This is a genomic window from Ancylomarina sp. YFZ004 (assembly GCF_054254355.1).
This window is the reverse complement of sequence record NZ_JBTCHQ010000006.1, coordinates 1-115343: the sequence shown is the minus strand read 5'-3', so window position 1 is coordinate 115343 and position 115343 is coordinate 1. Positions and strand designations below refer to the sequence as shown.

Below are 115343 nucleotides of genomic sequence, written 5' to 3'. Positions count from 1 at the left end.
CAATATCATAACAACAGGTATAGAAGATATTATTACAACGACAGCTCAGGTATACCCTAACCCATCTAATGGAAGATTCACTATCGACACACAAAATGCCAGTATTGAAATTCTAGACCTAAAGGGAAGGTCTATTCTTAGAAAACATTTATCAGGTAAAAGAAAATTCCCAATTGACATTAGTAAATATTCCAAAGGCATTTACATCCTAAAGATTGAAACAGAACAAAAAATCCACACACAAAAAATTATTATTCAATAATTAAAGTCACTCATTATGGGGACAGGAAGTATTGTCCCGAGTCTTCTCGTTAGCAGGATATAATCCTAAAAAAGCTCCACCGAATAGGTGGAGCTTTTTTATTTTATACTAACTCAAAAAAAATTATTTTTTGGGTTGACATTTTACTTTTTCACGATTAAGCATATCGATGGTTTTTTGGTCGAGTTTCGACACTGTCCATTCTGGTTGCTTAATTTCTGGACTTGTGTGTGATGATAACCACTCTATGTTGTATAAACCTTTCAGAACTTTTTCTTCTTTCTGTTCAGCTGTCATACCATCGAAAGCAGCACGACGTTCAGCAGCTTCTTTTTGCTTCTGTTCTTCGATTTCTGCTTGCTCGTTATAGAAGGCTTCAGCTCTAAGATTTTTCAGATAAGGTAGCGCTACAGTTGGGAATAATTCCAACAACAACATTTCCTTCTCATTCTGAGCCAACTTAACGCCACCAAACTCTTCTAGAACTAGATTTTCAGGTGCTTTATATTTACTTACATCATAAGCCGTTGCTTCACGTTGTCCACAAATTTTCTCACGATAATCAGGATCAATATCAATTGGTGTCTCACCATATTCCCCTTTAACAAGGTTGAAGAACTGATTGTTCACATTGGTATAAGGTGCTTTTCCACTGTTTACATCTAAAACGTAATTTACAGCTTGCACCCCAATGATTTGGGACGATGGTGTTACCAAAGGAGGACAACCAGCAGCTATACGAACTTCAGGTACTTTTTTAAGCACAGTAGGCAATAAATCTTCAAGACCTAAGCCTTTCAATTGAGCCAACATATTGGTGTACATTCCACCTGGGATCTCAGCAGCTTTTACCTCCTCGTTAGGAGCAGGGAAATTGAACCAGACATCAATTGCGTTACAAACCTCTAACAACTCAGCTTCCTTATCAGCCTTAGCCAATACAATTGCTTTATCGAAAAGAGCATCAATGTCAGCTGGTAAATAATCAGCTGTAATATCAAACTCACGAGGGAACATTTTGTATGAATCAAATTCTGCAATTCTCTCACGAATACCTTTCAATTCAGCATTGATTTTAACGACAGCATCTAAATCGACACCTGTATCCAAACCAAGCTTATCTGCAAAAATCTGAACGATTTCAAAAGCAGGAGCCGCAGGTCCACCAGCAAAGTTTAAGATATTAGTATCAACAATATCAACACCATTTATAATAGCCATCAATACAGCACCTAAACCGTAACCTGGAGTACAATGAGTATGAAAATCGATAGGTACCTTAACCTCTTTCTTAAGACGCTTAATGATTTGTCCTGAAAGTGATGGTGGAATCAATCCAGCCATATCCTTTACAGAAATCATATCAGCACCCAAAGCTTCCATCTGCTTGGCTTTATTCAAGAAATAATCGACATCGAAAATTTTCTTTGGTAATTTCTTTCCTGATAATACCGCTTGAATACGTTGCTTACGAGTGAATTTTGGATCTACAGTATAACATACTGCACAGTCAGCAATACCGCCTGCTTCTTTTATATATTTAATAGTGGTTTCCATATTATTCACGTCGTTAAGACAGTCGAAAATACGCATGATACCTAAACCACTCTTTACTGCATTTTTATTGAAACCTTCAATCACTGACTCTGGGTATGGACTGTATCCAAAAAGGTTACGTCCACGAGAAAGAGCTGTAAGATATGAAACATCTCCAATAACTTCTTTGATTGATTCCAATCGATACCATGGATCCTCGTTAAGGTAACGCATCACTGAATCAGGAATGGCACCACCCCAAACTTCCATGGCATAAAACTTAGCATCCTTATAGAAAGGCAATACTTTTTCTATTTCGTGCTGAGGTACTCGAGTCGCAAATAATGACTGTTGACCATCACGTAAGGTTAAGTCTCTAATCTTTAGTTTAGCTGTACGTTTGATTTTAGATCTGGTAGCAGCGATGGCTTTTTTATTTGCTTCACGCTTAGCTTCAAATTCAATCTTACGTTTGCCTTCCAAATAACCTTTAGCTACTAATGGAAACAATTCTAATAACATGAATTCCTTATCATCAGCAGCCAATTTCACATCACCAAACTGTGACAAAATTGAATTTTCAGGAGCCTGATATTTATCCATATCGTAAGCCGATTCTTCAGCTTTCCCCGTAATTCTCTCACGGAATTCAGGTGCAATCTCAATTGGTGTTGTACCGTACTCTCCTTTTACAAGATTGAAAAACTGATTGTTTACATTGGTGTAAAATGGGCGACCCGAATTCTCATCGATCACACAATTTACGGCCTGTACCCCAATAATTTGGGAAGAAGGAGTTACCAATGGCGGACAACCTGCATCCAGGCGCACCACTGGTACAACTTCCAACACTCTCTCGAGTAGGGTTTCCAAACCTAAAGACTTCAACTGGTTCAGCATGTTGGTATACATACCGCCAGGTATCTCGGCTTTCTTAACCATTTCGTTAGGAGCCGGGAAATTAAAATATTTTTCGATAGCGTGACAAGCCACTAAAAGCTCGTCTTCTTTATCAGCTTTAGCATACTTAATTGCATCAACAAACAACTTGTCAATTTCAGCTGGTAGCTTATCTTTAGTTATATCAAATTCGATAGGGAATTGTTTGTAGCTATCAACTTCAGCTAGAGCTCCCAAACGAATTTCTTTTAGGATTTTATTAATCTGAACTACAATTTTAGGGTCGCCATCTAATTCAATGCCTAGTTTTTGGCAGAAAAGATAGATTAACTCATAAGCAGGAGCAGCAGAACCACCTGCAAAATTCATGATGTTTGTATCGATAATATCAACACCATTTATAATAGCAGTTAAAGCTGAAGCTAAACCATAACCAGGAGTAGAATGCGAGTGAAAATCAACTGGCACACTTAGTTCCTCTTTAAAGCGACGGATAATTTTTCCGGCAATTAAAGGAGAAGCTAAACCAGCCATATCTTTTAAAGAAATCATATCAGCACCCATTGCCTCTAACTTCTTTGCTAAGTCAACAAAGTATTCAAGGTCAAAAATCTGATTAGGAAGATTCTTAATCGTCATTCTATCACGATCTTCTTTTTTCTCAGGAAATTTTGAATCAACTGTAAAACACACTGCACAATCGGCAATACCGCCAGCAGCTTTTACATACTTAATAGTTGATTTCATATTCTCGATATCATTCAGACAGTCGAAAATACGCATGATACCAAGTCCTGATTTTACAGATTGAGTATTAAACTTCTCAATTACCGATTCGGGGTAAGGGCTATATCCAAAAAGATTACGACCACGTGATAATGCGGTTAGTTTAGAAACATCACCAATCTCTTTTTTGATTGATTCAAGACGATACCATGGATCCTCGTTCAAATAACGCATCACCGAGTCAGGTACTGCACCACCCCATACTTCCAAAGCATAAAAACCTGCTTTTTTGTATAGAGGAAGAACTTTCTCAATTTCTGACTGAGGCATTCTGGTCGCAAAAAGCGATTGTTGTCCATCTCTTAAGGTAAGATCTCTAACTAATAATTTTCTTTTCTTAATCATATCCCTAACTTGATTATAAACGCAAAAAATGCTGCGTTTAATTAATTATGTCCGTGCTCGATATAAAATCAGTATTTCCAGCCTGACTTTCGAATTCAAATTTATAAATATTTTTGTATTGAAGAAATAATTCAGCATTAATCACTCTATGTTGTACAATACCTGCGAATAGCGATTTGCATGACTTTTATCATTAAAGATTTTTTTCATTAATCAGGTCGATTTATTGCAATCGATATCGATGCAAAAAGTGATTTTACAGTAATCACAAGTTACCACCTAACTCACAGATGATTAACACCGTAAATCAAGAACACAAATACAAAGTTAACCACTATCACATATTGTTAATAGTAATTTTTCAAAACTCACAGCCTTTTTTTTTGAATCTAACATGAAAAATGTTCAAAAACATATTAGGATAATTCTTCCAAATTCTCTTTTTTGTGAAAAATCCTAATAGATAGAATGAAAATCATTACTTATTTTGTAGTCTATAATGTCAATTTGTCCCTATTCATATGAATTCCCAAATAAAAAACAAACAATACAGAAAGTTTTGCGCCTATGGTTTCTTAAAAAACCTAAGGTTTTTCGACGCATTTTTAATTCTGTTCCTTATTGATAAAGGCATGAGTTTTACACAAATTGGGATATTATATGCCACAAGGGAAATCATCACCAATTTATTCGAAATCCCATCTGGCTTAATTGCAGATATTTATGGTAGAAAAAAATCACTTGCCGCTGCACTTCTCATATTTACACTCTCTTTTCTTATTTTTTGGCTTTCAATCAACTTCTGGCTCTATCTATTTGCCTTTATCATCTTTGGTGTTGCAGATGCTTTCCGCTCAGGCTCTCACAAAGGCATGATGATGGATTATTTAAAGTTGAACAATTGGACCAATTATAAGTCGGAATATTATGGACACACGCGCTCCTGGTCGCAAAGGGGGTCGGCTATTTCAGCCCTATTAGCTGGGATTCTAATTTTTATTGATGGCAACTATCAGAATATCTTTATTTATTCAACTATTCCCTACGTAATCAACTTCCTTCTTATTTTAACTTACCCATCTGAGATTGATCGATCAGAGAATAAGAAGGAAGAGAGATCATTCATTAATAGCATTCAAGCTTTGTATCAAGTATTAAAGCAGAAATCAGTTTTAAAATTGCTTAGTACCTCAGCCTTTCACACCGCATATCTTAAAGCACTTAAGGACTACATCCAGGCCATTATGTTGGGGATTGCTATGCTTCTTCCAAGCCTAAGGGGCATTGATATAGATAGACAAAATGGAATTGTCATCGGCATACTCTACTTCCTTATTTATTTGCTCACAGCATATGCCTCACAATATTCATCAGTAATTTTAAAAAAGGCACCGACGAAACTCGCAACTAAAACACTACTTCTTGGTTTGTTATTCGGTTTAGCTTGTGGTGTTTTCTTTATCTATGAAATGTGGATTTGGGCATTTGTCTCATTCGCCCTTATATTTATTATCGAAAATATCCGAAAACCAATATTAACCTCCTTTGTTGCCGACAATGTGCCCAGTGAATTATTAACCTCTGTTTATTCATCACAATCTCAACTGCGAACATTATTTTCAGCTGTTATAGCTTTCGCATTTGGTGTACTTGCTGATACCTGGGGAATAGGTATTGCTCTAGTTATAGTCTCGATTAGTCTGATAATGCTTACTAGCATTATCAGTTATCGAAAAAAGGAATAAAAGTCAAAAGGTCAGAAAGTCGAAGAGCGTTGTCGGTTGTCCGTTATCGGTTAAGACCAAATTAACACATCACCATATCAACACATCACCATATCAACACATCATCAAATCACCATATCCGCACATTTTCATATCTACACATCCTCTCATCACCACATCAACTATTTCATTACTTTTGTCCAATATATTATTCGATAAATGATGAATTTCAAAACAATTCTACAAGAAGTTTACACCGACCTGTCACACATCAAAGACAAAGGTCAGTTAGCAACATACATACCTGAGTTAGCAAATGTTGATCCTGATAAATTTGGCATACACTTTTGCTCGATAGAAGGTCATCATTACGGTCTTGGCGATCATCAGGAGAAATTTTCTTGCCAAAGTATCATTAAAGTCCTGTCCTTGTGTTTGGCCTTCAATACTGTGGGTGTAAAAATATGGAAACGTGTGGGGGTTGAGCCTTCAGGCACAGCATTTAACTCTTTAGTCCAATTGGAATATGAACAAGGCATTCCACGTAACCCTTTCATTAATGCGGGTGCCATTGTTATTTGCGACATTCTTTTGAGTGGATTAGATAAACCCAAAGATGAATTTATAAGCTTCGTTCGTCAACTCGCTCATAATTCAGAAATTCACTACAACAATAAAACAGCTGCGTCCGAAAAAGCACATGGCTATAGAAATGCCGCACTCATCAACATGATGAAATCCTTTGGGAATATCAATAACCCAATTGAAATGGTTCTGGATTTCTATTATGACATCTGCTCCATTGAAATGACTTGTGAGGAATTAGCTCAAACCTTTCTAGTTTTTGCCAATAATGGCTGCATTCCTTTAACAAAAGAACGAGTGATTACAAGCAGTCAATCGAAACGTCTCAACTCCATTATGCAATGCTGTGGTTTTTACGATGAAGCCGGGGAATTCTCTTTCAAAGTTGGCTTACCTGGAAAGTCAGGAGTAGGCGGCGGTATTGTGGCTATCCATCCGGGTAAATATTCGGTAGCTGTTTGGAGCCCTCGTCTAAATAATAAAGGGAATTCCTATAAAGGCATATTAGCTCTGGAAATGCTGACGACTAAATCGGAGTTGTCTATTTTCTAGCCCAAAAGATCATCACATAATAAAGCCGCAAATCAGACATCTGACTTGCGGCATTCTCTTTTATACTATACTAAAATAACTTCTCTAGCACCTCTTTAATAGTTTCCATATCTGCATCGATATCGAATACATGCGATGGCTTAAGATAAGTCACTTCTTTTTCTCTTTTCATACGTTCTTCACCACCACCTGTAATATTTAGCATGATGCAGGCATCTTTATCAAGCTTGCCTTCTTTTACTTGCTTAACCAAAGTAGCAACTGCCACTGCTGCTGCAGGATTAATATCGTTCCCTTCAGTTTCAAGGAATAGTTTACCAGCTTCAAGAGCTTCCTCATTGCTAGCAACCAAAACATCACCTCCAGCATCTTTCATCGCATCGAATAAACCACCAGCAATTGGATAGGGAGGTTTACGATTCGAAAGCACTTTTGCATCAATCTCCTCAACTTGCTTACGAGCCAACTTATCCTCTAAAGGTAACATGGCACGAGAATCAGCTTTCCAAGCATCGTAAATTGGAAGGAATGGCGCATTTTGAGAAACCATTAGTTTCATCTTATTGGCTCCATAACGACCATCTTCAATAAACCTTAAGTTAGCTTCCCAAGCTGCAATTGCACCTGTTCCACTACCTACAGCTTGAAAGTAATAATCAGGAATCTGACCAATCTCGCTTACTGCAGAAAGAACAGTTGTTCCCATACCATCGCGACGAGCCACATTTTTCGCACCACCTTCAGCTACAAAGCCATCTAAAGCACAAGCTAAATTTGATAGGTGAATTGCATCGAAATAGTCACTACCTGATCTAGTCGCAATCAAACGAACATTATCCTTAATTGGTTCATCGAACCAAAGTGCCGATAAATTATCCTCAGGTACAGATAATAGCAATGGAATATTATTATCAGAACAGACACGAGCAAAAGCTCTGGCCGTATTACCGGCTGAAGCAACAACCAAAACCTGATCAGTAGAATTCAATCGGCCACTTACAGCATAAGCCTCAGTTTCTTTAAAAGAACATGTACGAAAGTTCGCACCTTTCTCTGGCCAATAACCACTAAAAGTGATATACAGATTATTCAAACCTAAATATTTTGCTAATCCCTCACTTTTATAAGTTGCAGGAGCTGAAGATCCTTCTAATGTTTTATGAATTGGCAACCAGTCAGAGAATTTATAAATCCCCAATGAATTGTCTTTAACTTCCAATTGTTTCTTCTCATAAATTGCTCTAATCAAAGATGGATCGCTCTCACCTGGTGCATCCAAAGTCCAACCTTCATCATCAAATCGTTTTCCTGATTTTACTGATTCCAGTTTATATTGGGTAGCTTGAAATTCTTTTGTCATGCTAGTAATAGTTTTGTTTTTTTGAAAGCCTAAAAATAGCAATTGATTATTAGATATCAATAAGTCTCAGCATATTCTATTAAATGAAAATCATAAGCGAGTAAAACCATACATAATTAGCACATTCTAGCTCATATAATCAGGCCAAATTCAATAATTTAAGATTCATTTAACAATTATTGACGTTTCAATTCATTAGATTCGCTATTTTAATTTCAATATTTTGTAATTTTCCCCTTTGAAATTTACATCTATCAAAATACACATGAAACTATTTTACATATCTCTCATTCTACTTACAGCAATTGTTTTTGGAAACTTAAACAGTCAGGCTCAAAACTTAAAGATTGATATTAAGCTTGAAAATGTCAGTGATAGTTCTGCTTATCTAGCCCACTATCTTGACGGAAGAATTTTCGCCGATGATACCACTAAGCTTATCAATGGCATTGGTTTATTTGAGACAGATAGTTTGTTAGATCAAGGGATTTACGTGGTCTACCTACCTTCACAAAAATACTTTGATCTTTTAATAGGTAATGATCAAGAATTCTCAATCGAATCGGATTCTAAAAACTTCGTAAATGAGCTTGTGATAAAAGGTTCAAAAGAGAGTGAAGCTTTTGCTGATTTTCAGAAATTCATGAAAGCTAAAACAGAGACGAGTAAAAAACTTCAGGCAGAATATAAGGATAAGCTTAAGGATGAAAAAGCTAAAGCCGAATACAGAGAACTCTTCAAAGAAGCAGATATCGAAGTAAAAGCTTATATCAAGACATTGAATGAAAAATTCCCTAAGCCTAGTTTTGTTTCAGAATTTGCCAACTTTACACTTTCTCCTGAAGCACCAGACTTTAATGATTCTATTGCTTCTGATTTTCCTGATCGTGATAAAGAAATAAAACTCAGAAATTACCTTTGGACAAAGGATCATTTTTTATCGAATCTGACTCCTGCTGACGATAGGTTTCTTCGCACACCTTTACTAAAAGACAAACTGAAATTTTTCTTCGAAAACATTCTGATCCAGTCGCGTGATTCCATTGTAAAAGAATCTGTCAAGCTGATTGAGCAGGCGCGCCCTAACAAAAAATGTTTCCAATATTACACTCAATATGCACTCAATTATGCCATTAAATCGAAGATTATGGGCATCGATGCTGCCTTTGTAGATTTGGCTAAACGTTACTATTTGAGTGGTCAGGCAACTTGGGCTGACTCAACACTAATGGCAAACATTAAAGAGAGAGTTATTAAACTGCAGTACAATTTAATTGATATGAAAGCTCAAGATTTAGCTTTGGAAACCATAGATGGTGAACATGTTAAATTACACGAAGTTGATGCCGACTATACGGTTCTCTACTTCTTTGAAACAGACTGTGGGCACTGTAAAAAAGTGACACCTCGTTTAAAGCCTGAAATTCTAGATGCATATAAAGACTTGAATGTGAAGATTATGGCGATATACACCCAACAAGAAAAAGAAGCCTGGCAAAAATACATTGAGGACAACGAGCTATACGATTTCATAAACTGTTACGATCCCAATTATCAAAGTAATTTCAGGTTATTCTATGATGTTTATTCTACCCCTACAATTTACCTTCTCGATAAGGATAAAAAAATTGTTGCAAAACGTCTAGATATTGAAAATTTAAAAGGCTTTTTAGATCATGAGAGGAAACGTAAAGCTGAAAAGTCATAAACGACTTATCAATTACTATAAAAAGCTATCCTAAATGGATAGCTTTTTTTTGAATTACATGTCAACCAAAAATAATCAGATATACGATGAATGAATATCTACACATTCTTCAAACTATTGTACATTATAGCTTACACTTATTATTTCCAGGAGCTATAGCTTGGTTTTTCTTTAGTGAGAGATGGAAAAAAGCATGGCTCATTATGCTTGCGACTATGCTAGTCGATTTAGATCATTTACTGGCTACACCCATATTCGAAGCAGGAAGATGCAGTATTGGCTTCCATCCGCTTCACTCCTATTATGCCATCGGCATCTATTTCATTATGGCATTTTTCCCGAAACTTAGAATCGTAGCGATTGGCTTACTACTGCACATGCTTACCGATTTTCAAGATTGTATTTGGACAAATCTTCTTAAATAGTAAAAACAATAAAACCCCTCGCTCTTGCATATTTGCTAATATATTAATGAACTTGAGAATAATCTGCAAGTAAAATGTTTAGGATTTACAATCCTACTCTAATACTATAACAACATACAGATGTAGATTAGAAATCCACAACCCAATACACGCCAATTACAAATCGGCGAGAACACAAAATAAAAAAAGGTGAAAACTCCAGAGTAGAGCTTTCACCTTTTTATTTAGTTTTAATCGGTCTTATTATTTCTAATTCTGATTAACCATGCTATTATCTCCACAATAACCATCAATCTCTGGCTGAAGTGTTACATGATTGATATCAAATTTTTCATCTAATACATGCTCTATCTTATGAAGAATTTCATTGACTTTACTCAGGTTTATATCTTCATTAAAACTAATATGAGCTTCAAAATTGATTTGTTTATCATCAAGCTGCCAAACATGAACGTGATGCATATTAGTCACTTCAGGAATGTTCTGTAATTCTGTATTAATAGCTTCCAAATTCACCTTTGCAGGCGCAAACTGCATCAATATTCTAACACTTTCCTTTATTAAACCCCAGCTTGAATAAACGAGATAAAGTGCAATTCCTATAGATAAAACTGAATCCACCCAAGCAACATCCCACAAATACATGGCTAATCCTCCAAGAACAACAGCTACTGATGAAATCATATCGGTAAGGAGGTGTAAATAGGCAGAGCGCATATTCATGTTATTTTTAGCATCTTTCTGAACCAGCAAAACACTCAAGCCATTCAACACAATTGACAAGCCTCCCAAAATCATAACCAATCCCGATTGCACTTCTATAGGATCAGAAAAACGAGAAATAGCTTCTTTCAATAAGAAAAAAGCAATCACAATTAATGATACAGCATTGATCAAAGCTGCTAATATCTCTGCGCGTTTATACCCATATGTCTGAGAGGGAGTCTGATCTTTCTTGGATAACTTACTTGCAAACCAGGAGATAATTAGAGCCAACACATCACTAAAATTGTGCATTGCGTCGGACATCAATGCTAAACTACCTGAAATAAAACCACCGATAACTTGAGCGAGAGTTATGCCAATATTTAAGACAATTGCTATTGCTAGATTTCTACCTTTTAAATCGCCATGATCATGCTTATGTCCGTGCTCGTGTTTATGCTCACCCATATATTTAATGTTAATATATTTTCTATTAATTATCAATAATATCCTTCTTTCCTCTTACTAATATGCTTGCCTAAAGATAAAAAGATTATCCTTATCGAAATTAAATATAAATAGAATTCAATTTTAGATAACAGACTTCAAACACCAACTTTATTTCTAACTGCAAACCAACAACTTAAGAACATTAAAAAATCAAAACCGTACATCAAAAGATAACAACAACACATATACACATTTGTAGATTCATTAATATTTCTATCTTTACCCCTATCATGAAAACTCCGAGTTATTAACAACTAAGCCTCTGGTATGTTTTAATAACCGATGGGTAATATAGGAAACTTAATTGCCTCCCGTGGACTAGATCCTAATTTGGAAAGGAGAAATATGTGATTTGGCTTCTGGGCTACATACCTCAACAGTAACAATCCCAACATGCTAAATAACAGACGACTTCAATCTTAGTTTATTATTGAGTTTTCTTAAATTTAGCAGAGTGGAAAAATTTTACAAAAATATATTATTGATAGCAGGAACGGGTCAAAATGTGGGTAAAACACTTTTTGCCAGTCAAGTCATAGCACAACATGCTGAAAACTTCCCTGTTATTAGTATTAAAATCGCTCCACACTTCCATCGACTGAATCCTGATGCACAAATCATAGAAAAGGACACTGATTATTCTATCATAAAAGAATTAAATGCTGATGGCAATAAAGATAGTCAGCGATTCTTAAATGCAGGATCAAAAGAAGTCTATTACGTTCAGTGCATGGATAATAAACTACCCCTCGTTTTTGATAAGCTTATGAAGCTCATACCAGAAGATTCACCAATCATATGCGAATCAGGAGGTTTAAGGCAAATTATAAAACCGGGTATTTTCTTAATAATTAATAAAAAAAACAATAAACAAATAAAACCCCAAGCTATAATAGATAGAGAACTTGCAGATAAATGGATCGAATTTGATGAACAAAAATTTGACTTTGATCCAATAAATCTAAAATTCTCAAAATCTGGCTGGACCATACAAAACTAACCTATGATCACTTTTAATGAAGCCCTAAAAACAGTAAAACATGCTACTAAGAAATTAGAAAAAGAGCATATTGAACTATCAAAATGTTTAAACCGTGTTCTAGCTGAAGATGTGGCATCTCCTATTGCCATTCCTCCATTTAACAAATCAGCAATGGATGGATTTGCTTGTCGACAGGCCGATTTATCAGAGACACTTGAAATACTTGAAACAATTCCTGCGGGAACTCCACCAACAAAATTTATTGGAGAGAAACAGTGTTCAAAAATAATGACTGGTGCGATGGTTCCTGAGGGTGCTGATTGCGTTATCATGGTAGAACATACTGAAACAACCGATGATAAATTTGTTCGCTTTACAGAAACAAAAACAAAAACGAACATCTGCCTCCAAGGTGAAGATATTCAAGAGAATGATGTTGTTTTAAAGAAAGGAACACGATTAAAAGCACAACACATTTCTGTGCTAGCTGAAGTTGGATGTACGCAACCGCTAGTCTATAAAAGAGTAAGAGTTGGTATAATAGCAACAGGAAGTGAATTGGTAGAACCAAGTGAAACTCCAGGTCCAACACAAATCAGGAATGTCAACTCATGGCAATTGATGGCTCAACTTGAAAAGATTGGCATCACGGGTAATTACTATGGTATCATTGCAGATTCTAAAGAAGCAACTAAAGAGGTTATTGCCAAATGTATTGAGGAGAATGATCTCCTTATTATTTCGGGTGGTGTTTCGGTAGGTGAATACGATTACATTCCACAAATCTTAAAAGAATTAGAATTTAATATTTGGTTTCATACACTAAGTGTAAAGCCAGGTAAACACACCGTATTTGCTACTCGACAAGGCAAGTATGTCTTTGCCATGCCAGGCAATCCGGTTTCATCATTTGTACAGTTCGAATTACTGGGGAAAACCTTAGTATTTCGCCTGATGGGACACGATTATTACCCAAGTATTGTTCGCTTGCCAATTTCATGCGATTACAAACGCAAAAGAGTCGATCGTTTGGAATTCATTCCCGTACGAATGAATGCCAACAATCAAGTGATCCCTGTTGAGTACAACGGATCTGCACATATTAACGCATTCACCCAAGCCGATGGTATTATGGCCATCCCAAGAGGTGTTGATGAATTTACAGAAGGAGAATTTGTACATGTTAGACAGATATAAGAGAAATATTAGTTACCTCAGAATCTCAGTCACAGACCGATGTAATCTACGCTGCACCTACTGCATGCCCGAAGATGGTATCGATCTGATGGCTCATGAAGATGTGCTGAGTTTTGAAGAAATCGTGAACTTTGTTGAAGAAGCTGTTAAAACAGGTATCACAAAGGTGCGTTTAACTGGTGGTGAGCCATTGGTTAGAAAGGGAATCGTTGAGCTTGTTGAGAGAATTGCCAATGTAAAGGGGCTTGAAGATTTAGCGCTTACTACCAATGGTATTTTACTTGAAAAATATGCCGCTGATTTAGCTAAAGCTGGACTTAAGCGCGTCAACATTAGTCTGGATACCCTTGATCCTAAAACATATCGAGAAGTCACCCGCTGTGGTGATATTGAAGATGTGTTTAAAGGTATTGAGGCATCAAAGAAAGCTGGATTAACACCTATTAAGATCAACTGTGTGCGTATGCCAGACAGTAGTGAAACGGAGTTAATTGCACTGAAAGCCTACTGTGAGTCCAATGATCTCGATTTACGTTTTATTCGACAAATGGATCTGGCAACAGGCGATTTCTCCATTGTTGAAGGTGGCGAAGGAGGAAATTGTAAAAAATGCAACCGTATTCGACTTACAGCTGATGGTAAGGTAAAACCTTGCTTATTTAATCAGAATGAATTTGATGTGAAAAAATTGGGTGCTAAAGATGCAATTAAGAGAACTATAGAAAGTAAACCTGAAGAAGGAACTAAAAACAAAATTGGGAAGTTTTATAATATTGGAGGATGATACTGATGTCTTGATTAGCTAATACGATGATGTGAAGATTAAAACATTCAATCACAAAAAAAGAATTAACTAATCGACAAACTCCTAAACATACAAATTTACTAAGCACTGATGACTAATAATAAGTTCACTCATATAGATAAAGACGGCAAAGCTAATATGGTTGATGTCGCTCATAAAGATCCACAGATTAGAGAAGCAAAAGCTTCCGGGAAAATCTTATTATCGCCAGCAACTATTGAGTTGATTCGTGATAATGATATGAAAAAAGGTGATGTATTGACCATAGCAGAAATTGCAGGTATTCAAGCTGCCAAGCAAACGAGTACCCTCATTCCTCTTTGTCATACACTAATGATTACCAAAGCTGAAGTAAAATGCAAGCTAATTGATGATGGCGTGCAGGTGAACACACGTGTTAAATGTATTGGTCAAACGGGAGTCGAAATGGAAGCCCTTACTGCTGCCAGTGTGGCCTTATTAACCATATACGACATGTGCAAAGCTGTTGACAAAAATATGATAATGGAAGCCATCAAATTAGATGAGAAAACGAAAGTTGATGTGACGATCCGATAATGTGATGATGTGGTGATATTAGTGAGTTCCATTTAAGCCAATAACTCTGATTAAACTAAGAACATTTTAGACACATTATCTCTGAATAAATTTGCAAGTTTCACTCTCTATTCCAAAATAAACGACAAGACCCAAACACACGAACTAACAAACTCGATAAAATGACTAAAGTAGATATACTCTCAGTTAATATTTCTGATAAAAAAGGGATCATTAAAAAGCCTGTACCATCAATAGAACTAAATAAAACAGGTGTGGCACAAGATGCTCATGCTGGAAATTGGCACCGTCAGGTTAGTTTGTTAGCACAGGAAAGTATTGATAGATTCTCTACTCAAGCAAAAAGAAAGATTCAATTTGGTGAGTTTGCTGAGAATATCACAACTCAGGGGATCGTTCTACACAAAACGGCTCCTCTTGACCGCTTTGTCATGGGTGAAATGGTTTTAGAAGTTACTCAGATTGGAAAAAAATGCCATGGCGATAATTGTAGTATTTTTCGTGAAATAGGAAATTGTGTAATGCCTAAAGAAGGCATCTTTTGTCGTGTTCTTAAAGGTGGTGAGTTAAAAGCTGGTGATCAACTAGAATATCAGCCTCGTATCATGAAAACCCTTATTATTACCCTTAGCGACCGTGCTAGTCGAGGTGAGTATGCGGATAAGAGTGGACCATTACTCAAAAAACTTGCTGAAGATTTCTTCAAATCAAAAAATCGCCATTTTGAAATTGAAACTTTAATTATTCCTGACAACGAAGAACAACTCAAAACAATATTAGAAAAAGCTCAAGCTGATAATTACGATATGGTTTTCACTACAGGTGGAACTGGTATTGGACCAAAGGATATCACACCTGAAGTGGTTAAACCTCTATTAACCAAAGAGATTCCTGGCATCATGGAATTGATTCGTGTGAAGTATGGTATGGAAAAAGCAAATGCCCTCGTTAGTCGTGGTATTGCAGGTGTTATGGGTAAGACTTTGATTTATACACTACCTGGCAGTCCTAAAGCCGTCAACGAGTATTGTTCAGAGATTTTCAAAACGATTGAACACTCATTATACATGCTAAATGAGCTGGATTTGCACGGATAAAACTTTTTTTTCAAAATTCTTAATCTGATTATCAAAGCATTCAAACAAATATTAAACTCAAGTGCATTTTTTATTTTGCATATGTGAATTTTCATCCTATATTTGCACCCGTTATCACAAGAGATAATGATTACAAATACTGGAGAGATGGCAGAGTGGTCGAATGCGGTAGTCTTGAAAACTATTGTGCGGCAACGTACCGGGGGTTCGAATCCCTCTCTCTCCGCCATGCAGAAATGCAACAGAAAGAAAAGCCTTGTAAACCTAACGTTTACAAGGCTTTCTTCATTTAGTGCCAACGCAATTAAACACCTAAACCTACAATAAAATGGTGTTGCGTAAGGTGTAGATTAGAAAGCTTGAAAACGCTACACCTCACTCAGGTTCTAATACACTACGATACACCCTTTTGCTCGATCAAAAAACCTCTCGTTTGCTAGTTTTGAAGAATCATTTTAAAACACTTAAAACTAGTAACAATGAGACAAACTACTTCTATTTTATTCTTTGCAAGAAAAACTACAAAACTGAAAAACGGAGAGTCTCCAATCTTTGTAAGAATTACCGTCGATGGTCAACGATTAGACATATCTCTTAAAAGAAGTATCGATTCTAAATTCTGGGATTCAAACAAAGGAAAATGTAAAGGCAGCTCTATTAAGGCAAAGGAAAACAATCGATACATTCATTTTATGGATGAAAAACTCTTGAAGATCATTAATGACCTTGAAATACAGGAAGAGCTTAGTTGTAAAAATGTAAAAGCCAGCTTAAATCAGGAAAATGATGATCATAGCATTATAAGCATTTTTCAGAAGCACAATGACAGATGTGAAAAACGTATTGGCATAGATATGGCTGAAGGTACAGTAGAGCGATACAAAACCTGTTTAAAACACACTCAGAACTTTATAAAAAATCAATATAACTTACGTGATTTACCTTTGAACAAGGTCAATCATCAATTTATTGCTGATTTTGAACATTACTTTCGAACAGAACGAAAATGTTCAACCAATACCACTTTTAAATACCTTAAGAATTTTAAGAAGATAACGAACTGGGCTCTTGCAAATGAATGGATGAGATCAGATCCTTTTGCAAAGATCAAGTTTAAGATGGAGAAGGTTGATAAAGAGTTTTTAGATGATGAAGAGTTGAATAAATTAATGAAGAAAAGTTTCGAAATCAAACGTCTTGAAATTGTTAAAGATCTCTATCTGTTTTGTTGCTTTACAGGATTAGCTTTTTCTGATGTAAAATCTCTTAGCCAAGAACACATTGTAAAAGGTATAGATGGTAATCAATGGATTAAAAGCAAAAGGCAAAAAACTAAAGTTGAATTCGAAATTCCACTTTTTAATGTTCCTAAAGCAATTCTTACCAAATACAAAAATTATCCTATTTGTAAGATTCAGCAAAAGTTATTACCTGTACCCAGTAATCAAAAGATGAATGCTTATTTAAAGGAAATAGCAGACCTATGTGGTATCAACAAAAACTTAAGTACTCACTCAGCCAGACATACATTTGCAACAACTGTTACCTTAGGCAATAATCTCAACATTAAGGCTATTTCTAAGATGATGGGACATACGAACACCAGAATGACAGAAAACTACGCTAGAGCTGGCGAAAAGCTCATTTCAAACGAGATGAGCAAGATTCAAGGTATGTATCAATATGTACAAAATTAACCTCTAATTACCCGAGCAACATAATATTGCTCGGTTGAGTTGTATTCCATGAAGTGAGTAAATGATTTAGATTGTAGTCCCAATAGGACCTATTTTAAAACACTCTTACGGCTGACTATAAATCTTATATGTGTTTTTTATTTGTTAAGAACACCCTTATTTGTCCCCCACACAGACATTCAAGTGTTTCTTTGGCTTTGGGTACAAAAACCCTTATAGACATTGCTGTCTATAAGGGTTTTGTTTTTTTGGGTCGGTAATCCTAAAACAGGCCTTAAGGCGGTTATCTGGGCTGTCCCACTATCATTTATGATTTTGCCAAATACTACAAAGAGCTTTGTATTGCCCTTTAAATCCATATTTTCAACTTTAAACCGTGTTTGTAAAAAATAATGAAAATACTTTTTACAGAAACTCTGATCTCTAGTCAATTTAATATTTCCACTTGTTGGCCAATGCCACCAACGACAACATTATCGGCACTTCAACCAAGACGCCAACAACGGTTACCAATGCCGCAGGAGATTGTAAACCAAATAATGCAATGGCAACGGCAACTGCTAATTCAAAGAAGTTACTTGCTCCAATCATTGCTGATGGTGAACAGATGGCATGTGGTAATTTTAGCTTGCGACCGCTAAACCAAGTAATAAAAAAGATGAAATAGGTTTGGATGATTAAAGGAACGGCAACGAGTAAAATAATCAATGGATTATCTGTAATTGTATTTCCCTGAAATGCAAAAAGTAAAACCAAAGTAAGCAACAATGCTAAAATAGAAACGGGCTTAATTTTTTGTAAGAAGACATCTTTAAACCAAGTTTCACCTTTTCTTCGGATTAAATTCTTGTTTGTAATATAACCAGCAACTAAAGGAACAACTACAAATATTATAACACTTGCAACTAATGTATCATAAGGAACCTGAACATCTGTGATGCCCAGTAATAATCCTACAATTGGTACAAAGGCTACTAAAATAATTAGGTCGTTTACCGATACCTGAACCAGCGTGTAGTTTGGATCACCATCTGTCAAATAACTCCATACAAAAACCATTGCGGTACAAGGGGCAGCCCCTAGTAAAATAGCACCTGCAATATATTCACCTGCTAATTCAGGACTTATAAATGCTCCATAAATTTTTGCAAAGAAAATCCATGCAAAAAATGCCATGGTAAATGGTTTGATTAACCAATTAACGATTAAGGTTAATATCAACCCCTTAGGTCTCTTACCAACATTTTTAATACTCGAAAAATCAATCTGGAGCATCATAGGGTAAATCATTAACCAAACCAAAATAGCAACAGGAATATTTACATTATAAACTTCCAATTTGCTTAAAAATAGTACACTTTCGCCTGCAAAATTCCCAATCAAAATTCCTGCTCCAATACATAAAGCCACCCATAGTGAAAGGTATTTTTCGAAAAATCCAATCTGTTTTTTCTGCTTGTTCATAATTATAGCTGGGGCTTGATTTGTTCTACATAGAATTTATTAAAACCATCTTTTATTTCATCGCGAACACGAATAAATTCACTCCAAATGAATTCGTCGGATCCTTTGGCATGTGAAGGATCGTCGAAGCCGATGTGAACTCGGTTTTTGACTTTACCCATGAATGCCGGACATGCTCCATTTGCACCACCACAAACTGTTATTACGTAATCCCATTCCAGATCTAGGTATAAGTCGACCGAATCGGAAGTGTGTTGACTAATGTCAATCCCAATTTCACCCATTGCTTTAACAGCATTTAGGTTCAATTTCCCACTGGCTTCGGTACCAGCTGAACGAACAGTAATGTTTTTGTCGAATGATTGTAGGAAGCCATGTGCCATTTGGCTACGACAGCTATTACCAGTACATAAGATTAAAATTTTCATTCTTTTTTAGTTTTTAAAGATTCTACTTGAAAGTTCTTTTACTTTATCTATCCCTATGATTTCATTTGATTGAAGTTCGATTGGGAAAAGTGGTTTATTTTGAAATAATTCCTTTGCCTTATATAGGTAGTTTTGTTGCAACTTCCATCGTTCCATGGCAAATGGATTTTGATTGCAGTCTTCATAATTGAATATATGGTTGAGCATGATACCTTGAACCTGAATACCTACTCGTTCCAAATCATTCATTGCACGATAACCTTCGTTAAGTGGTGTAAATTCAGGATAGGCAACAAGCAGAAATGTTGCTTCATTTGGGTTTTTCAACCTTTTTATCAGGTTCCCAATCTGAGTATTGGCTATACTTTCTGCACTTTCATTACCTATAGAATTATCCTTATCTATTTTTAAATCTAGCTCTTTTTTATAATCAAAAGGTAATTCTAACAAACGAAGAGTATGCCCCGTTGGAGCCGTATCCAATACAAAATAATCCCATTCCGATTCCATAAGTAATTTTGAGAACTGTTCGAATATCGCAATTTCTTCAGTGCAAGGCGATTCCAATTCTTCTTCTAATGAAGATAGTAATTCTTGAGTAGAACCATTTGCTTTTGCCTCGTTAAGAATATGGTTTTTGTAGTCTTCAACAGCTACTTTCTGATCAATATTAACAGCCCATAAGTTGTTGATAATTTCTTTTGGAATATGATTGACCTTGCAGTCGAGAACTTGTCCAATATGAGCTGCAGGATCGCTAGTAAATAATAGTGTTTTTCCCTTTTTTGCTAATTCCATAGCAAAAGAACAGGCCGTAACGGTTTTTCCCACTCCCCCTTTACCTGTCAGGACAGTTATACGACTCGATTCTTTTTTATCTAAAATATTATTTAACACACTGGCTGATGAAAATTGCTTGAAAGCCACTCTCTCTTTAAAATCACCCTGAATAGGGATGTTTTGATTCTCAAAAGCAATTTGTCCTAACAATTTAATATTATCTAAACCTTTAATTTCTGATTCTTGAAGAGGAACTTCAGAGATTTGGCTTACGAAGTTTTCTTTTAATTCATTAATATATTCTATTTGTTTTTCAGCGATATTTTTGAAAATACCCCCTGATATTCCATTATTAGGATATACCCCATTAATAATAAGTTGAAAATTCTGAATTCCTGTTTTTTCAAGTTCTTTCTTTGCACGAATGGTTTCGTAAACTGATGTCTTTTCAGGACGACTAACCAGACATACTTTAGTCTTATCAGCATCTTGCATGACCTTAACAGCGTGTGCATATTTTTTTTGCGATGCTTCAATTTGCGACACAGGACCAATGCATGTCTGACCGCTACCTTCTGCACTTTTTTGGATAAACTTATCCCATTCGCTGGGCAGTGTCATTAATCTAAGAGTATGTCCTGTTGGAGCAGTGTCAAATACAATCAAATCATATTGATCATCACTAAGGAAATCGGTAAATTTATCAAACGTGGCAATTTCAACAGTACATCCCCCGTTGAATTCTTCTTTTAACTGTTCTAATGCAAATTCATCAAGCAGGGCAGTCAAAGGTTCTAACATCCTCTTCTTGTAGGCTTCGGTTATGGTATCAGAATCCATTTGTACTAAAGATAAATTGGATGATACCAAAGTTGGATTAAGTCCTACCTCTTTATTAAAAATATCACCAAGATTTCCAGCTGGATCTGTTGAAACTAATAGCGTTCTTTTTCCTTTTTCTGATTTGTAAAGTGCTGTTGTTGCAGCCATAGTGGTTTTACCAACCCCACCTTTACCTGAAAAAAATATATATTCTGACATAGTCGTTTATTCTCCTTTATAAATCCCTGATATTTTACTCTTGATATCAAGAGCCTTTAAGCCTGGTATAAATTTGTTAATTTCATCTAAACTTGGATATTTTTGCTCCTGAATAATCTTATTATCAAGTATTGTCAATGGAAGATTACCAACGCCATTTTCCTTAATATATGTACTCACCAGCGGATTATTGATGAAAGCTTGTGGTGATTGATTGATCGCATAACGATTAACTTCAACATCAAGTTGTTTTAATAAATTTATAGTGTTTTGTAGTTCAATTAGTGCTTTGTCAGGCGCTGGTCCACATACTCCACTTGAGCAACAAAGTGCCGGTTCAAAAATCTCTATTATCATATCTGTAAAAGTTTTATAATTATCGTTTTCTTATTCACACTTATAATCAAGTGTTTCAATACTATCAAGAAGAGCAGTAACAGACTGTTTTAGTTCGTTTAATTTTATAGGATTAAGACAGTATTTAGTTTTTGCACCTTCAGTATGTCCAACAATTAAGCCTATTGCTTTAAGCTCTTTTATATGTTGGTTAACAGTGGTTCTTCCAAGAGGTAATTCGTCTGAAATATCACCTGTGATACAAGACTTAGATTCTGCTAAGAATTGCAAAATCTGTAATCGAGCCGGATGAGCCAATGCCTTAAAATAGCATGCATTTTCAGTTAATTCACTTTTAAATAATTCTGTTTTAGATTGTACCATGGTATAAATATTTGACGCAAATATACGTCAAACATTTGTATTGACGTAATAATACGTCATTAAATGTTTTGGATTGTGAACAAAGGGTGTTGTAAAACAAGCAGTGGATTCGAATCAATTGGATAATTATTGGTGATGCACATGCAGGTGAGTGGCACAGACAGATTTGTCTATTAGCGCAAGAAAGGATTGAGAAAGCAGAAAGGATTGCCGGTGCCAAATTCCCTCCGGGATCCTTTACTGAAAATATAACAAGCTCTGGTATAGAATTACACAGAACTTTAATTCTTGACCGTATTGAAAGTAAAAATGTGATACTCGAAGTTACACCAATAGGCAAAAAGTGTATGCTAGATTGGTAAAATCAAGGGTAACTGCATAATCCCGCTAGAAGGTATATTTTGTAAGGGCATAAAAGGGAGTAGAATCATTCCGGGGGACAAGTTTATATGGAAAAAAAATACTATTGGCTAAGAATTGCTGAACCAACAAAAATGTCGGATGAGCCCAAGTTTTAAAACAAGTGACATATTCGTTTTATTCTTTTTTAAAGAATACCATTTATATAAACTACGCATGAAAATAAGTACAAGCCCTTTAATCTAAAAGGACTTGACTTATTCTTTCATAATGAAGTTATATGCTTTTTCACCTCTTAAATAATCAGCCAAACCTATAAGACCATCAGTCAAATATTTTACTTTGTAACCTTTAGTTTTCAGATATGTCATAGCAATGATTGCTCGGTCTTTATGTGGACAAGCTGTTACAATAATTTTAGTTTTATCTAGTCTGTCAAGATTATTTGGCAGTTCAGCCAAGGGAATGCTAATTGCAAAGGGCATATTCCATGATTGAAATTCTTCGGCAAAACGTATATCAATAAGCTGAACCTTATCAGCTTTTAATAATTGAACCAACTGCTTACTTTCAATTTTCATCTCTTTTCGTGAAGCGTAGTCAAAACTTAGTAGATAATCATCTAAGGATTGTTCTTGGGCATCTACGGTAAATGGGATAACACATAAAAGAATAACTAAAAACGGAATAAAACTTCTCATATTTATTTGGATTGTTGGATTGACTTAATTAATTCTTTTGTTGAAATATAACCAGAATGCCTAAAAAACTCTTTCCCCTTTTTATTAAGAAGTACTTGTGTAGGAATGACTGCAATTCCGTAGTATTCCATTAGGATTTGACTTTCAGGTTCTAATATATTTAGGAAAACAACATTAATTTTTTCGGAATAATCTGAGCGTATGTCTTCCGTAACTACTTCTATTTTCCGACAGGCAGAACAGCCTTTTGCACCAAATTCAAGAAAAGTTACTTCGTAGCTTGAATGGTTTTCTGCATAATTGAATAGTGAGTCAATTAACGCATCGCCCGTACTTAGCAATTCAGGCGATGCATTATTTATCATTGTTTTTGATAAAAACTGGTTTAGCTTATCTTTTGTAGCAAAGCCTATAATTATTAGTGTAAATAGGGCTACAAAAATAAACCACGGAAGAATTTTATTAACCATCGTTTACGGTTTAATTTTTTGAAATAAACCCATCAACCTGGTTTGATATATCTCTGAAATCTGGGTTTCATGCTCGCCGATGGGTTTTAGAGGAATCAGGTCGATGACTTGTTCTGACGATAGCTCTGATTTGTACATTAAATTTAATGCGGCTTGCAAGGTTTGATGGATCGTGTCAGCACTTTCTTCCTGGGTCAGCCCCATATCAGCCCCAAGTCTCTCCATTTCTTTCCACTGGAACCAGAAATAAGTGGGTAGCATGGCCGAGACGAGCGCATAAGCTTCTAGTTTAGATTCCTCAACTTCAAAGGTTTTTCCTAAAGTTGATAGCAATTCTAATAACGTTTTTTTTTCGAATGAAGAAAATTCAGTAGAAAACGAAAGAGGGTTATAACCTTCATTGATGTATGAAGTTGCATTGGGAATCATTCGGGCAATGTTTTTTGTTTCCAGTTTGGTAGAAATTTTCTCGATGCTGATTTTTGGAGCTAAAGAGACCACCTGTGTTATTTCTGAAACCGATGTTTTAATTTGTTCCAAAGTTTCCATTATAACAGGTGGGTGCAAGGCAATAACAACAATATCTTGCTTTGCTGCTAATTCGCATTCATCAGTCATTTGAATTTTCGGGAACTGTTTTCTAAGTTCATTTAACGCATCCAAATTTATGTCGCAAACGACAACTGATGGAAAAGTGATCTGTGAATTTTGAAATGCTTGCAAAAAAATCTTGGTAATTCTTCCACCACCAATAAAACCTAATGATTTTGTTTCCATGATTTTAGTTTTTTTTAATTAAAAAATGATCTTCGCTTTATCATAAATCTTTTGAATATTCTCATCATTAGCTGGCGATTGCCCCTTTGCTAAGCCTTGTTCAGTAACCACTAGATGTTTATAGTTGGTAAATTCATGTTGCTCCATCATACGTTTACCACAACTGGTTGGGCAACCATCAATTACTAAAAGATTTTTTGTTTTAAAGTTTTCTATTGACTTTTCAATTCCTGCTCCAATTATTGACAAGCAACTCATTTTTCTCTCGCCTCCAATATGTAGCATTCTAGCCACTTTATCTGAAATTAGTCCAACATCAGCAGCTCCAGAACAAGCCATAACGATTTTATTGCCTGCACCACATGAACAGTTTTCTTTTTTATCTTCCATTTTGTTTTATTTTTAAAATTTATATTCCATACTTAACTGTATCTTGTTTTGGTTTTCAGCGCTTTTGTTATCTGTTAACCATCCCTGATAATTCAACGAAATATTTACTCCTTTTACGGGAGAATGTGAAATGCCTCCCATAATTGTATTTCCGTCTTTTTTATTGCCTGTTGCCATATCATCAGAAACCTCAAAGTACAATCTGTCGTAACGGGCAAATAATTCAGTTTTATTTGATAACTGACAAGCCGAATAGAACGAAAAACCATAGCTATTAAGCTCGTTTATATTGTCTAGGTTTTCCATATAATTAAACTCGCCTCCAATCCGAAATTTTGTTGAGAGCTTAAATCCTGCAAAAACAGAAACCATTTGTTCTGTACTTGAATTCGCCAGTCCTGAGTGCCGATTATGGTAATAAAACCTTGTTTGAACTTTTCCCGAAGGATTAATATCAATTCCCCCTGCAAATTTCACTTTACCAAAAGCATCTTGAACTTTTCGCGGTCCTTCACCATTTGTAATTGCCATATCAAAAGACAACACCTTGTTAAGTTTATAGTTTGCTATAAATCCCAAATCGCTGCTTGGAATATGCCAGTATAGATCCTGGAAGGTTTGCGCAACATAGCGCAAACCCCAAAACCGTTCTTGTGTGATGTAATGATTTTGCAAAATTGCACCCCCTTCAAGAGTAAAATTATCATTTACTTTCCATTGCAAACTGGCATATTTTAGGAACATTGTATAATGAGCACCTTCCTTTGAAGTGTTCTGAACCGTTAAAATATTTCCATTCACATCGGTAACTGTAATCTCACCAACAGAAGTTGCCCTTCCACGGTCAATAATAATTTTAGAACTCCACTTTTCATTAAACTGGTATTGGAAGCCCAGATGAGCCCGACCAAAGCTGTACTCATAATTACTGTTTTCCACGTCGTAGGATGCTGTCCCAAAAACATGAACAATGGGTTTCAGATTTTTAAAATTGAATTTGTAAACATTTGTGCTGTCTTGAGCTTTAGATACCAGATTAGATAATAAAAGCAGTAATAATATGATGTTTAATATTCTTTTCATTTTATACTCATTAAATAGTATTCATTTTTGTTAACATACGGAATGAGCGTTGCATCAACACATGTTATCTGCAAGATGGCGGTGCTACTTTCAATACGTTGACCTCCTTTTACGTTAAGATTAACAAGGGCAATCCACATAAGTTTTTCGAGCTTTCTTTTCTTAAAGAATAAATTTTAAGCCGACTAGAGAGGTACTAAGTCCAAGAGTGTTCTTTACCTTCTTAGCATATTGATTTACATTTTCAGCTTTCATAATAACTATTTATTCAGCCTATTAAAATACCTTATAATTGTTATTTTATTTTTCCGATTCATTCAGTATCAAAGGGCAGCAATCTTTTGGCATGTCCTGTAATTGCTCTATTGTTTTCTGAAACCCCAAAAAGCTATCCTTGATTAGTTCAAATCGTTTTTTATTTAAACTGTAATATATATAATTACCATCCATCCGGCTATTTATAAGTTGCGCTTCCCTTAGCTTACTTAAGTGTTCGGAGACAGTCGATTTTGCAAGGGGTAATTTTTCCGAAATACTGCCAGCCTGACATGCTTTGTATCTAGCAAGGTGAAGTATAATTTGCACTCTTGCCGGATGCGAAAGTGCATCCAGCATGTTAGCTAAGTCCAGTGATTGGGGGTCATATTGTTTATCGTTTTCCATAGTAACTTTTTATTACTTTACGTAATTAAAAATAAATCCTACGATTATTATTCCAGTGGCAACTATTCCTACAAAGGCGGTTATTAATTGCCATTTTAATACCTTTTAAAGAATATTAATTTCTGGTAATGATAGTGCGATAACCGACATCATAAATGATAAAGCTGTACCTAATGAAACTCCTTTTTCAATTGACACACTTACTATCGGAATGATACCAGCTGCATTAGAATACATGAGAACTCCAATAAGGATAGCCTGGACTACATGAGCAATTTTCATTTTTTGTATCCATCGTTTTAATTTTTAGAGGATAAAATTGAAAAGATAACCTAAGCTTACAATACACAGTGTTATCGTTCCGAAAAAGATGGCAATAAGTTTCCATTTCATTACCTTTTTTAGTAAAGTTGCTTCGGGTAACGAGAGTCCAACTACAGCCATCATAAATGCAATAGCAGTACCTAGAGGTACTCCTTTGACAACAAAAACCTGAATAACTGGAACAATACCAGCTGCATTCGCATACATAGGCACAGCTAATATTACAGCCAATGGAACGGCATACCACTTGTCGGCAGCAAGATATGCTGCAAAAAAGTTTTCTGGCACATATCCGTGCATTGCTGCCCCAATGGCTATTCCAATAAGTACATACACCAATACTTTACGTACAATATCCCAACCTTCTTTAATTATAGATGGCAAACGATCGATGAACGGCGTTTTTTCTGTTTCCCACTCTTCCGATTCTTTTTCTGATGTTGCTTGTATTTGTTTAACCCAATCACTTAAATATTTGTCGAGCTTAAATTTCCCAAGTATAAAGCCCCCAATAGTACCTAACAATATTCCACTTCCTGCATAAATCAAAGTAGCTTTAATTCCGAACAAACCCAGAAACATGGCTACGGCCACCTCGTTCACCAAAGGCGAAGTGATTAAAAATGCAAAAGTTACTCCCAGCGGAATGCCGCCTTTCACAAGGCCTATAAACAATGGAATTGAGCTACAGGAACAAAATGGTGTAATGGCTCCAAACAACGATGAGATGAGATATTGAAATCCATACATCTTTTTTGTTGTTAAATAAATACGCAGTCGGTCGATAGGAAAATAGGCATTTATCAAACCCATGAGCGAACTTATTAGGAACAGCAGGATTAAAATTTTAATGGTATCATAAAAAAAGAAATTGATCGACATTCCAAGATGAGATTCTGGATTGAGTCTAAATAAATCGAACGTAAAAAAATCAACCCAATCGGGCAAGTAATGATACAATAAAAGCAAAGCTGGTAAGACCACTGCTATAGAAACAAGTAAGCCTATCTTTTTTTTCTTTTTCTGATTTAACTCTTGTTCTGGGATTTCAATGGCATATGCGACACACTCTCCCTTGTCTTGATTTTTTGATAATATATTAGATTTATTCATATTACAACTTATTTGAGTTCGCAAAAACACGAACAGTATTTCTAAATTTTTTTGTTTTTATTGAATTAACTGCAACAACATCTACTACCGCAATTATTAGTTGCGGTAGAGTTGTTTAATAGCACATTTATATCACCTGAACAGCATTTACCTGATGGGTTCAATGTTGCACATTCATTTCCGGTACAGGCTTTAGTCTGAACTTGAATATCTTTGAGGGTTTTAGCCCCATTTTCAATAGCAATTTCTATATCTGCATCTGTTACATTTTTGCAATAACAAATTATTTTACTCATATTTTTAAATGTAAATAGTGAAAATATAATATCCCCCCACTACAATAAATAAAACAGCAATAATTCGCCTAAACCACATTTCGAAAGTTTTTAGTTTATTGTAAACATTACCAATAGAACCCACACTAAATGCGATAAGCCATGCGAAAATAATAACTGGAATCCCTGTCGCTAAAGCAAAAAATAAAGGTAAATACAATCCACTAGTACTACTGATGGTCATGGGCATAAGCATCCCAAAATAAAGCACACCACTGTAAGGGCAAAATGCCAGAGCAAAAACAACACCTAATAAAAGGACACCCCAAAAGCCGGTGTTTGATTTATTTTCCATCTTCTCAGTTAATGAACCAATACCAGGAATTTTTATTTTTAAAACGCCAAGCATAAACAGACCAATAATGATTAGAATAGGCCCCAATAGCTTTTCGCCCCATTCCTGAAGAAAGCCAGAGAACTCGAATTGGCTGGCCCCAAAAAAGAAAAGTAATCCAATTGCTGTGTAAGTAATGGCACGACCTAAAGTATAGATTAATCCATTTATAAACACTTTGCGCTGACTTTCAATATCCTTACTAATAAAACCAATGGCCGTAATATTAGTTGCCAAAGGGCAGGGACTTACAGCTGTCATAAGTCCCAGAATAAATGCCGATAATATGGGAAACTGCGAAGTTTCCAGAAAATTTTGTAATATTTCCATATTTACATCATTGAATCAATTGTCGATTTTATTTTACTTTTAAGTTTATCTGGATTGGTACGTGCATTTAAAAAGCCAGCATTGGTTAAATTCACTGTTTTATCACCATTAACAATTAAAAGCGTTTGTCCACTAATCTTGTATTTTTTCAATAAAGACTTATCGCTTACTTTTTCAATATTAATAGACTCAAATGACACCTTATTACCATAGTATTCTTGGATGGCTTCTTTAGAGACAGTTTCTACCGCTTGACATGTAGCACAACGACGAGTGGCATGAAAGTAGTATGCCTTTACCTGATTTATTTGTTGTACTTCCGTACAATCTGTTTTATCCTTCGTCGAATTAGCAGCAATAGATTTTTTGCAACATTGAGCCGACACAGAAACAACTCCCATTAACAGAATAATACTAAAAATGCTTATTATTTTTTTCATATTTTGAATAGTTTATTTAGTTATCAATTGTATTAATTCATCTACTGATGGAACTTTACCTTTCACTACTATTTTACCATCAATGACCAAAGCAGGTGTTGTCATTACCCCATATTGCATAATCTCAACAATGTCTTCGACTTTAGAAATAGTTGCAATTACTCCCGCTTTATCAACGGCTTCTTTTGTTGCTTTTTCTAGCGTCTTACATTTTGCACATCCTGTGCCTAATACTTTAATTTCCATTTTTGCAGGTTTTAAATTATTAAAATTTATGTTGATTATCTTCTCAATTCGTTATTCGCAAAACAACGAACAGTATTTTCAAATTTTTTTTTAGATTCCCAAGAATTGTTTAAAAAGTTGTTGTGCTTCTTTCCAATTCTCTTTATTAATACAATATTTAATTCTTGGTGATTCAATTTCACCCTGTATTAGTCCCGCATCTTTCAATTCTTTAAGATGCTGAGAAAGGGTCGATTTGGCAATGCTAAGGTCGTCACTTAAATCGCCACTGTAGCAACAGCCTTGGTTTGACAGCAATTCTAAAACATACATGCGCACCGGATGCCCCATTGCCTTGGCATATCGGGCAGCCCTTTGTTGCTTATCTGTAGTAACTGATTCTATATTCATCCTGTTCGTTAAATGCCGAACAAAGATATAGACTTTTTTACGTTAAAAAAACTAATGTCATCTTTTTTAACGAGCATTAGGAAAACTACACTCTTTTGCAAATTTTGGTTGTGGGGTGACTAGTGCGATTTGCAACTGCGTGTAAGGTGCGTTGGGTTTTCTTTTTTGAAGGGAATAAAAAACAAAATAAATTCATCCAAGTTTGCACTAACCTATCATAGGAGTTTTCTTTTTTCGCCTTGTTGCTAACGTAAAAGTCTGTAAATGGGTCGTATCATCAATATAATGATACTTAAACTCGTACTAAAAATCAAATCCCAATTAATATTCAGATTGTCAAACCTGCCAACTTACTTCACACATATACTTTTTTTTAAAGAACTCATTAAGTAGTTAATAAATAGATGAAACTAGATGATGGGAGACATTTAGTAAATTAAAGCATCAGTTATCCCTATAAATAAGGTCACTCAAAGAATAAATATGAAATAAAGAATTGCATCTTAAAGGGTTATGAACTAGTATAACTAGATAAATTTACTAGTTATTTAGATAGTAGAACTAGTTTTCCAAATAGAACAACTAGTAATAAACTAGTTAAATAACTGGTTAGATTCAACTTCATATACTATTAGTAACACTTTTGGTGGAAAGGGAATCCTTATTTTGTCGCTATCATCTAATTCCATCAATTCTTCAAAAGTAAATTCTCTTTTCAAAATAGCTTCTGGTTTCCTAATGCCGATCTATTTTAAAACAAAAGCATGATTCTTTAAATAGTATTTTTGAGTATCAACAGATATCATGTTATTACTTATGACAGTTTTTTTATCAATTTATTACTAGCATCAGGCATCAACCGCTCAATACAGCATCAAACACTCTCTGTATCAAACTAAACGACCACTAAAAAAGAAGCATCAACCGAGGTAGCAATCGCTTCGAATTTAAAAATCAAAGATCGATTGATGCTACGGTTGATGCCTAAGAAATAAATATATAACCTCCTGTAATTCAATAACACTAAGCCCTATAAAATCGATTGATGCTTGATGCCTTTAAGAATAATAAAAATTGTTTCTTTTCCTCCAGTCTTTGGCTTTATTTTCTCAAGTGATATCAAAGATCTATCTAGCATTTCATCAACGAGTTTTTGAGCTTGTGTCTTGTTTTTACATCCAGCGACTTTTTTAGTGTAAACATCTCTAAAACTACATCTACTTCCACGCTTTCTTATCCATTTAATGGCCTGATCTATCTTTTTATCTATTGCAGAACTATGCAAGACATTTTGCACCTTTGCGGCTTGGCATTTAAAAAATGTTGTTAATTCTATAGCTTTCTCCAGACTATCAAGACTGATTTCTTTGAATTCACTTTCACCATAACCAAACTTGCTCGCTTCAATAATTAAAGCAAACCGAATAGTGTATCCTGCAAACTTCGATAAGATCCCTCTCAAATAATAAGGTGTTTCATCGGATTCCATTTCCTTGTAAAGTGTATTATTTAGGTAATCACTAAACCGATCATGACTTTCTTTAGTGAACTTTACAGATATAGGTGTATCTCCATCTATTTTCTGAAAGTAGATCTTTTTAAACGCTCTGACTAAAGAAGTTTTTAAAGCTTCATCAACTTCCTTATCGGTATAATTAAGAGTAACTGGCTCTGGCATTACAAATAGAATTCTATCTATAAAACCATTGTCTTTATTCTTAGACAATTCCTCTAAAACATCGGGCTGTATACAACCTAAAACATTCACAAAAGGGCGATACAAGTACTGAGGCTCTTCCTCTGATTTTCTATTAATAATTGTATCGGCACAACTCCAAAATGACAACCATTTTTCCTGATCGGAACCATTACCTTGTCGATATTGATTCATCCCTTTTACCCATCCTACCAACTCATCCTGAATAAATATAATTCCCAATGGTTGTTTCTGTAACAAACCTGATAAAGCTTCAATTGTAGCATCATTAGTTGTAATTTGTTCTAAAGTTGGTGGTATTGGCTTCTGAGGCTTCTCTTTTTCTAGTCGCTCCAATTTAGGTAGCATTTTCCATGAACCTAACTCATTATCGTAAGTTTGTAAATTTTCTGAAAAAGCTTTTTTCTTCGATTTATATACCTCTGCATATTCCTTTTGTAAAACATTCACAGGTAAGGTGCCCATTTTTAAAGCTGGAGATTTTTTCGCTCCAGGTTCTGCAACAATAGCTGCAAACAATACTGGAGATTCTTTCCAATCTTTTTTCACTTCAGCCACAGCCTTACTTCCCACAGCCAAGGCAAAACAAGAAAGTACAGACATAGCAATAAAGTCAATAGGGCAATTCAAAGCATCAGCAGAGTCAATAATAAATTCCTCCAATGGTTTTGGGAAAACATGAGTGGGAAACTGTTCTATATTATCATTCATATTCTTACTTTTTTAATAATATTCCATTAGACTTTGCGATATAAAACAGTGTTGCCAGTGTAATTCCTCCACCCTTACACTTCAAACAATTTGAATATTGTTTATCGCACTTTTCACGATTGTAATCAGGACTAAAACAACTTACTCTATGAAAATAATTACGTCCTGATTCGCCTAAAGATTCAGCAAGGCTAAACCCGATATTCCTCCAATTTTCATATCCTTGAGTAATATCCATATTACCAGATTCAATCATTTGTACTAGCCATTCAACATTTGCCAACGAATCACTAACAACTGTAGTTCTTGATCGTTTACAGGGAACAGTTTCTTTTTTATTGTTTCCTTCTAACCATGCATGTGGGTTAAACTGTTTCTCCATGGTTCAAATATTTTGGGTTTATATAAACTTGAGGGTCATAAGGCAAAAAGCATGCACGTGCAACGTCCTTTCCAGAACCATCAAGTTCAAGTTGATAAGTTTGTTTCAAGTAATTAGCTACTGCTTTAAAATAGCTCTTGTGCTCCATCAAACTGATATCGATAGTAATCACCCATTTTAAGCCATCTCCTGACGGAGAACGGAATAAAAGCACAGTTTCTAAGCTATCATCTGCTAGTAAACTATTTTTAACCTCATCGACATCTGACAAATGATCAAAGTCTAATACCATCAAACCAGAATGATGCTGAAAATGTTTCTCACTTCTTTTAGTAAATATTCCAGAAAAACAGACGTAGTTAAATTGGCTTGCTTTAAACTCTCTTGCTTCTACAACATTTGTTATCTCTCGTAGTGCCGTAGTTCTTTCAATATTCCAATGTCCTTTTATTAGGGTATAAGCATCTAAAACGTTTATTGTCTTATAAGGCTTTGTATTTGAGATAGGTTTCATAAAAAAACTAAACTCAGGTATCTCTATTTTTATCTGGTTATCTAGATATTGGCTATCTGGATAACTAGTTATTTTACTAGTTATATCTTGTATCATGTTATTTCATCTTTAGAAAAAACAAGGCATAGTTATCCTATTTGCAAAGCGTTACCACCTTACAGCATATGTACTATGCCATGTAATTCGAGTATTTTAAAGGAAAGAATATTCCTTTTAAGAATGGTTTACTTAAAGGATTTCACGTAATGTTTATTCAAATGAGCTTCGATATCTGAGCTCATATAGTAGATCTTAGAACCAATTTTAGAATAGGCTAAAATTCCGTTATCGCGATAGGTTTGAAGTGTTCGTTTACTGATATTTAATGTTTGACAAACAACTTGACTGTCGATCCATACCTTTTCGAGTGGGTAAAGATTTTTTTTCCTTAGCATTTCTACAGTGTTTTCCATGCTTCTTAATTGCGAGCTAATCTTTTGAAAAGCATCGCTGCTCATTGTTACTACTTCCATAATATTGAAATTTAGAGTTAATTAATGAAAATCAAATCATTCAGGCGCCTGTAGATCGTTTCGGAAGCAAACATATGCAATATCGAGAAACGAAAAGGGTTGCAATAGGGTTGTACAACCCCATTCAACCCTACCCTAACTCACTGACAACAAAATCACTACCTAGTCGTATTTTATTTTAAATTTATTCAGTTTTTTTTGCATCTCAAGTAATACACCCTCCCAAAATTTAATTGCATCATGTTTGGGAGTATCAAAATGATTTTTAATTGAATCAGAACTAAAGTCATCCTTTTGTTTTGAAGAAAAAGCGAAAGCTATCTGTTCAGTTAATGTTGTTACCTCATCATATTCAAGAAGGTTTTCATCACTCAACATTCTAAATAACAAACCAATTTTCTTTACAGAAAGCTTAGTTTTAATTTTCTCGGTACTAATTGCAGTGAGCTTGATATCAAATTTTGAACTATCATATTTGGTCAGTTCTTTGTCTACAAATTCTATCAATCTAGATAAAGTAACATTAACCAAAGCCACAATACTTGAACGATTAAGAGTTTTGTAACTTGGCTTATATCGTAAATTATTAAGTCGATTTTGGAAGCTTTTTAAAACCTCATATTTTCCAGAATCACTCTTATCACATAAGTCTTGATTGATTTTTTGAATAGCAAAATCATAGGTTTCAAGTTCAGCTACATTAGTTTCAATAAGGAAGTTCAATATATCCTCTTCTTTTTCAGAATTATTTCTTTCCAATAAATTAGAGAGTGTTTTATTTAGATTTTCATACAACACTATTTCCTCTGGGGAATTTTTATCATATCTTCTGAGATAATGATGTACATCTCTCATAAAAAGAGGAAAAGGTTTTTGTGAATTTTGTTCTGTATACTTCTTAATCACTTCCCTATGCTCATCTAAATCAATAGCTTGGACAGATCCATTCCAATCAGATGTATCAATGGTCATACCATCGACGATTACTGAATTCTGCTCCTGAGAATAATTGGCTCTTAATTCATCATACCATTTATCTATTTGCTTAGAGCTTAATTTCTCATATTTAGAAGATAAAACATGACTCTCAATACTGAAATCTAATGAAACATGTAAATCATTAATAATTAAACTCAATAGGCCTATTACACCCTTGTAGCCTGCAAGAAAATTATTATAAGGAGTAAGGCACCCACTCTTTCTACCATGAATAATAAGTTCATGTGTACTACCCTCTAGATATTCTTCAAGTATTATTTTAAACTTCAATAACCTATTGAACCTAGCTGTAAACATTAATTTTAATCTATCACTTGGCTCACCGCTGGACTCAAGCTCCAAATAGTATCTCTTAATCTTAGAGAATTCAAATTTTAGTTTTTGTTGAATATCTATTTCTGTGATTTCAAAATCTGCCTCAGTCCAACCTTCACATGAATCGTAATTGTCACCACAGTTAATGAATAATTCTTCGAGTATATTAAGTTCATCTCTCATATTTGTTCGATTTTATAAAAGTTGATAAAACTAATGAAATATGAGGTATTATAAACACTTTTATTATCTTTGATTCACTCGCAAATGAGAACATTTTGATAAAAAGCAAAGCAATCAAGTAGTTGCAGAATTAGGTGTAGTGAAAAATTGTTTACAAGGCTAAAACATTGTATTACAGCATACGGGAATTGGATGGTTCATGATCCTCTCTCTCCGCAGACAGAAGCATCAAGGTTGAAAAACTTTGATGCTTTTTTTATGCGCAAATTTTTAAGGATTTGAAACCTTTTGGGGTTCGTAATAAATTCATGACGAGGAATAATCCCTCTCTCTCCATAATTAAAGAAGCAAACCTTTATTAATTAACATGTTGCATTTTTTCATATCAACTATTTATCAACCACGATAAATATCCTATTCTATGAGTTCTTTATATTTCATTTCGCATATTCAAAATCTACAATTCAAATATTCGTGAACTTACTAATATTGAGAATCCTCTTTGTTCTAATTCATTAGAACAAAAAGGAAAGTCAAAGTTTAGCCAGCCTAATAGTTAACTCCTCCTTCTCCCTTTTAACTTGAAAAATCATTATGCTTCTCTTATTCCTGAACGAAGATCTGAAGCTCTTTTTTTATATGGCGTGATGAAGTCCCTAGCATTAATTTGAATTGTCCTGCTTCAAGTTTCCAGTCCATTATTGAATCATCGAAAAAGGCAAGTTCATTAACAGGAATCTCCATTGTAACAATTTTAGTTTCTCCAGGCATAAGTATTACCTTATTAAAGGCTTTCAATTCCTTAAGCGGTCTTAAAACTGATGCTTCAACATCGTTAGCATAAACCTGAATCACTTCAGACCCCCTTGATTTTCCTGTATTTTTAATCTCACATGACACTTTAATCACATCTCCTTTTTTATAGGTAGACTTATCTGTTTTAGCATTCAAAACTTTAAAGGAAGTGTAAGACATGCCATATCCAAATGCGAATAAGGGCTTAATTTTCTTCGTATCGTGCCAACGGTAACCGACCAATATATCTTCTTTGTATTCCTGATTTGTGCCATCGCCAGGGTAAGAGATCTCACCAAATGAATGAGCTGCGTTGTCTTCCAGTTTAACTGGAAATGAAAAAGGCAGTTTCCCAGATGGATTCACATCTCCTGAGATTACATCTGCAATAGCATGTCCGGCTTCACTTCCCAAATACCAGGCTTGAACAAGTGCTTTCACATTCGAAATCCATGGCATTTCAACGGCATTACCACTTAGCATGATAAAAGCAGTATTTTTATTCACCTTCAGAATTTCATTCAACAAATCATCTTGTCCAAAAGGCAATGCAAACTGCTTGCGATCGTCCCCTTCACAATCCTGATGATGACTTTTATTCAAGCCTCCTACGAAAAGAACGATATCTGCTTCTGCAGCAACTTCGATTGCCGCACGCTTTAATGAATCTGCATTTAGATTTGTTGGCAATACCTGACCATAAACCGATGCACCAGATGAATAGCCCATTGCATGAATAATTCGTGCATTTTTAAAACGTTTCTGAATACCGCTCAAAGGTGATATTTCATGCTTCGTTTTGAGTTCCGAAGAGCCTCCACCAACTGTCATGCTACGGGTAGCATTCTCTCCAATGACAGCAATTATTTGTTTTTTGTCGGGATCTATCGGGAAGAATCCCTTATCGTTCTTCAACAAAACAATCCCTTCGGCAGCCACTTCCCGTGCCACATCAAAGTGTTGCTGATTGGTCATTTTACCAAAAGATCGAGTCGTATCCATATTGGTACGCATCATCAAACGAAGAATACGTCTGACCTTATCATCCAATACACTCATTTCAATCTCTCCAGATTTTAGTATCTTAAGAAAAGGATTTGCTAAAAAATAATTGTCGTAAGCATTTTTTGATGATGTTGTCAATCCATCGGTTCCAGTTCCCATCTCCATATCCAAACCATAAAGTGCAGCCTCTTTTGTATCATGCGTCGCTCCCCAATCGGTAACCAATACCCCATCGAAGGCCCAATCGCCCTTAAGAATCTTATTCACCATTAATTCGTTGTGACAACAAAACTGACCTCTTATCTTATTGTAGGCACCCATAATTGACCAAACCTCTCCTTCGAGCACTGCAGCCTTAAATGCAGGTAGGTAAATTTCATACAAAGCTCTGTCACTTAGTTCTACGTTGATGTGATTACGCCAGTGCTCCTGGTTATTCAAGGCATAGTGCTTCACACAAGCAGCCACTCCATTTTCCTGCACGCCTTTGATATAGGGTACAACAAGCTTGGAAGCCAAATAGGGATCTTCTCCCATGTACTCAAAATTGCGACCATTAAGGGGTGTGCGATAGATGTTAACTCCAGGACCTAAAAGGATATCTTTCTTGCGATATCGGGCTTCTTCGCCTATAGCCTTTCCGTACTTGTATGACAAGCTAGGATTAAAAGTAGCCGCCAAACAAGTTAAGGCAGGGAAAGCGGTACAGGAATCATTCGTCCAACCCGCATGTTCCCAGGTATCCCATGCAATCTCTGCACGCACCCCATGAGGTCCATCTGACATCCAGATCTCAGGAACTCCCAAACGAGGAACACCGGGCGTGCTGAACTTCGATTGTGCATGACACATGGCCACTTTCTCTTCCAAAGTCAATTGTTTAATTAATACGTCAATCTTCTTTTCAATCAAAATAGGATCAACTTGCCCAAATAATTGAATATTAGCCAAGAGGGCAAATACTAGAGTGGTAAAAATTAATTTCTTCATTACGTATGTTTTTTTTAAGATAGCCTCAACGGCATAGCGCTTATTATATTTTAGATAACTAACCTATGACTAGTAAACAAGTGTTTGTATCGCTCGTGCAGGTATTTTAATTGATGTTGCAACATTAGCACCAACATATAGTTTATAAGTCATATCCTCATCGGATCTGTTCATCACGACAGTGGCCATCTTTCCATTCTCGTTAATGAAAGAAGTACTGATTAGGAAGCTAATACTTGAAACTGTACTGACTCTTTTTGCTCCCGGACGAATGTATTTTGAGAAATGCCCCAGGTAATAATAAGATGGGGTGTAGATTAAACTATCGGTTCTAGTGTCTGCATGAATTGGGGAAAAACACAAATTACCAACGTGATTAGGCCCCCCTGTTTCATCGAGTAGAATGTTCCAGTCTGTCCAACCAACTGTTCCTCGGTTAAAATCATTAATCATTGAATGACCATATCTCTCTGCATTTGGCCAGTACTGATACTTTTCAGGATCGAAACTCTCGTTACATCCTTCTGTAAAAAGTAGTTTTTTATCAGGATAAGCTTCCTGAATCTTTGATAGATTGTCGAACATAGGTTCGCCACCTCGCCATGTTTCGTACCAGTGGAAACCTGTTCCCCAGGCATATTTCTCCGCTTCAGGATCGTCTAGAATCGTATTGGCTCTGTGCGTAATCAAATCTCGGTTATGATCCCAAACCACAATATTTTTATCTCCAAGTCCTTCTTGTTCCAGAATTGGTCCCAAGTGATTTTTCAGAAAATCGCTCTCTTCTTCGGCGGTATAAATACAAGATTCCCAACGTTGAACCGCCATGGGTTCATTCTGAATGGTCACCCCCCAAACAGGAATACCTTCTTTCTCGTAGGCTTTAATAAATTTAGCATAGTATTTTGCCCATGTATCATAGTACTCTGGGAGTAATTTTCCTCCTCGAAGCATATTCTTGCTGTCTTTCATAAAGGCAGGCGGGCTCCAAGGACTGGCATAAAATAACATGGAACCACCAGCTTTTGCAATGGCTTGTTTAATCATCGGCAAACGATACTGTTTGTCATGATCGATGGAGAAGGTTTTTAAGTTTTTATCTCCTTCTTCGATATAGGTGAAGCTGCCATTACTAAAATCGCAGCTATGAATTGACGTACGCATTAAGGTATAATCAATACCCTCTTTGCCATAATAGGCTGAAATAAGTTCTTCTTGTTTCTCTTTTGAGAGTTTTGCAAACACTTCTGCTGAAGCATCCGTAATCGCCCCTCCTACGCCAATAAATGTTTGAAATCTGTTGTTCGGATTAACAAATATCGAATTCTCTGTCTCTAAAGCTTGTTCGGTTTTCTTGAAAACAGACTGTCCAGTCTCGCTTAATCTGAATTCTGTGTCCTTTGCTGTAGTTATAATCGTAGCTTTTTTTCCCACTGCCCTATATTCAGCTGTTGATGTGTCAACTGGCTTGGCTTGTGAGCATGCCATAAAAGCAATAGTGATAACAGGAATAAATCGTTTCATAATTAAGGTTCTGTTTTATAGTTGATAACTATTAAATAATCTTGTAAAAAAATCATTTCAAAGTATTGAGCTCATTTTAACAAAAAAATATCAGAGTAATTAAATAGCGCATATAGTATGAGGGATACTACAGAGGCGCTATCAACCAACTACTAACTAGTCATGATCTAAACTCTTAAATGAGTTTCTATTAAAAAACATTTTGATTGAGAATCAAGTTTCCTTGATTCTCAATCTGTGTTTAAAATGATTGACCAACCAATTTTAACACCCCAAAATTTTCCATCTGATAAATTAAATATTTAAATAAATGATTATGCTTCAGCTAACCTTCTCTTATCTAAATCTGATTTTATAACAACACAAGTTTCATGATCAATAGTATAGAAATACAACAGAATTGCACAAGACATATACAGGACTCCCGGAATAACGGAAATCATGAGTTTAATACCTGTTATGGCTGTAGCTGTTTGTTCAACATTTGGCGTAAATTTGAAAATAGCAAGCATCCATCCTGCCAAAGCACCACCTATACCCCAACCCGCTTTTTGAGCAAAAGTAGCCGCAGAAAACACCAAACCTGTTGATCTTCTTCCTGTTTTCCATTCCGAGTAATCGGCTGTATCGGCAAGCATGGTCCATAGTAAAGGTACTGCAGGAGCATAAGCCATCTTTGCCAGAATATTGAGAATATAGATCATCGTAATATTGTTGGCATCGGGAAGATATAGGCAGATGAAGAAAAAGCCCGACAGTAATGAACTAGCCAAAAAAACATTACGTTTGCCGAACCGTTTAGCCAAAGGTTTTGAGAAAGGTATTGCAACTATTAGAGCAACAGTTCCTATCACATTAAACAATTGAACATTTTCTTCATTTCCTATATAGTATTTAAAGTAGTAAGCAATGGATAAATTTTGCATTGCAAACATGATAAATGAGATAATCCCAACAAAAAACAAAATTACCCAAGGTTTGTTTTTAAATAGGTTTTTAAAATCTGCCTTTAAGTTTTCTTTCTGTTCTTTAGGAGGTTGTACTCTCTCCTTAGTTGTTTTAAAAGTAATCATGAACAACACAAAACTGATAATAGAAAATAAGATCAAGGTATACTGATAGCCCTTTGCATTATCACCCTGACCAAAATACAAGGCTAAAGAAAGAGCTGTTCCTGACACGATAAACTGACCAATAAAAGCAAAGATAAATCGGTACGAATTAAGGCCTGCTCTCTCGTATGAATCAGAAGTCATTACAGCTCCTAATGATGAATAAGGAAGATTTATAGCCGTAAACACAGTCATTAATAACATATAGGTAACGCCTGCATAAATGATCTTTCCGGTAGGTCCGAGATCAGGAGTGGTAAACGTTAAGACCGCCAATACACTGTATGGCAAAGCCATCCATAAAATATAAGGACGGAATTTTCCCCATCGAGTGTTTGTTCTATCAGCAATAATCCCCATTAAGGGATCGCTAAGCATGTCCCAAAAACGAGCAATCAGCATAATAGTACCAGCCGCCGCAGCTGAAATACCAAAAGTGTCAGTGTAAAATATCAAAATCCAGAAACCTACCATATCCCAAACAAAATGGGATGCTGTATCTCCTAAACTATAACCAACTTTTTCCTTTAAGGACAGTTTTGATTCTATTTCGTTCATCTATATATGATTCTAGTGTTTTTTAATTTATCTCAAACAGATTGTACGTTCTGGACCATTCAATTGTCTGGCCGGGCTTCACGTTTACATCAAAAAATAGTTCAGGACTCACAACATGTTTCCAACCCCAAAGATTGACTTGGCTTGTTTTAAAGTTGCCTGTTTCTCTTATACCAATTTTACTTTTCTTGTTGATCAATTCCCAACAAGCATCTACACACTCACCTCCTGAGAGGTTGCTAAAAAAGAATTGTTCTTCCGGTATGCTATTAAATCTTATCTCATCTTGACCGACTTCAACCTTTTCTTCCGGATTAACAGTCGCTCCGAATAATTCAGACTTGATTTGAAAGGGAAATTTCAAGATGTAATCATTGCCTATTAATTCTTTATTAATCGCTAAAAAATTATGCGTATACTCATTAGTAGCAATGGTTTTCATACCTGTATTGTGCAACTTATAACGAATTACAAAGCTGTCTTCCAATAATTCAATTTCTTTTTTCAGCACATAGGAATAGCCATTAGTGCTTTCAGATTGACACTCTATGATAACTTTATTCGATTCAATTATCACTTTAAAATCAGCAGGTTGAATTTCATATGTTTTACTAAAACTATATTGCTCCCCATCCTTCTTAAGTAATCCTACTCCTATCTTAGGAAACCAATCTCCTTCCTCACAATCATCAAATCCTACTGGTGTTTCAATCCCAAACTCATTGTAAAAACCTTTGCCAAAATTGTCTTCCTCATCCTCATTCATTCTCTCAATAGTAGAAACAGAAACACCTTTATATATCAAACTTGTAATCTTCCCTGTCCAATCAAACCTTGAAAGCTGATAATTATCTAATGGTAAATCGATATGAACCTCAAGATTCTTGTTTTTTAAGACATGTGTCATATTCGTATTTTTTTGATGCTGACCTAAGCTTACAACTGGTAAGCATATCATTAGAAATAAGACCGTTTTATTCATCTTTTCGTGAATTTGAACAATAGCTAATTAGACTTAGGTAAGCTGGTATACTTTTCTTTTACAACACTGAATGCCTGTTTCTTATTTCTTTCAATATCAACAATCCCCCAGTACTCCTCATTCGGTGCACCATCATAAGGGACACCACCGCTGTTGGGTGCCCATCCTCCAATATCTAATGAATTATTATTCCCAGCTTTCCATAGCTCATCCACAAATGCAAACAAGGCAACACCCGAACAAATTTTCTGATTCCTAAAAATGGATTCCAGTATATTTTTAGTTGCATCCGCCTGAGCTAATTCATTTGAGCCCTTCTTATAGCCATCTTTTGAAATCGTCATATAACTATCTGCACCCGCCTCGGATAAATACATGGGTTTATCACTTAGAATAGACCATTCCGAAAAAATCTTTTCTGGATTATCCCATCGGTATACATTCATCCCCCATACATCTATATTCGGACACATTGCTAGTGCAAATGAATCTGGCAACTCGCCGTGTGCAGTTGTTACAGGGTGAGATGTATCGTGTTGATGAATGAGATCTGCAGCCTTGCTTAAAGCTGTGTACCAATTCTTGATATCATCACCAAACCACTCGGGATGATAATTGTATTCATTGCCTAATTCCCAAAGTAAAATTGCTTCGTGATTCTTGTAGGTGTTTATGTAATTGATAAAAGTCCCTGAAAGAATATCATTATGCCCACCTTGGTTGTAACCAAATCCAATAATTACTTTTAGTCCGGCCTCATGTATCTCATCAAGAACAGAAACATCTGTAATAGGCGTATAAACTCTTATGGTGTTTATTCCAGCCTCAAGCATTAAAACCAGATCTCCAGACAAATTACCAAAGTTTCTTTTATTGCTTCCTTTGGGAACAGGATGATAACATATCCCTTTGATTGTATAAACAGAATCGTTTAACAAAATATCACGTCCATCAATAGAAATGGTATCGGTATGAATCTGTTTACATGAAATGAGTAGTAAACTCACAGCAAAAATCAATACAATGTTTTTAATCATATTCCAAGATTTAAGAAGGTATTACTACCGTCTGAATTGCCTGAGCACTTATTTGAATTTCCACTGAACTATCGCCCAACGAAAGTTTTATATTCTTTGCTTTCAAACTCATATTCAAAATCACAAGAGCAATTGATCCATCAGGATTTTGTGCCGCTGTCATCATGAGATCCTTATCTGGATTCTCAAAGCCAATACGAACAGATCCAGGGCGGATGTACTTGCTAAAATGCGCCATGGTATGGTATAATGGCGTAAAATAAACCTCATCTGTCTCAGGATCTACAATTACGGGAGCAACACACCAGTTCTTAAACCAGTTTGGTCCGCCCTGACGATCTAAAACCATATTCCAGTCGATCCAACCTTGCACGTAATTGTTCAAACAACCTATAATATCTCTGGCATAACGATACACAGGAACATATTTCGGATGAAGATGCTTTTGATCATCTGGTGCCCAGTCCCAACCCCAATCGGTTCCCTCTTTTGACCAATACCATTTGTCATCATTCCAATGTGGAATCTCAGAATCAACACAAGCCTCCGATTGAATCATTAATTTATTTGGCGCTTTCTTGTATGTATATTGCAAAGTCTCAGGCATAAAGTCATAAGTGCTAGCATACCAATGAATCGCCATTCCATCAAAATATTTTGATGATTCCTCATCCTTGTACATAATGTCTGCCCACTCTTCCAGCTCATCTCTGTTCTGATCGTATCCTAATATCTTAACATCATGACCGTCATCATTTAATTTTGGTCCCAGATGCTTGCTTACAAATTCCACCATTTCTTCTGGTGTATAATGCATACTCTCCCAGTTGCTGTTATTTCCCAAAGGCTCATTCTCTACGGTCAATCCCCAAATATCGATTCCCTCAGTTTTATAAGCATCAATGTATTTTGAGAAAAATAGAGCCCAAGTATCGTAGTATTCAGGTAGCAATTTACCTCCACACCAATGCTTGTTATCTTTCATCCAAGGTGGTGCTGTCCATGGCGAAGAAAGAATTTTAAACCCATCTTCAGAAATGGCCATTGCATCCTTGATCATTGGAATGATATCATCTCTATCCTCTTCAATTGAAAAGTTCTCCAAAGCCATATCACCATCCACTGGCGCGTAAGAATAGTTGCTAAGTGAGAAATCACAAGAATTGATATGTGTGCGGGTTAAAGAATATTTAGCCCCTTCAGAACCAAAATATGCTTCCAATATTAAATCGCGATTAGCTTTACTAAGCTGATTTAGCAAATAGGCCGATGATTCAGTAAAAGATCCGCCAAAGCCGGTAATCGTCTGATATTTTTCATCAGGTAATAATTGGATGGCAACAGCATCTTCAGCAGAAGTAAATTCAGTTATTTTTTTGAGCTTGTTGCCATTTGAAGATGTCTCATAGACATCAACCGTCAAATTATTCTGCTGTGCTGTGCACCCCAACAAATTTGCCATGAGAAAAATAGATAAGAAATATTGTAATATTTTCATTAGTTTATAATTATCATATTAATTAAAATCAGATCTCAGAAATCCCTACTCTCAATTACAACTTAATAGTCGACGGAGTGACTTCTTCAGTGATATTATCATTATTGACTTCTTGCCCCTCATGCTTAGCCTTACCACGTCGTGCAATCAAGGCTTGTCTAATTTCATGAGCCTTAGTCTCAGTTATATCATATTTCCATACAATTAAAACTGCCATTGCTGCCGTCACAATGGGAATAATAATATCCGCAATTCTCAGGTTAGTCAGTGTTTCAGTGGTTTGTTGATCAATCGATTGATTGAAACCAACATAATGCAATACAATACCACTGGTAAGTAATGCCAAGGCAGTTCCAAGTTTCACCATCCACCAATAAACAGCTCCAAACATCCCCTCACGACGTTCCCCGTTGTTCAATTCATCCAAGTCACAAACATCAGCAGTCATCGACATCATAAGTGTAAACAAGCCTCCAATTCCAAAAGACAAAAATGGAATAGGCATAAACATTAACCATGGATTGTCAGGATTGAATCCCCACCATTTTAGTCCATAGCCAATCATTGATATTAGAGTTGCAATGACAAAAGCATTTTTCTTGCCTACCTTTTCTGATATTTTTGTTACAATAGGAATAACAAGGAAAGCGGTAGCCATTGCACTCACTGTTCCAAACCATGCAGGCCAGGATCCTGCGGCAACTTTATCTCCTTGAAAAAGATAATAGACAATAATGAACATTGCGAATTGTGCGATAGTTTGAAATCCATTGAATATGAGAAATGTAGCACCGCAAAGCTTCATAAAAGGTTTATTTCTGATTGTAAGCTTTATTCCTTTCACGAATTCTTTGGTGTTAGCACCCAAATCCTTCATAGATAAGTTGACTCTTTTGCTATTATCGGGCAATATCATTTCTTTATTAAAAAGAGCTGGTAATACACCCAGAATCATACAAATAGCGCCTACCCAAATTGATAAAACACGTGCTCCTTCAGGTGCTGATTCAAATATAGAAGGATCGTAAATAATAACCCAAAACCATGGAGCAATCATCCATGCAACTTGGCCCATCCATTGCGAGACAGCCATTAAACGAGTACGTTCATTATAATCAGGAGTCATCTCATATCCCAAACCGATTAATGGCGTTGCAAAAATGGTATAACCAATGTAAAAGAATACTGATACGATTAAAAAATAAAAGAAATTATAGGTTTGTGAATTTTCAGGATTCAATTGCCACATCACCATAAAAGCGACACCGGTAATAGCACTACCAATAAAAATATATGGCTTACGCCTTCCCCATTTCGATCTTGTATTATCAGAGATGAATCCCATAATAGGATCTGTTAATGCATCTAACAGTCGAGGCAAAGCACCTAGAACACCAGCAAGAATAGGATCCATTCCTAAAGACATGACCAAAACAACCATAAACACACCCAATGCAGCTGGAAACAACTGATTGGCCAAATGTCCTGATCCAAATGCTAGCTTTTGCCCAAATGGGACGATATCTTCCTTTACTGTTTTATAGTGTGTCATTATTTTTAGATTATCAGGTTTATGATAGGGTGCTTAATTATTTACTAATAATTCTTGCATGACTTGTTTAGGTTTTCTATCAACGGTATACAATCCCCAATGCTTTTCAGCTCCTAAAGGATTTGCCGTTTCTCCCTTCCAATCCTCATCGAATGCCTCAAAAAAGAAGGTCGTAATATTCATATCCTTTGACCATTTCATCAAATCGGTATAATATTGCTCCTGCTTTTCTTCACTTGCTCTCTCGCCAAATTCTGAGGCTACAGTAGCCCAACCTGCTTCAGTAATCACTATTTTACTATCAGGAAGCGCATTACGAACTTTTTGCACATTTTCGATGGTGTATGACATGGCTTCACCAATATCTTTTCCTTCCCAAACTGGGTAGACATGAATAGATATGAAATCAACTGCTTTAGCTAATTTTTCACCTTTAGCAGCCCACCACTCATAATTATCAGCAACAGTAACAGGTTGCTGAATTGCCTCCTGAACTTTCTGAACATAGATAATAATAGAATCCGTATCCACTTTGTGATCATTCCACTCAACTAAAGCTTCATTTCCCACGTTTACTGCAATTACAGTTTCAGAATATTCATTAGCCAAACGAATTCCTTCTTGTATTTCCTTCTGGTTTGCAATGCTATTTTGCCCTAAAATTTCAGATGGAATAGGTTCAGTTAACCATTCACAAGTTTCATGAGCACTTAATTCAGCTTTCAACCAAACACCCAACATCACCTTGATATCAAGCTTATTTTCTTTGATTATTCGCAATACGGCCTCTGAATTTTCGCCAGAATCGTAAAGACGAATCAGATTGAAAAGTGAATCACGAGAAATAATCTTCAAATCTTCAAGAACCTGCTCGTCCGAAGGATTTATGGCACCCTCATCTCTGTCAGGATGTTGTCCACTTCTGAATCCCGAATAACAAACAGCTCTTGAAACGCCATTCAACAAATCATCTGTACTTTGCTTAATCACTTTCATCTCAGGCTCTGCTTCGTTTGTTATGGCTTGTTTTGGCTTACTCGTTTGCTTGCAGCAAATAAGACTAAATGAAAAAATAATGAGTAGTGCCAGATTAGCTTTTCTCATGTTGATTGGTTGATATGAAATCATGAGTTGTATTTTAGGTTTTAGCTTCGTTTAAGTTTAAATCGTACGGTTTTTCTTGTTATTCTATTAAGAATCACTGAACCAGACTGAGATGCATTTTTTCCATAACTTTCTTCGGTTTTCGGTCTACCGTAAACAGCCCCCAGTGTTTTTCTGGTTCCAATGGCTCCTGTGAACCTTTCCAAGGCTCATCGAAAGCTTCAAAAACAAAGGTTAGGATACCTTCAGCATCACTCCAATTAACCAAATCGTTGTAATAAACTTCCTGCAACTCCTGACTAACATTCCCTGGACAAATACCTCTACCATTAGAATTAGTTGCCCAACCAGCTTCAGTAATGACTACAGGTTTATGGGGATATCTATCTGCAACGCTATAATAATTTTGTCTGGTATATTCCAATGCTTCATGAATATTTTTATATTCCCAAACTGGATAAGTATGTATGGATATGAAATCAACTTCCTCGACCAGATCATGTAACTTTTCCTGCCAAGGCACATAGTTTTCGCAAAATGTAACAGGCTGTTTAGCTCCCATCTTTATCAACCTGACATACTTAATTACAGTATCTATTGGCACATAATGATCTGTCCAGTGAACCAAGGCTTCATTGCCAGCAGATAAGGAGAAAATAATATCAGGGTACTCATTTGCAAGTTGAATCAACTTCTTAATTTGATTCAGATTTCTTGCCTTGTTTTTATTCAACTCGTCCTCTGAATAAAATCCACCCCATGGGCAGCCAAAGTTGTTCATCTCAGCTCCAATGTAGGCTCCAAGCATCACTTTAAAGTCAAGTGCCTCTTTTTGGATAACTTCCAAAACAATATCCGTATGCTTATCACAGTCGTACAAACGCAGATATTTCCAATGATTATTTAGAATCAAAAGATCCTCTTTAATTTGTTCATATGTTGGGAAAACACCTGACTCCGGACTTTGCCCCTCTCTGAAACCTGAATAACAAATAGCTTTTGCAGGTTCTATATTTAATAGTTCTTTAATTTTCATTCTTTACTAATGTGTGTTCTTAGCTTATGATTGTAATTCAACTGATGGTTTGAATTTTGGTTTCTCATCCTTATCCCAAATTCCCCAATAGGCTCCAACATCACCCTCGTCATCGGTTTTCCAGGTCTCGTCGAAAGAGGAAAAGTAAAAAATATCAATATTCTCTTTCTTAGACCACAATTGTGTATTGATAAAATATTTAAGAGCATTTTCTTCAGAAGGCTCAGCACCATGGAATGTTTCGCCAACATTAGGCCAGCCAGTCTCTGTAATGATTACTTTTTTCCCATTCCCAGCCTGTAAAGCACGATTGTACATATCTTTCATATAAAGATAGGAGTGTTCCAAACTACAGCCTTCCCAAAATGGGTAGCAATTAGCCAGTATTACATCGCAAGCTTCTGTTATTCTTGGACGATTGCCAAATTCATAATAAGCATCAACATAACCGACCTGAACTCCCGGAAGCGCTTTTTTCACCCTGTAGATATAATCCAATAGTTCGTCTTCAGTTAAGTCCTCACGATACAAGACTTCATTACCTACAGCAACAATATCTGCATGACCTGCTTTAGCTATTTCAATAAGACCTTCAATTTCCTGCTCATTGATACTTTTATATTTACCCAACCAAGCTCCAACCATGGTTTTCATCCCCTTCTCTTTGGCAATTTTAGGAATCAACTCATTGCCTTCGGTACATGAAAATGATCTCACCCATTGCGTATGAGGCTTGATAATATCAATTCGTCTTTTGATTTGTTCTTCACTTATTTCTGTGCCGGGCTCCTGTCCATCGAGATAAGGGCTGAAACATAGTCCATGCATCCCATCATTCAACATTTGATTATAAAGAGCTAATAATTCTTCCTTCGTTTTCCCGGAAAATTCAGTTCCGGCTAGGGACATTAGATATTCACTGCGTACAGACATAGAATAGGGCTTAAATGATTAGATTAAGAAGTATCTGCACAAGCAAAGCTTAAAACGATGCTTATACAGATACCTTATTTTATTAATTCTTTGTGATTGAAAATTCAATCCTTTCAACTTCACCACCTCGATTAAATATCAAAGCACTTGTCTCCTCGTCAATTATATTATTTGGAATGACTTTCGTTTTTCCATTTTTAAATGCAATTACGATTTGAGTTGTTTCTCCAGACCTATAGATTACAGGCACTTTACAGAATGTAAATCCTAATTGTCCTTCACCAAGAAAAATTTGCTGCTTCTTTCCATTGATATCGTAGTAAACGAATAGTTCGTCTTGACCCAACAATTCCTGATCGTTTAATAGAGATGTATCAAATACGATTTCTCCATGATTAACATGGATACCCAGTTCTCCCATTCTTGAGATAAAATCCTCTTTTACCTGCCCAGTCATACCTGGTTGTTGTGCACCAGCAGTAGAAGGTGTATGGGAATAAGCATCAGTTGGGAAAGCCCCATATAAATCAGGTGATTTATACAAGCCAATACCAGCTTTAATTTCAAAATAATGATCTTTTATTTTACCTAAAGTAATCGGGTTAGCACCTTCTTGTATCGCATTAAAATAGCTTTCCTGTGCAGCTAGTAACAATTTCGAAACCATATGCCAGTAGATACTACCTAAGCCTTCAAATCCATAAAAAGTACCCGAACGCCCTGTAAAAGATTGGTGGTCGAATATCTCCTCGAAAATATCAAGTACCTTTTCTTTTTCTTCCTTAATCAGATGCGCGTACTTATCAGAGTTTAGATCGCCAAGAGCATTTCTCAAAATTTCTGCATTTCTAAATGTGCCGTTAAAGTGATAACCGCCCATACTATCAACATTAAGAATTGAGGAATCATTATCAGCTATTAGTTTACTCAACAACTTAGATTCTTTAACACGATTTTCCGGGATGTTATTTTTTTCGGTAAAACGCGGTAATTGTCTGTTCGGATATAGGAAGTAACTGTATTGATCACGTCTAAACAGTTCACTCCACTTCAAACAATTCAATACATCAAGACTTTCCTCAGCATTTAAATAACCTGAACTTAAAACAGCAACTTGCCCCTCAAGCATTTGGTATAAATAACGAACTGAAACGCTTTGATCGGTAAATGAAATCAGATTGTAAGCGTGATAAAGTCCATCTTCGCGTTTGTTCACTTTTATGGATTGATCCATATAAACTAAGGCCAAATTGGTGAACTCGAGTAATTCGCTCACCTTAACAGTTTCTTTCAAACCTGAAAACGAATTTTCATAAATTCCATTTCTGTAGTTGCTTCCTGCTTCACCCAATATATCAGCGAAACGACGTCTGTCTTCATCTGAGAACCCACCTTCCAAAAGACCTGCATTTTCAACAAAAAGACTAAAAATGGAATCCATTAGAGTTTTTACTTCCTCAGAAATTTGAACTTCCTCTAATGAAATATTAGAAAATTTAGCGGACCAGAACTTCAGGAATCGTCTCAGGTAGCACAAAGTTACCATAGACACACCATTCCCAACCAAAGCATTATTAGCATCATTCCATTCCGGACGTTGGGTGTTTAACCAAATACCTGCTTCAGGAATAAAGTTGCTCAACTTAGTCAAAAGTGTTACTAATATCTTTTCAGTTAGGTTAACTTGATACAAGCCATCCTTACCATTTTGAAGTAATCTAGCATCTGATCCAATCTCTTCAACCATTCCTCTAATCTGATCATTTAGATCAAAATCAAACTCAATGGTATCTTGCGGATTCTTTACGATATCCTTGTATGATTTAATTCTATAAGGAACATTTGCATAGACAAAATTCTCTTTGGTCAGTAGATTATCCAATTTCCCCGGATGGTATTCATTGGATAACTCAAGAAATTTTTGAAGATAAATGATCTGATGATCGCCCCAATATCCAATATAAGCCCATGGATCATTAGGATCTGGACATTCCCAGTCAATTCCTTCTCTTGTAATTCGATAAGGGTTATAACCATCGGCCGTAGAAGCATTTACAAACTTACTGATCATGCCTTCCAAAAATTCAGGATATGAAAGCCCTAATGCTTCCCAGTTTTGGAAAATATCACGCCAGTTTCCCTGATAGTTTAATTTTGGTGAACCGTCTTCATTTTTTGTTTCGATAGAGAACTGATTCCATGGTCGACTAGGGTCGCCATGTCTTCTACTAAAGGTTAGAGGAAGGTATTCATAACAGATTCTTATCAAATCAGAATTTCCTGTTTTTTCGGCCAATTGATTCAAGTCCGTGTAAGCAATTTTTTCTGGTAATTGATCAATCCACTCTTGAAATGCCTTTGCAATTGGTTTATTCGTTTGCTGAACAAACAACTTAAAATCAACAGAGTCTACAAGGTAATTATCTACAAAAATACCACCTCGCATAACATTGAAAAGGGTATTCGAAAAATGACGGGCATAAGCCAAATCATCCTTACCCATTTGTAAACCATCAGCGTCTGCAACAATTTTAATCAAATTCGTAGTCCCTAAAGCGATATCTTCTGCTATTAAATCAGAAATATTCTTTTCGGTTTTGATAAAATTATTCAAATCGGCAACTGCTACGCTATCCTGATTAAGTTCTGTAATAATCATCCACTCTTTGGATTCATTTTCAGACAATTCAAGCTCAGAATTCAAAAAATACGCACCTTTGGCAGCTCTAACATCAATTTCTGTTTCAACAGGGTAACCTCTTTTAAAGCCGTCGATTTGTTTAGCTGACAACAGAATTTTACTGCCTTCCAATCCATAGGACCAAACCGTTGAAGTTTTTAAGGACTCACTTGGTTCTGCTCTATCAACAGGAATTGAACTCAGCATATATAATCCCAGACCACTTTCCTCAAGTAGTTCACACTTTTTATAGGCATCTAATAAATTACTATATTCATTCTGAAAATCGTAATCAACACCACTAGGTAGGATATTTTCAATCCCATCAATAATCTCGAATTTTACTGTTTTATCACTTAGGTTGGAAACCTTTGATGTTTTCACAAAACCAAATTTCTCGGTATTGCTCCAGCCATATTGGAAACTCATTCCCAAATCAAAGTTGACCTCTTCAAAAATGACCTTATTACCGTAGATACTCTTATATAGATTTCTTTCAATCTTGTATATATTTCTAAGGCCATTCGAAAATGGTTTCCACAAAAGAGTTTTCTCATTCTTTTCAACTAGAACAATGGTTTTACTCCCTGTTTTATCTCTATAATCGTGAATTTTATCAACAGTATAATAAGGGAACAAGGCATTGTTCCTATCTTTTCTTCCAGCCGATAAAGAACCATTGCTCGATATGAACATCCAGTGATCGGAATCACTAACTATACTCATAAAGAAGTCTGACATCTGATCAGAATTGCTGATCTTGTAAAACTTCTCATTATGTAGCTCTACGAATTTCCCCTCGACTTCAGCCCCGCTGTAATTCAAACTCGTGTCTCCCAAGTAAATGTTATTCTTCTTCATTTTAATATTAATTGATTCTACTTCAATTATTTTTTATAGTAAAAACTTCTGATTTTTATATCTAAAAACTTACAATCTGATTTTACCGATTGAAGAGTTCGTTTATTATTCTTTTACAAGTATCAATTCTAATTCTTCCAAGGATTTACCTTTAGTTTCTGGTAGCATATAAAAGACAAATACAAGTCCTATAGCACCAAATATTCCATAAATAAGGAAGGTTGTTGCATTCCCAAAATTCATCTGTTCCCATGGAAAAACAAGTTGAACAAGGAAGCTTATTCCTGAATTAATTAAGCCAACAAAAGAGATGGCAAGTCCCCGAATACGGTTTGGAAACAACTCTGAAAACAAGACCCACATAACGGGTCCGATAGAAATAGCGAAAGAGGCAACAAAGCCAAGAATACCAATCAAGACTAACCATGGGTTAATGCTAATTGCTTTCGAGATAAAATCTGTTTGATGCTCTTTAAAAACCTTTTCGCTTATATTATTTTTTAATGCTTTATTAAAGTCTAGATCACTGTAGAAAACCACATTTTGCATTGAAAAAAGATTCTCTGAATCAGCAAATGACGCGCATTCCTGAATTTTATCTTCTGTCAATTGATAAGTTGCTCTGCCAAATCCAGCAGAAAGTATAAACATTGAGATTGCAATGCCAGTTAAGCCAAAAATCAAAAGTGGTTTTCTTCCAATACGATCGACCAACCAAATAGCAAAAAGTGTAAATACAAGATTGATAAGTCCAACTAGTATGGCCTGCGAAAATGAGGCGTCAGTTCCTATTCCAGTTTGTTCAAAAATCATGGGTGCATAAAAGAACACGGAATTGATACCCGTAATTTGCTGAGTAACAGCGATGACAATTCCAATCAGCAACACCAATTTCATTGAAGGCTTGAACAGTTCTTTTAGTGAAGGTTTCTCCTTTTGTGGAGATACTTTAATACTTTGAGTGATCGATTTTAATTGAATTTTGGCTTCATCAGCTCCTAATGACTTCTCCATCACCTGTAATGCTTCATCATCCAAGCCATTCATGGCTAACCATCTTGGACTGCGTGGAACGAAAAATAGAAATACGAAATATATGATGGCAGGTAAGGCTTCCAAAGCTAACATCCAACGCCAATTGTAATTATTAAACTGAAATATTTCAGCCCAGCCTGCATTTGATTTTCCTAATTGCAAAATAATGTAATTGGTGAAAAAAGCGACCGATATCCCTAGCACAATATTCAATTGATTTAAAGAAACCATCCTTCCCCTCATTTTTGGAGGAGCAATTTCAGCAATGTACATAGGAGCAATGATCAGCGATGCTCCAACACCAAACCCACCAATCATTCTAGCCAAAACTAAAAACCAAAAGCTGGGAGCTATCGCTGATCCTATTGCTGAAATAAAATATAGTGCTGCGGCATATTTAAGAACCGTTCTTCTGCCTAATTTATCACTTAAAGGACCAGCCATAAACATGGCCAAAGTCGCAGTTAGTGTTAGACAGCTAACAGCCCATCCCAATTGAATTTTAGATAAATCAAATTGGGGTTCAATAAATTTCACAACACCCGATATAACCGAGGCATCGAATCCCATTAGGAAGCCTCCTAATGCAACAATAAACGATACAAAAACAGTATATCTTAAATTCATGTATTCTAATTTTATTTAAAATTCATTACCAAATTCAGTAATGAATGCGTTTATTTTTTCTGATATATTCTGACATAGTCAACTTGCATACTTTGAGGAAATGCATCAGCATCAATCCCCTCTACATTACCCCAAGCACCACCCACAGCTACGTTAAGAATAAGGTAGAATGGTTTTATGTACGGCCATTTTGATTCGCCTAATCCTTCATTTTTATACTCAAAATAAAGCTTGTCATCTACATAGGCTTTCATCTCTTCTGGTGTCCATTCCAAGATATACGAATGAAAATCTTCAGCCACATCTGCTATATGTATAGTATCTGTTTGCTGCGTATTAGTTTGCCATTGATATTCTTTAGAGTGAGCCGAAGCATGAATAGCTCCCAAATTATGTCCCACATGTTCCATAATGTCGATCTCTCCAATATTTGGCCAATTGCCATCTTTAAAGGTCCAGCCTTCCGGCATCATCCATATCGCAGACCACGTCCCTCTCCCCTTTGGAAGCTTAGCATTCACTTCAATTCTTCCGTGTAGCCAATTTGCTTTTGAATTTAAGCGTGCCGAAGTATATTCTTTCCCCTCGATTTGTTCTTTTAAAGCAATGATGTTTAAAACGCCTCCTTCTACCCAGGCATTTTCCTTCTTGGTGGTGGTATAATATTGGGCTTCATTATTGCCCCAGCCATCGGCATTACCTTCTGTATCGTAAATCCATTTAGTTGAATCGGGTAAACCGGTATAATTAAATTCGTCGCTCCAAACCAATTGGTAATTGTCCTTGTGGGAGCTTTCCGTATTTTTTGTTGAGGATCCTGATTTTTTCCCATTGCAACTTGCAAACAGAAAAATCGTTCCCAATAATATAATTGTGTTTTTTAGTGGCATTATATGTGTATTAAGGTTGAAATCGAGGTCTCCCCTCATTGTCAATCCTGGTTGTTTACTGATAAACCCTGACGTAATCAATTTCGTAAGTCTGAGGGAAGATCAAATTATCAATTCCCTGGGCTCCTCCCCAGTTACCTCCAACGGCTAAGTTTAAAATGAAAAATTGATTTTTATTAAAGGGCCAGTTCTCGTCTGTTTTGTTGGCAGGAGAATAGGTATAGAACACATCATTAGCATCATCAACATAAAAACTAATGGATTTTTCAGTCCAGATAATACCGTAAATATGGAATTCCTCTTCGGCAGTTTCCAAATTTAAGCTCTTATGATTTACAGTGTTGCCATAACTCGAAGGTGTATGTATGGCCGAATTGACCACATTGGGGTCATAACCGACATACTCCATGATATCGATCTCGCCACAATCAGGCCAGCCTACTGTAGTGATATTGGAGCCCAACATCCAAAATGCCGGCCAAACACCAGTCCCAGAAGGTAACTTGGCTCTGGCCTCAAGCCTTCCATATAAAAAGTTCTTTTTAGTAATAATACGAGTTGAGGTATAAGAACCTGCAACTTCAGCATCATTCACTTTTTTGGCGGTAATCTTTAAAGTCCCCTCACCGACTTCAGAATTGCTGCCATCCGTGTAGTTTTGGAGCTCATTGTTACCCCAACCACCGGCTCCGGTTTCAAAGGTCCATTCGTCACGACTCACTGAACTGCCATCGAATTCATCTGACCAAACCAAAGTCAAATTATTTAAGTAATCAGGATCATCCTGTGCAATGCTTATCTGTTTTGTTACAAGACTTTCAAAACCATCTTTATAAACATGCAAGTCAACATCATAGATACCTGCCAAGGGAAAATAGATCTCTGTTTGATCGATATTTTCACCTGTCAGTTCCTTGTGATTGTAGGTCCATGAAATAGCATCATAATCACCTTGAGTTGTATTATTTAAGGTGACAAAATTGGGTTTAGAATCATCTATTGAATACGTAAAATCAGCAAGAAAAACATCTTGTTCAATACTGATTGTTTTCGTCGAAATCTTATTATTCGATAACTTATTATCAAGTCCCCAAAGCGTTAACTGAACCTTATAATCTCCCTTTTCAGAATAGAAAACAGTTTGATCATTTGTGTTGGCTCTTTCTTTTTCAGAAACTTCTCCATTACCGAAATCCCACTGCATAAATAAATACGATCCAGTACTTGTATTCGAAAACATAATTTTATTTGCATCATTAACATCTTCAGTAAATGTAAAATCAGGCATGTATGTTTCCTCATCATCACTCTTCTGACATGACAATAGAACAGAAGCAAATAATATGGAAATAAGTAGATTAACGTATGTAAGTGGGCGTAATATTTTCATAGAAGTTATTGAATTATAATTCATTGCTTCTTGATAAAAAAAGCTTAGTTAGTATTAAAAAATAAGCAATAAGATTGCACTGAAAGCCATTACCATATTGTGATATCAGATAAATACTTCAGAAAATAATGTGGGCTTCACAATTACCTCTTATTGCTCAAAATCAATGAATGAATCTTAATAAATCTGTTTAAATTTTGTAAAGAAGATATTAGTATAAATATGCCAGAGCACGATTTGTGCTCTGGCATAAACTAATTAAGGTAACAACTGGAAATCGTCGATATAGAAAAGTCCTGCATTACAGTGACCTTCAGCACCAAGTTGAATAACAATTTGATCAAAATCAACACGATCAGAAACATCGCTGTAATCAAAAGTCAATTCTACCCATTGACCAAACTGATCTTCAGTTAAAGTATGGCTACGAACCTGCTGAGTCTCCCAAGCATTACCTCCAAGTGAACTATCTTGTAGTTTCACATCAATCTGAGGCTTAAGATTATGATCTGCAATCCAAGGTGTTCCTGGATCACAAACAGTAGTATAATCATTAAAAGCTGGAACAAAAACCTTCATTGTGAATTGGTTTCTTGTAGATAAATCAATGATATAATCAAGTACAGTCAAAACACTGGACCATTCGCCAGCACCTTTTTGGTACTTAATAATGTTATCGGACGCATTAACATCTGATGGCGCAAAGTTATCAATGATATCAAAACCATCAATTGCTGCTGTATCCCATATAATATTACCATTGCCTTCAAAATCGTCAGCGATATCATTGCTTTCAAGCTCTTTTACAACTGGTTCTGGTTCCGGCGTTAATTTATCAACGGGTGCAAATCTTGTAAACCAATAGAAATTGGCATTAGTGTCCCAAAATGCGACTTCTAATAAATCTTCTGTTAAAGTCATGATTTCATATTCATGAGCACCAGCGTAGTAACCTAAGAAACCACCTCCTGTTACAGTCAACTTTTCACCTGCTATAGTACAAACAAAATCACCACCTGTATGCGGCATGATAAAGTCACCACCATCTGGTTCCTGATGTCCATCTGTAGAACCTAAGTCTGCAGCCCATCCACCATTGGCATAAACATCACCATTGGTTAGTTGAGTTAAGGTTAAACCTGATTCAGTAATTTTAAAGGTAAATCGGTCATCATATAATCCTTTATCTAAACGAGCACCTTTAGCATCAGCATGCCATTCGGTAGGATTAGCCAAGGTAGGTCCTAAGCCAAAAGCACCTTTCGAATACGCATCAACAGCCCATACTTGTTCTCCAGCTCCTACGAGTTGATCGTAAGGATATCCAGAAAGAAAAGATGGATTATCTACAGTTGTAACAATCTCATCCTCGAGGATCGTAACACCACCCTGAGAGGTTACGGTTAGCTTAACGGTATAAGTCCCAGCAAAGGTATAACGTGCTGTTACAGTATTTCCTTTTTGAGTCACACCATTACCAAAATCCCAAGTTGAACTTACACCAGGCGTGTTATTGTATAGCGTATATTCATTGGTGACATCGGTAGCTGTATAGCCCCAGTCAATTTGTTCTGCCATTAGGTTTTCAGGTGTACTGTACTCATCTGGAGAACAAGACACAGCGACAACTAAAAGCAAAATAAAATATAATATTTTTTTCATAATTTTAATTTTAAATAATTACCAAATAAGTCCTGAAATTCATAAATCACCTAAAATGATTCGATTTCAACTTATTAATAACCAACATTTTGCTCTAAGGCATTGTTCGACAGTGCGATTTCCCTTGAAGGAATTGGCCAGAATCCTCTTGCTGCTGTGTTAACAGCTGAGTTGTAGATTCCACCTAGATTAGTAGCCTGAACAGCACTTTCTAAGACTGGCATTCCTTGTCTAAGAAGGTCCCAATATCTGATGCCTTCAAGTGCAAACTCCAACTTTCTTTCTTCAAAGATTTGTGCTAAAGTCACCGTACTAACAGAAGAATAAGACGCACCAAAAGCACGGGCTCTTACTTTATTGTAATGAACTGCTGCATTGGCAGCAGATCCCAAATGAATTTCCAATTCGGCAGCCATCAATAAAACATCAGCATAACGAATTGCGATATAATTCTGAGGGAAGTTCAATTGCTCTTGCCCTACAAGAGGTACTTGACTTTTAAGACCGGCATACTTTTTGTTCAAGTAGCCCGTATATTGATCAGCCTCTTCGAAGTTACCTTCGCCCAATTCAGAGACCATATCTAAAAGTGTGAAATCTCTACGCAGATCACCATCCTGATAAGAATCATAAAGTTGTTGTGTAGCAGGAGAGAAACCCCAACCTGAATAATATTCAGAATCAGCACCAGTTCCTCTTGGCCCAACAAATACAACCATCTTATTTCCAATATCGTAAGGTGCATTGCTCCACTGCCAGCCTTCTCCTTGGTTTGAGAATTGAGCTTCGAAAATACCTTCTATTGAATTTTCAACCCATGAATCTGTAAACTCAGAGTGTCCCCAAAGGTTTCCAAAGTCTGGTAATAGATCTGCTCCACTAGTAGTGATAACTTCATTTAAATAAGTCAAAGCATCAGATCCTGTAATATCACCAGGCATAGTCGAACTGGCATCGCCATTACCATAAACACCATCATAAAAAAGGAACATTCTCGCTAATAATGCTCTAGGAGCCCATTCTGTAACTCTTCCTTTTTGATCATTGTCGTATGTCACACCATCTAGGTAAGAAATCGAAGTTTCCAAATCGCTTGCTATTTGAGCATACACATCTGCAACAGGTGCTGCGGCTTGTGAATATTCTGATGATGCAAGGGTTTTAGTAATTAAGGGTACATTTTCGAAAACACGAACTAAATTAGCATAATAATAGGCTCTTAAGAAAAGAACTTCGCCCTTAAATTGTGTCTTCTGCTCCTCTGAAATTTCAGAAGCATCTATTTTTTCCAAAAAGACGTTTGCGCCATAAACACCAGCATAGTGGTCATTCCACATAGCACTCCACATACCCTCTGATGCTGTAGTCAAACCTCTGTCAGCTTTCTTTCCAGAAACACCATCAGTAGCAGAACCACCTCCACCATAAGCATCGTCTGAAACAATATCCATGATTATTTGCAAGCTCTCGCCCCAGTTTCTTTGAAGTGGCTCGTAAACCGCTACCAAAGCTCTGTACATATCGTCTTCTGTACGATAAAAGTTTTCCTCTGTCTGCTCTACCACTAAATCTTTCTCAAGATAGTCATCACAACCCATGAAAGTAACAGCAAAAAGAAGTATATAAATTATCTTTTTCATTGTTTTAGTTTTTATCTGTTAAAAATATCTTAGAAAGTGATGTTAGCACCTATAGTAAGGACTTTTGCCTGAGGGTAAATACCCTGATCGATACCTGTGAAAAATACATTATCACTGTTTCCAATCTCAGGTTCTAAACCTGAATACTTGGTGAATGTTAATAGATTATCACCAGAAACATAGAATCTGCATCGCTCAATATTAAGTTTATTCAAAACAGATTTTGGTAAAGAATAACCTAACTGAATATTCTTAAGTCTTAAATAATCAGCATCTTCCACCATAAAATCAGAGAAATTTCCTTGATTGTTGTTAAGGTCATCAAAGCTTACCCTTGGAGTCTTGTTGCTTGAACCTTCACCGGTCCATCTATCTAAAACAGATGTTTGGTAATTGGCATTAGGTAAGTCGTAACGACGCGTCGCATCAACAATTTGATTCCCAACAACAGCATACCAAAACATACTCATATCAAAATTTTTATAAGCGAAATTCAAGTTTAAACCAACTGTAAAATCAGGATGAGGATCACCCAGGTTGATTTTATCTGCACCATCCATGACACCATCTTCATTCTGATCGACATAAATCAAGTCGCCAGGTGTGGCGTTAGGCTGATGAGAACCACTGTTATCAATTTGTGCTTGATTCTGATAGATGCCATTTGTTTCCCATCCCGAGAAGTAACCAATTGGTTGGCCTACTTTAGCCATGGTAAGGCCTTTCATTCCTGAAGGACCAATATTCACATCACCATTAATAACACCTTGGTCGTTATTGATCGATAACATTTCGTTTTTATTAGCCGAAAAGTTAAGCGTACCTCCGTATGAAAAATCATTCGATCTGCCATTGTAACCCAACAAGGCTTCAAAACCTCTATTTTGTACAGTTCCGCCATTAACGGTAGGCGGGCTATTACCAATATAACCTGGTATTGGCGCATCAATCAAAAGGTCTTTAGTTCTCTTATCATAGTAATCTAAGTTCATATAGAAATTAGAACCCAATCGTAGATCAAGACCAATATCGGTTTGTTCTGAAGTTTCCCATTTAACATCAGGATTGGCGATCTTAGAAGGAGAAGAACCATTCACAACTGTACCTGCGTTAAAGTTGTAGTTGTGGTTGTTGGCAATAGACGACAAGTATCTGAAATTACCAATATTCTCGTTACCATTCTGCCCCCAACTCGCTCTTACTTTAATAAAAGTAATCGGGCCTAACTTGTCTTTTAAGAAATCTTCCTCGGACATGATCCATCCAGTAGAAACTGAAGGGAAAGTTGCATAAAGATTATTTGGTCCAAATCGAGACGATCCATCACGACGAACAGTTACTGATGCCATATATCTATCTTTAAAGCTATAATTAGCACGTCCAAACAAGGACAATAAAGAATTCGATTCAAAGGCTCCTGCTGCAGATGTGTTTTTACTATCACCAACATTATCGAGATAGGCATTAGCTTTACCCTCAATAATCAATTCACTACCACTACCATTAAGATTTTCATAGTTATTGGTATAAGCAGTTGTTCCAACTAATACATCAAGCTCATGCTCACCAAACGTATTGTGATAGTTGATTGTAGTTTCCCAATTGGTGCTGTACCAATTATCCATATTTTTTTCTACCCTGGTTTTATCATTCTTGGTAATGGTACTCAACTGATAAATTGGCTTATAAATATCGTGCCATTGGTAAGCGTAATCAATACCAATTGAAGTTTTCACTTTCACGTGTTCTATCACCTTGTATTCTGCATACAGGTTAGCAACAATTTTATCCGTATTGTATTCATCATTCAGAAAATGCATGGCTGCAATTGGGTTTACAATCTCCTGCATATTACGTATTGGCCATGAAAAGCTTCCATCTTCATCCTTAACGGTTGTGATAGGATCGATATTAATAGCCTGTGCCAGTGGAGAGTTGTAAACATTGTTTGGATCGACTCCCTGAGAAGTACTATGAGAATAGACGAAAGATGTCCCTACTTTTAACTTCTTATTATAAGAAGTGTAGTCACCTTTTGCGCGAAAATTGACACGCTCGTAACTGGATTTATCTTCAGAAACAATTCCATCCTGACTGAAATAAGATAGTGCTGTTGAATACAATATCGTTTCATTTCCACCATTAAGAGACAGAGTATGACTTTGAATAGGCGCATTGTTTCTGAAAATCTTCTTTTGCCAATCCGTACCTGAACCGATACCTGCCAACTCTTCATCCTGAATCCAGTTTGCGTGAGAACTATTGTAACCATCATTCAATAAAGATTCATTGATGATCATCGCATAGTCGCTTGCATTAAGAACATCCATATTTCTCGATGCATTCTGAATACCATAATAACCATCGTAAGATAGTTTAGCTTTACCTTTAGTTCCTTGCTTAGTGGTAATAATAACAACACCATTAGCTCCTCTGGCTCCGTAAATAGCAGAAGCGGAAGCATCCTTTAGGACCTCCATACTACCAATATCTGTAGAAGACAAATAAGAGATATCACCTACAGGATTACCATCAATAATGTAAAGTGGTTGTGAATTTCCTGTGGTACCAACACCTCTAATGTTAACAGATAAACCTGCTCCTGGCTGACCTGAATCCATCGTTACCTGAACTCCAGCAACCTGGCCCTGCAAAGCTTGTTCAGCTCGTTGAATAGGCATTTTCTGAATATCTTCAGCTTTTAGCGAGGATATAGAACCCGTTACAGAACTCTTTTTCTGTACACCATAACCAATAACAACGACTTCATCCAAGCCCATGTTATCAACAGCCAGTATGACATTAATGGTAACTTGGCTGCCTACTTTAACTTCCTGAGAGGCAAAACCTACCATAGAAAACACTATTATAGCGTCATCATCTGCTTGTATTGAATAATTTCCATCGATATCTGTCGATGTACCAATAGTTGTACCTTTAAGTACAACTGAGGCAAATGGCATAGGTAAGCCATCTTCAGCCGAGGTTACAACCCCATTGACCGAATGTCCTTGCGCAAACGTATTCCAACATAAAAATGCCAGAAACAAAAACAAGACTGTTTTTTTCATGTGCTCTTTGTTTTAGTTTAGATTGAATTAGTGATCGATTCTTACGCGTTTAAATCGATTGCAATAAAGAGCTATCTTATCAAAACACAAAGGAATCAAGTACATCACAAATACATCATATGCTTAAACACAATACATCACAAATACGTCATTTAACAACTCTTAACACTTAACCGATTGATTTTAAGCACATAATAAAAACAGATGAGCATTTGACACTTTCTTAACCAAATACATCATACAAAAAAGTGGAGAATCACGTGTACACCTCCACTCTTTAACTATTTCAAAGCCTCTTTATATATTTAATAGGAATTCAATCAGATTGTCATCCCTATGTAATTCAAATTTCTTTCTTAAACGGTATCTACTGATTTCAACACCCCGAACCGATATATTCATTAGAGGTGCGATTTCTTTGGTTGAAAGGTTCATTCTTAGATAGGCGCACATTCTTAAATCTTTTGGCGAAAGCTGAGGGTATTCCTTTCTCAGTTTCTGAAGATAATTGGCATGTACCTGATCGAAATTCAACTCGAACTGCTCCCAATCCTCTTCGCTATTAAATTCCTTTTCTACAGTTTTCGCCAATTTTTTAACCTGAACAAGAGCCGTAGGATCCTGGATTTTCTTCAAAGCTTTTTTCAATTCACCCAAGGCATATGAAAGCACCTCGTTTTTATGAATGATATTCATAGTCGAACTAGCCAATTCTCGGTTTTTGAAAACAACTTCATTTTTAAGCTTTTCATTTCGTAGCTGCACAATTTCCTTTTCAACCAAAAGAGCCTCTTCCCGAAACTTTTGTTCTTTAGCCTTCAACTCTTCATCTTGTCTTTGTTTTAGGCGCATTTGTACAGTTCTCATTCTTCTCCTGATTAAATAAACAGCTAGAAGTAAAATAAAAATGCAAACAAGTACATAAAGGATATAAGCGATTATAGACCTGTACCAAGGTGGAGCGATCGAAAAATAGAATTCAGCAGACTGAGCTTTAATTCCATATTGATTTTGGGCATCAAGTCTGAAAATATAATCCCCCTCTGGTAAATTAGTATACTCTTTCTGTAGGGTGCTCCCACATATAGAAGGTGCATCCTCAAAACCAATCAACTGATAATGATAATGCACTAAATCTGGATCGCTATATTGTGGTGCCGAAAAAATAAAGCGTAAGGCATTATTACTATAAGGCAATGACACAGACATATCATCAGCAGTCAAACCAGCTTGATTGGCTTCGCCAAAGAAGATCACCGAATCTCGAGAACTAGTGAGACTTACTTCACGAATTAAAACTTGAAAATCGGAATCATATCGTTTTGTTATGGAGGGATTATAATGTACAAAGCCCTGTTCGGTACCAATCAATACATTTTCCCGATCGTAAGTGTAAGTATTCTCAAAAGCATTTGTAAAGGCATCCTTCAATGAAACAAATGGCTTCCTAATCATCTCATAGGAATTCCCTATTTGTCGCTTTAACAAGCCCAGATTTCCTCCTTGAAAAAACCAGACATCTCCATTATCATCTTCAATCAATTTACTAACCCACCCCTTAGGTCCTAATAAGTCATTTAGATATTTATGCTCACCAAAGCGATCTAATTCGGGCTGGTATTTATAAAAACCATTGGGGCTTGAAAAAACAATTTCGTCACGTATCTTCTGAACATTAATATTCAGACGGGAATTAAAACCATCATTCTCATCATAAAATCTATAACTGACGCAGGAATCCAAACTTGGGTTCAAAAAGATATGGTAAACCCCTTTGTAACCATGACACATCCATATTGAATAGTCATCGTCCCATATCATTTCACGAGACGATTCATTAAAACCACCAATTTCTTTCACAAACTGCCATTTCCAGTTACTCTTTGCTGTTTTCTCGAACAGGATCAATCCTGAATAGGTCCCACATATCATTTGGTTAGGAAATTCTTCTTTATACAAATACTTCCATCCCCCTTCAATATCAGAAATCAAATTAGCCTGATTCTTTTCAATTCGGAAAGTCCCTTTATTGTGTCCGCAAATCAACTCCCCATCAACCACTTGTAAAGACCAAACCTGCCCCGTTGTGTTTTTAACCAATTCCAAATCATCTGTTTCTAAGCTTAGATTTGATTCATTATGAAGCGCTTTACAAAATAGGCCCATATTAGTCCCCAGATAAAGGTAATTATCATGAACAATAGAGGTATATCCTGTACCGATATCCCTATCCGTTTTCAACAGAGACAAGGGTGAGCTAATCTCCAGATAATCAATTCCATTATCGAGCCCCAACCAAAGATTTTCTTCCTGATCCTGAAAAAGGCATAATATGGTATTGTTTTGCAAGCCCTTATCAGAATTAATATGCTGAACCAATTGTCCAGACTTATCGAGTATATATATCCCATTTACGACACTTCCAAAAGCATAAAAACGATCGCCAAGAGAAATCCCCGAAAATAATCGATCCTTTTTAAATATCTCATTAAGGGAAGCATCCCAAACTTCGACCTTATCTCCATCAAACAGAAATAAACCAGACGTAGCTGTGGCAATAATCATAGAATGATCAGAATAAGGTAAAATGCTCACAATCTCAAGATCCTTAAAAAATCCGCCACCACTAACCTGCTCTGCTTTCTGATTGTTCCACAAGCATAAACCTTTTTCTTTCTCCTGTATAAATAACTGATTCCCCAGCATAAAACTATAGTGGAATTCAGTTTGACTATTAAAGACCGTAATTTTACCACCTTTATAATATAATATCTTTTGAAAAGAATGAAACAGGATGCCATCTTCATAGGGGAAAATTTGCCAAATCTCAGAAAAATCTCGCTCTGCCTCAGGTATTAAATCAATAAGGGTGTGATAGCTTAACTTGCCCTGCTGATCGGGTTCCAAATACCCCAGTTCATTATAAGCCCCCACATAAATCCGTTGCAAACTATCTACTGCCAGTGATCGAACAACAGAACTGTTTGGCATAGGAATTAGACGCCACGAATTGCCATCGAATTCTAAAACGCCATCGTTATTGGCAAAATACATCAAGCCATTCGAAGTCTGAACCATATTCCAATTCTGCGAGCCCCCTTTATATTCACGTTTAGAAAAACTACGAATAAATGGAATTCCAACACTTTTTATCTCAGCAAAAACACTGCTAACAACAAAACAAAAGATTAAACTTAAACAGATAACTTTTCTCACAATAAAACAATTTTAGGATCAGAACATTCTGTTAATAGGAAAAACAGTCACAATAAACAGAAAGCTTATGTATGTAAAGAATATATTAATTGAAGAATAATTGACTCCCGGGACACGAGAATAGTATGGAGATTTCCCACTTCCTTTACTTTGGAAAAAAGAAACGCATATTATAAGATAGGAAAAATAATATGAATCCTAATCAATAACAACAATATGTCAGATTAATTCAATGAGCTTTCTTCGAAATCCATCTAAGAATAAGATATATAATCATCCTAATCAGATTAAGAACTAAAAACAGAGTATATTAGTCAGTGGTGATAACGTAAATATGACAGATGGTAATACATTTTAGATTTGGGATTTTTTCGACATATTTTAAATCGAGACAGCTATTCAAAATATTAATATATAATTCTTAATAATCATCACCCATTATAGACTGATTACAACTAGTTTATCACTGCAAGTTATATTATTCTTGAATGAGTTCATATGTGAACACAAATAACAACCCCACTCTAAACAACAATAAATCAATCATTAAACCACACTCAAAAAGCGACCTCTCTTTCCGCTGAAAAAAGCACCAAAGTTGCAAAATTTTGGTGCTTTTTTTATGACATAAACTTTCAAAGGATGAGAACCCCAGGGTTCGTAATAAATTCATGACGAGCAATCATTCCTCCCTCTTCGCTTTTCACAATATAACCGCTTGATTTTCGGATTTTGCTGTCTGAGGAATAAACGGTGATAGTAAATTATTTTACGATCTCAGCTTATCAGTTTCGCTCTATTAAACTTACAAAACCCATAAAACAAAACACGCTCGTAAATCAATGATTTACGAGCGTGTTTTGTTTTATGGGGAACCTTATACAAACTGACAGCTTGATTAGTATTTTGGAAATTAACCTATCAAGCTGAGAAGCTAGATTGGTAACAGGAATGTTCCAGCTTTTTTTTGACTTTATCAACTGTAGTAGCCGACCAAAAGAAGATGCCGACTTTCTAAAACGAAACCGCCAAACCTAAAGCAGCATTTCTTGTTCCGATTTCAGAAAACACCTTCCATTTTTCATCTAAGTTATAACGTGCACCAACATATACACCTAAAAATACATTGTAGAATTCAACCGCTGCCGGGTAAACTTTAGTTCCAATACTTAAACCCAGATAAACATCCCATGGATCTTTCCTAAATTTTTCAATCTTCAGAACATGATAATTTGATCGCAAGGCAAGAGCATATTCACGATTTCCATTCAGATAGGAACTCGAAAAATAGAAATCCCCTTGTCCACCAACTGAAATTCGTTTCGATAATCGATAGTCTGCAGAGATCTGACCTCCAAAAAGTCTGTCGTATTCAGAACCAGTAGTTATGGCTCCGGATATAACAAACCGATTCAAATCATATTGATTTAAAATGTACTTGGATGAAACAACCGTCTGAGGAGCTTCATTCTCTGTTTTCTTGTCTTCAGCATGCAAGCTAAAACTTGCAGTAAGTAAAAAGACTAGTGATAAATACTTTAAAGTTTTAATTTTCATTTTTTTGTAAATATAAATATTATTGACTTTTAAATTAAGTTTTGTATAAAGGTTAAAAGTACACTTCGACTCCGCTCAATACGAAAAAAAAAGAACACTTACTCTAGTATTATGAATACCAAACAATTCCACCTATATATTTATGTATTATTGCCTCCAACACAATAGAAATACTTGAATACTTAGAACTTCGCAAAGTTACATTTAAAAACATAACAGAAAAGCTGCCAAATTTGTCAAGTTTCGAAAGTACGAAACAAGATGATAAATAACTAAAAAAAAAGGAGCTAAACTGTATAATTAATTGACAAAATATATTTACATAAAAGAAGAAATTGGCATCTTTATATCAGACATAATCACATTCTATATATTAACGTAATTGGAATCACAATTTCGCAGTTCCTTTTATTAAGTAAAACTCGAGCAAACAAACACTAGAACAGACCGTTATACATAAAGACAATATGAATTAGAGCTGAACAAATATGAAAACAAACTATGGCTCGGCTTAAAAATTACAGGAAGTGATTTTTAATTTGGTATGCAGAGTTTACCAAATCCTGGTGGAGTTTATTAAGATCATTCTCTAGTCTTTACGAATGAAAAACCCACCTTCACTCCATCCTATGATCAAACTGCTTGTCAAGCTTGTTTCTTAAGCACCAAGACAAACAAAATGAAAATATCTTTCAATTGAGCGTTATTGTTTCTGAATTTGCAGACAAAGGAAACATTCTCTTTGTTTCTCCTGCAGCCTATCTCTCTGGGAGGATCTTAAAAACGAATATCAGGACTTATAAAGACTGTTGGGGTGGAATGGAATGCATTTTTCACGATACAAATAAAAAGTAAAAAACTGACGGCACTATAACAATGTTTATTAAAAATGACTGTACTAGTGAGTTACTCAAGAATAATTTACCAGTTGCTAAAAATGATCGTGTATAAACAATAGTGATTGAACAATTTGAAATATTAAAATAGCTTTTAATATTTCTCATTTTAGTAATATTCATAATTGTTCCGAATAATACCAAAGGGATAATAAATTACCATATCTATAGAATAGACAAACAAATTTCTCCCTGCTTACATGAGTTCTGGGCACTTACAATTCTTCACTCAAATTTTCATTAACGTACAGAATTTATCTCAAAAAAGACATTTTCAATGCATTTAATCATTATTATGGTTTATTATTTATTATTTTGATTATTTTAGATCACTAATACGTACTAATCTTAATTCTAGCTCCTATGAATTCAAAAAATATAATTGTTTTATTGATTTTCACCCTATTTTGTTTTTCGGAGGCAAGTGGTCAGAATGTACTTCCAGTGAAGAAAAATGATTTTGTGAATAATAGCGCGGAGTCAGTTATTGCCTATTCCAAGATTAAAGAAGCACTTGCCTTATATCAAACAGTACCGAATTATGCTGATAAGTGTATAGCATTATTTATGGAGGCTTACAAGTATAACAATACAAACCCAGAACTGAACTACAATATTGGGATCTGCCGTCTTCAGAGCGATTCAAAAGAAAAAGCTTTGGATTATCTGAAAAAAGCCGGTCAATTAAGGCCTAATGTAAGCAAGGACCTTTATTATTTTATGGGACTAACACTCCAATACCGGTCCGAATTCCTGAAAGCAATCAAAATGTTTAATAAAAACATTGAAAATGCAATCAAAGAAAGAGGAACTGAAAATAAGACTTTAATTGAGTTGTGTGAGAAACATATTAACGAATGCAAAAGTGGCCTGAAACTACAGAATTTACATTCCGACAAAGAAGTAAAGTTATTGGATCCTATCATAAACTCAAAATACAATGATTTGAACCCGATCCTAAAAGATAATACGTTCTATTTTAGTTCGCAACGGGAAACGACTCCAAAAGGCAGGCTGATGGAGAAAGTGTATTCTGTATCGGTGGACAATGAAAGCTTTAAAAATCTCAAAAAAGAAAATGTATCTTTTGGCGAAGCTTTGAATGTGGCAATGGTCTCTTTCCACGGAAAAAATGAGCGGGCATTTTATTCTGGCATTGATGGCGGAGGTGATATTTACCTTGCCCAACAAAAACATGGCCAATGGATTTTAAATGAAAGTATCCGTCTCGTAAATACGCCTTCTTCAAGAGAAGCATCGGCATGTATTGCAGGCAATGAGCTTTATTTTGTCAGTAATAGAAGCGGAAGTTACGGGGAATGTGACATTTACTATTGCACCATGAATAAAGATGGGAAATGGTCTGAGCCTAAAAATATTGGTCTGGATATAAATACTCCTTATGATGAAGCAGATGTGTTCGTTTCTCCTGATGGAAAAAAACTGTACTTTAACTCAACCGGACATAACACAATAGGAGGTTCTGATATTTTCAAATGTGATCGTTTGGAAAATGGAACTTGGAGTACGCCTGTAAATATGGGAATTCCTATAAACAGCCCCTATAATGATATTCAGTATTATAGATCTGCTGACGGAAAAGAATACTTAAGTTCGGATCGCAATAGTGGATTTGGCGGCTATGATATCTATAAGATAGAGAGAGTTATTGAACATGAACTTACTATCGTTGAAAAAGAGGCCGAAGACGTTTCTGCTGCCCAGGAAGACCAAGCCTTAAACAAGGAGCTTGAACAAAAACTTGTAAGAGAAGTGGTCCCGGAATTGATTTATAGAGTTCAGATTCTTGCCTGTAAAAACGAGGCGGGTGTTAACGATTTGCACAAAACATATAAGGGTAAAGAGCCTATCGCTCATCAATTTAGCGAAGGCTTTAACAAGTATGCAATAGGCACATTCAAAACCTACAGGGAAGCTGCAGCATTCAGAGATTCATGTGGTATTACAGGAGCTTTTATCGTTCTTTTTAAGAATGGGGAACCATTAAAGATTAAGAGAGCTGCAATATCTTTAGAGTCATAAATGAAACACTTTGAGTATTCCCTCTAAAATCAAGCATTTAATTCCCATAAAAATAAACAGAAAGCCATGGAAATTGACCCATGGCTTTTTTTCCAATAAGCTGCCCTAAAACAAGTTGGTCTTTCTAAACGTAAAGTTGCAGAAGTCTCATATGTAAATAAAAGAAGGCGGAAAGACAGTTTGTATCAATGGTCGGATGTACAGCAAAAAGGCTTACATTATCTTGCAGCGGAAAATAAAGTTTACGAGCTTAATTACTATAATAATCTTTATTGGAGCAAGGAGTAAAATTGGCAATTAAATTATGAAATCGACCCTGATGGTTTTCATATAATTATATCAGAGAAACAAAACGACAAATTTATTCTTGAAGTATATTGTCTGGGGAACCGCAAGCATTTTTTTTGATATCATAAAAAAGAATTCAATTTCACGGTAAAACAAGACAAAAAAAAGAGCCATTGAAGCACTTACGTTTCAATGGAGCTCTGCATTTGTAAGTCAACCATTTTATGCCGATACTGTAAGGCTCCCGTTTTTGGATCGATGATAGGAGCGCGGCTGAGATCACCCCATATACCTCAAGTCTGTGACTTGTGGTCCTAACAGAACCACTTACACTTGCATTAAAATTATGATACTCAAGAGCTGAATAAAGAATAGCTAAAAGCTCATTACTTTTTTTTAATACTGGTATTCTGAGTGTTTGTTTCAAGTCCAATAATGTGTATTCTTCGCGGATCAGATACAAAAGTTGTGTCTAAATGCTCTTAGTTTATTTTTAGCTTATGTAGAAATTTCAGTATTATCTTTAAACTTTTTCGCTAAAGCCGCTAGGCTACAACTTTTTTATTCATTCATAATTGAACGGGTATTCATTATCTCCCATTGTCCAGTACTTAGATAAAAAAGGAAACAAGCCCGAAGGGCTCATGAGCGCCTTAAAAATTGAGTTCGCGAATAAAAATCAAGTCAATCTGATCCTACTCTTCGCTTTATTGGAAAAAGAGTAAGCTTGGCCATACAAACCTATGGGAAAACTCTCGGAACTGGGGTTCGTAATAAATTCATGAGGAGCAACGAGCGAGACATCCCTCTCTATAAGCAGAATAAAGAACTTTGCTATGAATTATTAAAGCACATACAAATAGATCCCCATATAGTGACAGAAACAGCCTACAAGTACTAAAATATGAAAGCTGGCATGATTTAAGGGAATTCTCTTGATGCTATAAAGAATCGCTCCAAGTGTATAGGCCAAGCCGCCTGAGAAAAGCCAATACAAACCTTCAACTGGTAAATTCTGATACAATGGTTTGATAATAAAAACCATCATCCACCCCATAAACAAATACATAAGCGTTGAAAACACAGAAAAGCGTCCTGTAAAAAACAGTTTAATAATGATACCTATTAAGGCAAATCCCCAGACAACAGCAAAAACAATGAGCCCCGTTTTCTCTGGTAGAGTCACTAAGCAAAAGGGTGTATAAGTCCCAGCAATCAACACATAAATAGAGGCATGATCAAAGATTCTCAAGCGTGCTCTTTTAATTGGATCTACCGCACGATGATAAAATGTTGAGGCAGCGAAAAGGATCATCATACTCATTCCAAAAATACTGAAGCTAAGGAGATGCTTCACGCCTCCATATAAGTATGCATATCTAAACAAGACAATAGATCCTATAAATGAGGATAGAAAACCCAAAGCATGTGAATAGATATTTATCCCTTCTTCAAGTGGAGAATATGTTTTATTCTTAGGGTTTTGCATCATTAAAATAAATTAAGAGGTTGAATTAATAATTACTAAAGTTAAACAATATACCCATATCTGAAAATTTCATATCAGACAGAAAAAACACTAATAATTCTCCCCAAGAAGTATGATATTGACGAGTATAGAATTTCAAATCCTACTCTTTTGAAGCTGCTCTGAAATAAGACCAAAGAACAGCATAAGAAAAGAGGATAATCTAAACAGATTATCCTCTTTTCTATTAACAACACTCTCCCTTTCAGGAAGAATCTATATGAATTACTGTCTGCTCATCTCTAATATTGTTTGAATCTGCCCAGAAATGTCTGATTGGCTTGATGGGAATTCCATATCAAATGCTGCCGTTCCCACAGTAAAGCCAGAAGCTCCAGTTGTTTTCACCACTTCAATTCTTTCCTCTCTATCGATACTACCTGCAACAATAACCGGTTTCTTTGATGATCTACAAACCTCCTTAATCAATAATGGGATATCCTCACCTGTAAATCGGTAAGCCAAAAGATCCAAACCATCTACCCCATCAATGGCTGTAATCTGTTGTGCATGTGCAGCAATTTCTTCAACCGTTCCTGTAAGAATACTCGGGTGATCCTCAATCTTACCAACAAAAGGGTAATATTTTAAGGGGTGATCTTTGACTATTGATGCTATCAGCTCAGGTCTTGTCCCTCCCAACAAATAGTCAACATTCAGATCCATAGCTACCTTAGCTGATTTTTCCTCACTCTCAGCATCCAAACTCACCACTTCCAGATAAACCTTAACACCTTCTTTCTTCAAATCTTCGGCAAGATACTTTAATTCACTTGTGGGTAATCCAATATCTTTAAAACCAATATGCTTTGCTCCTGCAAGTACAATCTCCTTCACATACTTTCTTGCATCAGATATGGTCTGATCATCCTTTGTCAACATAAATATAAAATCTATACTCATCTTTCTTTCTAAACGTTTGTTGTTTTGTATTTGAAAAAACAAAAGTAGCATTTTATTAAATGCTACTTGATTTTATTTTTCTCACCAAAAAGAAATTTGTTAACAATTCAAATTGCAATGAATTCTCCTCATTACTTGCTAGCGATAGTCCCAATTCGATTTCCACACCCTGTAGTCTCAACTATCTTGTTAACATTCTTACTAATAAGACTCTCGAATGATGTATATTTCTGATAAGACTCCTTTATTTTTGAAGTTTCTGTTTTAATCTTTTCATATTCGTTTTTAATAACATCCAATTTTTCTCTCAATTCGTCAACACCAGGCACTGTTGGAAAGCTAATTTTCATCTTTTTCATAATCGGTTTAGCTATTTTCATTCCAAGTCCAGCAATTTTCCTAGCAACGACTCCACCTGCTGTAAGTGCCTTATACAATGACATCTTATACTTATGTCTGCTTATAGGTCCAGTAAAGCCAATCTCTTTTTTTAACACCTTATCCATTTCATGGGTCACCTTATTCGCCTTATCAAGAGTTGGTTTAATTTTTCTCAAGCCATTTTTAATTTTTTGTGCTGGTGAATTCAATACAGCTAAAGCTTTAGCACCTTTCTCAAAATTACTTAAACTGTTATTTAAGTTCCTCATTTGCATTGCCGTACCACTCAAACCTTTATTCACCTCTTTTATAGCACCTTCAACTTTTTTGAAATCACTCTCTAGCTCTAAACTTTTAATACAATCGTCTATTCCAGCAACCGTTTTCTCAGTATTCTCCAAAATAATCTTTGTTGTAACGACCATTCCTTTAATTGCATCAACGGTATTTTTCCCTTGTTCTACTGCTGATTTTGTAGGTGTTATAAAAGGTCGTTCAATAGCATTAAATTTATTTACCAAGCCACCAATTGGCTTCTGAGCAATAGATAATGATTTGGCAGTAAAGCCACTCACAGTTCCAACAATTGGAATCAGTGTGAATGCTTTCAATGTACTTTCCACATTCTTCATTTTAGTATTCAAACTTCTGGTCTGTCCCGAAAGGTAAGTTATGGCTTCCATTGCGGCATATCCTTTATTAACAGCTCCCGAAACGGTATTAATACGATTCGTCAATGCGGTATATTGTTTGCGAGTTTCAGCTAAATTCTGCTTCAGAGTGATTAATTCACTTCCTACATTCAAAGAATAGATACGATACATTGAATCTTTAAAATTTGGGATCCATTTCTGTGCACTTCTATACAAGGCTATAATTTTCGCCTTCTCACTTTTAGAAGTTTTTTCCATTTTAACAGCTGAATCATAATAGAAGTTAGCTATTTTGTCTTTTGCAAGATCAATCGAATTCTTAGCATCAGCATGATTACAGTTCCACTTTAAAGTCAACTTAAACTGATCAACTGATTTGATATTATCAGCAACATTTTTTGAAGCCAATAGTTTCAATCCTTTTTTATAATATATACCCGCAATCTTAGTCGATAATTTATCCTTAGAATCACGTGCCTTTGTTAATGTTGGTGTAAAGATGAGAGCATATCCCCACGCTTCATATGCCAGCTCAAGAGTTGGAACATCAGTGCCTTTCTCTTTTAAACTTGCAAAATCAGTATAATATGTTGTTATTTTCTGAGCCGTTGAAATTCGCTTATCAGAAGAACAATACTTATTATAAGCTTTGCTAAGTTTCTCATACGAATCTTTAATAAGAGACTTATCAATATCCACTTTCCCTTGTTTCATAATTAGCTTAAAAGCGTATTCTGTCGATTCTTTTGTTTGTTCTGAATAATCAACAAATTTAGCCGTCCACTCCCATTTCCCTTTCGGATGAACAAAGGGTAAGTCAACCTGTTTAAGCTTAGAAAAAACAGACTCTAGTAATTGATAAGTCGCAACTCTTTTTTCTGCTTGTGTAATAATTTTTGTATTCTTGGAGCTAGACAAAAAGGCATCGGTTTTAGAAAGTGTTGCATTGAAATGTATATACATAAACTTTTTGAATACCCTCACTTCAGGGTCAATAATAACAGCATTAAAAGCATGATCAAGAGCCTTGAGTCCATTGCCCTTATTTATTTCATCATTCGCCAAACTAAACTCACTACGTCCTTTAGAGAATAAACTTTGAGTAATGCCACAGCTATTTAAAAACAGAGTTACTGCAAGAATGCAGCCGGTTATCAGAAGTGTTTTTTTTAGTGTAATTGTTTTCTTCATTAAATAATTTTTCATTACAAAATTTGGGTTTAATTAAAATGGCTTTCAAACGTCAACTGATTTATTTCATTAACTTCTGTTGATCGTTTATTTACCATAATTCAACTATTAAGTGTTATTAACAAACATCAAATATGTAAACTTCAGCTTACTTAGTAAAAAAACAGCAATAGACATTGTAATAGACATTACATTAAACAATAAACTGCATACTGTAAGTCAATCACTTAAGTTACTAAATGCCTTAAACGGTTATATTTGCTAATGATCCCCATTTTATAAACTTTTGATTTCGTTTTAACAATATTCCATTTCATGCCAAGGTTCTTATCTGTTTTTCTCATCCTAACATTAATCATTTTACAAGGATTATGTAATCAGAAAATTGATTCTATTCTTACTATTTCTAAGAAGCAATCGGGACAGAACTATTTAAATACAATTCTAAATTTGCAAGGGAATTTAGCTCTGGCAATAATGGTGACACCCTAGTACATTATGCTGAAATTTCACATCGTGAGTCAATTAAATGATTCAATTGCTATTCTAAAATCAAATCTATATTGGGCTTCAGGTTTATATTCAAAACAATAATTTTGGGTATCGATGAAAAAAACAAACGAGCTTATACACTTTGCCAACCAGATAGACAGGCCTAAAGAAAAGTTGCAAGCCTTATATCTAAGATCTCGAAATTATCAAGGTTTAAAATCATATATTGAGGCCATAAATCATTATAAAGAAGCTTATCAATTTTCAATACAACAGTTTGCAAAAAATAAGGAAAATAAGACACTAGAGTACTGCATAGGGATTTTAAAACAAATGTCCTACTCCTACTGGTATGCATCAAAACTAGATGAAGGGATTCGTTATTTTTCAGAATTAATAGAAACGAAGCCCAATGCCTCCAAAGCCATAAAACGCGCATATTTAGGAGATTTATATTCTGCAAAAGGAAATTACACTTAAGCTATTATTCATTACAAGCAGGCAATAGCAAAAAAACAAAAGAGTAACTCTAGAGTTTCATATATTCTACAAAACCTGGGCTTATGTTACGATGCTGTTGGTGACTTACAAAAGGGTGTCGACATGATATTTGATGGCATCAAATTATTTATTGAAAATGGAGATAAGAAAGCAAGTGCTAAAGGCTATCAGCAACTAGGTCGTTTGATGATAAAATGGCATAATTTTAAAGATGCCGATCACGATCTACAATAAGCACTACGCTTGCATAAAGAAACAAAATTTGAAATCGAAGAAAACATTGATTACAGTAAGCTTACAATTTCCAAATATCTCCAACAAGACAGAGATTCTGCTCTTTCCACTTAGACAGACTTCACAAACCATCTGTATTACAGGCAATTACAGACATATAATACAACTATTATATAATTAAAGCCTGCATCCAAATAGAACTAGAGAATAAAACTAATGGCGTTTTATCAGATATTCATAAACGATTAGTTTGGCTAATAAAACCAACTCAACAACACAAAAAAACTACTGTCAAAAAACTTTGGGCACCTATTACCTAACTATTGATAGCCTAGATCAAGCAAAAAGGCAACTTCTGAAAGCTTGGAGAAATCACAAAAGTTTAATTATGCTCGTTGATCAAGTAAAAACAGCTAAACAATTAGCTCTAGTATACAAAAAACTTCAATTAGAAATTCAGAACAAAAACTTAAGGACATAATAGAGGACATAACTCAAATGAAACGTCTAGATTAACAAGACAACAGATTCTTTATCAGCGAAACAAATTCGCCTGTAATAAACTATTAATCAAGCTGTCTAAATCTTAGAATCACTTCAATTATTTTCGTTCACTAGGATAAACTTATACGATTCAATTCCTGAATAGTCGTATATCGCAATCCCTTAATTCTCCTCTAAAAAATGGCTGTAAATACCAATCAGCTTATCTGTCTGAGCGTAAATATTAAATTCATTCTCAACTCCTTTGCGTGCACTAAGGGATAGTTCTTGCAATTTATCTTCATTATTTAAAAGATATTTTAAAGCGAAGGAAAGAACTTCTACTGTGTTCTTCTCATAGATGATTCCTCCATTCGATTTCTCAACTATTTCAGGGAAAGCACCCAGCTTGGGTTGAACAACTGGTACGCCTGATGCCATACTTTCCAATAGGTACAAACCAAAGGCTTCACCATTTCGAACAGGAACGGAAATCATCTTAACCTTGCTAAAAAAGTCATGTCTGCCCTCACCATCAAAATCTTCGTGAAACTCCACCTGTTCAGTTAGGTTTGCGTCCTTTAATTTTTGTCGTACTTGTTTGATGAGGGCTTTATCGTCACCTGTTGATCCACCTGTTAGAATCAGTTTTAAATCATCGAAAGATTTATCTTTTTTGAGTAGAATAAAGGCATCTACCATAATATCGAAACCATTGGCTTCGCACATTCGGGATATATATCCGATGTTTCGCTCTTTGATATTAGCTGCAACACATTTGTATTCGTCAGGATCGACACCTAAATGATTGGTGAAAACTTTTTCTTTAGGAAGCTTCATTTTTTCTAATGAAACCTTCGCATAAAAATCACTAACCGCAATAAAAGCATCAACATCCTTAGCTTTGGTGCTCATGAGTGCCCATATTTTATCTCGGAAGGAATCATTCATGGCATCTACCCAAACGTCCTCATCTTGCAAAGAACACATGATGACCGCATTGGGGAATTCTTTTCTCAATCTTGGAGCCAAGCCCAGTAGAAGTGCGTTGGAAATATGAATAACATCTGGCTGAAGGTATTCTGACATCCAACTGACCATCCGGTTCAGTTCATCTTTTTGCTTACCTTCTTCGCCCATCAGCATGGATATGGTCATTTCTTCCAGCCCTTTTGCACTAGTCGATCCGGCCATACTTGCCGCTAGCTTTAACATGGGTCCTGAATTCAAAAGACGATCGACCCAGGCAGGTGCATGCCTAAAAATAGGATACAATTGCTTTAGATAGATACTAATGGCACCGTAAAAAACAGGTATTTCGTGGAGGTCATGCTCATCAGAAAACAAAGGCAGATACATAGGCAATTTAGTAACCTCATGACCTTGCTTTTTCATAGCAAGATGAAACTTATCGTCGCGTAAACAGTTACCACAGTAGAAACTACCGCCAGAGCCTGGTATGATTTGTAGAATATTCATATGTGTGCTTTCGTTGAACACACAAGATAGTAAAAAACAGAATTATGTTGTGATACTTCAGTTCAATTGTCGAGAAATAAAAAGAGGATGACTAGTCAAGATCATCCTCATCGTTATATTAAAATACTTTCATTCTAAAAACATCGCCAATAAACTCATTCTATATTTTCTATGATTCAGTTATTCTTTTTCAAATTCGGAAATCCTTATAATTTGTTATTCAAGTGGGGAGTATCTCTTGTTTTGAGGCTTTGCATAATAAAATATGGTAAGAAGATTGAACAAGATCTAATTCTATGAGCAATGTATTTGTCAGCTAGTTTTCAAAGGCTAAACATTTAAAAGATTTCTTAAATCCAAAGTTCATACACTATCCTAAAAATGATGATAAAATCATCCTTTTTTTGTAAATTGAATGAAAGAAGAAAAAGAACAAACCGACAAGCTCACTTTCCCAATAATCATATTAATCATTAATAATCACAATATTCTAAGTTCATGTGGTAAGGAGATTTTTACGATATAGTCATTACTTTCTAGCATTTATCATTGTTTCACATTGGGGATGTTCAAAACTTCCTGATATTGAAAGTGAGGGTGAAAGCTGGTCTTTTGCAACTTTCGGTGATGTTGGAAGAGGCTTTGGCATCTATGCCCATCTATCTGAGAAAATTGGAAGCATACAGCCCAGATCTGAATTTACAGTTTGCCTTGGAGATGTTCTGCTGGAAGATGGAAACGAAATTGAATGGATTAAATTTTGGCGACTATCAGAGCCCATTACAGATGTTATGCCCCTGTATATGGTAAGAGGAAACCATGAGGGAAATAGTCCTAAAGACAATCTCTTCTTTAGTAAACAAACAGGCTTACCTGTAGGACAGTTCAATTATACATTCAGCCATCGAAATTCCTTATTTATTATTTTGGATTCATACAAAAGAGGGCATGAATTCAATATTGGATCTTCTCAATTTGAATGGCTGAAGCATCAACTGGATTCTGTTTCGGACAAGGTGGAAATACAAAACATTTTCATCTTCATGCATCATCCCATTTTCCATTGGAAATACCCGATGGAGGTCAGTGAGCAATTGCATGGCCTTTTTAAGGGAAACAATAAAATCAAAATCATTTTCGCAGGACATAATCACCGGTTTGACCTAAGCAAAAAAGATGAAATAAACTATGTTATTTCAGGAGGGGGTGGGTCCCCATTAGATCATGAAAATGGAGGAGATTACTTCCATTTCTTAAAAATTTCTGTATTTGAAAAAACAAATCGCATTAATGTTAAATCAATAGGTATATACAATGAAGTGGTGGATGAATTTGATTTGTAAAATATTTATACTGTCTGGCCTATTAACAGCTTCGCAGCTTAGGGCTCAAACGCCTAACAAGGAGCTATCAATACAATTAGGTATGTATGATTTTACCGACGAACTGACTCGGGAGTTCTACAAGACGGTACCCAGCCTTAATTTGGGAATCGATTTGTACAAACGAAAACAGTTATCCTTTTCTGTTTATTCCGGAATATCATATACCAAATTTAATTACAATTCCCGAAAACACCATCTTGTTATCATTCCTCTCAATGCTATGGGAAGGTTTAAGTTTCTATCCAATGACACGAAGATAAGCCCCTATTTCGGGAGTGGAATCGGTTTGTTTTTCAAAACAGAGAACAACGACTGGATGAACAAAAGTTTCAATACAATTAGTTACAGTTACTTGTTGAATACAGGATTTGATTTCCCGATAGGAAAAGAGATCGTCTTTTCAATTGACTTAAAATATATTTTCACAATGGAGGCCTTGGACGAAGAAATAGACTACAGTGGTATTTCGTCCACTTTGGGCATTAGAATTCCTTTAAAGAAAAACAAACAAAAAAAACTATAAATCCTGACAGAATTAAACAACATCATAATTGTATGTCTCAGAAAATAAAAAGAGGATGATCATAAGTGATCATCCTCTTCAATATTTTCAAATGGCTTTGTTTACTTCCAGCGAGTCTCTCTCCACTCCTTTTGCTCTTCAGCGTTTAGGAATGTCCAAGCCACAATACGGCTAGTTTTATTTCCTTGTCCCATAGGAATGGTCTCCACCTTTTCAGCGCCAAGATCCTGCAGAATCTTGTTAACCAACCTTAAATTCGATTGCTTGGAAACAAGGCTAGAGAACCAAAAGCAGCTCTTACCAAACTTCTTACTTTCCGAAATCATAGTTTTCAAGAAGCGGCCTTCTCCACCTTCGCACCACAATTCGTTTTGCTGTCCACCAAAGTTTAATGTTGGCGTTTTTACTTTCTTCTCATTTAGGTTATTCACCTTACGTTTCGAAGCTGCAAGCGCATCTTCTGCTGAAGCATGGAATGGCGGGTTACAAACGGTCAGATCTACACTTTCTTCACGAGTAAATACACCGTAAAAATAATCCTTACTGCTAGCTTGTAGTCGACACTCCACACCACCTTTAAGTGTTGGATTCAATTCAATTATCTTGTTAGCAGAAGCTAGAGCAATTGGATCGATATCGGTTCCAATAAAAGACCAGCCGTATTCTGTTCGTCCAATAATTGGGTAAATGCAATTAGCACCAACACCAATATCAAGACAGGTAATCTTCTCGCCTTTTGGCATTTCACCAAAATTGCTGCTGCACAAAAGATCTGCAATGTGATGAATGTAATCAGCTCTACCAGGAATTGGAGGACATAAGTAGTTCTCAGGAATATCCCATTCCTGCAAGCCATAATAATGCATCAATAAAGCCTTATTTAGCATCTTTACTGCCTTAGGATCTGCAAAGTCGATAGATTGATCGTCATATTTGTTCAGTATCACAAAAGAATTTAATTCAGGGCATGACACGAGTAATTCTTTGAAATCGTAACGCTCTCGATTCTTATTGCGAGGGTGTAATCTTGATTTTATCTTAGCGTGATCTTTTTTATCTGGAAGCATAGCTTTATAATCGGTATATGAATAATCGTTATTTTATTGGTTTAAATAAACCATCAACGATCTGCAAAAATACGACTATTTTAGCAAAAATGATCACAAAGCAAGCAATGGATTTCTATGGATTGGGTGAATACACCAATAAGACTTCCATATGATCTTGAGGAATCATCCAATGATCTGTATTGGGAGCTATTTTACAAACCGAACCTTTCTTTACTTGCTCATGCTTATCACCATTTACGATGATGCCTTGTCCCTCGGTCACATAGCAGATCTCCCACAAAGGGTGTTTGTGCCCTCTCCCTTCTTCCTCAAAGACCAGAATTTCAGATATAATTTGCCCATCTTTCTCAAGTAGAATCTCCATGGTCCCGAATGATGTCTTTCGTTTCATATATCTAGCTTCTTTTTGTCTACTTATTATTCTCAAAAATCTATAAATATACCAGCTTGAATATATTCGCTTAAGCCACAGGTTTTCTACCTTTATCCATTCAGAATCTGCAATTTGTTTTAAACCACCGATTACACAAATTGAGTTCGTCGAGCTCGCATTTTCGGTTTTCACAGATTAATTGGGTTCTATAGTATTTGTTAAAATCATATAAATAGCCCCGAAGGTGGCTAGATTTGAGTCCCCCCCCATAAAATGTGTGGTTATAAAGCTGCAAAAACATTTTCCCTGAAGGGGGAAAACAGTTAATCGAAAATAATTGACCCCTTTTAGGGATTTTCATTCTGATTACAGTGTACCGTCCATTGTATAGACGGTTATTCAAGTATTGCCCTTTCAGGGCTTTCGAAAAAATCTTATTATGCAAAAAAAACAACTACAAGTCTCTCCAAAAAGACTTAATAAGCTTATGAATAGATCATAACAAAGCTTAATTACTTATTCCATTCAGCTTTCAAAATGGCATAAACCACATCGTCATACCACTCACCATCAACATAAATACTTTGCTTAAAATGTGCCTCTTTTCTAAAACCAAGTCTTTCAACCATCTTAATTGAAGCCTGATTTTGAGGATCTATAGAACAAGTAATGCGTTGCTTATTCAAATCTTCAAAAAGGTAATCTATAGTGCCTTTTAGTGCCTCACTTGCAAAACCTTTGCCATGATGATTTTTTGCTAGCGTGCAACCAATCTCAACTTGATACCTATCAACATCAAAAAAATGGATACCAATATCGCCTACCAATTCACCATCTACTTTAGAGATAATAGCGAATTGAAACCAAGTATCATACTCATCAATCTTCTCTGAAACCTTAGAAATAAAAGTCTGAGCATCATCAATCGTTTTTGGAATCCATCCTTGGTATTGATTGGTAATGGCATCCGATCTGTAAGCGAAAATCAATTCTGCATCCCTGATATTTACAGGGCGTAAAATCAAGCGTTTCGTTTTTAATTCAAGGCTTAAATCCATATATAAATTTTAAATCTCAATTCTTAATCAAGAATATTAATTGACTAAATATAAGCAAATTGAAACAATTAAATAATATTGAATTTTAGCCAAACCACCAGATGGGTACTCAGAAATCATAAATAAAAATAGCCTCAACCAAAGGTTGAGGCTCGTGAACAGATGGGCTTATGAAACATTAAACCCACTTTTGAAAAACAAACAACTTAACTAAAAACTATCATGTACTAAAAAGAATATTTAAGATGAAGTGAAAATCTAGAACTTCCAACTTCTTTTGAATCACTTACTGTACCGTCAATCTGAGTCGTACCATAGGCAGCAGACGTATATAAAATTTGTGTACCAACCATAAATTTACCTGAATAGATCTCAAGGCGAGGTCCAAACTGATAAACGTAATCGATATTAGAACCTCTACTATATAAACCAACAAAACCATCGGCACTTGTTGCCAAATTATCATCAGCCCCAAGGTTTTTCGTATAGCCTGCAAACAAGCCATAACGAACATTGCCTGTAGTTGTGTACACATCAGACCAAATAGACGATGTTTTTACGTTCGTATATTCATAATCGCCATTTGCTTTTACATTCTTAACACCATAACCACCTAGCATGACGAAATTGTACATGTTTTGACCATAAATAGTGTGAAGATTCCATGCTATTTTATCCGTTTTTAAAGACATCCAAGCATTCATCTGATAGCTAGATAAAAGCTCATCTGTTTTTGCTCCCAAAGAATTAACAACCATTGGTTTTAAAAATTTATAACCAGCTGTTACTCCCATGCTAAATCCTTTAGCTAAATCATATTTAATTTGTGCCGAGAATTCAGGGATACTTGCTTGCTGAACATATTTGACGTTGGCACCATCAGGACCATTGCTTTTAAAATCCATTTCAGATAAAACAGCCAGCATCGCATAGCCTTTATTACTTAATTTACGAGTATATCGAAACTGTGGTGCTCTTCCCAAAACATTGAAAGGCAGTCCCCCACCCCAATGCATTACTTTAGGAAAACAAGAGGTTACAAACATAGGGTGCCAATATTTACCAACTAGCAATTCATCTTTCTCCCAGTTTAATTTCACAAAGGCATGTCTCAAACGGAACAATCCAATTTTATCATTCGATGTACCTACAAAGTCACCTTGAACGGTAGCAGAACCTTTTGCTCCGAAGGCTTCAAAACCAGAAATACCGACATTTAACCGAGAATGAATAGTCGTCATAAACAATTCTGATCTATCATTAATATCGGCACCATTAATATCATAGGATTTTGCAGCTGGGTACAGGATAACATCTCCTTCACGTGAGTTCACCGTTTTTCTTGTATCCAATATAGCTTCAGCCGATACAAAACCACTCAGCTTTACTTTAATTTCTTCTTTTTTTTGCGCTAAACTCAACAGAGGAGCGAACACAATCAACATTAGTATAATCTTTTTCATTATTGCATTTTTTACACACAGACAAACCACAAGTTTACATGTATGTTGGGGTTTAATTATATGGGTTAAAACAGGTTTATAATGCACATAAAAACAGATCCTGATTTATCTATCGAAAGCTAAGTCAAATTAAAAACCTTGATTAATAGGCCAGATCTGTTTTATATGCATTTCACAACAATCAATCATACACCTAAGACAGAAACTAAACGTCCTTCAAAGTTAAGTCAAATAAAAACCTTTTATTGGAGTCAGATTTGTCTAATGTGTATGTTCACAACAACTGCAGCAGGACACGTCCTAACTACTCACAAACTATTTTCTAAGCTAATTTTTCGCATTGGTCACTCTATCTACCAAATAGATAATAGACTGATACGGCACACCGCCACTATTACTTAAGCCAATTTCACATGTTCTACTATTCGAATAACCAGCAACAACTTTACTTTCATTCAAAACAGGACGCAATTTTCGAAGTGCGTATTTATTAATTTCAGGGAAATTGAAGCCTCTATCACCAGCAAAACCACAACAACCAACCTCACCAGGCATAACCACTTGCTGAGCACATGCTTCTGCAACCTCTCTCAATTGAGGCGTTAATCCCATTTTTGTAGTTGTACAAGTTGAATGAATAGCAACAACCTCGTTCACTTTCTCAAATGTTAATTTATTCAATAAGTGCGCATGAATAAATTCAACTGGTTCATATAACTTTAATTTGGGATTCATAACACGACGCATACGATACAAACATGGAGAGGTATCACATAATATTGGGTATTTACCTCCCTCTGATGCTTTATCCAAAGCAGCCTCCAATTCTAAAGATTTTTGATCTGCATGCTTCGTTAGTCCTTTACTTTCCCATGGTGTACCACAACATAAAGAGCTCATCTTCTCAGGAAAAATCACTTCATAACCCGCTTTCTCTAATAAATTTTGAGTAACAACATGCAAGGGTTGCTTATAGGGATCTCCTTTAGCAGGTCCCATGGTTTGAGCGATACAAGATGGGAAATACACAACTTTTAATGGGTTCTTCTTATTTATTGGATGTGGCATTGGAGCTTTGGCGCCCTTAGGCATAGCTGCTGTCCAAAGAGGAATTGTGTTACCGCTTAAAGTTCTAAAACCTCCAGCCACAGCACCCAACAAAGTTGTCCCCATTACCGTATGTACACCATTCACAAACTTAAGGCTACCACGAATGACAGGACCAATTTTATGCATATTATCGGCAGCCATTTTACTATACTTTTGAGCTTTATCACCAGCCATATCTAGTGATCTCAAATATTTAATGTATTTTCCGGTATCAATTCCTACAGGACAAGACGTTGCACATAGACCATCTCCAGCACAAGTTTGTTCACCAAGGTATTCAAAACCTTTTCTTAATTCTTTTAAGCGTTCATCATCTTCATGGGTCATTTCCAATCGCTTGATTTCACGTTGTACCACAGTACGCTGACGAGCAGAAAGTGAATAACCTGCCGTTAGACAATTTACTTCACAGAAACCGCACTCAATACAGGTATCAACAATTTCGTGAACAGGAGCTAATGTCTTGAAATTTTTAACGTAACATTCTGGATCATCATTAATTATAACACCAGGATTCAATAAATTTTTAGGATCAAAAAGATGCTTAATCTCTTTCATCAAATGATAAGCTTCCTCACCCCATTCATGCTTGACAAAAGGAGCCATATTTCGTCCCGTACCATGCTCCGCTTTCAATGAGCCATCGTACTTATCAACAACTAAATAATCAACCTCAGCCATAAATTTTTTATAATGCTCAAGCTCTTCGGGCTTATCAAAGTTCTGGTTGAAAATAAAATGGAAATTGCCTTCCAGAGCATGTCCATAAATCACACCATCCTTATAACCATACTTAGCAATGAGTTCCTGCAAATCAGCAGTGGCTTGTGGTAAATCTTCAAGATGAAAAGCAACATCTTCGATAATACAAGTGGTTCCCTTTTCACGCAAGCCTCCAACCGCAGGAAATACCCCTTTACGGATATTCCAAAACTTGGAATACTCCTCAACTTTATCGGTAAATTCAATAGCTCGAACTGTTTTATAGTCCTTTAAGAGTGATTTAATCTCCTTAATATTATTATCCAGCTCTTTCTTACTGTTTGCAAGAGTTTCAACAAGAATTGCCGTTACTCCTTCAGGAAAATCCTTAATAAATGGAGGAATCCCATCAGCATTTTCAACAGAACGTAAAGCTATTCTATCAAGCATTTCAGCACCATGTACAGGGCCAGGTTTCATGCTTACTACCGATTTACAAGCGCTCACAATATCTTCAAAATAGATCATGGCACTAGCCTTGAACTTAGGATTGCTAACCGTTTTCATCGTCAATTCTGACATAAATGCCAATGTTCCTTCAGATCCAACCATCAAATTCACAATAATTTGAAACGGATCGAAATAATCGATAAAAGGATTTATACTAAGCCCTGTGGTATTTTTAATGCTATACTTATGACGAATACGATCTGCCAAAGTTTTATTGGAGCGCACACTATCTCGCATTTCTTCAATCTTCTCAATGAAATAATCATGAGTCTTCAAGAAGCTCTTTCTACTTTCTTCACTTCCTGTGTCGAGAACAGTTCCGTCAGAAAAAACTAAGCGCGCAGAAAGAATGGTTTCATATGAATTCTCATGAGTTCCACAATTCATACCCGAAGCATTATTCATCACAATACCACCAATCATAGCGGAATTGATAGAAGCTGGATCCGGTCCTAATTTTCGTCCCAAAGGAGCAAGAATTTGATTCACACGAGCCCCTACAATACCGGGTTGCATTCGAATCTCATCACCTTCTTTAAGAATATCGAAATCTTCCCAGTTCTTCCCCGCTATAATGAGGATTGAATCGGTAATTGCCTGTCCTGCGAGACTTGTTCCCGCAGCCCTAAAAGTGACAGGTAATTCATATTTATTGGCTAAAAGCAGTGCTTTTTGAACTTCATCTTCATTCATAGCACGTACAATGATCTTAGGAATTAGCCGATAAAAACCAGCATCAGTTCCATAAGCCAAGTTCCTTATATGATCTGTATACAAACGAGAAGTTTCAATTGTTGAATTAATTTCATCGTAAAACTTCTTATAATTTCCTTTCAACATAGTCTAATGTTTTAGTTGATTCCAATCTTCGATAAAGCCTAGTTCAGTCATAAATCAAGATTATCAACAAACTGGTAAATAATATGGCAATCAGCACTTTAAGATTATAGTGCCGAAGCCAATATTCAAATTCTCTCTCCCCTGCTTTCTTACAATGGCATTGGGTCAAAGCCCAAACTGATGAAAACAACGAGAATAATCATGATGAATAGATAATATATAAATGCGGGTATTGCATTTCGGCGTATAATTGTTCCTTCGGCTCCTACACAGCCCACTGTTGCACAAACAGCAACAACATTGTTAACACAAATCATATTTCCAAGAGCAGCACCACTGGTTTGAGCAGCGACAATCAAGACCTCCGGAATCTGAAGAATGGAAGCTGTTTCGAATTGTAGAGAAGAGAATAACAAATTGGATACCGTTGCAGAACCTGACATAAAAGAACCTAATACGCCAACAATAGGTGCTATCACAGGATAAGCAGCCCCGGACAAATCAGCAATCGAATTAGCCATCACAGTTAACATACTATCTAATCCAGCACCATTTGCTCCTGACTTTAACATCAACTGAACCATAGCAACACCAGCAAACAAAGCTATTGCTGCGCCACTGATTTGCTTAAATGTAGTTTTCCAAGACGATAAAATTTCCTTGGTCTTCATTCGATACATTACATTGGTAATTAAAGCAACCAATATAAAAGGAATCGTTCCTGGCAAGTAAGCCCATTTCAAAACATAGTTTAAGTCTGCGATACCCAATACATTAGATATAGTTAAAGTTTGAGAAGCAAGAAAAGATTTCAATCCCAATGCAGGAATACGTGTCACAACCAATATAATGGCAATTAAAGCATATGGCATCCAAGCTTTAAAAAGCCCCATCTTATTTTCAGTTGGCTCCTGTATGGTTTCATTAGACATCCATGATTTTTCCCATTCAGATTTTATTGGAAAATCCCATTTCTTTTTAGGAACAAGAAAACCTCTTTTTGCTGCAAAAATAACAATCCCTAAACCAATAAATCCGCCTAAAAGAGATGGTAAGTCAGGACCTAAAGTCGATGCAATCAAAACATAAGGTACTACAAAAGCCAAACCTGCAAAGATTGCAAATGGCGCAGCAGCCAAAGCTGGCTTTATTGATTTCTCTTTTCCAAAGAAACGTGTCAATATGATAAGTCCTAATAGAGGAATGAAAATTCCAACCATAGCATTAGGAATGGCAACCCACTGGGTCAACATCAACTTAAAGCCTTCAACGTTTGCACCAACACCTGAAAGGTTTTCACTAAGGGTAGCCATGGCTCCACCACTAATGGGTGTTCCAACCGCACCAAAAGGAACAGGTACTGAATTGTAAATTAAAGCTACCATAGCTGCAGCAAGAGGAGGAAAACCCAGACCGACCAAAAGTGGACCTGCCAAGGCTGCAGGGGTTCCAAAACCAGCTGCACCTTCGATAAAAGCTCCAAACATAAAGCCAATAATAATCGCCTGTATACGTCTGTCCGTTGTTATACCATTGAAACCATTGTTAATGGCTGCCATGGCACCCGATATCTTCATGGTATTCAAGATTAAAATGGCTCCGAATATTATGATGAGAATGTCAAATGCCTTTAAAAATCCGAAAAAGGAGTAACCTAAGACATGGTGTAAGTCGATTCTCCATACGCCTAGAGCTATTGTAATTGCAAGTAACAGAGATAAAGGCAGGGCTTTTTTTGCACCCCAGTTAAAGCCAACCATCAAGATGATGGTTAGCAGAATTGGGGAAAATGCAAGTATTGCGTTCATAAGTTAAATTTTAGGTTGTGATTGGTTTGGGTTAGTTATATATTAAGACTTTAGATCACTATTACTCTCACTGATTGAGTCATCGCTATCATGTAGGAAAATTGATTTAAAACCTTCTTGCATGATGCCATCCAAGGCAATAAGTTTATGTTTCAAATCCGTCAAATCTTTATTCGTTTCCATCTTATTTACATTGAATTCCATTGGGCTTATTTTTATTAGTAGTTACTCAACAACAACTAGGTAATTTTCGATAAATTCGGTAAGGTGCATCACCTTTACCGCTTTCTTTTGATGCATTAAACCTCCATTAATCTGCATAACACAGCCTGGGCAATCGGTAACCAAAATCTCAGCTTCAGTAGCATCAATATTCTCAATTTTCTTATTCAATATTCCATTGGAAATACTTGAAAAGTCGAGTGAATAGGTCCCACCAAATCCGCAACACACATTGCTATCGGTAAGAGGAATAAATTGTTTCCCAAGCACAGATGAAAGGAATGATTCTGCAGAATAGTCCAAAGATCTGGAACCGTGACAAGGTGTATGATAAGTCACTTTCTTTTGACCGATAACTTTAAATTTGATACCATTTTCTTCTAGAAACTTTCCTACAGGAGTCACCATGTTTCCTAATTGAGAAGCCTTTTTATAACGATCAGGATCTTCTTTTGTGAAATCTAAAAACTCATGCTTGATAGCACCTCCACAGGTTGGACAAAGAACCAATAGGGCTTCATACCCATCCGTCTCATTCAAACTATCAAGTGTATTAAAAATCATTGTTTTTGCGTTATCAGGATCTCCGGAAGCAATTGCAGGAATACCACAACAGGCTGCCGTTTTAGGAATATCAACCTGAATACCGCTCTTCTGAAGCAACTTGACCATAGCCAATCCCATTTCAGGATAGAAATACTCAATGGCACAACCAGGATAAAAGAAAACTTTACGTTGTGAAGAAAACTGATCATAGCCGTCCTTGAAAAAACGCTTACTAAAAGTCTTAGAAGCCAATGCTGGAAATTTTCTGAAATCCATCTCCTTAGGCAACATAGGAACAGTTTTAATTATTTTTTCCTTATTCAATTTATTAGTTGAGGTTAAAGGAAATTGGAAACTTGCTCCCAGACTTAAAAGTGATTTCATTCTTTTAGGTTTGGCAACCACAGCTTTAAACACCTTCTCTTTAATTGGATTAATGCCATATTTTTTACCAACAACGAGTTTTAAATCCGAAATCAAACTCTGAAGATCTATGCCTGATGGGCAATTGAATGAACAAGCTCTACATCCAATACACATTTTAAGAATATCTTTGGCAGCCGCATCGCCTTGATAAAGTGCTGTAAGAATCAGTCCAATTGAACCAATATATCTGTCTCCATAAACATGACCACCAACCATTTCGTAAGCAGGACAAATATTGGCACAGCTACCACAACGAATACATTTTAGAGCTTCTTTGAATTTAGGATGTTCTAAGAAAGCTAAGCGTCCATTATCAAGAAAAACATAATGCGTTTCTTTAATACCTTCCTCATTTTTATGAGATGGGACTCTACCCTTAATCCAAGTTGTATATGAAGTAATGATTTGCCCTGTTGCACTTTTAGGAAGAACACGAACAATATCCAATGCTTGACCAAAGTCATCACAAAGCTTTTCGTAACCAACCAAAACAATATGCACAGGAGGCACAGTAGATGATAGGCGTGCATTCCCTTCATTGGTTATCAGACCAATAGTTCCCGTACTTGCAACTGCAACGTTTGCACCCGTCATTCCAACTCCAGCTTTGAAATAATATTCGCGAAGAAAGCGACGTGCAATCTCAACCATGGCTTTAATGTTTTCAGGATCGACTTCTTCTCCAGTATAATCAGAGAATATTTTAGCAACCTGCTGACGGGTTTTATGAATAGCTGGCATCACCATATGAGATGGGTGCTCATTTGCAATCTGCAGAATCCACTCGCCCAAATCTGTTTCAATAGGACTCAAGCCTTCTTTCTCCAAATACTGATTCAATTGGATTTCTTCAGAAGTCATAGATTTACTCTTGACCATATATTTGACATCATGACTTTTCATGACATCAGCGATATATTTACAGGCATCATCTCCTGTTTTAGCTTGAAATACTTTACAACCATGCTGCTCAACGTTCTCTTTAAATTGGTTGAACTGTTGCATGACTTTATTCAAATCACGATCCTTTAGATCATGAACTTTAGTTCTTAAAACCTCAAAATCCAAACCTTTGTAGGCATTCTCTTTTGATGCCTTATAGGCTGTAGCAAACCCCTTAAGGTTTTGATACAATACTTTATCTTTTAATTTCTCGTCTATTTGGGTCTGTATTGTCATGGCGTTTGCTTATAAATCGTTTAAAATAATGACTGTCATTTCCTTTGGTCCGTGTACACCTACAGTAAGTACACGTTCAATGTCTGCTGTACGACTTGCTCCTGTTATAAAAGCAACATAGCCTCCACTTCCTGAGGTTCTCTCTTCAAGAAATCCGGCAACATCATGCATACTGGCAACCAGTTTGCTTAAAGGAAAAATCACATCCAGTTTTTCGGCAAGACAGCTTGCCAATCGTAAATTCTCATTACAGCTATCTATAACAACCGACCCTGTTTCTCCAATGGCGAAATCTGCTTCGATTAATGCTCTCCCTATGCCAGCTTCCCCTGCACGACACTCAACGGATAAATCAAAACTGGGAACATGGATATATTCAAATTGGTCCTTATTAAACTCGTTTTGAAAATCGGCCATTTTCATTATGCGGTTTTCATTTCCAACAAGGGCCGATTTCTCTAAAAAATGATCTAGTAATTTCATAGCTGTCTTTATAATGTGGGTTAGTCTTTTGTTTTGCTGTGGAATCCCTAACCAATAGGAATGCCACAAATCCCCACTCCTTACTATATAGAATCATTCCAAGATTCTTAACATTGACACACAGCACATTAGATAGCGAAAAGGTTTGCGATAATATTATATTATATCGTTTGCAAGACTGTTCAGTTCTGAACAACTAATGAAATAAGCAGTGCAGGATTGAACAATTGGCTGTAATTGAACGGGAAACAACATGCCATTCTAAGATGAATTTGATGATCAATCAACTTATAGGTTGATTAGGAAAATGAAGCTATTTATTAAATATCGAGATAGAAAAACACTCACATCGATTTAAAGAGCTTATAATCCAACAAGTATTCTTGTCAGTTAACAGGCCTAATAAAAACAGAATGAATATGCGAACATGAAGGCGTATAAACGGTCTACACAGTTAAATTTACAATACAACATCAAGGTGTAATTCTATATGTCAGCTTAGTTATGAAGTGATTATTTTATTAAAAGGCATTACAAATCCCCAACTCTCTAAGCACATATTATAAACCAGAGGCAGCAATGCGAAAATTATGTGTGAACGATTATATTTAGGCGTGCTAACTGACTACAGAAACGTGTACAAGCAAGTACAGTCAGGATATTAATAAATTTATGGCAAAAAAAAGCCTCCACTATATGGAGGCTTAGGTAATTAGACGGGACGTTTAAAATTATTAGAGATCCTCGATAACATAAATCGAGGTTTTAAGATTTTCATGTGAAAAACTCAATTCATTATTATAAGAGTCAGCCGTATTACTTGAAATACCTCGAAACATATCAATAGCAGGTTTGCCACTCATTTGATTGTGTTGAGACATAGAAGAGAGAATTTTACTGGAGGGAAGAATAATATGTAGCGATTCAGCCAATAGCATTGTCACTAAAATATCTGAATCCTGTGTATTAATAACCAGTTTACCTGAATCGGCTATCCCAAAATCAGCCTCTAATATGGCATTCTTAGAGTTACTGATATCAAAAGATGCTTTATTCAGATCGAAACTCTTCAACCGAATAAATTCAAACTGAACATTATCTTGCTTAGCCGCTTCAGTAAAAAGCTTACTATCAACTTTCAAGGAATCGTGTCCTAAGTTTTTTGAATTCAAGAGAAATAAATCCAAAAGATTATCATTCAGATTTCCACAAATAGTTTTATTAATATGTGTATCGATTCTAGCTTCCATATCTATTCAAATTTAGGTGAGACTTCGGCTTATGGGAAAACAAAAGAAGTGCCAAAGATCTATTTTACAAACATAAACAGCAAAACAAAACACTAAACCCTATATATGTGACACTTAAGGAAAGACAAGACAGCATAAAACCTCAAACAAAAGTGTTCAATTATGAACATAGCAATAATAACTCGTTTCCAAAATGAACAACTGTTCCAAACCGCACACAAATAAAGCCAATGCTACAGATGTGCTTTTCATATGCAGCATTGGCTTTTAAAATAAAATATTTACCCAAATAGATCTAGAAAAAGATACTCTAGGAATTTCTATAGTTTATTCATTCTACTACGAAGAGCACTTCTCGTAATACATAAATAGTCTGCTGTTTTAGATTTATTGTTATCGAACTTCTTTAAAGCTTTCCGAACAATTTCCAACTCCAACTGTTCAATATCCAATTCATCGTCAGGTAAAACAATTCTTCCTGGAACCAGAGCCTGTTCTGAAGTCACAAAATCAGTCTCATCAGCCTGTAAAAAACGTAAATGCTCCGGTTTTAAATCAAGATCATTAAATAGGAGTGTTGCCCTTTCTATGGAATTCTTAAGTTCCCTAATATTTCCAGGCCAGTCGTAATCCTGCAACATTTTTTTGGCATCCTTACTGATGAATCGAAATCGACGTCCACGCTTCTTGGAATACTGATCCAGAAATACTTGAGTAAAGGATAAAATTGCTTCTCTACGTTCTCGCAATGGCGGAATATACAACCTTCCCGTATTTAGGCGATAATACAGATCACTTCTAAATGTTTTTTCAGCCACCATTTGCTTCAAATTCCTATTAGTGGCAAAGATTACCCTGACATCCAGATTTATGGCTTTGTTTCCTCCTACACGATACATTTCCTTTTGTTGCAATACCCGCAACAATTTAGGTTGCATATCCAAAGGCATTTCACCAATTTCATCTAAGAATAGCGTGCCACCTTGTGCCAATTCCAATTTACCAAGCTTTCCATCTTTACGTGCTCCTGTAAATGCACCTATATCGTATCCAAATAGTTCACTTTCGAACAAAGTTGGAGAAATAGCTGAACAGTTAATCGATATAAAAGGCTGAAGAATGTCACTCTCTTGTCCGAAGTGAACCAAACGAGCCATAACTTCTTTTCCAGTACCCGTTTCCCCTTCAATTAAAACAGGTACGCTTCTGTCCTCATGAAATTGTTCAGCCATTTTAACGACACCTCGCATGGCATCAGAAAAAACGCCTACTTTGCCAACACTGGTAATATCCCGAATTGTCGTTTCATAATATTTAATCCGTTCTGCGTCTTCCTTATTATCATTCGAAATACCCTTTGGGGTGTTCTCTTTTAAGATGCAATTATCATCTTTTAATCGAATACTCTCGGCAACACGTTCAATAAGAATCGCTAACTCCTCAACATTAACGGGTTTGAGCAAATAATCATAAGCGTTACTACGCAGAGCTTCAATGGATGATTCCATATCTCCAAAACCCGTCATGATTATAACTTCAATGGCTTCTCCCTTAGGCAGTAATTTGATTCTTTTCAAAAGATCCAAACCAGAAATACCTGGCATTCGCATATCGGAAATAACCATCTGATAATCATCCGTTTTTAGAGCAACAAGAGCATCTTCCCCATTATGGCAAAGTTTAATTTTGTAGTCCAACTGCTCCTCAATAAATTCCGCAACTGCAGATCCACTGGATTTATCATCATCAACAATAAGAATATTCATATGGATATAATTTTCTTGTTAAGGTCATATGGAAGTCGCCAAAAATCACCTTCCAGTGAGTGCAAGTATTGCTCATGGTTCGTTTCATATGGATATCATTTATTTATTCACCCTCATGATAGCTACCGGAAAGAGGCCGCCAATAATCATACTTTTCATTAAAAGTAATGCTAATGGCTCATATCATCAATATATTATTTTCAATCTTGTAGTTTAAATCTTAAAATAAAACTAGCGCCCCCATCTTCATTATTATAGTCGGATATTTCACCTTGAAACCTATCGATAAACAATTTCACAATTGCCATACCTAATCCACTCCCTTCATCGGATCCTTTAGTCGTAAATAAAGGATCGTATATTTTCTCACGAATGTCATCTTCAATACCTAAACCATTGTCATGAATTTCCAAAACACCATGAGCGGAATCCTGATAAACAAGAAGTTTGATTTTTTTATTAGCCTTCTGCACCTTATCCAAAGAATGAATTGCATTGACAATTAAATTGACAACAATTTGTTCAAACTGCACATAATTGGCACAAACCTGAACTGATGCATTAGGCAGTTCATTAATTAACTCAATACTATGGTCGCAAACCTGACGTTTTACCAAAGACAAAGATCGCTTCACGCCTTCAACCATATCTATAGTCTCATTTAAAACGACATTGGGCTTGTCATAGAAAGTTCTCATATGTTTGATGATGGAATCTATACGCGACGTTTCTTCCGAAATTGTATTAATTTTCCTTACAAACATTTCAGGCAATTGTCCTGGATTTCTCTTCTGCCAATATAGAACGCTATCAGCAGAAATTTTAATAGCATTTAGAGGTTGATTGATTTCATGAGTAATACCTGCAGACAAAACCCCTATTGATGCAAGTAGTGAAGATTCCTCCAACATTCTCATGGCTTCGACATTTTTCTGCTCTGCCTCTAGCCTGGCATTCATTAATGCATTACGCTCCCAAGCATTCGCAATCATGTTAACGGTTGAAAAGAAAATACTTATTTCATCACGCGTCCATTTGTGAACTTCATTTTGTGAAAAGCCCATCAATCCCAAGACTTTATTCTCGACTACAACTGGCAAAAGAACTACTGCCTCAATATTTCGTTTCCTATAATACGCTTGTTCTTTCTCGTTTAAATTTGATAAATCAGTGGAAACAACACTGAGGTTCATCTTCACACGGTTTATAGCATTCTCTATTTCAGAAAAATAAAACCGATCTATATCCTTTATGCGATCCCCCTTGGTTAAAACCCTGCTATTGATTTTCACAGCCGCATCTGCTGAATCGTTAAATGAATAAAGGCTTACCCGTGCAACATTCATCTCATCCGCCATCAATTTCAACACATCGTCTAAAACATTTTTAAAGTCTTCCGAAGCATTTAATAAACGTCCAATTTTACCCAATAAACGTTCATGCATAACCGATATTTTCAATCGCCCCTGCTCTCTCAACAAGGCTTTCTCAGCCCTAATTCTTCGTAAAATAGCTCTGGAAAGCGTAATAATGATAATTGTTGCAATTATAAGGATTCCGAAAACAATATGAAGCCACTCCTTATTATCACTATAAAAGGATTGGGGCTCATTAACCAGAAAAGTTTCAGGTGGTAGAGATGTCTTATTTATATTAAACCGCTTTAGGTCTTCATAATTAATCACATACTCATCAAGTGGTTCACGGTAAATAGGGATAGAGTCTGCAGGTGTTCCTGAAATAACCTTAAGAACCATTTTGGCAGCCATTTGCCCATGAAGTTTCCCACTCACGACTTTACCACCAAGCACGCCTTCGGATATAAAAAATGCCCATGCAATATAAACAGGAACACGGCTTTGAGAAACCAGAATATCTAAATTGTCCTGAAAACTAATAAACTTTCCATTCTTATCTTTATTGAAAGTCAGCAATAAAATTGAGGTATCGCCTTTTACTTTTTGGATGTTATCAACCAAGTCTTCGATACTTTGATCCTCGTAATAAATAAAATTCAGCCTCTCCTTGTATTTAGTTTCAAGAGCAAGCATCAACTGTTTATTCAACTTGGCTGTTGTTGTTTTATTGTCATTAATAACGAGAAGATGTTTGGTGTTCGGTCTGGTTCTTAAGACCAGATCAACAGTCCCTTCCAAATCGACAGTTTCGGCAATACCTGTAATATTATGCAAGCCCCTTATCAATTCATCTTTAAAATGATTGATCCCACAAAAGATGATTGGCGTATTTTGAAAATATTTTTTTCGATGATCTTTTACAAAAGACAAAGCATTATTATCTGACACAATAATAGCATCGTAATTCTCCTTTTGAAGTTTCAGGTCGTAAAGTTCAATTATCTTATCAAGATATTCAAGGGATGGATTCCGTTTGGTATCCAGATATTCGTAATCCAATTCAAACTCACTGCCCAATGAATCCATTACTTTTTGAATGCCTGAATTCACATTCTCAGTCCACTGCAAACCTTGATGATAGGAATGTAATACCAGAACTTTTTTTCGTTCTGAAGAATAAGATTGGAGAGATAAAAGTAGAAAGCAGCCTAAAGCGATATAGTGTATCAGCTTCATAAATCAGATTTTAGAATTGGGAAATTAAGAAGCCTAAAGTAAGAATTATGCTAGTGGAATCCCGTTCCAATAGATGATTATTTAAATTAATTCCATTAATAATGGGTTATTTTAAGAGGTTCTAAATATAAACACGATGTATTCTGGTGTTGACACTCAAAATTATGTGTTCTTCAATAACTAAAACAAATATCATTTTAAACTGATCTTATCAATTTCAAGCCTAAAAGCTTCTGCTTTTTTGTTGGCAATTAGAAAAGCAACTTCAGTCATCATTTTTCCAGAATAATTAGGCATATCCAATACACGCCCTCTAAATTGGGGATGCATGTCTTTAAAATCAATCTCAATAGATTCCCACTCACCAGATGTCTGAAAATATTTCACATATGAGTGAGCGTTGGTTAAATCTGACTTAAGTCTAAATTGATAGGCTTTACCATCACCTTTAAGTTTCAGAACTACCTTTTTATATTTGATCACATCCAGACTCTCAAATCGATATCGCAGAGAAGAAAAACCGCCATTATTTTCCAATGAAACCTGTCCTGAAAAAACACCATGCCCCTCTGAATTAAGTCCAAATTGAGCTTCGGAACGCCCCCCCATAACCTCATCATTAACAACTTTCCAATTATCAATTTCACTTCCTTTATTAAAATCAAAAAGAATAAAATGATCCACCATCATGATACAAATTATAAGAGTTAAGACTTTCATCTTGTCAAATTAACAATTTTAAATCAAAAAAACATATGCATACAATAAACGTGGACCTTACTTCCAATTACTGGTAAACTTTCTCAATTCGACTTAATCCCGTATATAATCGGGTGATAATCCTTAATAAAGTGAGTAAGTTCTTTAGCTGAAATACCTTTGGGGTAAGACATCAATAAGAGTTGTAGAGGTAAATCTCCTTCATTATAAACGGGCTGCTGATAAAAATGATCCGTCAAATGAAAACCGATTCGTTCGTAAAATTGAATCCGCCTTTGCTCGATCTCATTTTCGGGAAGTTCTACTTCCAAAACGATAGGCCTCGAATCTCTTTGTATAAACAGCTCCAATATTTCTTTTCCATATCCCTTTCCCCGATGAGCTGGCAATGTCGCAAAATGCTCGATATACCTTAAATCATCAAATCCCCACCAGAATAAGATACCCAGAAAACAATCAATCTGAAATATGAGTTCAAAGTGATAATTGGGATGATTCATGATTGCAGCCTGAGAATTGATTAAACGTCGCTCCTCCAAAGGGAAAGCATCCTCGTATAATACCCAGGCTTCAGAAAAACACAGATGTTTAATATCTATTAATCTTATCGTCTCCATAATCTATAATAAAAACATGAAGTCACAAGTTTGGACTTTTACAAAACACCTTCCCATTCCTGATAAAATTGGTCCAAATAGCCTTTCATAAATTCATGGCGCTGTTCTGCCATTCTCTTTCCCGATTCAGTATTCATTCTATCCTTTAAAAGAAGTAATTTTTCATAGAAATGATTCAAAGTTGGTGCATCAGAATTCTTATATTCCTCCTTTGTCATATTCAAATTAGGTTTGATATCAGGATTATAAATTTCTCTATTCTTATGCCCCCCATAATTAAATGTTCTGGCAATACCGATGGCTCCCAAGGCGTCTAAACGGTCAGCATCCTGAATAACATCAAGCTCTGCAGATTTAAATTCCTGCTCTAGATTACCACCTTTGAAAGAGATATTTGAGATAATATTCTCAACATGAAGGATTACCTCCTCAGTCACTTGAAGTGAAGTCAAAAGTTCTCTGGCTTTTCGAGGACCTACAGACTCATCACCATCATGGAACTTAGAGTCGGCAATATCATGAAGCAAAGCACCTAACTCAACAATAAATAAATCCACTTCTTCAGATTGAGTTATTTGCTTGGCAGATTTCCATACCCGATAAATATGCCACCAATCATGTCCTCCTTCAGCATCAGCTAATACTTCCTTTACAAATGCAACCGTTCTATCTATAATTTGGTCTTGATTCATCTCTCTATATTTGATATTTATGGAGCATAAATGTAAAGAGAATATCATGATATATTCAAATATTCAAGGCTCATTTTAAAAGTAAAAACAAGCTCGAAAGTAAGGTGATACACACACTTATATTTTTAAACAAAAGTGGTGAGATCCGATGATTTAATCTTTTCCCTATAAATGAACCCAGATAAAGTATGGGCAGAAATAAAAGCGTCATTTTAAAAGTTTCCAACGTTAATAGCCCCAATAAGCTGTATCCGATAAGAGCTATAAATGCAGTAACAATACTAAACCACGAAAATATTTCTCTAAATTCCTGTTTATCTACATTAGCTGAGTTAAGAAAAAGAGCTAATGGCGGCCCACTAATAGAAATGCTTCCTGTTAAAAATCCAAGAAACATACCTGCTAGTCTATATGACCAATCAGATAATTTAATCCTATATCTGATTCCTAAAAGCGAAAAAACAGATAATAAAATAAAGAAAACACTCATGATTGTAATTAAGATGTCCTCTGATATATATTTGAGTGTTAGAACACCAACAAGGGTAAATAAGGCTCCAAAACCTATTAATGACTGAAACTGTTTGTTCACCAGTTTTCTGTCCTTCTTTTGTAAAACAATAACCAATGAAGCAAATAAATTACACAGAATTAATACAGGAATTAACTCTTTAGGTGAATACCAAATCATTAAAGGAGGCAGCGATATTAACGCAAAACCAAAACCTGTAATCCCTTTAACCAAACTTGCTACTGATACAATCAAAATAATCCAGAAATAAAACATCATATTTAAAAGTTAGATGTAAGCACAAGAAAAGAAGAAACTCCAATAAGTAACCAGAGCACTATACCTAAAACGAAACTTCTTAAGCCAGCTTGTTTCGCTTCTGCTATTGATATATTAGATCCGATAAGAAATAAAGCGACTACCATTCCTCGTTTTCCTAACCAATTTAAATGAGAAAAGGTTGTTTGCATATTAGGAAATAGATACGCAATAAGAATACTGATAATGAAAAGGCCTATAAACCATGGCAATTTAATTTTACCATTAGGCTTCTCTTTTTGAACAAAGAATATCACGATAGATAGTGGAATAATCCACAAAGCTCGTATTAGTTTCACTGTTGTTGCAATTTCGAGCGCTTTTGCGCCATAAGTGGCACCCGCACCAACAACCGAACTCGTGTCGTGAATAGCAATAGCTGCCCAATAGCCAAAAGTTTCCTGGCTTAAATTAAAATAATGTCCAATAATTGGGAATATAATTAAGGCTATAGCGTTTAGTATAAAAACCACAACCAGTGCAAAAGAGATCTGAGCATTTTTGGCCTTTACTACTGGAGCTACAGCTGCAATAGCACTTCCACCACAAATAGCGGTTCCTGCAGATATCAAGATAGTGATTATAGAATCAACCTTTAACAACTTACCTAAAAGGAGCCCACAAACCATAACGAATACAACTGAAATAGCCGTATCGACTAGACCTGTTCGTGAGGTGTGCATAACTTGCACCAAGTTCATACCAAAACCCATCAAAACAATTGACGCTTGCAAAGAAAAAGATGTATACTTTGCAATATTGGTTTGTTTTAAGCCAAATAACGAAAGTAAAATACCAAAGAGTAATGCTATGGCAGGAGAGATAAATGGCATAAAGCAGAGAAAAAGCATTGCGCCATAAATCAAATTAATGTGTTTCTGATTGAGTGTCATATTTGTCAATTTTATTTGTGACAAACCTACACGCAATCCATAACCAAAGCAAATAGCAAATTATTATAAGCTATAACTAAAAGTTATACGCAGACAGAAATTCTATAAATAGTTTTGTAGATGAAACTTCATGGCCCTGCAAAAGAGCGATTCTGAATTTCCTGGTCAGACTAATATTCTTCAGGTTAAGCTTTGTAATTTCTTTTAGTCTCAACTCTTTCTCAATGGCCTTTTCTGAAACAAGAGCAATTCCATCAAATTCACACAAGAAATTCTTGATAGCTTCAGTACTTCCTAAATGAATAAAAATATTAAGCTTATCGATATGTATATCCTGCTTTGCAAGGGATTTTTGGATAACTTCAAGCGTTCCCGATCCTTTTTCCCGAAGAACAATGGGAAGGGTTTGGAAATCTGCAACGGATATTGATTTCTTTTTTGAATAAACACTATTACTCCCCGTCACAACAATAATCTCATCGTCTAGGAAGTCCATATACTTAATATTTGACTGTGATGATTCATTTTCAACCAAGGCTAAATCGATCTCTTCATCAATCAGTTTTTGTTCCATATCAAATGAATTTCCATTGAGCAGGTAAAGTTCAATCTTCGGGTAGCGCTTGTGAAAAGCTGCAATAACTTTAGGAATCAGATATTGTGAAATTGTTGAACTTGCACCTATTCGCAAAGTCCCTTTAAAGGTATCATTCAGTCTGCCCAGTTCGTATTCCATCTCCCGGTATTCCTGCTTTATCTTCTTAAGATAGCTATAAGTCAGTTTTCCAGCCTTGGTTAAGTAAATTTTATTTCCTTTCCTTTCAAACAAAGCAATATTCAACCTCGATTCCAATTCCTTGATATGTTTGGTTACAGCAGGCTGACTGATAAATAAATCCTCTGCTGCCCTGGAGAAACTTAAATTTTCAGCTACCAATAAAAAAACTTCATCTCTATAATCCATATGCCCTCTACTTATTCATTTTAGCTAAACACTAATCTCTCTCAAACTTATGAAATCTCTTTGAGCTATCTAAACAATGCATTAAACAAAAAGGTTTATTCTTCCATAAAACCCTATTACTATTCATTTCTCAATTAATATTCTGCAACTTTGTATGCTTTTAATTGCTATTTATGTCTAAACAGAATCTTCCCTACACTAAGAATCCCATACAAGAACAGCTCTCGCTTAAAGCTCAAATTCTGGCTTTAAATGATGAGTTAAATGCCATTGAACAAGAAACTTCTGTTTTTGAGGCAAGCTTACGCGCCATCCTCATCGATATGATTATCGAGGAACAAGAGCTTAGCGATCTGTATAGACAGATACAGAAAGCAAAGAAGCAAAAACGTCTGGAACAGAAAAAAAAAGGCAAAAACTATAAAGAACCTAAAGGCATTAAACTTGTTTCTAAACAAAATGAACCTTCGACTAAGTCAAAGGAAGAAAACAAAGAACTAAAACGCCTTTACAGAGAAGCCATGCTACACGTACATCCCGATAAATTCTCGATGGAAGAGAATAAGATTGATATTGCGACCGAAGTCACGAGTAAATTGATAGAAATTTATAAAACGGGGAATTTAAGAGAACTACAGCTCTTTCATGCTCATGTTTTTTCTGGGAATGCCCTATTAGAAACCGAAGATACACACAGAGTTCATTCGGGATCATCAATTGAAGATGGCTATTTGAAACAAGAAAAAGAAGCACTCGAACAGCAATTAATCCGAGCAAAAAACAGACAAACCTACAGGGTGCTTAAAGATTATGAAAATCCCATGCTATTTGCTGAGGAACTAAAGGCCTACTATGCCGATCGTCTTTTTAAACTAAAAAAACGAACCCGTAAAGCACAAGTTTAGAAATCCCCTGCTGATTAACCCACACACCAATCTAATTTCAGAATCATCTTGGGAATTAGATGGAATATATTTAACCACAAATTTCTCAAATTAGCACAAATTAAATTTGTGTTCATCTGTTTAATCTGTGGTTTCTTTATTTTTTCTAATCATCTAATTCCGATAATAGGTCATATTATTCCTGAGCTCCATGACTCTTTGCAGTATCTATCCAAAGCTCAGCAAGATCTTTTGGATTTGCACCTAAACCACGAGCAAGATGTAATGCGACTCCCATTATTAAAACAGAGGCTTCATGTAATTCCTGATTTGTTTGTAAGGCTCCAAACTTCTCTTGTGCTTTTGATAGGAGCAAATCATTATGTTTTTGAACAAATGTCATAGAATCATCATCAGAAATTTCTGGAATCATCAAACAATCTCCCCACTCATGTCCTATCCTCTCTGCTAATACTTCTGGAAGCTCGTTGCCCATTTCCCTCCACAGTGGCAATGTTTCCTTATCACCAGATTCAGACAAACCAGTATCTAGCAATAATTCAAAGGCAATATCGGCTAAATTCTGCATCAGTTCTAAATACCCATCTTGAGCCTTTTCGAACTTTTCTGTCATCTGCCCTTTTAGGTATTCACCTACACTAAGTTGAGGCAATTCTACAACCTCATGGCATGGCTCCAAACAAGGAAATTCATCTCCTTGGTACATATAGTGAACTTCTTCGCTTTGTATTTGACGACCTAATGGATATAAGCGACAAGCTAATGGACGCCCCAAATGGACTGAACATCCAAAATTATCGACATATTGAGAGCAAGCTTGTTGCCCCTTCCACCCTACTTTTCCATCAAACTTCAATCGAATTCCTCCGAAATCGCAATAAAGATCACGGAATTCTTCTGCAGTCTTTTTTTTCTCCTTGGCAAGATTAAGCAACTCCCATGGGTTAAGATAAATATGTTTCCCGTGACAGCAATTACCAGTTCGTGAACAAGTGAGTGGCAATATATTTTGAGTACTAAGTTTGTTGGTTTGCATTATTGTTACTTGATTTTTGATAAGCCGCTTATTATAAGTAAGCGGCTTGTATATAGTCAACGCATAACGATTTTGACTGTCTTGCCTTGCAACAGAATATGGAAGTCAAACTAGATCTTTTTCAGAATCCATAGTTCTACTTTTTCCTTATTGCGCCACTTCTGATCTCGTTGTGTTTTGGTTGAAGCTGCCTTCACCGCTTTGTAAATAAATAATTCCTCTTTAAAACGGCCTCCATCAGCCAGTTCTTTTTTAATTGGGTGCTCTTCACCTACTCCTGTTATTTCACCCAAGTTAGAGAACAATAAAGCAATCTGTCCACCCGGTTTAAGATGCTTAAACGATTCGGCAAAGAAACGTGGGAATAAATCCTTATCGTAATAAATCGCCTGATCAATTCCTTCCAAATTATGAGAGGCTGGCAACCAAGGTGGGTTGAAAACAATCAGTTCACTTTCTTCATTAGAATCTGCAAACAAATCACCATGAATCAATTCCACTTTCGAATCGAGTCTCGATCTCTTCAGTTCCTCGTGAATACCTACAATTGCATTGGGGTTTGAATCTGTCCCAAGCACTTTTTTAAAACCATGTTTCAACATTTGCAAAGACAACACACCGCTTCCAATTCCGATATCGATAGCCGATTTCTTTTCACCTTCGTATCGTTTCATCCAACTATCGAAAAGAATTAGATGTTCGAAACGTGTTGGAAAGTAAGTTCCAAAAAAGGGACGAATCTTGCGGCCTAAAACAGGAATAAAAAGTCCTTTTTCGTGCCATTGCCATGAGCTATTCAAACCTTGCACTTGAGGAAAGGGCAATAAAAACTCTGGCATGTCAGGATACAAGCTTTTAAGCCAACCAATTTCCGGTGATTTTCTAACCGCTAGTTTGTTATTGCTAACCAACAATAACAGACGATGTGAGAGTTCTCGAAACTTGGAACGATAATCACGTTGCCCCTGGAAAGATTGATCAGAATATTCCTTTGTGAGGCGTTCTTTCAATGCATTTAAAACCGTCAGTCCACTGCTAAAGTAATCTACAATTAAAACATATTCTCCCTCAATTAAAGCATCTACTGCATCCATAGGATCCATTCGACGTTTGTAGGCCAAAACATCCACATCCATTATTGGTTCTGGTCGATCTATTTCTATGGATTTATTCGATATTGAAAATTCAACAGGTAATGCTTTCTCTGACATATATTTTATGGTATTATGCAATAGTTCCTTAATCAGGCTAAAAGCTCTTTAAGTAAAGTCTAATCGCAGTTCTGGTTCAAATTTGATACAAAACTAATCTATTTATTGCTAAGATTCACTTTCACATTCGATTTAGAATTCCCTGATCAACATACAATAAAAAAGCTGCCACTCATTGAGTGACAGCTATGCATCTAAATTCTAAGCTTATTTATTTCTAAGTTGACTAAGCCATAGCCTCTTCTACCTGCTTTTTCTTTTTCAGTTTTAAATTCACTGGTGTGATATTCCTTAAATTATCTGAAACTGGACATCTATCTTCAATTGCATCTAACCACTTAGCTAAAACCTCAGGAGAAGCGTCACAATCAGGCTCAATTGAAACCTCAATACCCTTATAACCGGCTCTATCATCAAATGAAGTTCCGAATAGGCGATTAGGATTAAGTTCACCAGCCATTTTAATCTTAACTGAACGAAGTTCAATGTTCATCTCTTTAGCAACGACGTGAGCCATAACATTGATACATCCACAAAATGCAGCAAGGATATATTCAACAGGATTTGCTCCTTCGTCCGTTCCACCCAAATCAGCTGGTTCATCAATAATGATCTCAAAACCTCTTGCTTTTACAATTGTCTTTGTTGGATTCTCGCTATATGCTTTTACTCTAAATTTTAAATCTGACATTTTATATTGGTTTAATTGTTTTGAATAAATTACCCAACAAAAATGTGTTATCTTAATCAACAATAAAACAATCTATAGAAGCATAGATTCACTATATTTGATGCAATTTAACACCAAATATTGAGGCTTTTTATAAACAGATAAATTCCATAAATGAATTTCGAATATCAAACCAACGGCTATTATTCCGATCATCAATTGATTAGCGCAAAAGACTGTTTTGATTCTCTTACACCAGACCAAAAAGACTTGGTGGAAAGATCCACCACCCCACTCCAGTTTAATAAAGGAGAAACCATCATTAAACAAGGTTTTGTGGCCTCACATATCCTATATCTCGAAAAGGGGCTAGCCAAGCTTGATGTCACAAACGATTCGAAGCTTTCTACATTAAAACTATTGAGTGATGATTCATTTGTAGGTATCATCTGCAGTTTTGCCTGCAAAAGTCTGGACTTCTCAGCAATCGCATTAGAAGATACCACAATACGAATGATCAATATGGATATTTTTTTAAGCTTGATTAAAGAAAATGGAGAATTTGCCCTTAAACTCATGCGCCATATGTCATCGCTCACAAATGATATTATGCACCGTACAAGTCGATTAGCTGGTAAGAATGTAGAAGGATCTGTGGCTATTATTCTAAAGGAATTTGAAGAGATTTACAAGAGCAATAGTTTCACTTTACCAGTTACCCGTGTAGGACTTGCCTCGTTGGCTGGTTGTTCTAAGGAAAGCACCATACATACCTTAGCAAAATTGCATAAGGATGGCATTATTCAACTTAATGATAAATCCATCACAATTATCAAACCCGAAAGTCTTGAGCTTATCATTAAAAATGGCTAAATAGTAAATTAAGATTTATGAATTCAGAATTATGATTTTGTACATGCTAGTTTACCTCAGCTGTCCTGCCAGGAATCCTGTTGACCAGGCAGCCTGTAAATTATAGCCTCCTGTAATGGCATCAATATCTAAAACTTCTCCTGCAAAATACAAGTTCTTCACTTTTTTAGATTGCATGCTCGACATATCAATATTCTTAAGACTTACACCTCCACAAGTTACAAACTCGTCTCTAAAAGTTGTCTTGCCTTTTACAGCATATTCATCGTTAGTCAGCATATTCAGTAACTTATTAATGCCTTTTTTCCCAAGCTCACCCCAACGTTTTTGTGGTGATAAATCGCCTTTCTCCAATAGGTATTGCCACAACCTATCAGATAAAGCATAAGGTCTGTAATTCGCTAATATCTTATTGGTATTCTCTAAAATAATCTTATTTAAATCGGCAACAACCGCATCATTTGAACTCTGATTAACCCAATTAACCAAGATTTTAAAATCATAATTTTTCTCACTCAAAACACGTGCTCCAAAAGCCGACAGCTTCAATATTGCAGGCCCACTCATTCCCCAATGTGTAATCAAAAGAGGTCCTTCTGATTTTAGTTTTGTTCCAGGAAGCGATACCAAAGCATTCTCAACAACGATACCCATTAGTTTGATTACTGCTTCATTTGGCATGTTGAAAGTGAATAATGAAGGAACCGGACTTTCTATCTTATGACCTAAGATCTCCAACCATTCCAGACCTTTTCTTTTAGGTGAACCACCAGTTGTTACAATTAGCTTATCAAAAATCCCCGACAACACATTATCCGTATCAAAATCTAATTCGAATTGCTCATCTACTGGCGTGATTGATTTAACACCCAATCCTTTTTGGATCTCAATACCTAAGCGCTTACATTCCTTCAAAAAACAATCGATAATACTCTGAGAATCCTGAGAGACAGGAAAAATACAATTGTCATCTTGCGTAACTAAAGGAACACCACGAGTCTCGAACCATTCAACACAAGCCTTATTATTAAAAAGGTTAAAAGCTTTTTTCAAACTTCGTCCTCCTCTAGGATAAGCCTGATAAAGATCTTTAGGATCACAAGAATTGGTCAGGTTGCATCTTCCACCACCCGATATTCTAACCTTCGATAAGAGTTGTCTTGATTTTTCGATGATCACCACTTTAGCTTCTGGATAGTTCTCCTTAGCAGCTATAGCTGAAAAGAAACCTGCAGCTCCCCCTCCTATTATTCCTATTCGCATGTGTATTTTATATTTATTCAGATGCCACTTACTCTATTCTGAAACTGGCGCTGCTTGGTTCAATAATTACTTCCCCATTCGTATTGACAGGAGAATTGCTGGCAAAATTACACAGAAAAAACGGATCACTTTCCCAAAACCCATAAATAGAGAAAATCCACGCGGTAATTAACTTATACCTTTACGGCTGAGTCCGCAACAATCTCTTCAATAATCTCCATAATGTTCTCGTTCTCAACGATGGTTAAGCCTAGTCGTTCCGAAGAAATGCCCTCTTCTAATTTATAATCATATTTAGGCTTTCCCTCTTCAAGGCAAGAGCTAAAACACTTGAAACAGGTTCCCTCCAACTTTTCCAGTTCATGACCGACCTCAACAATATGCGTCGATATAAAAAACAGGGAGCTTTTTATTTTCACAAAACCACTGGTCACCAACAGAGTTGCATCGTAGGCATCCTTCACATTAGTACCCCTAAACAGTTCATCAAATATGACAAAAACATTCTTTTTGTCCTTTATCTGCAAAGCGACTTCCTTCACCCGTTTCACCTCACTATAATAATGACTATGGCCTTTCTCTATGTCATCAGAAATATTAATGGTGGAATACAATCCTTTAAATATGGAACTGTTCATTGATTTGGCCGGTACAGGGAATCCGATATGCGCCAAATACAGGCACAAGCCGATCGACTTTAGAAAGGTCGACTTCCCAGCCATATTGGCACCTGAAACAAAACACAAGTTTTGATGACTATCCGTTTCTATATCATTGGCAATAGGCGCTTCCAAAAAAGGATGATAGAAACCTTTTATATTCAGATAGGGTGTATCTGATTCGCTGAATTCAGGGAATGCCAGATTCTTATCCGCTGCCGTTTCAGCAAGCGACATATAGGCATCAAGCTGATAAGTAAGCCTCAAAAGCTCAAGTACCCGTTCCTTTTCATTGCTTCTTATCAAATTATCGAGGTGACTCAATTCGAGGGATGAGAATTTCACATGTTTCGGATTGAGAATCTTTTTAATACTTGGCAAGGCTTCAAACTCTCGAACGATCTGAATTAAGTTTATAAAAAACACAGGTACTTCAGTCTGATTAAAACCATTTACCAAAAAGGAAAGATCTTGAATATATCCCTTCAGGTATTCAAGTCCCCTTGTAATGATATAGTACTCATTGGTGGGCTGTATTTTATTCTTAAGCCAGGAGAGCGAAGAATCAATCACATTACTACGAAGAATATCTGTATTTTGATTCAGGTAATGCTCTATAAAATCCAAAGCATCCTTATCAAATTCATATTTGACTTGATGTTCACTGATAAATCGAATCGTCTCAATTCGCTGATTTATTTCATTCAAATCGCAGGATGGACTTTCCATCAGCGTTTCTAACGCAAGACAACCCCCTTTTGTTTTTGTTCGATTATAATAATCAAACACAGAGAGATCGCCCTTTTGCTTTGAAAATAGATTTAAATCTTGCTTGGTTTGTTTATCCGTTCCGAAATTCATTTCAATATTTTTTTCAAGAATTATGTCGTGATTTGTTCTGAATGTTTCACGCACCAAGACGTATCTAAAGTAGATAAAACACTTGATCTAATAAACTTAAAAAATGTTATAAAATGCAATAAACTCTATAAGCTAAATTCCTTTTCTGTACTGTCCGCAGGTGCTTGAAACGATGGATTCTCGTAATCCCTCTTCTGAATCAGCTTCACCATCTAAAACAGATTTAAACAAGTGAATCAATTTCGATTTATCAAGCTTTGCATCTTTTCCTGATTTAATATCACTTAAATCGATAGAATAGCTTGAGAACTTGTTGGGTAAATCTTTAATAATAGCCGTATTCAGGAAATTGTGTTCGTTATAAACATGGTGATAATTCCCTTTGCTCTTCTCAATAAGAAAGGTATCCTCTTTTAAATTCATGATAGACGATATTTTATTGCAATTCTGAATACAGGTGGCATCAACACGGTTTTTCTCACAACCCGTTACCTGATGGAACAAACATTGTCTGCTCGTCATCAACACAAGCGGATGGTATATGCTGTAATATAATTCGAAATTATCAGGACACTTAATCTGTTTAAGCTGATTTTTATTTAGCTCATTAGATAAAAAAGCCCCCTTACAATTCAATTGCTCTTTCAAACACAAAAGGCTATACGAATTGGTCAAATTAAGCTCTGGTCCCGCTATCCAATCGATTCCTCTTTGACAGGCTTCGTAGGCAATCCCCGTATTATTACTAATAATTTCATGAGGTTTCAATTCGCTTAAGAATTCAATTGCCGTATTGTAATCCTCACCTATAATAACCGAAGGAAACCAAGGGATCAACTTTTTATTCTCTCTAAAAAGATCAAGATATTCAGCTAGTCTATTCTGAAAGCTATTGGGTAATTGAAAATAAATAAGCTCTGTATCCTCATCACAAAGTGAGAGATCATCCTTTGAAGAAATCAAGATGGAAAGTTTGGCTCGTTCTATAATTGCTTCCGATTTTTCTAGACTTGGAAGTGTAATCGGATCCATGCTTTCTTTTGAACCATTCAAGATGAATAGCAAACGCTTTTTAAGAGAAGTCAGTTCCTTATATGGGATAAATAAATCAGCTCCTAAATGATCCATATCGAGTTCTTCAATATAGTAAGCCGTTTCGTTTATAGCCTTAAAGCGCTTCAATACCATTTCCTTATTCAAAACCTCACTACCCTTTCTCAGAAGAGGAACCTCCGACAACAAATCGAAAGAACCTTCAGGCGTGTTTGCTGATAACTTTAATGGCTGATCACATTCTCCCGACAAAGAAATACGCAAGTATGCCTTGCTTGCATCTAATTCTTTTATGTTCTTTTTAATAAAGCTCTTGAGATCATCTTTTTCCTGATACAAAGCCAAGTGAGCCACCTCTAATTCTTGTGCCGAGGCATAGTTTTTCTTTTCTGAAAGATGTTTAATGGTATTATCTCTAGGGTTGTCGATAAACATTCCTTTGTTGATATCCCCTTTTAAGAATGTATTGGAGAAATCCCGATTAAAGACCTTATACAAGGCACTATTATCAGTTCCACCTTTATGTTTATTGAATAAAGATTGAATATTCTTTTTCCAACTATTCACAACTGCATAAACGTAATCGGCTTTCTTTATTCGGCCTTCAATCTTTAAGGAATAAACACCAGCTTCATACAATTCTTTGATATCAAAATAGGCCGAATTATCTTTCAAGTTAAGTGGGTAATCTTTTCCTTCTGCAGTTCGCACATACTTATCTCTACAAGGCTGACTGCAACGACCTCGATTCCCCGAATTACCTCCAATTACCGAGCTGATATAACAAAGGCCTGAAAAAGAAATGCAATTAGAACCATGCACAAATACCTCGGTCAAGATCTGATTTTCACGCCCTACAGAACTCAGTTCCTTTATCTCATGAATATTTAATTCTCTAGATAAATTAACACGGGAGACCCCAAACTGAGAAAGAAATTTAATGTGTCCTCTATTATGAGTGGTCATCTGGGTTGACGCATGAACATCGAAGCTCTTGTAATATTTATTCAGAAGATAAAGCATGCCCAAGTCTTGAACAATAACGCCATCTATGTTAGTATTCGCTAATTTATTCAAGAGATTGATTAGAGCAGGCATTTCGCTCTCTAAGATGATGATATTAAGGGTGATGAAAATCTCACAATCGTGCTGATGTGCCAATCTTAAAATCCCCTGTAAATCGTCGAAGCTGATGTTAGCAGCTCGGTTTCGGGCATTGAACTTATCCAAGCCACAATATATCGCATTCGCTCCAGCAAGTATCGCTGCTTTTATGGCTTCAATATCTCCCCCTGGCGCTAGTAATTCTATTTTTCTCTCCACAATCAAAATATATAAATCAAAATAAAGGATTACAAACAAAAGTTACCCTCTCTTGACTATTAGCTGTCAAAAGTAAGGCAATTAATCTGTTTTCACTTAAATCAATCACAACAAAGCCACATCAATATTGACATGGCTAAGATTTTTTTTTAAAATGATAAAGACTATTTATTATTCTTGAGTGTGAAAATGAAGTTAGAACCTACCCCCTTTAAACTTTCGGCCCAAATATGACCGTCATGCTTCTCCACAAAATCTTTACAAAGAATTAAGCCTAGGCCAGTTCCTTGTTCATCTTGCGTACCTGAAGTAGAATACTTTTCATCGATTCTAAAAATCTTATCGATAGCCGATTCTGACAAACCAACTCCAGTATCGCTTACAATCACTTTAAGATGATGAGTAAGTTGTTCTGCCCGAATGATTATTTGTCCACCTGCATGTGTAAACTTAATGGCATTGGAAATGAGATTTCTTAGTACCGTTGAGATCATTGAAATATCTGCACAAACCAGTAATTGGCTATCAATATCAATACGAATATCTATCTTTTTTCCTTTTGCCACATGTAAAAAGACATGCACAGTTTCTTCAATCAATTTATGCATATCAAATAACTCTGGCATATATGTCAAGCGTCCTGTTTGGGACCTTGCCCAATCCATTAGATTGGTCAATAAACCAAGAGCAGTATTAGACGATTCCAAAACAATCTCAGCATATTTCTCTATGCCATCGGTATTCTTAAGCTTTATTTCATCAATTAGCATTTTAGTAAACCCGACTATGGCATTAAAGGGACTTTTTAAGTCGTGTGCTATTATTGAGAAAAATTTATTCTTCTCTGCATTGGCTAATTGTAATTCCTCATTCTTAGCCCGAATTTCTTGCTCCTCCTTTTTACGCCTGCTGATATCAAAAAAGACACCTGTCCAAATTACATCACCGTTGGGTAAAAGTCTTGGTGTAGATTCAAAATGCCCCCAAATAATTATATTTCTAACAAATAATCTACCTTCCCATATAAAAGGTGTGAGATCCCTGTCAGATTCTATATTTTTTTGAATAAAACTTTCCTTATCCGATTCACAAATTAGTTCTTTGATAATAGCCGGATTTTTCTGAAATACTTCTAATTCTATATTTAGAATTTCACAAAAACGAATATTAGCAAACTCCACTTCAAATGGTACTTCATTGGAGCTTCGCCATTTATCTTCATCACACCTAGAAGAATTATGTATACGTATTCTATAGACTCCAGTAGGTTGTGAGTTGGCCAAATCAAGATACAATTGACGTTCCTGTTCGAGGGCTTCTTCAATTTTCATATGTCTTTCCTCGATCGAATCTATCACGGATTGATCGATATCAGCCTGAGCCAATATATCAAATGCATGTTCATTAGATTTTGATTGAGTTGCCATAAGATCTAGCACTTAGAGAATAAGAAGATCTGAATAAAATTATTTTATCGAATCTTGATTAATAAATATACAATTTAAGAGTAGCAATAGCAAGTGATTCCCTTTTCTACTGCCTCATTCAAAGGAGTTTGTCAAATTTTTAAACAGGAAACACTAAATATTAATATTTACAATTCAAAAACTAGTCTAAATACAACATACGAAATCGTTAATTTTCAATAAGGAAAATTCATTAACTCCAGATGCAATACAAAATTCATATAACCCATGCATTCACAAATACTTACATGCAAAATCGTTTGTTATTCAAAAAATTACAATCTTCATTTCCAGTCTTCTATTCCATGAAGATTTCTTCAATATATATTTCTGATTATTTAGATTTAATTGAATAGAAACATTAAAATCTTGTAAAAAGTGCACCTTATATAGAATCAATTGAAATAATTCACAAATGGATAAATAAGCTCTTATCGTTTTCGTTTAACACCTCTGATAGCTTCTGCTTCTTTGGGATCTTCAGGCCAGTAGTGTTTTGAATAACGAATTCGCAATTCCTTACGGACTTCGAAATAGGTATTTCTCCAGAAATTAGGTAGATCGGAGGTGATTTGAATAGGACGCGATGCGGGAGATAAGAGATGCATAAGTACTGAAAGTCTTCCTTGATTGACAGTGGGGTTTTCAAGTAAGCCAAAAACTTCTTGAATGCGTACAGCCAATATAGGCGCATCACCATTGGCTTGATATTGCAAT

General features: G+C 35.9%; 94 protein-coding genes, 1 tRNA gene and 1 riboswitch (1 of these 96 running past the window's edge). Of the genes, 20 read left to right on the top strand and 75 right to left on the bottom strand.

All coding sequences use genetic code 11. The features are described 5' to 3' along the window. On the top strand, positions 1 to 262 hold the end of the coding sequence (locus ACXR6G_RS11330; RefSeq protein WP_458361542.1) for a Periplasmic ligand-binding sensor domain-containing protein. Its footprint begins 2021 nt before the window's first position; the window shows 262 of its 2283 coding nt (coding positions 2022-2283); the start codon falls outside the window, past its left edge; the stop codon is at positions 260 to 262. Between the two features lie 123 nt (positions 263 to 385). Here ACXR6G_RS11330 and ACXR6G_RS11325 read toward each other — a convergent pair whose 3' ends face one another. After that, positions 386 to 3829 carry a hypothetical protein gene (locus ACXR6G_RS11325; RefSeq protein ID WP_458361541.1) on the bottom strand — a complete coding sequence of 1148 codons (3444 nt, stop codon included), beginning with the start codon at positions 3827 to 3829 and terminating at the stop codon, positions 386 to 388. A gap of 521 nt (positions 3830 to 4350) precedes the next feature. Between ACXR6G_RS11325 and ACXR6G_RS11320 the strand changes: the two genes are divergently transcribed. Further along, the gene (locus ACXR6G_RS11320; RefSeq protein WP_458361540.1) at positions 4351 to 5574 is read left to right on the top strand and encodes an MFS transporter; all 1224 of its coding nucleotides are present in this window, start codon (positions 4351 to 4353) and stop codon (positions 5572 to 5574) included. Between the two features lie 198 nt (positions 5575 to 5772). Further along, positions 5773 to 6690, top strand: a complete 918-nt coding sequence (locus ACXR6G_RS11315) for a glutaminase (RefSeq protein ID WP_458361539.1) — start codon at positions 5773 to 5775, stop codon at positions 6688 to 6690. Positions 6691 to 6760: 70 nt separating this feature from the next. Here ACXR6G_RS11315 and ACXR6G_RS11310 read toward each other — a convergent pair whose 3' ends face one another. Next, complete coding sequence (locus ACXR6G_RS11310) at positions 6761 to 8050, bottom strand: cysteate synthase (protein WP_458361538.1); 1290 nt, start codon at positions 8048 to 8050, stop codon at positions 6761 to 6763. Positions 8051 to 8315: 265 nt separating this feature from the next. Here ACXR6G_RS11310 and ACXR6G_RS11305 point away from each other — a divergent pair, with 265 nt between their 5' ends. Together ACXR6G_RS11305 and ACXR6G_RS11300 are read left to right on the top strand one after the other, a co-directional pair. After that, a complete protein-coding gene (locus tag ACXR6G_RS11305) occupies positions 8316 to 9758 on the top strand; it encodes a thioredoxin-like domain-containing protein (RefSeq protein ID WP_458361537.1) in 1443 nt (480 codons plus the stop codon). Between the two features lie 86 nt (positions 9759 to 9844). Continuing rightward, a complete protein-coding gene (locus ACXR6G_RS11300) occupies positions 9845 to 10183 on the top strand; it encodes a DUF6122 family protein (protein WP_458361536.1) in 339 nt (112 codons plus the stop codon). 249 nt (positions 10184 to 10432) lie between these two features. Here the strand turns inward: ACXR6G_RS11300 and ACXR6G_RS11295 are convergent, their stop codons facing one another. Continuing rightward, the gene (locus tag ACXR6G_RS11295; protein ID WP_458361535.1) at positions 10433 to 11356 is read right to left on the bottom strand and encodes a cation diffusion facilitator family transporter; all 924 of its coding nucleotides are present in this window, start codon (positions 11354 to 11356) and stop codon (positions 10433 to 10435) included. A 268-nt stretch (positions 11357 to 11624) separates the two neighbouring features. Beyond that, positions 11625 to 11755: riboswitch (molybdenum cofactor riboswitch) on the top strand. 97 nt (positions 11756 to 11852) lie between these two features. On the opposite strand from ACXR6G_RS11295, the gene ACXR6G_RS11290 reads away from it, so the two are divergent. The 7 genes from ACXR6G_RS11290 to ACXR6G_RS11260 all read left to right on the top strand — a co-directional run bounded on the left by ACXR6G_RS11290 (position 11853) and on the right by ACXR6G_RS11260 (position 17734). Beyond that, positions 11853 to 12398 (top strand): hypothetical protein, encoded by a 546-nt coding sequence (locus ACXR6G_RS11290; RefSeq protein WP_458361534.1) that lies wholly within the window; start codon positions 11853 to 11855, stop codon positions 12396 to 12398. A gap of 3 nt (positions 12399 to 12401) precedes the next feature. Then, positions 12402 to 13577 carry a molybdopterin molybdotransferase MoeA gene (locus tag ACXR6G_RS11285; RefSeq protein WP_458361533.1) on the top strand — a complete coding sequence of 392 codons (1176 nt, stop codon included), beginning with the start codon at positions 12402 to 12404 and terminating at the stop codon, positions 13575 to 13577. Beyond that, positions 13534 to 14361 carry a GTP 3',8-cyclase MoaA gene (locus ACXR6G_RS11280; RefSeq protein ID WP_458361532.1) on the top strand — a complete coding sequence of 276 codons (828 nt, stop codon included), beginning with the start codon at positions 13534 to 13536 and terminating at the stop codon, positions 14359 to 14361. Before ACXR6G_RS11285 ends, ACXR6G_RS11280 begins: the two co-directional genes overlap by 44 nt. Positions 14362 to 14472: 111 nt before the next feature. Beyond that, complete coding sequence (gene moaC / locus ACXR6G_RS11275; protein WP_458361531.1) at positions 14473 to 14940, top strand: cyclic pyranopterin monophosphate synthase MoaC; 468 nt, start codon at positions 14473 to 14475, stop codon at positions 14938 to 14940. Between the two features lie 161 nt (positions 14941 to 15101). Continuing rightward, complete coding sequence (locus ACXR6G_RS11270) at positions 15102 to 16037, top strand: molybdenum cofactor synthesis domain-containing protein (protein ID WP_458361530.1); 936 nt, start codon at positions 15102 to 15104, stop codon at positions 16035 to 16037. Positions 16038 to 16178: 141 nt separating this feature from the next. Further along, positions 16179 to 16266, top strand: a tRNA-Ser gene (locus tag ACXR6G_RS11265). 250 nt (positions 16267 to 16516) lie between these two features. After that, on the top strand, positions 16517 to 17734 hold the full coding sequence (locus ACXR6G_RS11260) for a site-specific integrase (RefSeq protein ID WP_458361529.1): 1218 nt from the start codon (positions 16517 to 16519) through the stop codon (positions 17732 to 17734). A gap of 432 nt (positions 17735 to 18166) precedes the next feature. On the opposite strand, the gene arsB is transcribed toward ACXR6G_RS11260, so the two are convergent. Genes arsB through ACXR6G_RS11235 form a run of 5 tightly spaced genes read right to left on the bottom strand, consistent with a single transcriptional unit; the run spans position 18167 to position 22167 of the window. Further along, positions 18167 to 19198 carry an ACR3 family arsenite efflux transporter gene (arsB, locus tag ACXR6G_RS11255; RefSeq protein ID WP_458361528.1) on the bottom strand — a complete coding sequence of 344 codons (1032 nt, stop codon included), beginning with the start codon at positions 19196 to 19198 and terminating at the stop codon, positions 18167 to 18169. Positions 19199 to 19200: 2 nt separating this feature from the next. Further along, positions 19201 to 19626: an arsenate reductase ArsC gene (locus ACXR6G_RS11250; protein ID WP_458361527.1), complete on the bottom strand. Its 426-nt coding sequence runs from the start codon at positions 19624 to 19626 to the stop codon at positions 19201 to 19203. 6 nt (positions 19627 to 19632) lie between these two features. Next, positions 19633 to 21447, bottom strand: coding sequence for a TRC40/GET3/ArsA family transport-energizing ATPase (locus ACXR6G_RS11245; RefSeq protein ID WP_458361526.1), 1815 nt, complete (start codon positions 21445 to 21447; stop codon positions 19633 to 19635). Between the two features lie 6 nt (positions 21448 to 21453). Further along, entirely contained in the window at positions 21454 to 21804 is a 351-nt protein-coding gene (arsD, locus tag ACXR6G_RS11240; protein WP_458361525.1) for an arsenite efflux transporter metallochaperone ArsD, read from the bottom strand. Between the two features lie 30 nt (positions 21805 to 21834). Continuing rightward, entirely contained in the window at positions 21835 to 22167 is a 333-nt protein-coding gene (locus tag ACXR6G_RS11235; RefSeq protein ID WP_458361524.1) for an ArsR/SmtB family transcription factor, read from the bottom strand. Positions 22168 to 22274: 107 nt separating this feature from the next. Here ACXR6G_RS11235 and ACXR6G_RS11230 point away from each other — a divergent pair, with 107 nt between their 5' ends. Next, positions 22275 to 22529 (top strand): MOSC domain-containing protein, encoded by a 255-nt coding sequence (locus tag ACXR6G_RS11230; RefSeq protein ID WP_458361702.1) that lies wholly within the window; start codon positions 22275 to 22277, stop codon positions 22527 to 22529. A 255-nt stretch (positions 22530 to 22784) separates the two neighbouring features. Here ACXR6G_RS11230 and ACXR6G_RS11225 read toward each other — a convergent pair whose 3' ends face one another. From ACXR6G_RS11225 to ACXR6G_RS11045, 37 genes are all read right to left on the bottom strand, one after another. Next, entirely contained in the window at positions 22785 to 23228 is a 444-nt protein-coding gene (locus ACXR6G_RS11225) for a rhodanese-like domain-containing protein (RefSeq protein WP_458361523.1), read from the bottom strand. Positions 23229 to 23230: 2 nt separating this feature from the next. Then, on the bottom strand, positions 23231 to 23698 hold the full coding sequence (locus ACXR6G_RS11220; RefSeq protein ID WP_458361522.1) for a thioredoxin family protein: 468 nt from the start codon (positions 23696 to 23698) through the stop codon (positions 23231 to 23233). Between the two features lie 3 nt (positions 23699 to 23701). Continuing rightward, complete coding sequence (locus ACXR6G_RS11215) at positions 23702 to 24475, bottom strand: pyrroline-5-carboxylate reductase family protein (protein ID WP_458361521.1); 774 nt, start codon at positions 24473 to 24475, stop codon at positions 23702 to 23704. 18 nt (positions 24476 to 24493) lie between these two features. Then, positions 24494 to 24865: a putative zinc-binding protein gene (locus ACXR6G_RS11210; RefSeq protein WP_458361520.1), complete on the bottom strand. Its 372-nt coding sequence runs from the start codon at positions 24863 to 24865 to the stop codon at positions 24494 to 24496. Between the two features lie 12 nt (positions 24866 to 24877). After that, positions 24878 to 25948, bottom strand: a complete 1071-nt coding sequence (locus ACXR6G_RS11205) for a hypothetical protein (RefSeq protein ID WP_458361519.1) — start codon at positions 25946 to 25948, stop codon at positions 24878 to 24880. A gap of 300 nt (positions 25949 to 26248) precedes the next feature. Continuing rightward, positions 26249 to 26611 (bottom strand): ArsR/SmtB family transcription factor, encoded by a 363-nt coding sequence (locus ACXR6G_RS11200; RefSeq protein WP_458361518.1) that lies wholly within the window; start codon positions 26609 to 26611, stop codon positions 26249 to 26251. A gap of 105 nt (positions 26612 to 26716) precedes the next feature. Beyond that, complete coding sequence (locus ACXR6G_RS11195; RefSeq protein ID WP_458361701.1) at positions 26717 to 26902, bottom strand: permease; 186 nt, start codon at positions 26900 to 26902, stop codon at positions 26717 to 26719. A gap of 15 nt (positions 26903 to 26917) precedes the next feature. Then, positions 26918 to 28048: a permease gene (locus tag ACXR6G_RS11190; protein ID WP_458361517.1), complete on the bottom strand. Its 1131-nt coding sequence runs from the start codon at positions 28046 to 28048 to the stop codon at positions 26918 to 26920. A 65-nt stretch (positions 28049 to 28113) separates the two neighbouring features. Next, the gene (locus ACXR6G_RS11185; protein ID WP_458361516.1) at positions 28114 to 28344 is read right to left on the bottom strand and encodes a (2Fe-2S)-binding protein; all 231 of its coding nucleotides are present in this window, start codon (positions 28342 to 28344) and stop codon (positions 28114 to 28116) included. Positions 28345 to 28348: 4 nt separating this feature from the next. Next, complete coding sequence (locus ACXR6G_RS11180; protein ID WP_458361515.1) at positions 28349 to 29047, bottom strand: aromatic aminobenezylarsenical efflux permease ArsG family transporter; 699 nt, start codon at positions 29045 to 29047, stop codon at positions 28349 to 28351. 2 nt (positions 29048 to 29049) lie between these two features. Continuing rightward, on the bottom strand, positions 29050 to 29487 hold the full coding sequence (locus ACXR6G_RS11175) for a nitrophenyl compound nitroreductase subunit ArsF family protein (protein WP_458361514.1): 438 nt from the start codon (positions 29485 to 29487) through the stop codon (positions 29050 to 29052). Between the two features lie 12 nt (positions 29488 to 29499). Continuing rightward, complete coding sequence (locus ACXR6G_RS11170) at positions 29500 to 29733, bottom strand: thioredoxin family protein (RefSeq protein ID WP_458361513.1); 234 nt, start codon at positions 29731 to 29733, stop codon at positions 29500 to 29502. Positions 29734 to 29823: 90 nt separating this feature from the next. Continuing rightward, positions 29824 to 30123 (bottom strand): ArsR/SmtB family transcription factor, encoded by a 300-nt coding sequence (locus tag ACXR6G_RS11165; RefSeq protein ID WP_458361512.1) that lies wholly within the window; start codon positions 30121 to 30123, stop codon positions 29824 to 29826. A gap of 1030 nt (positions 30124 to 31153) precedes the next feature. Then, positions 31154 to 32551, bottom strand: a complete 1398-nt coding sequence (locus ACXR6G_RS11160) for a DUF3987 domain-containing protein (protein WP_458361511.1) — start codon at positions 32549 to 32551, stop codon at positions 31154 to 31156. A gap of 4 nt (positions 32552 to 32555) precedes the next feature. Next, positions 32556 to 32933 (bottom strand): PriCT-2 domain-containing protein, encoded by a 378-nt coding sequence (locus tag ACXR6G_RS11155; protein ID WP_458361510.1) that lies wholly within the window; start codon positions 32931 to 32933, stop codon positions 32556 to 32558. Next, positions 32917 to 33543 carry a BT4734/BF3469 family protein gene (locus tag ACXR6G_RS11150; protein WP_458361509.1) on the bottom strand — a complete coding sequence of 209 codons (627 nt, stop codon included), beginning with the start codon at positions 33541 to 33543 and terminating at the stop codon, positions 32917 to 32919. The genes ACXR6G_RS11155 and ACXR6G_RS11150 overlap by 17 nt, the downstream gene beginning before the upstream one ends. Positions 33544 to 33671: 128 nt before the next feature. Next, positions 33672 to 33959, bottom strand: a complete 288-nt coding sequence (locus ACXR6G_RS11145) for a helix-turn-helix domain-containing protein (RefSeq protein ID WP_458361508.1) — start codon at positions 33957 to 33959, stop codon at positions 33672 to 33674. Between the two features lie 162 nt (positions 33960 to 34121). Beyond that, positions 34122 to 35456, bottom strand: coding sequence for a hypothetical protein (locus ACXR6G_RS11140; protein ID WP_458361507.1), 1335 nt, complete (start codon positions 35454 to 35456; stop codon positions 34122 to 34124). A gap of 603 nt (positions 35457 to 36059) precedes the next feature. Continuing rightward, the gene (locus ACXR6G_RS11135; protein WP_458361506.1) at positions 36060 to 38246 is read right to left on the bottom strand and encodes a beta-glucosidase; all 2187 of its coding nucleotides are present in this window, start codon (positions 38244 to 38246) and stop codon (positions 36060 to 36062) included. A gap of 69 nt (positions 38247 to 38315) precedes the next feature. Continuing rightward, entirely contained in the window at positions 38316 to 39770 is a 1455-nt protein-coding gene (locus ACXR6G_RS11130; RefSeq protein WP_458361505.1) for a glycoside hydrolase family 30 protein, read from the bottom strand. Between the two features lie 314 nt (positions 39771 to 40084). Further along, complete coding sequence (locus ACXR6G_RS11125) at positions 40085 to 41440, bottom strand: MFS transporter (RefSeq protein ID WP_458361504.1); 1356 nt, start codon at positions 41438 to 41440, stop codon at positions 40085 to 40087. Between the two features lie 22 nt (positions 41441 to 41462). Then, complete coding sequence (locus ACXR6G_RS11120) at positions 41463 to 42422, bottom strand: hypothetical protein (RefSeq protein WP_458361503.1); 960 nt, start codon at positions 42420 to 42422, stop codon at positions 41463 to 41465. Positions 42423 to 42445: 23 nt separating this feature from the next. Continuing rightward, entirely contained in the window at positions 42446 to 43459 is a 1014-nt protein-coding gene (locus tag ACXR6G_RS11115) for a glycoside hydrolase family 2 TIM barrel-domain containing protein (protein ID WP_458361502.1), read from the bottom strand. A gap of 10 nt (positions 43460 to 43469) precedes the next feature. After that, positions 43470 to 44957: a glycoside hydrolase family 30 protein gene (locus ACXR6G_RS11110; protein WP_458361501.1), complete on the bottom strand. Its 1488-nt coding sequence runs from the start codon at positions 44955 to 44957 to the stop codon at positions 43470 to 43472. 55 nt (positions 44958 to 45012) lie between these two features. Next, positions 45013 to 46509 (bottom strand): MFS transporter, encoded by a 1497-nt coding sequence (locus ACXR6G_RS11105; RefSeq protein WP_458361500.1) that lies wholly within the window; start codon positions 46507 to 46509, stop codon positions 45013 to 45015. Positions 46510 to 46542: 33 nt separating this feature from the next. Then, positions 46543 to 47637, bottom strand: coding sequence for a glycosyl hydrolase family 17 protein (locus ACXR6G_RS11100; protein ID WP_458361499.1), 1095 nt, complete (start codon positions 47635 to 47637; stop codon positions 46543 to 46545). 70 nt (positions 47638 to 47707) lie between these two features. Next, positions 47708 to 48649, bottom strand: coding sequence for a glycoside hydrolase family 17 protein (locus ACXR6G_RS11095; protein ID WP_458361498.1), 942 nt, complete (start codon positions 48647 to 48649; stop codon positions 47708 to 47710). Positions 48650 to 48673: 24 nt separating this feature from the next. Continuing rightward, positions 48674 to 49582: a glycoside hydrolase family 17 protein gene (locus tag ACXR6G_RS11090; RefSeq protein ID WP_458361497.1), complete on the bottom strand. Its 909-nt coding sequence runs from the start codon at positions 49580 to 49582 to the stop codon at positions 48674 to 48676. An 82-nt stretch (positions 49583 to 49664) separates the two neighbouring features. Further along, positions 49665 to 53123 carry a hypothetical protein gene (locus ACXR6G_RS11085; RefSeq protein ID WP_458361496.1) on the bottom strand — a complete coding sequence of 1153 codons (3459 nt, stop codon included), beginning with the start codon at positions 53121 to 53123 and terminating at the stop codon, positions 49665 to 49667. A gap of 105 nt (positions 53124 to 53228) precedes the next feature. Next, the gene (locus ACXR6G_RS11080; protein ID WP_458361495.1) at positions 53229 to 54785 is read right to left on the bottom strand and encodes a sugar porter family MFS transporter; all 1557 of its coding nucleotides are present in this window, start codon (positions 54783 to 54785) and stop codon (positions 53229 to 53231) included. 50 nt (positions 54786 to 54835) lie between these two features. Then, positions 54836 to 55675, bottom strand: a complete 840-nt coding sequence (locus ACXR6G_RS11075) for a glycoside hydrolase family 16 protein (RefSeq protein ID WP_458361494.1) — start codon at positions 55673 to 55675, stop codon at positions 54836 to 54838. Positions 55676 to 55730: 55 nt separating this feature from the next. Continuing rightward, the gene (locus ACXR6G_RS11070) at positions 55731 to 57065 is read right to left on the bottom strand and encodes a family 16 glycosylhydrolase (RefSeq protein ID WP_458361493.1); all 1335 of its coding nucleotides are present in this window, start codon (positions 57063 to 57065) and stop codon (positions 55731 to 55733) included. 258 nt (positions 57066 to 57323) lie between these two features. Next, positions 57324 to 58727: a PKD domain-containing protein gene (locus ACXR6G_RS11065; RefSeq protein WP_458361492.1), complete on the bottom strand. Its 1404-nt coding sequence runs from the start codon at positions 58725 to 58727 to the stop codon at positions 57324 to 57326. Positions 58728 to 58801: 74 nt separating this feature from the next. Further along, positions 58802 to 60367, bottom strand: coding sequence for a RagB/SusD family nutrient uptake outer membrane protein (locus tag ACXR6G_RS11060; RefSeq protein WP_458361491.1), 1566 nt, complete (start codon positions 60365 to 60367; stop codon positions 58802 to 58804). Between the two features lie 29 nt (positions 60368 to 60396). Then, complete coding sequence (locus ACXR6G_RS11055) at positions 60397 to 63438, bottom strand: SusC/RagA family TonB-linked outer membrane protein (RefSeq protein WP_458361490.1); 3042 nt, start codon at positions 63436 to 63438, stop codon at positions 60397 to 60399. Positions 63439 to 63735: 297 nt separating this feature from the next. Continuing rightward, positions 63736 to 66654, bottom strand: coding sequence for a two-component regulator propeller domain-containing protein (locus ACXR6G_RS11050; RefSeq protein WP_458361489.1), 2919 nt, complete (start codon positions 66652 to 66654; stop codon positions 63736 to 63738). Between the two features lie 1014 nt (positions 66655 to 67668). Next, positions 67669 to 68211, bottom strand: a complete 543-nt coding sequence (locus ACXR6G_RS11045) for a hypothetical protein (RefSeq protein ID WP_458361488.1) — start codon at positions 68209 to 68211, stop codon at positions 67669 to 67671. A gap of 1259 nt (positions 68212 to 69470) precedes the next feature. Here ACXR6G_RS11045 and ACXR6G_RS11040 point away from each other — a divergent pair. Next, positions 69471 to 71150 (top strand): hypothetical protein, encoded by a 1680-nt coding sequence (locus tag ACXR6G_RS11040; protein ID WP_458361487.1) that lies wholly within the window; start codon positions 69471 to 69473, stop codon positions 71148 to 71150. A gap of 1132 nt (positions 71151 to 72282) precedes the next feature. On the opposite strand, the gene trhA is transcribed toward ACXR6G_RS11040, so the two are convergent. The 3 genes from trhA to ACXR6G_RS11025 all read right to left on the bottom strand — a co-directional run bounded on the left by trhA (position 72283) and on the right by ACXR6G_RS11025 (position 76094). Beyond that, the gene (trhA, locus tag ACXR6G_RS11035; protein WP_458361486.1) at positions 72283 to 72930 is read right to left on the bottom strand and encodes a PAQR family membrane homeostasis protein TrhA; all 648 of its coding nucleotides are present in this window, start codon (positions 72928 to 72930) and stop codon (positions 72283 to 72285) included. A gap of 261 nt (positions 72931 to 73191) precedes the next feature. Continuing rightward, complete coding sequence (locus tag ACXR6G_RS11030; RefSeq protein WP_458361485.1) at positions 73192 to 73848, bottom strand: hypothetical protein; 657 nt, start codon at positions 73846 to 73848, stop codon at positions 73192 to 73194. A 152-nt stretch (positions 73849 to 74000) separates the two neighbouring features. Continuing rightward, complete coding sequence (locus tag ACXR6G_RS11025) at positions 74001 to 76094, bottom strand: hypothetical protein (RefSeq protein ID WP_458361484.1); 2094 nt, start codon at positions 76092 to 76094, stop codon at positions 74001 to 74003. Between the two features lie 606 nt (positions 76095 to 76700). On the opposite strand from ACXR6G_RS11025, the gene ACXR6G_RS11020 reads away from it, so the two are divergent. Continuing rightward, on the top strand, positions 76701 to 77066 hold the full coding sequence (locus tag ACXR6G_RS11020) for a hypothetical protein (protein WP_458361483.1): 366 nt from the start codon (positions 76701 to 76703) through the stop codon (positions 77064 to 77066). A 123-nt stretch (positions 77067 to 77189) separates the two neighbouring features. Then, positions 77190 to 77321 carry a hypothetical protein gene (locus tag ACXR6G_RS11015; RefSeq protein WP_458361482.1) on the top strand — a complete coding sequence of 44 codons (132 nt, stop codon included), beginning with the start codon at positions 77190 to 77192 and terminating at the stop codon, positions 77319 to 77321. Between the two features lie 666 nt (positions 77322 to 77987). Here ACXR6G_RS11015 and ACXR6G_RS11010 read toward each other — a convergent pair. Then, entirely contained in the window at positions 77988 to 79283 is a 1296-nt protein-coding gene (locus ACXR6G_RS11010; RefSeq protein ID WP_458361481.1) for a glycosyltransferase family 4 protein, read from the bottom strand. Positions 79284 to 79783: 500 nt separating this feature from the next. Between ACXR6G_RS11010 and ACXR6G_RS11005 the strand changes: the two genes are divergently transcribed. Together ACXR6G_RS11005 and ACXR6G_RS11000 are read left to right on the top strand one after the other, a co-directional pair. After that, positions 79784 to 80626, top strand: a complete 843-nt coding sequence (locus tag ACXR6G_RS11005) for a metallophosphoesterase family protein (RefSeq protein WP_458361480.1) — start codon at positions 79784 to 79786, stop codon at positions 80624 to 80626. Further along, complete coding sequence (locus tag ACXR6G_RS11000; RefSeq protein ID WP_458361704.1) at positions 80598 to 81191, top strand: OmpW family outer membrane protein; 594 nt, start codon at positions 80598 to 80600, stop codon at positions 81189 to 81191. Before ACXR6G_RS11005 ends, ACXR6G_RS11000 begins: the two co-directional genes overlap by 29 nt. Positions 81192 to 81292: 101 nt before the next feature. Here the strand turns inward: ACXR6G_RS11000 and rlmF are convergent, their stop codons facing one another. The 18 genes from rlmF to ACXR6G_RS10910 form a co-directional block, all read right to left on the bottom strand. Beyond that, a complete protein-coding gene (gene rlmF / locus ACXR6G_RS10995) occupies positions 81293 to 82258 on the bottom strand; it encodes a 23S rRNA (adenine(1618)-N(6))-methyltransferase RlmF (protein WP_458361479.1) in 966 nt (321 codons plus the stop codon). 115 nt (positions 82259 to 82373) lie between these two features. Further along, positions 82374 to 82652 carry a cupin domain-containing protein gene (locus tag ACXR6G_RS10990; RefSeq protein ID WP_458361478.1) on the bottom strand — a complete coding sequence of 93 codons (279 nt, stop codon included), beginning with the start codon at positions 82650 to 82652 and terminating at the stop codon, positions 82374 to 82376. Positions 82653 to 83146: 494 nt separating this feature from the next. Beyond that, on the bottom strand, positions 83147 to 83692 hold the full coding sequence (locus tag ACXR6G_RS10985) for a GNAT family N-acetyltransferase (protein ID WP_458361477.1): 546 nt from the start codon (positions 83690 to 83692) through the stop codon (positions 83147 to 83149). A 227-nt stretch (positions 83693 to 83919) separates the two neighbouring features. Next, positions 83920 to 85155 carry a hypothetical protein gene (locus ACXR6G_RS10980; RefSeq protein WP_458361476.1) on the bottom strand — a complete coding sequence of 412 codons (1236 nt, stop codon included), beginning with the start codon at positions 85153 to 85155 and terminating at the stop codon, positions 83920 to 83922. A 327-nt stretch (positions 85156 to 85482) separates the two neighbouring features. Next, on the bottom strand, positions 85483 to 88317 hold the full coding sequence (locus ACXR6G_RS10975; RefSeq protein WP_458361475.1) for an FAD-binding and (Fe-S)-binding domain-containing protein: 2835 nt from the start codon (positions 88315 to 88317) through the stop codon (positions 85483 to 85485). Between the two features lie 149 nt (positions 88318 to 88466). Beyond that, positions 88467 to 90125, bottom strand: coding sequence for an L-lactate permease (locus tag ACXR6G_RS10970; protein WP_458361474.1), 1659 nt, complete (start codon positions 90123 to 90125; stop codon positions 88467 to 88469). 42 nt (positions 90126 to 90167) lie between these two features. Continuing rightward, on the bottom strand, positions 90168 to 90329 hold the full coding sequence (locus ACXR6G_RS10965) for a hypothetical protein (protein WP_458361473.1): 162 nt from the start codon (positions 90327 to 90329) through the stop codon (positions 90168 to 90170). Positions 90330 to 90350: 21 nt separating this feature from the next. Beyond that, on the bottom strand, positions 90351 to 92498 hold the full coding sequence (gene ldhH / locus ACXR6G_RS10960) for an L-lactate dehydrogenase (quinone) large subunit LdhH (RefSeq protein WP_458361472.1): 2148 nt from the start codon (positions 92496 to 92498) through the stop codon (positions 90351 to 90353). A gap of 9 nt (positions 92499 to 92507) precedes the next feature. Continuing rightward, positions 92508 to 92981 (bottom strand): LutC/YkgG family protein, encoded by a 474-nt coding sequence (locus ACXR6G_RS10955; RefSeq protein ID WP_458361471.1) that lies wholly within the window; start codon positions 92979 to 92981, stop codon positions 92508 to 92510. Between the two features lie 734 nt (positions 92982 to 93715). Further along, positions 93716 to 94231: a hypothetical protein gene (locus ACXR6G_RS10950; protein WP_458361470.1), complete on the bottom strand. Its 516-nt coding sequence runs from the start codon at positions 94229 to 94231 to the stop codon at positions 93716 to 93718. Positions 94232 to 94551: 320 nt separating this feature from the next. After that, complete coding sequence (locus tag ACXR6G_RS10945; RefSeq protein WP_458361469.1) at positions 94552 to 95997, bottom strand: sigma-54-dependent transcriptional regulator; 1446 nt, start codon at positions 95995 to 95997, stop codon at positions 94552 to 94554. Positions 95998 to 96197: 200 nt separating this feature from the next. Next, on the bottom strand, positions 96198 to 98591 hold the full coding sequence (locus ACXR6G_RS10940) for an ABC transporter substrate binding protein (RefSeq protein ID WP_458361468.1): 2394 nt from the start codon (positions 98589 to 98591) through the stop codon (positions 96198 to 96200). Between the two features lie 192 nt (positions 98592 to 98783). Beyond that, positions 98784 to 99311, bottom strand: a complete 528-nt coding sequence (locus ACXR6G_RS10935; protein WP_458361467.1) for a CIA30 family protein — start codon at positions 99309 to 99311, stop codon at positions 98784 to 98786. A gap of 83 nt (positions 99312 to 99394) precedes the next feature. Then, positions 99395 to 99928 carry a GNAT family N-acetyltransferase gene (locus ACXR6G_RS10930; protein WP_458361466.1) on the bottom strand — a complete coding sequence of 178 codons (534 nt, stop codon included), beginning with the start codon at positions 99926 to 99928 and terminating at the stop codon, positions 99395 to 99397. Positions 99929 to 99966: 38 nt separating this feature from the next. Next, the gene (locus ACXR6G_RS10925; protein ID WP_458361465.1) at positions 99967 to 100620 is read right to left on the bottom strand and encodes an HD domain-containing protein; all 654 of its coding nucleotides are present in this window, start codon (positions 100618 to 100620) and stop codon (positions 99967 to 99969) included. A gap of 70 nt (positions 100621 to 100690) precedes the next feature. Continuing rightward, positions 100691 to 101407, bottom strand: coding sequence for a sulfite exporter TauE/SafE family protein (locus tag ACXR6G_RS10920; protein ID WP_458361700.1), 717 nt, complete (start codon positions 101405 to 101407; stop codon positions 100691 to 100693). 5 nt (positions 101408 to 101412) lie between these two features. After that, complete coding sequence (locus ACXR6G_RS10915) at positions 101413 to 102342, bottom strand: YeiH family protein (RefSeq protein WP_458361464.1); 930 nt, start codon at positions 102340 to 102342, stop codon at positions 101413 to 101415. A gap of 76 nt (positions 102343 to 102418) precedes the next feature. Next, entirely contained in the window at positions 102419 to 103306 is an 888-nt protein-coding gene (locus ACXR6G_RS10910; RefSeq protein WP_458361463.1) for a LysR substrate-binding domain-containing protein, read from the bottom strand. Positions 103307 to 103479: 173 nt separating this feature from the next. Here ACXR6G_RS10910 and ACXR6G_RS10905 point away from each other — a divergent pair, with 173 nt between their 5' ends. Further along, positions 103480 to 104211: a hypothetical protein gene (locus ACXR6G_RS10905; protein WP_458361462.1), complete on the top strand. Its 732-nt coding sequence runs from the start codon at positions 103480 to 103482 to the stop codon at positions 104209 to 104211. Between the two features lie 175 nt (positions 104212 to 104386). Here ACXR6G_RS10905 and ACXR6G_RS10900 read toward each other — a convergent pair whose 3' ends face one another. The 3 genes from ACXR6G_RS10900 to ACXR6G_RS10890 form a co-directional block, all read right to left on the bottom strand. Further along, positions 104387 to 105247 (bottom strand): YkgJ family cysteine cluster protein, encoded by an 861-nt coding sequence (locus ACXR6G_RS10900; protein ID WP_458361461.1) that lies wholly within the window; start codon positions 105245 to 105247, stop codon positions 104387 to 104389. Between the two features lie 110 nt (positions 105248 to 105357). Further along, complete coding sequence (locus ACXR6G_RS10895) at positions 105358 to 106458, bottom strand: methyltransferase (RefSeq protein WP_458361460.1); 1101 nt, start codon at positions 106456 to 106458, stop codon at positions 105358 to 105360. A gap of 226 nt (positions 106459 to 106684) precedes the next feature. Continuing rightward, entirely contained in the window at positions 106685 to 107149 is a 465-nt protein-coding gene (locus ACXR6G_RS10890; protein ID WP_458361459.1) for an OsmC family protein, read from the bottom strand. 153 nt (positions 107150 to 107302) lie between these two features. Here ACXR6G_RS10890 and ACXR6G_RS10885 point away from each other — a divergent pair, with 153 nt between their 5' ends. After that, a complete protein-coding gene (locus tag ACXR6G_RS10885) occupies positions 107303 to 108001 on the top strand; it encodes a Crp/Fnr family transcriptional regulator (RefSeq protein WP_458361458.1) in 699 nt (232 codons plus the stop codon). Positions 108002 to 108052: 51 nt separating this feature from the next. On the opposite strand, the gene ACXR6G_RS10880 is transcribed toward ACXR6G_RS10885, so the two are convergent. From ACXR6G_RS10880 to ACXR6G_RS10860, 5 genes are all read right to left on the bottom strand, one after another. After that, on the bottom strand, positions 108053 to 109264 hold the full coding sequence (locus ACXR6G_RS10880; RefSeq protein ID WP_458361457.1) for an NAD(P)/FAD-dependent oxidoreductase: 1212 nt from the start codon (positions 109262 to 109264) through the stop codon (positions 108053 to 108055). A 173-nt stretch (positions 109265 to 109437) separates the two neighbouring features. Beyond that, the gene (locus tag ACXR6G_RS10875) at positions 109438 to 110784 is read right to left on the bottom strand and encodes a MutS-related protein (protein WP_458361456.1); all 1347 of its coding nucleotides are present in this window, start codon (positions 110782 to 110784) and stop codon (positions 109438 to 109440) included. Between the two features lie 132 nt (positions 110785 to 110916). Then, entirely contained in the window at positions 110917 to 113160 is a 2244-nt protein-coding gene (locus ACXR6G_RS10870) for a DUF3656 domain-containing U32 family peptidase (RefSeq protein WP_458361455.1), read from the bottom strand. A gap of 164 nt (positions 113161 to 113324) precedes the next feature. Beyond that, complete coding sequence (locus ACXR6G_RS10865) at positions 113325 to 114587, bottom strand: ATP-binding protein (RefSeq protein ID WP_458361454.1); 1263 nt, start codon at positions 114585 to 114587, stop codon at positions 113325 to 113327. 470 nt (positions 114588 to 115057) lie between these two features. Continuing rightward, the coding region (locus ACXR6G_RS10860) for an ATP-dependent helicase C-terminal domain-containing protein (protein ID WP_458361453.1) at positions 115058 to 115343 on the bottom strand (286 nt) is incomplete at its 5' end.

What these genes read in the sequence shown, in the direction of transcription:
- ACXR6G_RS11325 (WP_458361541.1), bottom strand. Translation starts at nt 3,829, where the DNA reads ATGATTAAGAAAAGAAAATTATTAGTTAGAGATCTTACCTTAAGAGAT.
- ACXR6G_RS11320 (WP_458361540.1), top strand. Translation starts at nt 4,351, where the DNA reads ATGAATTCCCAAATAAAAAACAAACAATACAGAAAGTTTTGCGCCTAT.
- ACXR6G_RS11315 (WP_458361539.1), top strand. Translation starts at nt 5,773, where the DNA reads ATGATGAATTTCAAAACAATTCTACAAGAAGTTTACACCGACCTGTCA.
- ACXR6G_RS11310 (WP_458361538.1), bottom strand. Translation starts at nt 8,050, where the DNA reads ATGACAAAAGAATTTCAAGCTACCCAATATAAACTGGAATCAGTAAAA.
- ACXR6G_RS11305 (WP_458361537.1), top strand. Translation starts at nt 8,316, where the DNA reads ATGAAACTATTTTACATATCTCTCATTCTACTTACAGCAATTGTTTTT.
- ACXR6G_RS11300 (WP_458361536.1), top strand. Translation starts at nt 9,845, where the DNA reads ATGAATGAATATCTACACATTCTTCAAACTATTGTACATTATAGCTTA.
- ACXR6G_RS11295 (WP_458361535.1), bottom strand. Translation starts at nt 11,356, where the DNA reads ATGGGTGAGCATAAACACGAGCACGGACATAAGCATGATCATGGCGAT.
- ACXR6G_RS11285 (WP_458361533.1), top strand. Translation starts at nt 12,402, where the DNA reads ATGATCACTTTTAATGAAGCCCTAAAAACAGTAAAACATGCTACTAAG.
- ACXR6G_RS11280 (WP_458361532.1), top strand. Translation starts at nt 13,534, where the DNA reads ATGAATTTACAGAAGGAGAATTTGTACATGTTAGACAGATATAAGAGA.
- moaC (WP_458361531.1), top strand. Translation starts at nt 14,473, where the DNA reads ATGACTAATAATAAGTTCACTCATATAGATAAAGACGGCAAAGCTAAT.
- ACXR6G_RS11270 (WP_458361530.1), top strand. Translation starts at nt 15,102, where the DNA reads ATGACTAAAGTAGATATACTCTCAGTTAATATTTCTGATAAAAAAGGG.
- ACXR6G_RS11260 (WP_458361529.1), top strand. Translation starts at nt 16,517, where the DNA reads ATGAGACAAACTACTTCTATTTTATTCTTTGCAAGAAAAACTACAAAA.
- arsB (WP_458361528.1), bottom strand. Translation starts at nt 19,198, where the DNA reads ATGAACAAGCAGAAAAAACAGATTGGATTTTTCGAAAAATACCTTTCA.
- ACXR6G_RS11250 (WP_458361527.1), bottom strand. Translation starts at nt 19,626, where the DNA reads ATGAAAATTTTAATCTTATGTACTGGTAATAGCTGTCGTAGCCAAATG.
- ACXR6G_RS11245 (WP_458361526.1), bottom strand. Translation starts at nt 21,447, where the DNA reads ATGTCAGAATATATATTTTTTTCAGGTAAAGGTGGGGTTGGTAAAACC.
- arsD (WP_458361525.1), bottom strand. Translation starts at nt 21,804, where the DNA reads ATGATAATAGAGATTTTTGAACCGGCACTTTGTTGCTCAAGTGGAGTA.
- ACXR6G_RS11235 (WP_458361524.1), bottom strand. Translation starts at nt 22,167, where the DNA reads ATGGTACAATCTAAAACAGAATTATTTAAAAGTGAATTAACTGAAAAT.
- ACXR6G_RS11225 (WP_458361523.1), bottom strand. Translation starts at nt 23,228, where the DNA reads ATGAGAAGTTTTATTCCGTTTTTAGTTATTCTTTTATGTGTTATCCCA.
- ACXR6G_RS11220 (WP_458361522.1), bottom strand. Translation starts at nt 23,698, where the DNA reads ATGGTTAATAAAATTCTTCCGTGGTTTATTTTTGTAGCCCTATTTACA.
- ACXR6G_RS11215 (WP_458361521.1), bottom strand. Translation starts at nt 24,475, where the DNA reads ATGGAAACAAAATCATTAGGTTTTATTGGTGGTGGAAGAATTACCAAG.
- ACXR6G_RS11210 (WP_458361520.1), bottom strand. Translation starts at nt 24,865, where the DNA reads ATGGAAGATAAAAAAGAAAACTGTTCATGTGGTGCAGGCAATAAAATC.
- ACXR6G_RS11205 (WP_458361519.1), bottom strand. Translation starts at nt 25,948, where the DNA reads ATGAAAAGAATATTAAACATCATATTATTACTGCTTTTATTATCTAAT.
- ACXR6G_RS11200 (WP_458361518.1), bottom strand. Translation starts at nt 26,611, where the DNA reads ATGGAAAACGATAAACAATATGACCCCCAATCACTGGACTTAGCTAAC.
- ACXR6G_RS11190 (WP_458361517.1), bottom strand. Translation starts at nt 28,048, where the DNA reads ATGAATAAATCTAATATATTATCAAAAAATCAAGACAAGGGAGAGTGT.
- ACXR6G_RS11185 (WP_458361516.1), bottom strand. Translation starts at nt 28,344, where the DNA reads ATGAGTAAAATAATTTGTTATTGCAAAAATGTAACAGATGCAGATATA.
- ACXR6G_RS11180 (WP_458361515.1), bottom strand. Translation starts at nt 29,047, where the DNA reads ATGGAAATATTACAAAATTTTCTGGAAACTTCGCAGTTTCCCATATTA.
- ACXR6G_RS11175 (WP_458361514.1), bottom strand. Translation starts at nt 29,487, where the DNA reads ATGAAAAAAATAATAAGCATTTTTAGTATTATTCTGTTAATGGGAGTT.
- ACXR6G_RS11170 (WP_458361513.1), bottom strand. Translation starts at nt 29,733, where the DNA reads ATGGAAATTAAAGTATTAGGCACAGGATGTGCAAAATGTAAGACGCTA.
- ACXR6G_RS11165 (WP_458361512.1), bottom strand. Translation starts at nt 30,123, where the DNA reads ATGAATATAGAATCAGTTACTACAGATAAGCAACAAAGGGCTGCCCGA.
- ACXR6G_RS11160 (WP_458361511.1), bottom strand. Translation starts at nt 32,551, where the DNA reads ATGAATGATAATATAGAACAGTTTCCCACTCATGTTTTCCCAAAACCA.
- ACXR6G_RS11155 (WP_458361510.1), bottom strand. Translation starts at nt 32,933, where the DNA reads ATGGAGAAACAGTTTAACCCACATGCATGGTTAGAAGGAAACAATAAA.
- ACXR6G_RS11150 (WP_458361509.1), bottom strand. Translation starts at nt 33,543, where the DNA reads ATGATACAAGATATAACTAGTAAAATAACTAGTTATCCAGATAGCCAA.
- ACXR6G_RS11145 (WP_458361508.1), bottom strand. Translation starts at nt 33,959, where the DNA reads ATGGAAGTAGTAACAATGAGCAGCGATGCTTTTCAAAAGATTAGCTCG.
- ACXR6G_RS11140 (WP_458361507.1), bottom strand. Translation starts at nt 35,456, where the DNA reads ATGAGAGATGAACTTAATATACTCGAAGAATTATTCATTAACTGTGGT.
- ACXR6G_RS11135 (WP_458361506.1), bottom strand. Translation starts at nt 38,246, where the DNA reads ATGAAGAAATTAATTTTTACCACTCTAGTATTTGCCCTCTTGGCTAAT.
- ACXR6G_RS11130 (WP_458361505.1), bottom strand. Translation starts at nt 39,770, where the DNA reads ATGAAACGATTTATTCCTGTTATCACTATTGCTTTTATGGCATGCTCA.
- ACXR6G_RS11125 (WP_458361504.1), bottom strand. Translation starts at nt 41,440, where the DNA reads ATGAACGAAATAGAATCAAAACTGTCCTTAAAGGAAAAAGTTGGTTAT.
- ACXR6G_RS11120 (WP_458361503.1), bottom strand. Translation starts at nt 42,422, where the DNA reads ATGAATAAAACGGTCTTATTTCTAATGATATGCTTACCAGTTGTAAGC.
- ACXR6G_RS11115 (WP_458361502.1), bottom strand. Translation starts at nt 43,459, where the DNA reads ATGATTAAAAACATTGTATTGATTTTTGCTGTGAGTTTACTACTCATT.
- ACXR6G_RS11110 (WP_458361501.1), bottom strand. Translation starts at nt 44,957, where the DNA reads ATGAAAATATTACAATATTTCTTATCTATTTTTCTCATGGCAAATTTG.
- ACXR6G_RS11105 (WP_458361500.1), bottom strand. Translation starts at nt 46,509, where the DNA reads ATGACACACTATAAAACAGTAAAGGAAGATATCGTCCCATTTGGGCAA.
- ACXR6G_RS11100 (WP_458361499.1), bottom strand. Translation starts at nt 47,637, where the DNA reads ATGATTTCATATCAACCAATCAACATGAGAAAAGCTAATCTGGCACTA.
- ACXR6G_RS11095 (WP_458361498.1), bottom strand. Translation starts at nt 48,649, where the DNA reads ATGAAAATTAAAGAACTATTAAATATAGAACCTGCAAAAGCTATTTGT.
- ACXR6G_RS11090 (WP_458361497.1), bottom strand. Translation starts at nt 49,582, where the DNA reads ATGTCTGTACGCAGTGAATATCTAATGTCCCTAGCCGGAACTGAATTT.
- ACXR6G_RS11085 (WP_458361496.1), bottom strand. Translation starts at nt 53,123, where the DNA reads ATGAAGAAGAATAACATTTACTTGGGAGACACGAGTTTGAATTACAGC.
- ACXR6G_RS11080 (WP_458361495.1), bottom strand. Translation starts at nt 54,785, where the DNA reads ATGAATTTAAGATATACTGTTTTTGTATCGTTTATTGTTGCATTAGGA.
- ACXR6G_RS11075 (WP_458361494.1), bottom strand. Translation starts at nt 55,675, where the DNA reads ATGCCACTAAAAAACACAATTATATTATTGGGAACGATTTTTCTGTTT.
- ACXR6G_RS11070 (WP_458361493.1), bottom strand. Translation starts at nt 57,065, where the DNA reads ATGAAAATATTACGCCCACTTACATACGTTAATCTACTTATTTCCATA.
- ACXR6G_RS11065 (WP_458361492.1), bottom strand. Translation starts at nt 58,727, where the DNA reads ATGAAAAAAATATTATATTTTATTTTGCTTTTAGTTGTCGCTGTGTCT.
- ACXR6G_RS11060 (WP_458361491.1), bottom strand. Translation starts at nt 60,367, where the DNA reads ATGAAAAAGATAATTTATATACTTCTTTTTGCTGTTACTTTCATGGGT.
- ACXR6G_RS11055 (WP_458361490.1), bottom strand. Translation starts at nt 63,438, where the DNA reads ATGAAAAAAACAGTCTTGTTTTTGTTTCTGGCATTTTTATGTTGGAAT.
- ACXR6G_RS11045 (WP_458361488.1), bottom strand. Translation starts at nt 68,211, where the DNA reads ATGAAAATTAAAACTTTAAAGTATTTATCACTAGTCTTTTTACTTACT.
- ACXR6G_RS11040 (WP_458361487.1), top strand. Translation starts at nt 69,471, where the DNA reads ATGAATTCAAAAAATATAATTGTTTTATTGATTTTCACCCTATTTTGT.
- trhA (WP_458361486.1), bottom strand. Translation starts at nt 72,930, where the DNA reads ATGATGCAAAACCCTAAGAATAAAACATATTCTCCACTTGAAGAAGGG.
- ACXR6G_RS11030 (WP_458361485.1), bottom strand. Translation starts at nt 73,848, where the DNA reads ATGTTGACAAAGGATGATCAGACCATATCTGATGCAAGAAAGTATGTG.
- ACXR6G_RS11025 (WP_458361484.1), bottom strand. Translation starts at nt 76,094, where the DNA reads ATGAAGAAAACAATTACACTAAAAAAAACACTTCTGATAACCGGCTGC.
- ACXR6G_RS11020 (WP_458361483.1), top strand. Translation starts at nt 76,701, where the DNA reads ATGAAAAAAACAAACGAGCTTATACACTTTGCCAACCAGATAGACAGG.
- ACXR6G_RS11015 (WP_458361482.1), top strand. Translation starts at nt 77,190, where the DNA reads ATGATATTTGATGGCATCAAATTATTTATTGAAAATGGAGATAAGAAA.
- ACXR6G_RS11010 (WP_458361481.1), bottom strand. Translation starts at nt 79,283, where the DNA reads ATGAATATTCTACAAATCATACCAGGCTCTGGCGGTAGTTTCTACTGT.
- ACXR6G_RS11000 (WP_458361704.1), top strand. Translation starts at nt 80,598, where the DNA reads ATGAAGTGGTGGATGAATTTGATTTGTAAAATATTTATACTGTCTGGC.
- rlmF (WP_458361479.1), bottom strand. Translation starts at nt 82,258, where the DNA reads ATGCTTCCAGATAAAAAAGATCACGCTAAGATAAAATCAAGATTACAC.
- ACXR6G_RS10990 (WP_458361478.1), bottom strand. Translation starts at nt 82,652, where the DNA reads ATGAAACGAAAGACATCATTCGGGACCATGGAGATTCTACTTGAGAAA.
- ACXR6G_RS10985 (WP_458361477.1), bottom strand. Translation starts at nt 83,692, where the DNA reads ATGGATTTAAGCCTTGAATTAAAAACGAAACGCTTGATTTTACGCCCT.
- ACXR6G_RS10980 (WP_458361476.1), bottom strand. Translation starts at nt 85,155, where the DNA reads ATGAAAAAGATTATACTAATGTTGATTGTGTTCGCTCCTCTGTTGAGT.
- ACXR6G_RS10975 (WP_458361475.1), bottom strand. Translation starts at nt 88,317, where the DNA reads ATGTTGAAAGGAAATTATAAGAAGTTTTACGATGAAATTAATTCAACA.
- ACXR6G_RS10970 (WP_458361474.1), bottom strand. Translation starts at nt 90,125, where the DNA reads ATGAACGCAATACTTGCATTTTCCCCAATTCTGCTAACCATCATCTTG.
- ACXR6G_RS10965 (WP_458361473.1), bottom strand. Translation starts at nt 90,329, where the DNA reads ATGGAATTCAATGTAAATAAGATGGAAACGAATAAAGATTTGACGGAT.
- ldhH (WP_458361472.1), bottom strand. Translation starts at nt 92,498, where the DNA reads ATGACAATACAGACCCAAATAGACGAGAAATTAAAAGATAAAGTATTG.
- ACXR6G_RS10955 (WP_458361471.1), bottom strand. Translation starts at nt 92,981, where the DNA reads ATGAAATTACTAGATCATTTTTTAGAGAAATCGGCCCTTGTTGGAAAT.
- ACXR6G_RS10950 (WP_458361470.1), bottom strand. Translation starts at nt 94,231, where the DNA reads ATGGAAGCTAGAATCGATACACATATTAATAAAACTATTTGTGGAAAT.
- ACXR6G_RS10945 (WP_458361469.1), bottom strand. Translation starts at nt 95,997, where the DNA reads ATGAATATTCTTATTGTTGATGATGATAAATCCAGTGGATCTGCAGTT.
- ACXR6G_RS10940 (WP_458361468.1), bottom strand. Translation starts at nt 98,591, where the DNA reads ATGAAGCTGATACACTATATCGCTTTAGGCTGCTTTCTACTTTTATCT.
- ACXR6G_RS10935 (WP_458361467.1), bottom strand. Translation starts at nt 99,311, where the DNA reads ATGAAAGTCTTAACTCTTATAATTTGTATCATGATGGTGGATCATTTT.
- ACXR6G_RS10930 (WP_458361466.1), bottom strand. Translation starts at nt 99,928, where the DNA reads ATGGAGACGATAAGATTAATAGATATTAAACATCTGTGTTTTTCTGAA.
- ACXR6G_RS10925 (WP_458361465.1), bottom strand. Translation starts at nt 100,620, where the DNA reads ATGAATCAAGACCAAATTATAGATAGAACGGTTGCATTTGTAAAGGAA.
- ACXR6G_RS10920 (WP_458361700.1), bottom strand. Translation starts at nt 101,407, where the DNA reads ATGTTTTATTTCTGGATTATTTTGATTGTATCAGTAGCAAGTTTGGTT.
- ACXR6G_RS10915 (WP_458361464.1), bottom strand. Translation starts at nt 102,342, where the DNA reads ATGACACTCAATCAGAAACACATTAATTTGATTTATGGCGCAATGCTT.
- ACXR6G_RS10910 (WP_458361463.1), bottom strand. Translation starts at nt 103,306, where the DNA reads ATGGATTATAGAGATGAAGTTTTTTTATTGGTAGCTGAAAATTTAAGT.
- ACXR6G_RS10905 (WP_458361462.1), top strand. Translation starts at nt 103,480, where the DNA reads ATGTCTAAACAGAATCTTCCCTACACTAAGAATCCCATACAAGAACAG.
- ACXR6G_RS10900 (WP_458361461.1), bottom strand. Translation starts at nt 105,247, where the DNA reads ATGCAAACCAACAAACTTAGTACTCAAAATATATTGCCACTCACTTGT.
- ACXR6G_RS10895 (WP_458361460.1), bottom strand. Translation starts at nt 106,458, where the DNA reads ATGTCAGAGAAAGCATTACCTGTTGAATTTTCAATATCGAATAAATCC.
- ACXR6G_RS10890 (WP_458361459.1), bottom strand. Translation starts at nt 107,149, where the DNA reads ATGTCAGATTTAAAATTTAGAGTAAAAGCATATAGCGAGAATCCAACA.
- ACXR6G_RS10885 (WP_458361458.1), top strand. Translation starts at nt 107,303, where the DNA reads ATGAATTTCGAATATCAAACCAACGGCTATTATTCCGATCATCAATTG.
- ACXR6G_RS10880 (WP_458361457.1), bottom strand. Translation starts at nt 109,264, where the DNA reads ATGCGAATAGGAATAATAGGAGGGGGAGCTGCAGGTTTCTTTTCAGCT.
- ACXR6G_RS10875 (WP_458361456.1), bottom strand. Translation starts at nt 110,784, where the DNA reads ATGAATTTCGGAACGGATAAACAAACCAAGCAAGATTTAAATCTATTT.
- ACXR6G_RS10865 (WP_458361454.1), bottom strand. Translation starts at nt 114,587, where the DNA reads ATGGCAACTCAATCAAAATCTAATGAACATGCATTTGATATATTGGCT.